The 112742-nt window shown below is 64.1% G+C and carries 110 protein-coding genes, 1 tRNA gene and 1 other RNA gene (2 of these 112 only partly in view); 62 read left to right on the forward strand and 50 right to left on the reverse strand.

What is annotated here, in order from left to right; translation table 11 throughout:
- From phnE (L867_RS0113595) to phnN, 5 genes are all read left to right on the forward strand, one after another.
- Positions 1-447, forward strand: partial view of a phosphonate ABC transporter, permease protein PhnE gene (gene phnE, locus L867_RS0113595; protein WP_028737401.1) — the 3' portion only. 513 nt of this gene lie to the left of the window's left edge; only the last 447 of its 960 coding nucleotides appear in the window; its start codon lies off the left edge, out of view; the stop codon is at positions 445-447.
- 11 nt (positions 448-458) lie between these two features.
- Complete coding sequence (gene phnE / locus L867_RS0113600; protein ID WP_028737402.1) at positions 459-1973, forward strand: phosphonate ABC transporter, permease protein PhnE; 1515 nt, start codon at positions 459-461, stop codon at positions 1971-1973.
- Between the two features lie 122 nt (positions 1974-2095).
- A complete protein-coding gene (locus L867_RS0113605) occupies positions 2096-2785 on the forward strand; it encodes a DUF1045 domain-containing protein (protein WP_028737403.1) in 690 nt (229 codons plus the stop codon).
- Positions 2786-2804: 19 nt separating this feature from the next.
- The gene (locus L867_RS0113610) at positions 2805-3944 is read left to right on the forward strand and encodes an alpha-D-ribose 1-methylphosphonate 5-triphosphate diphosphatase (RefSeq protein WP_028737404.1); all 1140 of its coding nucleotides are present in this window, start codon (positions 2805-2807) and stop codon (positions 3942-3944) included.
- A complete protein-coding gene (gene phnN, locus L867_RS0113615; RefSeq protein WP_051438978.1) occupies positions 3944-4546 on the forward strand; it encodes a phosphonate metabolism protein/1,5-bisphosphokinase (PRPP-forming) PhnN in 603 nt (200 codons plus the stop codon). The genes L867_RS0113610 and phnN overlap by 1 nt, the downstream gene beginning before the upstream one ends.
- Before the next feature lie 9 nt (positions 4547-4555).
- Here phnN and L867_RS0113620 read toward each other — a convergent pair whose 3' ends face one another.
- The 4 genes from L867_RS0113620 to L867_RS0113635 are packed head-to-tail and all read right to left on the reverse strand — an operon-like array spanning position 4556 to position 8227.
- On the reverse strand, positions 4556-5614 hold the full coding sequence (locus L867_RS0113620; RefSeq protein WP_028737406.1) for a 3-carboxy-cis,cis-muconate cycloisomerase: 1059 nt from the start codon (positions 5612-5614) through the stop codon (positions 4556-4558).
- 3 nt (positions 5615-5617) lie between these two features.
- Positions 5618-6823: a 3-oxoadipyl-CoA thiolase gene (gene pcaF, locus L867_RS0113625; protein ID WP_028737407.1), complete on the reverse strand. Its 1206-nt coding sequence runs from the start codon at positions 6821-6823 to the stop codon at positions 5618-5620.
- Positions 6824-6827: 4 nt separating this feature from the next.
- Positions 6828-7523, reverse strand: a complete 696-nt coding sequence (locus L867_RS0113630; protein ID WP_028737408.1) for a CoA transferase subunit B — start codon at positions 7521-7523, stop codon at positions 6828-6830.
- Positions 7520-8227, reverse strand: a complete 708-nt coding sequence (locus tag L867_RS0113635) for a 3-oxoacid CoA-transferase subunit A (protein WP_028737409.1) — start codon at positions 8225-8227, stop codon at positions 7520-7522. Before L867_RS0113635 ends, L867_RS0113630 begins: the two co-directional genes overlap by 4 nt.
- 148 nt (positions 8228-8375) lie before the next feature.
- On the opposite strand from L867_RS0113635, the gene L867_RS0113640 reads away from it, so the two are divergent.
- Positions 8376-9134, forward strand: coding sequence for an IclR family transcriptional regulator domain-containing protein (locus L867_RS0113640; RefSeq protein WP_028737410.1), 759 nt, complete (start codon positions 8376-8378; stop codon positions 9132-9134).
- Between the two features lie 127 nt (positions 9135-9261).
- On the opposite strand, the gene pcaG is transcribed toward L867_RS0113640, so the two are convergent.
- Genes pcaG through pcaD form a run of 4 tightly spaced genes read right to left on the reverse strand, consistent with a single transcriptional unit; the run spans position 9262 to position 11824 of the window.
- Entirely contained in the window at positions 9262-9879 is a 618-nt protein-coding gene (gene pcaG, locus L867_RS0113645; RefSeq protein WP_028737411.1) for a protocatechuate 3,4-dioxygenase subunit alpha, read from the reverse strand.
- A gap of 1 nt (position 9880) precedes the next feature.
- A complete protein-coding gene (pcaH, locus tag L867_RS0113650) occupies positions 9881-10621 on the reverse strand; it encodes a protocatechuate 3,4-dioxygenase subunit beta (protein WP_028737412.1) in 741 nt (246 codons plus the stop codon).
- Positions 10618-11034 carry a 4-carboxymuconolactone decarboxylase gene (gene pcaC / locus L867_RS0113655; protein WP_028737413.1) on the reverse strand — a complete coding sequence of 139 codons (417 nt, stop codon included), beginning with the start codon at positions 11032-11034 and terminating at the stop codon, positions 10618-10620. The genes pcaH and pcaC overlap by 4 nt, the downstream gene beginning before the upstream one ends.
- A 1-nt stretch (position 11035) precedes the next feature.
- Complete coding sequence (gene pcaD / locus L867_RS0113660) at positions 11036-11824, reverse strand: 3-oxoadipate enol-lactonase (protein WP_028737414.1); 789 nt, start codon at positions 11822-11824, stop codon at positions 11036-11038.
- 89 nt (positions 11825-11913) lie between these two features.
- Between pcaD and pcaQ the strand changes: the two genes are divergently transcribed.
- The gene (pcaQ, locus tag L867_RS0113665; protein ID WP_028737415.1) at positions 11914-12840 is read left to right on the forward strand and encodes a pca operon transcription factor PcaQ; all 927 of its coding nucleotides are present in this window, start codon (positions 11914-11916) and stop codon (positions 12838-12840) included.
- An 8-nt stretch (positions 12841-12848) separates the two neighbouring features.
- On the opposite strand, the gene polA is transcribed toward pcaQ, so the two are convergent.
- Complete coding sequence (polA, locus tag L867_RS0113670) at positions 12849-15848, reverse strand: DNA polymerase I (protein ID WP_028737416.1); 3000 nt, start codon at positions 15846-15848, stop codon at positions 12849-12851.
- Between the two features lie 394 nt (positions 15849-16242).
- On the opposite strand from polA, the gene L867_RS0113675 reads away from it, so the two are divergent.
- The 7 genes from L867_RS0113675 to dnaJ all read left to right on the forward strand — a co-directional run bounded on the left by L867_RS0113675 (position 16243) and on the right by dnaJ (position 25394).
- Positions 16243-16674, forward strand: coding sequence for a MarR family winged helix-turn-helix transcriptional regulator (locus tag L867_RS0113675; RefSeq protein ID WP_028737417.1), 432 nt, complete (start codon positions 16243-16245; stop codon positions 16672-16674).
- A 119-nt stretch (positions 16675-16793) separates the two neighbouring features.
- Positions 16794-18185, forward strand: a complete 1392-nt coding sequence (locus L867_RS0113680) for a M20/M25/M40 family metallo-hydrolase (RefSeq protein ID WP_028737418.1) — start codon at positions 16794-16796, stop codon at positions 18183-18185.
- A gap of 388 nt (positions 18186-18573) precedes the next feature.
- On the forward strand, positions 18574-19032 hold the full coding sequence (locus L867_RS0113685) for a YbaK/EbsC family protein (RefSeq protein ID WP_028737419.1): 459 nt from the start codon (positions 18574-18576) through the stop codon (positions 19030-19032).
- 230 nt (positions 19033-19262) lie between these two features.
- Complete coding sequence (locus L867_RS0113690; RefSeq protein WP_028737420.1) at positions 19263-21542, forward strand: transglycosylase domain-containing protein; 2280 nt, start codon at positions 19263-19265, stop codon at positions 21540-21542.
- 312 nt (positions 21543-21854) lie between these two features.
- Positions 21855-23768 carry a molecular chaperone DnaK gene (gene dnaK, locus L867_RS0113695; protein WP_028737421.1) on the forward strand — a complete coding sequence of 638 codons (1914 nt, stop codon included), beginning with the start codon at positions 21855-21857 and terminating at the stop codon, positions 23766-23768.
- Positions 23768-24241, forward strand: a complete 474-nt coding sequence (locus tag L867_RS0113700) for a hypothetical protein (RefSeq protein WP_028737422.1) — start codon at positions 23768-23770, stop codon at positions 24239-24241. Before dnaK ends, L867_RS0113700 begins: the two co-directional genes overlap by 1 nt.
- A gap of 4 nt (positions 24242-24245) precedes the next feature.
- Positions 24246-25394 (forward strand): molecular chaperone DnaJ, encoded by a 1149-nt coding sequence (gene dnaJ, locus L867_RS0113705; protein ID WP_028737423.1) that lies wholly within the window; start codon positions 24246-24248, stop codon positions 25392-25394.
- A gap of 76 nt (positions 25395-25470) precedes the next feature.
- Here the strand turns inward: dnaJ and L867_RS25265 are convergent, their stop codons facing one another.
- Positions 25471-25725, reverse strand: coding sequence for a hypothetical protein (locus tag L867_RS25265; RefSeq protein ID WP_037173468.1), 255 nt, complete (start codon positions 25723-25725; stop codon positions 25471-25473).
- Between the two features lie 100 nt (positions 25726-25825).
- Between L867_RS25265 and L867_RS0113715 the strand changes: the two genes are divergently transcribed.
- The gene (locus L867_RS0113715; protein ID WP_232363929.1) at positions 25826-26428 is read left to right on the forward strand and encodes a TetR/AcrR family transcriptional regulator; all 603 of its coding nucleotides are present in this window, start codon (positions 25826-25828) and stop codon (positions 26426-26428) included.
- 4 nt (positions 26429-26432) lie between these two features.
- On the opposite strand, the gene L867_RS0113720 is transcribed toward L867_RS0113715, so the two are convergent.
- On the reverse strand, positions 26433-26642 hold the full coding sequence (locus L867_RS0113720; protein ID WP_028737425.1) for a SlyX family protein: 210 nt from the start codon (positions 26640-26642) through the stop codon (positions 26433-26435).
- An 84-nt stretch (positions 26643-26726) separates the two neighbouring features.
- The gene (locus L867_RS0113725) at positions 26727-27014 is read right to left on the reverse strand and encodes a hypothetical protein (protein WP_028737426.1); all 288 of its coding nucleotides are present in this window, start codon (positions 27012-27014) and stop codon (positions 26727-26729) included.
- A gap of 180 nt (positions 27015-27194) precedes the next feature.
- On the opposite strand from L867_RS0113725, the gene recF reads away from it, so the two are divergent.
- Genes recF through L867_RS0113740 form a run of 3 tightly spaced genes read left to right on the forward strand, consistent with a single transcriptional unit; the run spans position 27195 to position 29598 of the window.
- Positions 27195-28316: a DNA replication/repair protein RecF gene (gene recF, locus L867_RS0113730; protein ID WP_028737427.1), complete on the forward strand. Its 1122-nt coding sequence runs from the start codon at positions 27195-27197 to the stop codon at positions 28314-28316.
- A gap of 41 nt (positions 28317-28357) precedes the next feature.
- The gene (locus tag L867_RS0113735; protein WP_028737428.1) at positions 28358-29125 is read left to right on the forward strand and encodes a molybdopterin-synthase adenylyltransferase MoeB; all 768 of its coding nucleotides are present in this window, start codon (positions 28358-28360) and stop codon (positions 29123-29125) included.
- A 2-nt stretch (positions 29126-29127) separates the two neighbouring features.
- On the forward strand, positions 29128-29598 hold the full coding sequence (locus L867_RS0113740) for a GNAT family N-acetyltransferase (protein ID WP_028737429.1): 471 nt from the start codon (positions 29128-29130) through the stop codon (positions 29596-29598).
- A gap of 10 nt (positions 29599-29608) precedes the next feature.
- Here the strand turns inward: L867_RS0113740 and L867_RS0113745 are convergent, their stop codons facing one another.
- Positions 29609-30613 carry a 2-hydroxyacid dehydrogenase gene (locus L867_RS0113745; RefSeq protein WP_028737430.1) on the reverse strand — a complete coding sequence of 335 codons (1005 nt, stop codon included), beginning with the start codon at positions 30611-30613 and terminating at the stop codon, positions 29609-29611.
- A 197-nt stretch (positions 30614-30810) separates the two neighbouring features.
- Between L867_RS0113745 and L867_RS0113750 the strand changes: the two genes are divergently transcribed.
- Positions 30811-31347: an SH3 domain-containing protein gene (locus L867_RS0113750; protein WP_028737431.1), complete on the forward strand. Its 537-nt coding sequence runs from the start codon at positions 30811-30813 to the stop codon at positions 31345-31347.
- Here L867_RS0113750 and L867_RS0113755 read toward each other — a convergent pair.
- Positions 31340-32332: an adenosine kinase gene (locus L867_RS0113755; RefSeq protein ID WP_028737432.1), complete on the reverse strand. Its 993-nt coding sequence runs from the start codon at positions 32330-32332 to the stop codon at positions 31340-31342. The genes L867_RS0113750 and L867_RS0113755 overlap by 8 nt on opposite strands.
- A 409-nt stretch (positions 32333-32741) precedes the next feature.
- Between L867_RS0113755 and L867_RS0113760 the strand changes: the two genes are divergently transcribed.
- Positions 32742-33686: an AEC family transporter gene (locus tag L867_RS0113760; protein WP_028737433.1), complete on the forward strand. Its 945-nt coding sequence runs from the start codon at positions 32742-32744 to the stop codon at positions 33684-33686.
- 78 nt (positions 33687-33764) lie between these two features.
- On the opposite strand, the gene L867_RS25270 is transcribed toward L867_RS0113760, so the two are convergent.
- Entirely contained in the window at positions 33765-34463 is a 699-nt protein-coding gene (locus tag L867_RS25270; RefSeq protein ID WP_037173401.1) for a c-type cytochrome, read from the reverse strand.
- Between the two features lie 153 nt (positions 34464-34616).
- Between L867_RS25270 and L867_RS0113770 the strand changes: the two genes are divergently transcribed.
- The gene (locus L867_RS0113770; protein ID WP_028737434.1) at positions 34617-35372 is read left to right on the forward strand and encodes a 3-deoxy-manno-octulosonate cytidylyltransferase; all 756 of its coding nucleotides are present in this window, start codon (positions 34617-34619) and stop codon (positions 35370-35372) included.
- A 14-nt stretch (positions 35373-35386) separates the two neighbouring features.
- Entirely contained in the window at positions 35387-36247 is an 861-nt protein-coding gene (locus L867_RS0113775; protein ID WP_028737435.1) for a prephenate dehydratase, read from the forward strand.
- Between the two features lie 113 nt (positions 36248-36360).
- Here L867_RS0113775 and nudC read toward each other — a convergent pair whose 3' ends face one another.
- Both nudC and L867_RS0113785 read right to left on the reverse strand, forming a co-directional pair.
- Positions 36361-37320: an NAD(+) diphosphatase gene (gene nudC / locus L867_RS0113780; protein ID WP_028737436.1), complete on the reverse strand. Its 960-nt coding sequence runs from the start codon at positions 37318-37320 to the stop codon at positions 36361-36363.
- Complete coding sequence (locus L867_RS0113785; RefSeq protein ID WP_028737437.1) at positions 37317-37757, reverse strand: HIT family protein; 441 nt, start codon at positions 37755-37757, stop codon at positions 37317-37319. The genes nudC and L867_RS0113785 overlap by 4 nt, the downstream gene beginning before the upstream one ends.
- A 58-nt stretch (positions 37758-37815) precedes the next feature.
- On the opposite strand from L867_RS0113785, the gene ffs reads away from it, so the two are divergent.
- The 3 genes from ffs to L867_RS0113795 all read left to right on the forward strand — a co-directional run bounded on the left by ffs (position 37816) and on the right by L867_RS0113795 (position 40231).
- An RNA gene (ffs, locus tag L867_RS26905) (signal recognition particle sRNA small type) lies at positions 37816-37912 on the forward strand.
- Positions 37913-37991: 79 nt separating this feature from the next.
- Positions 37992-39866 (forward strand): DNA polymerase III subunit gamma/tau, encoded by a 1875-nt coding sequence (locus tag L867_RS0113790; RefSeq protein ID WP_028737438.1) that lies wholly within the window; start codon positions 37992-37994, stop codon positions 39864-39866.
- A gap of 41 nt (positions 39867-39907) precedes the next feature.
- Positions 39908-40231 (forward strand): YbaB/EbfC family nucleoid-associated protein, encoded by a 324-nt coding sequence (locus tag L867_RS0113795; RefSeq protein WP_028737439.1) that lies wholly within the window; start codon positions 39908-39910, stop codon positions 40229-40231.
- 55 nt (positions 40232-40286) lie between these two features.
- On the opposite strand, the gene L867_RS0113800 is transcribed toward L867_RS0113795, so the two are convergent.
- A complete protein-coding gene (locus tag L867_RS0113800) occupies positions 40287-40898 on the reverse strand; it encodes an MOSC domain-containing protein (RefSeq protein WP_028737440.1) in 612 nt (203 codons plus the stop codon).
- Positions 40899-40955: 57 nt separating this feature from the next.
- Here L867_RS0113800 and recR point away from each other — a divergent pair, with 57 nt between their 5' ends.
- The gene (recR, locus tag L867_RS0113805) at positions 40956-41561 is read left to right on the forward strand and encodes a recombination mediator RecR (RefSeq protein WP_028737441.1); all 606 of its coding nucleotides are present in this window, start codon (positions 40956-40958) and stop codon (positions 41559-41561) included.
- Positions 41562-41589: 28 nt separating this feature from the next.
- Positions 41590-42888 (forward strand): lytic murein transglycosylase, encoded by a 1299-nt coding sequence (locus tag L867_RS0113810; RefSeq protein WP_104368076.1) that lies wholly within the window; start codon positions 41590-41592, stop codon positions 42886-42888.
- Positions 42889-42921: 33 nt separating this feature from the next.
- Here the strand turns inward: L867_RS0113810 and L867_RS0113815 are convergent, their stop codons facing one another.
- Positions 42922-44550: an MFS transporter gene (locus tag L867_RS0113815; RefSeq protein WP_028737443.1), complete on the reverse strand. Its 1629-nt coding sequence runs from the start codon at positions 44548-44550 to the stop codon at positions 42922-42924.
- 258 nt (positions 44551-44808) lie between these two features.
- On the opposite strand from L867_RS0113815, the gene rimP reads away from it, so the two are divergent.
- The 11 genes from rimP (at position 44809) to L867_RS25275 (ending at position 57673) form a co-directional block, all read left to right on the forward strand.
- Complete coding sequence (rimP, locus tag L867_RS0113820; protein WP_037173403.1) at positions 44809-45405, forward strand: ribosome maturation factor RimP; 597 nt, start codon at positions 44809-44811, stop codon at positions 45403-45405.
- 58 nt (positions 45406-45463) lie between these two features.
- Positions 45464-47068, forward strand: a complete 1605-nt coding sequence (nusA, locus tag L867_RS0113825; protein WP_028737445.1) for a transcription termination factor NusA — start codon at positions 45464-45466, stop codon at positions 47066-47068.
- Positions 47065-47754 carry an RNA-binding protein gene (locus L867_RS0113830; RefSeq protein ID WP_408605981.1) on the forward strand — a complete coding sequence of 230 codons (690 nt, stop codon included), beginning with the start codon at positions 47065-47067 and terminating at the stop codon, positions 47752-47754. The genes nusA and L867_RS0113830 overlap by 4 nt, the downstream gene beginning before the upstream one ends.
- 99 nt (positions 47755-47853) lie before the next feature.
- The gene (gene infB / locus L867_RS0113835) at positions 47854-50523 is read left to right on the forward strand and encodes a translation initiation factor IF-2 (RefSeq protein ID WP_028737447.1); all 2670 of its coding nucleotides are present in this window, start codon (positions 47854-47856) and stop codon (positions 50521-50523) included.
- A 72-nt stretch (positions 50524-50595) separates the two neighbouring features.
- Positions 50596-51009 carry a 30S ribosome-binding factor RbfA gene (rbfA, locus tag L867_RS0113840; protein ID WP_028737448.1) on the forward strand — a complete coding sequence of 138 codons (414 nt, stop codon included), beginning with the start codon at positions 50596-50598 and terminating at the stop codon, positions 51007-51009.
- A gap of 6 nt (positions 51010-51015) precedes the next feature.
- Entirely contained in the window at positions 51016-51948 is a 933-nt protein-coding gene (gene truB, locus L867_RS0113845; RefSeq protein WP_028737449.1) for a tRNA pseudouridine(55) synthase TruB, read from the forward strand.
- Positions 51949-52100: 152 nt separating this feature from the next.
- Positions 52101-52370, forward strand: a complete 270-nt coding sequence (gene rpsO / locus L867_RS0113850) for a 30S ribosomal protein S15 (protein WP_028737450.1) — start codon at positions 52101-52103, stop codon at positions 52368-52370.
- A gap of 382 nt (positions 52371-52752) precedes the next feature.
- A complete protein-coding gene (gene pnp / locus L867_RS0113855; protein WP_028737451.1) occupies positions 52753-54897 on the forward strand; it encodes a polyribonucleotide nucleotidyltransferase in 2145 nt (714 codons plus the stop codon).
- 73 nt (positions 54898-54970) lie between these two features.
- Positions 54971-55987, forward strand: coding sequence for a class I SAM-dependent methyltransferase (locus tag L867_RS0113860; RefSeq protein WP_028737452.1), 1017 nt, complete (start codon positions 54971-54973; stop codon positions 55985-55987).
- A gap of 138 nt (positions 55988-56125) precedes the next feature.
- A complete protein-coding gene (locus L867_RS0113865) occupies positions 56126-57154 on the forward strand; it encodes an AraC family transcriptional regulator (protein ID WP_028737453.1) in 1029 nt (342 codons plus the stop codon).
- A gap of 207 nt (positions 57155-57361) precedes the next feature.
- Positions 57362-57673, forward strand: a complete 312-nt coding sequence (locus L867_RS25275) for a helix-turn-helix transcriptional regulator (RefSeq protein WP_232363930.1) — start codon at positions 57362-57364, stop codon at positions 57671-57673.
- Positions 57674-57771: 98 nt separating this feature from the next.
- Here L867_RS25275 and fabI read toward each other — a convergent pair whose 3' ends face one another.
- The 3 genes from fabI to fabA are packed head-to-tail and all read right to left on the reverse strand — an operon-like array spanning position 57772 to position 60363.
- A complete protein-coding gene (gene fabI, locus L867_RS0113875; RefSeq protein WP_028737454.1) occupies positions 57772-58578 on the reverse strand; it encodes an enoyl-ACP reductase FabI in 807 nt (268 codons plus the stop codon).
- A 4-nt stretch (positions 58579-58582) separates the two neighbouring features.
- Positions 58583-59806: a beta-ketoacyl-ACP synthase I gene (fabB, locus tag L867_RS0113880; protein ID WP_028737455.1), complete on the reverse strand. Its 1224-nt coding sequence runs from the start codon at positions 59804-59806 to the stop codon at positions 58583-58585.
- 41 nt (positions 59807-59847) lie between these two features.
- Complete coding sequence (gene fabA, locus L867_RS0113885; RefSeq protein ID WP_028737456.1) at positions 59848-60363, reverse strand: 3-hydroxyacyl-[acyl-carrier-protein] dehydratase FabA; 516 nt, start codon at positions 60361-60363, stop codon at positions 59848-59850.
- Positions 60364-60670: 307 nt separating this feature from the next.
- Here fabA and irrA point away from each other — a divergent pair, with 307 nt between their 5' ends.
- A complete protein-coding gene (irrA, locus tag L867_RS0113890) occupies positions 60671-61096 on the forward strand; it encodes an iron response transcriptional regulator IrrA (RefSeq protein WP_028737457.1) in 426 nt (141 codons plus the stop codon).
- Positions 61097-61112: 16 nt separating this feature from the next.
- Here irrA and L867_RS0113895 read toward each other — a convergent pair whose 3' ends face one another.
- The gene (locus L867_RS0113895; protein ID WP_028737458.1) at positions 61113-61748 is read right to left on the reverse strand and encodes a trimeric intracellular cation channel family protein; all 636 of its coding nucleotides are present in this window, start codon (positions 61746-61748) and stop codon (positions 61113-61115) included.
- Positions 61749-61857: 109 nt separating this feature from the next.
- Between L867_RS0113895 and L867_RS0113900 the strand changes: the two genes are divergently transcribed.
- The gene (locus L867_RS0113900; protein ID WP_028737459.1) at positions 61858-62331 is read left to right on the forward strand and encodes a hypothetical protein; all 474 of its coding nucleotides are present in this window, start codon (positions 61858-61860) and stop codon (positions 62329-62331) included.
- Between the two features lie 19 nt (positions 62332-62350).
- Here L867_RS0113900 and L867_RS0113905 read toward each other — a convergent pair whose 3' ends face one another.
- Positions 62351-63142 carry a YdcF family protein gene (locus tag L867_RS0113905; RefSeq protein ID WP_028737460.1) on the reverse strand — a complete coding sequence of 264 codons (792 nt, stop codon included), beginning with the start codon at positions 63140-63142 and terminating at the stop codon, positions 62351-62353.
- 164 nt (positions 63143-63306) lie between these two features.
- Between L867_RS0113905 and L867_RS0113910 the strand changes: the two genes are divergently transcribed.
- Entirely contained in the window at positions 63307-63501 is a 195-nt protein-coding gene (locus L867_RS0113910; protein WP_028737461.1) for a hypothetical protein, read from the forward strand.
- On the opposite strand, the gene L867_RS0113915 is transcribed toward L867_RS0113910, so the two are convergent.
- From L867_RS0113915 to L867_RS0113925, 3 genes are all read right to left on the reverse strand, one after another.
- Entirely contained in the window at positions 63495-64673 is a 1179-nt protein-coding gene (locus L867_RS0113915) for a TMEM43 family protein (protein ID WP_028737462.1), read from the reverse strand. The genes L867_RS0113910 and L867_RS0113915 overlap by 7 nt on opposite strands.
- A gap of 205 nt (positions 64674-64878) precedes the next feature.
- Positions 64879-64954, reverse strand: a tRNA-Ala gene (locus L867_RS0113920).
- 152 nt (positions 64955-65106) lie between these two features.
- Positions 65107-65493 (reverse strand): TIGR02300 family protein, encoded by a 387-nt coding sequence (locus L867_RS0113925; protein WP_028737463.1) that lies wholly within the window; start codon positions 65491-65493, stop codon positions 65107-65109.
- A gap of 273 nt (positions 65494-65766) precedes the next feature.
- On the opposite strand from L867_RS0113925, the gene L867_RS27975 reads away from it, so the two are divergent.
- From L867_RS27975 to rpsA, 3 genes are all read left to right on the forward strand, one after another.
- On the forward strand, positions 65767-66021 hold the full coding sequence (locus L867_RS27975; RefSeq protein WP_028737464.1) for a hypothetical protein: 255 nt from the start codon (positions 65767-65769) through the stop codon (positions 66019-66021).
- Positions 66018-66659 (forward strand): (d)CMP kinase, encoded by a 642-nt coding sequence (gene cmk / locus L867_RS0113935; protein WP_028737465.1) that lies wholly within the window; start codon positions 66018-66020, stop codon positions 66657-66659. The genes L867_RS27975 and cmk overlap by 4 nt, the downstream gene beginning before the upstream one ends.
- A gap of 158 nt (positions 66660-66817) precedes the next feature.
- The gene (gene rpsA, locus L867_RS0113940) at positions 66818-68521 is read left to right on the forward strand and encodes a 30S ribosomal protein S1 (protein ID WP_028737466.1); all 1704 of its coding nucleotides are present in this window, start codon (positions 66818-66820) and stop codon (positions 68519-68521) included.
- Between the two features lie 102 nt (positions 68522-68623).
- Here the strand turns inward: rpsA and L867_RS26470 are convergent, their stop codons facing one another.
- Positions 68624-70393 carry a hypothetical protein gene (locus tag L867_RS26470; RefSeq protein WP_028737467.1) on the reverse strand — a complete coding sequence of 590 codons (1770 nt, stop codon included), beginning with the start codon at positions 70391-70393 and terminating at the stop codon, positions 68624-68626.
- 277 nt (positions 70394-70670) lie between these two features.
- Here L867_RS26470 and L867_RS0113950 point away from each other — a divergent pair, with 277 nt between their 5' ends.
- The gene (locus L867_RS0113950) at positions 70671-72068 is read left to right on the forward strand and encodes a nicotinate phosphoribosyltransferase (RefSeq protein ID WP_028737468.1); all 1398 of its coding nucleotides are present in this window, start codon (positions 70671-70673) and stop codon (positions 72066-72068) included.
- A gap of 25 nt (positions 72069-72093) precedes the next feature.
- Here L867_RS0113950 and L867_RS25285 read toward each other — a convergent pair whose 3' ends face one another.
- Positions 72094-72474, reverse strand: a complete 381-nt coding sequence (locus tag L867_RS25285) for a hypothetical protein (protein ID WP_037173411.1) — start codon at positions 72472-72474, stop codon at positions 72094-72096.
- A 107-nt stretch (positions 72475-72581) separates the two neighbouring features.
- On the opposite strand from L867_RS25285, the gene L867_RS0113960 reads away from it, so the two are divergent.
- Positions 72582-72917, forward strand: coding sequence for a DUF6665 family protein (locus L867_RS0113960; RefSeq protein ID WP_028737469.1), 336 nt, complete (start codon positions 72582-72584; stop codon positions 72915-72917).
- A 7-nt stretch (positions 72918-72924) separates the two neighbouring features.
- Here L867_RS0113960 and L867_RS0113965 read toward each other — a convergent pair whose 3' ends face one another.
- From L867_RS0113965 to L867_RS0113975, 3 genes are all read right to left on the reverse strand, one after another.
- Entirely contained in the window at positions 72925-73977 is a 1053-nt protein-coding gene (locus tag L867_RS0113965) for a hypothetical protein (protein ID WP_146086620.1), read from the reverse strand.
- 93 nt (positions 73978-74070) lie between these two features.
- Positions 74071-74697 carry a ribonuclease D gene (locus L867_RS0113970; protein ID WP_028737471.1) on the reverse strand — a complete coding sequence of 209 codons (627 nt, stop codon included), beginning with the start codon at positions 74695-74697 and terminating at the stop codon, positions 74071-74073.
- Between the two features lie 111 nt (positions 74698-74808).
- On the reverse strand, positions 74809-76311 hold the full coding sequence (locus tag L867_RS0113975; protein WP_028737472.1) for an alkaline phosphatase family protein: 1503 nt from the start codon (positions 76309-76311) through the stop codon (positions 74809-74811).
- A gap of 102 nt (positions 76312-76413) precedes the next feature.
- On the opposite strand from L867_RS0113975, the gene L867_RS27405 reads away from it, so the two are divergent.
- A complete protein-coding gene (locus L867_RS27405; protein ID WP_156951567.1) occupies positions 76414-76554 on the forward strand; it encodes a hypothetical protein in 141 nt (46 codons plus the stop codon).
- On the opposite strand, the gene L867_RS27410 is transcribed toward L867_RS27405, so the two are convergent.
- The gene (locus L867_RS27410) at positions 76555-76791 is read right to left on the reverse strand and encodes a hypothetical protein (RefSeq protein WP_104368077.1); all 237 of its coding nucleotides are present in this window, start codon (positions 76789-76791) and stop codon (positions 76555-76557) included.
- Between the two features lie 197 nt (positions 76792-76988).
- On the opposite strand from L867_RS27410, the gene L867_RS0113980 reads away from it, so the two are divergent.
- Together L867_RS0113980 and L867_RS0113985 are read left to right on the forward strand one after the other, a co-directional pair.
- Entirely contained in the window at positions 76989-77495 is a 507-nt protein-coding gene (locus tag L867_RS0113980; RefSeq protein ID WP_028737473.1) for a GNAT family N-acetyltransferase, read from the forward strand.
- Positions 77496-77637: 142 nt separating this feature from the next.
- The gene (locus tag L867_RS0113985; RefSeq protein WP_028737474.1) at positions 77638-79068 is read left to right on the forward strand and encodes a phosphomannomutase; all 1431 of its coding nucleotides are present in this window, start codon (positions 77638-77640) and stop codon (positions 79066-79068) included.
- Here L867_RS0113985 and L867_RS0113990 read toward each other — a convergent pair.
- From L867_RS0113990 to L867_RS25290, 14 genes are all read right to left on the reverse strand, one after another.
- Positions 79065-80342 carry a glycerate kinase type-2 family protein gene (locus tag L867_RS0113990; RefSeq protein WP_028737475.1) on the reverse strand — a complete coding sequence of 426 codons (1278 nt, stop codon included), beginning with the start codon at positions 80340-80342 and terminating at the stop codon, positions 79065-79067. The two genes, L867_RS0113985 and L867_RS0113990, sit on opposite strands and share 4 nt — an antisense overlap.
- A complete protein-coding gene (locus L867_RS0113995; RefSeq protein ID WP_028737476.1) occupies positions 80339-80665 on the reverse strand; it encodes a Dabb family protein in 327 nt (108 codons plus the stop codon). Before L867_RS0113995 ends, L867_RS0113990 begins: the two co-directional genes overlap by 4 nt.
- A gap of 8 nt (positions 80666-80673) precedes the next feature.
- Entirely contained in the window at positions 80674-82329 is a 1656-nt protein-coding gene (locus L867_RS0114000; RefSeq protein ID WP_028737477.1) for a GMC family oxidoreductase, read from the reverse strand.
- Positions 82330-82476: 147 nt separating this feature from the next.
- Positions 82477-83250 (reverse strand): 3-ketoacyl-ACP reductase, encoded by a 774-nt coding sequence (locus L867_RS0114005; protein ID WP_028737478.1) that lies wholly within the window; start codon positions 83248-83250, stop codon positions 82477-82479.
- Complete coding sequence (locus L867_RS0114010; RefSeq protein ID WP_028737479.1) at positions 83247-84755, reverse strand: FAD-dependent oxidoreductase; 1509 nt, start codon at positions 84753-84755, stop codon at positions 83247-83249. Before L867_RS0114010 ends, L867_RS0114005 begins: the two co-directional genes overlap by 4 nt.
- 8 nt (positions 84756-84763) lie before the next feature.
- Positions 84764-85879 (reverse strand): ABC transporter ATP-binding protein, encoded by a 1116-nt coding sequence (locus L867_RS0114015; protein WP_028737480.1) that lies wholly within the window; start codon positions 85877-85879, stop codon positions 84764-84766.
- Between the two features lie 5 nt (positions 85880-85884).
- Positions 85885-86766, reverse strand: coding sequence for a carbohydrate ABC transporter permease (locus L867_RS0114020; protein WP_028737481.1), 882 nt, complete (start codon positions 86764-86766; stop codon positions 85885-85887).
- Positions 86766-87644: a carbohydrate ABC transporter permease gene (locus tag L867_RS0114025; RefSeq protein WP_028737482.1), complete on the reverse strand. Its 879-nt coding sequence runs from the start codon at positions 87642-87644 to the stop codon at positions 86766-86768. The genes L867_RS0114020 and L867_RS0114025 overlap by 1 nt, the downstream gene beginning before the upstream one ends.
- A gap of 186 nt (positions 87645-87830) precedes the next feature.
- On the reverse strand, positions 87831-89081 hold the full coding sequence (locus L867_RS0114030; protein ID WP_028737483.1) for an ABC transporter substrate-binding protein: 1251 nt from the start codon (positions 89079-89081) through the stop codon (positions 87831-87833).
- A 197-nt stretch (positions 89082-89278) separates the two neighbouring features.
- Positions 89279-90787, reverse strand: coding sequence for an aldehyde dehydrogenase family protein (locus tag L867_RS0114035; RefSeq protein WP_028737484.1), 1509 nt, complete (start codon positions 90785-90787; stop codon positions 89279-89281).
- Positions 90787-91566, reverse strand: a complete 780-nt coding sequence (locus tag L867_RS0114040) for an enoyl-CoA hydratase/isomerase family protein (protein WP_028737485.1) — start codon at positions 91564-91566, stop codon at positions 90787-90789. The genes L867_RS0114035 and L867_RS0114040 overlap by 1 nt, the downstream gene beginning before the upstream one ends.
- Positions 91559-93169: an acyl CoA:acetate/3-ketoacid CoA transferase gene (locus tag L867_RS0114045; protein ID WP_028737486.1), complete on the reverse strand. Its 1611-nt coding sequence runs from the start codon at positions 93167-93169 to the stop codon at positions 91559-91561. Before L867_RS0114045 ends, L867_RS0114040 begins: the two co-directional genes overlap by 8 nt.
- 8 nt (positions 93170-93177) lie before the next feature.
- Entirely contained in the window at positions 93178-94179 is a 1002-nt protein-coding gene (locus L867_RS0114050; protein ID WP_028737487.1) for a Gfo/Idh/MocA family protein, read from the reverse strand.
- Positions 94180-94230: 51 nt separating this feature from the next.
- A complete protein-coding gene (locus tag L867_RS25290; RefSeq protein ID WP_051438980.1) occupies positions 94231-95310 on the reverse strand; it encodes a LacI family DNA-binding transcriptional regulator in 1080 nt (359 codons plus the stop codon).
- A gap of 290 nt (positions 95311-95600) precedes the next feature.
- On the opposite strand from L867_RS25290, the gene L867_RS0114060 reads away from it, so the two are divergent.
- Both L867_RS0114060 and L867_RS0114065 read left to right on the forward strand, forming a co-directional pair.
- On the forward strand, positions 95601-96767 hold the full coding sequence (locus L867_RS0114060; RefSeq protein ID WP_028737488.1) for a dihydrodipicolinate synthase family protein: 1167 nt from the start codon (positions 95601-95603) through the stop codon (positions 96765-96767).
- A gap of 78 nt (positions 96768-96845) precedes the next feature.
- Positions 96846-97646, forward strand: a complete 801-nt coding sequence (locus L867_RS0114065; protein WP_051438981.1) for an SDR family NAD(P)-dependent oxidoreductase — start codon at positions 96846-96848, stop codon at positions 97644-97646.
- Positions 97647-97650: 4 nt separating this feature from the next.
- Here the strand turns inward: L867_RS0114065 and L867_RS0114070 are convergent, their stop codons facing one another.
- Genes L867_RS0114070 through L867_RS0114080 form a run of 3 tightly spaced genes read right to left on the reverse strand, consistent with a single transcriptional unit; the run spans position 97651 to position 101011 of the window.
- Complete coding sequence (locus L867_RS0114070) at positions 97651-98868, reverse strand: SAM-dependent methyltransferase (RefSeq protein ID WP_028737490.1); 1218 nt, start codon at positions 98866-98868, stop codon at positions 97651-97653.
- Entirely contained in the window at positions 98865-99656 is a 792-nt protein-coding gene (locus L867_RS0114075; protein ID WP_028737491.1) for a DUF1365 domain-containing protein, read from the reverse strand. Before L867_RS0114075 ends, L867_RS0114070 begins: the two co-directional genes overlap by 4 nt.
- On the reverse strand, positions 99653-101011 hold the full coding sequence (locus tag L867_RS0114080; protein WP_051438982.1) for an NAD(P)/FAD-dependent oxidoreductase: 1359 nt from the start codon (positions 101009-101011) through the stop codon (positions 99653-99655). Before L867_RS0114080 ends, L867_RS0114075 begins: the two co-directional genes overlap by 4 nt.
- Positions 101012-101238: 227 nt before the next feature.
- On the opposite strand from L867_RS0114080, the gene L867_RS0114085 reads away from it, so the two are divergent.
- From L867_RS0114085 to L867_RS0114135, 11 genes are all read left to right on the forward strand, one after another.
- Positions 101239-101811 carry a sigma-70 family RNA polymerase sigma factor gene (locus L867_RS0114085; protein ID WP_232363931.1) on the forward strand — a complete coding sequence of 191 codons (573 nt, stop codon included), beginning with the start codon at positions 101239-101241 and terminating at the stop codon, positions 101809-101811.
- Entirely contained in the window at positions 101808-102470 is a 663-nt protein-coding gene (locus L867_RS0114090) for a ChrR family anti-sigma-E factor (RefSeq protein WP_028737494.1), read from the forward strand. Before L867_RS0114085 ends, L867_RS0114090 begins: the two co-directional genes overlap by 4 nt.
- A 47-nt stretch (positions 102471-102517) precedes the next feature.
- The gene (locus tag L867_RS0114095) at positions 102518-102919 is read left to right on the forward strand and encodes a DUF2177 family protein (RefSeq protein WP_037173418.1); all 402 of its coding nucleotides are present in this window, start codon (positions 102518-102520) and stop codon (positions 102917-102919) included.
- Positions 102920-102964: 45 nt separating this feature from the next.
- Positions 102965-103975, forward strand: a complete 1011-nt coding sequence (locus L867_RS0114100) for a ligase-associated DNA damage response exonuclease (RefSeq protein WP_028737495.1) — start codon at positions 102965-102967, stop codon at positions 103973-103975.
- A 6-nt stretch (positions 103976-103981) separates the two neighbouring features.
- Positions 103982-105595 carry a cisplatin damage response ATP-dependent DNA ligase gene (locus tag L867_RS0114105; protein WP_028737496.1) on the forward strand — a complete coding sequence of 538 codons (1614 nt, stop codon included), beginning with the start codon at positions 103982-103984 and terminating at the stop codon, positions 105593-105595.
- Between the two features lie 150 nt (positions 105596-105745).
- Positions 105746-106960, forward strand: coding sequence for an MHYT domain-containing protein (locus tag L867_RS0114110; protein WP_028737497.1), 1215 nt, complete (start codon positions 105746-105748; stop codon positions 106958-106960).
- Between the two features lie 161 nt (positions 106961-107121).
- Entirely contained in the window at positions 107122-107988 is an 867-nt protein-coding gene (locus tag L867_RS0114115) for an FAD binding domain-containing protein (RefSeq protein ID WP_028737498.1), read from the forward strand.
- 14 nt (positions 107989-108002) lie between these two features.
- The gene (locus L867_RS0114120) at positions 108003-108503 is read left to right on the forward strand and encodes a (2Fe-2S)-binding protein (RefSeq protein WP_028737499.1); all 501 of its coding nucleotides are present in this window, start codon (positions 108003-108005) and stop codon (positions 108501-108503) included.
- Entirely contained in the window at positions 108500-110920 is a 2421-nt protein-coding gene (locus tag L867_RS0114125; RefSeq protein WP_028737500.1) for an aerobic carbon-monoxide dehydrogenase large subunit, read from the forward strand. Before L867_RS0114120 ends, L867_RS0114125 begins: the two co-directional genes overlap by 4 nt.
- Positions 110921-111142: 222 nt before the next feature.
- Positions 111143-112021, forward strand: a complete 879-nt coding sequence (locus L867_RS0114130; protein WP_037173421.1) for an AAA family ATPase — start codon at positions 111143-111145, stop codon at positions 112019-112021.
- A protein-coding gene (locus L867_RS0114135; protein WP_028737502.1) for a vWA domain-containing protein crosses the window boundary here: on the forward strand, positions 112018-112742 show its 5' portion. It continues 481 nt past the right edge of the window; 725 of the gene's 1206 nt are visible here — the first part of the coding sequence; its start codon is at positions 112018-112020; the stop codon falls past the right edge of the window. The genes L867_RS0114130 and L867_RS0114135 overlap by 4 nt, the downstream gene beginning before the upstream one ends.

Raw genomic sequence — 112742 nt, forward strand, 5'->3', positions numbered from 1 at the left:
GTCATCGCCGGCTTCTTCCTGGCCGTCTTCTCGCTCGGGCCTATTCCGGCGATCATCGCCGTGTCGATCCACACGATCGGCGCGCTCGGCAAGATGTTCTTCGAGGTCATCGAGAATGCCGACATGAAACCGGATGAAGGGTTGAAGGCGGTTGGCGCCAACTGGTTCGAGCGCGTCTGGTTCGGCATGGTGCCGCAGGTCATGCCGAACTTCATGAGCTATTTCCTGCTGCGGCTCGAGATCAACGTGCGCGCCTCGACCATCATCGGTGCTGTCGGCGGCGGCGGCATCGGCGAGCTGCTTCGGCTTTCGATCGGCCAGGGCCATGAAGCCAAGACGCTCGCGATCGTGCTGCTGCTTCTGTGCACCATCATCGTCGTCGACCAGTTTTCCGCCTGGCTGCGCCGCAAGCTTGTCGGCGAGCAGGCCTTCCAGACCATCCAGTGAGGACCACGTCCATGCAAACCATGAACATGAACGAACTGGAGGCGATCGCCGCCCGCCATCCCGGCATCCTGCAGCGGTCCGTCTGGCAGCGTTTCAAGGTCGGCTTCATCGCCGGCGGCGTCATTCTCTATTTCGTCTTCGCCTGGTGGTTCTTTTCGATCGGCAAGGTCGTTTCCAACGCCAACTGGTCGATCGCCGGCTCCTACCTCGCCGACTGGGTTTCCTATGAGGTGCGTCCGGACATTTCGATCGCCGCAGACGGGGCGATGAAGATCACCTATCCCCGCTTCGACCCGCTCGGCCCCAATGCCAATCCGGACTGGCTGAAGGCCACGCGGGAAACAGTGAGCCGCACTGCGTCGGCACTTGCGACTCCCAACGCCGCAGCCGCTGCGCCGGCAAAGTCCTCGAGCTTCAGCTTCATGGCGCCTGCGGCGACCACAGCCAAGGCCGACGCGAACGCACAGGAAGCGATCGCTCCGCAAGTCCGGCAGGAAGAGATCGTCACCCAGGCCCTGGTGGAGATGGGCACCGCCCGCACGGTCGAGATCATGCCCGACCGGGTCGTGCTGGTGCGGGACGGCGAGACGCTCATGCTGGATCTCAATGGAGCCCGCGATACCGTCGATGCCACGACGGCGCTTCCCGACTGGGCCGAACAGCGCCAGCCCGGGGCAAAGGTGGTGGCAAGCTTCGGCCTGTCAGGCTGGGTCGAGGTCCAGGCGGACAAGGTCAAGATCCGCAAGCGCTTCTTCGGCTGGGAGAATTTCTTCTTCGACACCAATTCCGCCTATTTCGACAGGAGCCTCGGGGAAGTCGCCGGACTGGTCTTCTCCGGCGAACGCCTTGATCCGGGCCAAAGCAATCTCTCGCTCGCCTGGAACGACATTCTCTACAATCCGTCATGGCAGCATCTCGACGTCTGGACAAAGATGCTTCAGACCATCGTGATGGCATTCATCGGCACGCTGTTCGCCTCGATCGTCGCATTTCCGCTGTCCTTCATCGCCGCCCGCAATATCCTGCGCAACGGCTTCGTGAACCAGCTGACCAAGCGGTTCTTCGACTTTCAGCGCTCCGTGGACATGCTGATCTGGGCGCTGTTCTTCACCCGCGCCTTCGGTCCCGGACCACTCGCGGGCATGTCGGCGATCTTTTTCACCGACACCGGAACGCTTGGAAAGCTCTACTCCGAGGCGCTGGAGAACATCGACGACAAGCAGCGCGAAGGGGTCAAGTCCGTCGGCGCCACACCGCTCGCGGTCCAGCGTTTCGGCGTGCTGCCGCAGGTCCTGCCGCTCTTTGCATCGCAGGCGCTGTATTTCTGGGAATCCAACACCCGCTCGGCCACCATCATCGGCGCCGTCGGCGCCGGCGGTATCGGCCTGAAGCTGTGGGAAGCGATGCGAACGAACTCCGACTGGGAGAATGTCGCCTATATGGTCGTGCTGATCCTGATCGTCGTCTTCATCTTCGACGGCATCTCGAATGCGCTGCGCTCGCGCCTGATGGGAACGAAGCACTGATTTCGAAGGCCACACCCTTGCCGTATCATCAATCTGTCATGCTGTTCGGCTAGCGAGACCGACTTGCACCCCGCCCCGGAAACGTCATTGTGGCGGCGACCAATCATACGAGGACATCTCCCTTGCGCTATGCGCTCTATTTCACGCCTCCCGCCGACGATCCCCTGACCCGGAGCGCGGCTGCCTGGCTCGGCCGCGACGCTTTTTCCGGGAAGACCGTCGCGATCGAGGCGGCGGATGCGTTTCCGGCCGAGACCATGGCGAGCCTCACCGAGGATCCCCGGCGCTACGGATTCCATGCGACGATCAAGGCACCCTTCGAACTGGCCGAAGGCCAGAGCGAAGACATGCTGGCCGAGCGCTTCAGGGCATTTTGCGCCTCCCGCGCAGCCTTCGACATACCATCCATCGTGGTCGGCCAGCTCGGGCCGTTCTTAGCACTGATCCCGGCGGAGACGCACCCGCCGCTGCAGGACTTCGCGGCGGCCGTGGTCGAGGCCTTCGAACCGTTTCGCGCACCGCTCAGCGACGCCGACATCGCTCGGCGCAAGCCCGAGCGTCTGGGCGAGGCCCAGCGCGCGCATTTGCTGCGCTGGGGCTATCCTTACGTCATGGAGGAATTTCGCTTCCATATGACACTGACCGGCCCGGTCGAGCCCACGCAGGCGGATGCGATGCGCCAGCATGCCTCCACCCGCTTTGCCGCCTTCACCGACAAACCGCTCCGCATCTCCGGCCTCGCGCTCTTCGTCGAGCGGCAAAGAGGTACGCCCTTCACCGTCCACGCCTGGCAGCCGCTCACCGGCGCCTGAACCATCGAAAGTCGATCGCATGTCCGCCGAGACCATTCTTTCAAATGCCCGCATCGTTCTTGAAGACCAAGTCGTCGAAGGCTCCATCCAGATCCGCGACGGCCGCATCGCCGACATTTCGGAAGGCCCGATGCGCACCGGCGAGGATTTCGGCGGCGACTACCTGATCGCCGGCCTCGTCGAGTTGCACACCGACCACCTCGAATCGCACTACTCGCCGCGCCCGGGCGTGCGGTGGAACAAGACTTCGGCGATCCAGGCCCATGACGCCCAGGTGGCGACCGCCGGCATTACCACCGTGTTCGACTGCCTGCGCATGGGCTCGGACGAGGATGGCGGCTTCAGCCAGGGCGAGATGCGCGAGATGGCTGACGCCATCCAGGCGGCCGAGCGAGAGGACCGGCTGCGGGCGGAGCACCTGATCCATCTGCGCTGCGAGGTTTCCGCTGCCGACGTGCTCGACCATTTCTCCGATTTCGAGACCGACCCTTACGTGCGGCTGGTGTCGCTGATGGACCATGCGCCGGGGCAGCGACAGTTCCAGACGATGGAACAGTACACGCTCTACTACAAGACGAAGCGCGGGCTGTCGGAAGAGGCCTTCGCCCATTTCGTCGCCCGCCGGCAGGAATCCTCGGCGAAATATGCAGCCCCCCACCGCGACGCGCTGGCACGCGTCTGCGCCGCGCGCGGCATCACGGTGGCCAGCCATGACGACGCGACCCTCGACCATGTCGAGGAGGCCAAGGGCTACGGCGTGCGGCTCGCCGAGTTCCCGACCAGCCTCGAGGCGGCGGATGCATCGCATCAGGCCGGCATGAGCGTGTTGATGGGCGCCCCGAACGTGGTGCGCGGCAAGTCGCATTCCGGCAATATTGCTGCGCGCGATCTCGCGAGCCTTGGCGTGCTGGACGTGCTTTCCTCCGATTACGTGCCCCTCAGTCTCCTGCATGCTCCCTTCGTCCTCGCGGACGATTTCGACGGCATCAGCCTGCCGCAGGCGCTCGCCATGGTCACCTCGACCCCGGCACGGACCGTCGGCCTGGAGGATCGCGGCCGGGTCGCTCCGGGCCTGCGCGCCGACCTGGTTCGCGTGCGGCGCGACGACGGCGTTCCGGTGGTGCGTTCGGTCTGGCGCGAGGGGCGCAGGGTCGCCTGATGGACAGCGGTTCCTCCCGACTGCGAATGAACAACCCGGCGGGCACGATGGTCGCCGTCGTCGGTCCGAGCGGCGCCGGAAAGGACAGCCTGATCCACATCGCCATGGCGCACTTTGCCAGGCAAGCCTGCGTCCACTTCGTCCAGCGGGTTATCACCCGTCCGGCCGATGCGGGCGGAGAACAGCACCTCGGCGTCTCGCCTGTCGAATTCGAGGCGATGCGGGAGCAAGGCGCTTTTGCGGTGGACTGGGACGCCCATGGCCTGAGCTACGGTATTCCGGCCTCGGTGCATGAAAAGCTGGCGCTCGGCCATCTGGTGATCGCCAACGGTTCGCGCTCAGCGCTCCCGAACTGGGCCAAGGCGTTTCCGTCGCTCCTGGTCATCAACGTCACCGCTTCGCCGGAGGTTCTCGCCGAGCGGCTGGTCGCCCGCGGCCGCGAAAGCCGCGAGGAGATCCTTGAGCGGCTGAAGCGTGGCTCGCTAAAGGTCGAGGGCGGCTATGACGTGGTCGACGTCGACAATAGCGGTGCGCTGGCAGACGCAGGCGCGAAGCTGATCGCGACCCTCGAGGCGGTCCTGGCCCGCCGCGCCGGGACCTGAGCCCGACGGTCAGCCGGGCTCGCCGATGCGTTCGACCGATGCGAGCAGCGATGCGGCATGGGAAAGCGCCGTCGCCGCTGCCTCGATCATCTGCGGCAGGATCAGCCATTCGAGCGTCCAGGCGCTGCCGGAGCGCTCCTGCTCGTGCACCAGCGCCTGATGCAGGCCGGCAACCTGGGTGGCATTGTAACGCGCCAGCGTCACCAGAACCTCGGCCAGAACCGGATTGCGCTTGTGCGGCATGGCCGACGATCCGCCGCCGCCGGACAGCTCGATCTGATCGATGCCATTCTGCGCCATCAGGGTGACATCGACGCCCACCTTGCCGAGCGCGCCGGTAATCCGCGACAGGAAGGATGCGAAATCGGCGATCCGGTCGCGATCGGTGTGGGGCACGTAGCTTGGCACCGCAAGACCGAGTTCCGCTGCCAGGGCCGTGCAAACCGGGTCGATCCTGTCACCGAATTTCTCAGCCGTGCCGGCAGCGCCAGCCAAAGACAGGATGAGCAGCCGATCGGCCATGGCAGGAAGGGTGGCAGCCAGCTGGGCCAGCGCCTTGCGCCAGACCAGGAGCCGGTCGCCGACCTCGATCACGATCGCCGCCTGCATGCGGGACCGCGCCATCAGGGGCCGGTCTCCGAAGCGCTCGATGAGATCGGCGAGAAGGTTGTCGACCAGCTCGAACCGGCGTTGCAGCAGGGCGAAGACCGGCTTCAGTTTCAGCGCCAGCGCGGTGTCGATGACATCCTGCGTCGTCGCGCCGAAGTGCAGTGCAGATGCCGCCTCTCCGCCGGCCGCTTCGCGCATCTGCGCGACCAGATCGGGGACCGGGACGCCGTCCCTGAGCGTCGCCTGGGCCAGGCGCCCCATATCGGGCTCGAAGCGCATGAGCGAAGCGTCGATCGACGCGGCATCCTTCGCATCGATCAGTCCGTGAGCGGCCCCCGCATGTGCGAGCGCCACCTCGAAGGCGAGCATTGCAGCGAGATCCGCCCTTTCCCCGAGCATGTCGGCGATCTCGGTATCGGCGAGAAGACGGGCAAAATAGGGCAGAAACGTCAGCGCCATGGCTCAGACCCGCTCCAGCGCCACGGCAATGCCCTGGCCGACGCCGATGCACATGGTCGACAGCGAATAGCGGCCGCCGGTAAGCGCCAGTTCGAGCGCCGCCGTGCCGGCGATGCGGGCGCCAGACATACCGAGCGGGTGGCCAAGGGCAATCGCCCCACCATTCCTGTTGACGCGCGGGTCGTCGTCGTCAATGCGCAGCAGGCGCAGCGTCGCCAGCCCCTGGGAGGCGAAGGCCTCGTTGAGTTCGATGACGTCGAACTGTTCCTGGCGCAGGCCGAGCCGGGCCATCAGCTTCTGCGAGGCCGGCGCCGGGCCGATGCCCATGATCCGCGGCGGAACACCGGCGGCAGCGCCGCCCAGAACGCGGGCGATCGGGGTCAGGCCATGCTTGCGGGCTGCGGCTTCCGAGGCAATGATCAGCGCGGCCGCGCCGTCATTGACGCCGGAGGCATTGCCGGCCGTCACTGTGCCGCCTTCGCGCTTGAACGGGGTGCCGAGCTTGGCGAGCGTTTCGATCGTCGTTGCGCGCGGATGCTCGTCGCGATCGACGACCACCGCATCGCCCTTGCGTTGGGGAATGGTCACCGGGGTGATCTCCTTTGCCAGCCGCCCGTTCTGCTGGGCGGCCGAGGCCTTGGCCTGCGAGCGGACGGCGAAGGCGTCCTGGTCCTCGCGGCTGACATGATAGTCTTCCGCAACGTTCTCGCCGGTCTCGGGCATCGAGTCGACGCCGTACTGCTTCTTCATCAGCGGATTGACGAAGCGCCAGCCGATGGTCGTGTCGTGGATCTCGGCATGGCGCGAAAAGGCGGTCTCGGCCTTGGGCATGACGAAGGGCGCGCGCGACATGCTTTCGACGCCGCCGGCGATCATCAGGTCCGCTTCGCCCGCCTTGATGGCGCGGGCGGCGGCGATCACCGCGTCCATGCCTGAGCCGCACAGGCGGTTGATCGTGGTTCCGCCGAGACTGACCGGCAGCCCGGCGAGCAGCAGCGACATACGGGCGACGTTGCGATTGTCCTCGCCTGCCTGGTTGGCGCAACCGAAGATGACGTCATCCACCGCTTCGAAATCGAGGCCGCCATGCCGGGCCATCAAGGCTTTCAGCGGCACGGCGCCGAGGTCGTCTGCTCGCACCGACGAGAGCGAACCGCCGAACCGGCCGATCGGGGTGCGGACATAGTCGCAGATGAAGGCTTCGGTCATCAGATCATCCTTGCAGTTCGGGTACGACGAGGTCGGCTACGGGACCATCGACATGCAGGCCCGCGCCCGTCATGGCCTGAAGTTCCTCCATCGACATGCCGGCGAGCTTCTCGCGCACCACGAAGCGGCTCTTCACGATATCGATGACCGCGTGGCTCGTATAGACACGCGTGATACAGCCGACACCGGTCAGCGGGAAGGCACATTTCTCCACGAGCTTGGGCTCGCCCTTCTTCGTGACATGCTCGGTGATGACGAAGACCTGCTTTGCGCCATGCACGAGGTCCATCGCTCCGCCGACGGCGGGCACTCCCTTGGAGCCCACCCGCCAATTGGCCAGGTCGCCATTCTGGGCGACCTGGTACGCGCCGAGGATGGCGACATCCAGATGGCCGCCGCGCACCATGGCAAAGCTGTCGGCATGGTGAAAAAAGGAGGCGCCGGGCTTCAACGTCACGGCCTTCTTGCCGGCATTGATGAGGTCCCAGTCCTCTTCGCCGGGCGGTGGCGGCTCGCCGAAATTGAGGATGCCGTTCTCCGTGTGGAAGATCGCCTCGCGGCCGGACGGCTGGTAGCGGGCGACCATTTCCGGGAATCCGATGCCGAGATTGACATAGGCGCCGTCGGCAATGTCCTGGGCGGCGCGCCAGGCGATCTGGGCGTTGGAAAGCTTGATGTCTTCGCGTGTGTCGATGGTCATACGTAGGCCACTCCGGCTCGAATGAGTTCTTCTTCCTGCTGCGGATGAGGGATCTCCACGACGGAATTCACGAAGATCCCCGGCGTGATGACATGTTCCGGATCGATGCCTCCGGCGGGCAGCAGCCGCGACACCTGGGCGATCGTCCTGGCGGCGGCCATGCACATCAGCGGATTGAAATTGCGACCGGCCTTGTTGTAGGTGAGGTTGCCGTGGGTATCGCCGATCTGGCCCTTGACGATGGCAAAGTCGGCTTTCAGCCAGCGCTCCTGCACATAGGGACGGCCATCGAACTCGGTGATCGGCTTGCCCTCGGCGAGCTCCGTGCCGTAGGCGGTCGGCGTGTAGAAGGCCGGAATGCCGGCGCCACCGGCGCGGATCCGCTCGGCGAGCGTTCCCTGGGGGATAAGTTCGAGCTCGATCTCGCCGGCGAGATAGCGGTCGGTGAATGCGCGCGGATCGGACGAGCGCGGAAACGAGCAGATCATTTTCCGGACCATGCCCGCATCGATCATCGCGGCGATGCCGATGCGTCCGTTGCCGGCATTGTTGTTGATGACAGTCAGATCCTTCGGCCCCTTGTCGATCAGGGCATGGATCAGCTCGATCGGCGCGCCGGACCCGCCGAAGCCGCCGATCATCACGGTTGCTCCATCGCCGATATCGGCCACGGCCGCGGCCGCGTCTGAAACTGTCTTGTCCATGTGCACCCCCGTAGCGGCTCCGCGAGCCATGCCCGCCGACTTCGGCCGAAAGAAGTAAGCGGACCAAGGCTCGACGGCAACCAGTTTGTGCGTTATATGATATTTGTTCGAATATCGCACACAGCAGAGAAACAAACAGGGAAGCGGAATGATCAAGGAACGCGACATCATGGGAGGGCTGATGAAAGGCCTCAAGGTGATCGAGGCCTTCAGCGCCGAGCGACCACGGCTGTCGATCACCGAAGCCGCCGAGGCCGCGGGCCTCGATCGCGCCACCACCCGGCGCTGCCTGCTGACGCTCTCGGAAATGGGCTATGCGGCCTATGACGGGAAGTTCTTCACGCTGACGCCCCGCGTGCTCAGACTCGGAACAGGTTGCCTTGCGGCCATGCCCTTGCCGCGCATCGTGCAGCCGGTTCTCGACCGCCTGTCCCAGGAGATCGGCGAGAGCACGTCCGTTTCGATCCTCGACGAGAGCGAAATCGTCTATGTCGCGCGTGCCGCTCAGCGCCGGGTGATGTCGATCGCGCTGATGCCGGGTTCACGCCTGCCCGCCTACTGCACGTCGATGGGCCGCGTTCTGCTGGCGGCGCTGGATCCCGCAGAGGCAAGGCAGGTGCTGCAGGCATCCGCCCGGACAGCACGGACGGAGCGGACCGTGACAGATCTCGACGAACTGATGGCGATCCTCAAAGAGACACGCGAACAGGGTTACGCGCTGATCGACCAGGAGGTCGAACTGGGCCTGCGCTCCATAGCCGTGCCGCTGACGACGGCCCGCGGCCAGACCGTTGCCGCGCTCAATGTCGGGCTTGCCGCCGGCGCCGAACCCATGTCTGCGCTTGCAGCGCGTTATCTGCCGGCCTTGCGCAAGGTCCAGGCGGAACTTTCCCAGGTGCTCGCCTGACCTGAAGAACAGGCGGCGTTCGCGACCGTAATGACCGGCAGACAAACCCTGCCGGGCGACGCTAACATGTCGAAAAGGGTCCGGCAGTGCACCGGCGAAGGCGCACCGCGGTTCTGAAAGACTATCGTCAGATGTCGAAGAACACCGTCTCGTTCTCTCCTTGCAGATGGATGTCGAACCTGTAGGCATCGCCATCCCGCACGGCGATCAGGGTCGGCACGCGCACCTTGTGCTCGACGCGGGCCAGCACCGGATCGTCCGCATTGGCCTCCGCCTCGTCGGCAAAGTACATCCGTGTGTGCAGGCCGAGATTGATGCCGCGCGCCACGATCCAGATGGTGATGTGCGGCGCCATCAGCCTGCCGTCGGTGAACGGCACGCGACCCGGCTTGATCGTCTCGAAGACGTATTCGCCGGTATCCATGTCGGCCGGACAGCGGCCCCAGCCGAGGAAATTCGGATCGGCCCTTCCCCTGGTTTCCGACGGGCTGCTGTAAAGGCCGTTGGCATCGGCCTGCCAGATCTCGACCATGGCGTCCTTGAGCGGCGTGCCCGAACCGTCGATGACGCGGCCCTTGATCGTGATCCGCTCGCCGCGGGTCTTGTCATTCACAAGCGGACCGGAGCCGAGGTCCTTCTCATAGATTCCGGAGATGCCGGTGAAGTTCGGCATGCAGCCGATATGGACATAGGGACCGGCCGTCTGCGACGGGGATTCCTTCAGGTAGTTAAGCGGCTGTACCATGTCAGTTTCCCTCCATCCGGTTCTCGAACAGCGTCGAGCGGCGGCCGCGTAGTACGATGTCGAACTTGTAGGCCCGCATGTCGTGCGGCATGGTCGCATTCATGTCGAGCGGCGCGATCAGGCGCTCGATCGCCTCCTTGTCGGGGATCGTCTTGACGATCGGGCAGATCCAGATCAGCGGATCGCCCTCGAAATACATCTGGGTGATCAGCCGCTGGGCAAAGCCGTGGCCGAAGACCGAGAAGTGGATATGCGCCGGGCGCCAGTCGTTGACGCCGTTCGGCCAAGGGTAAGGGCCGGGCTTGATGGTCTTGAACCAGTAATAACCATCCTCGTCGGCGATGGTGCGGCCGACGCCGCCGAAATTCGGGTCGAGCGGCGCGAGGTAAGTGTCCTTCTTGTGGCGGTAGCGGCCACCGGCATTGGCCTGCCAGAACTCGACCAGCGCGCCGGCGACGCCCCTGCCGCGCTCGTCCAAAACGCGACCATGGACCAGAATGCGCTGGCCGATCGGGCTCTCGCCGGGCTTGGCGTAGTTGACGATCAGGTCGTTGTCGAACTCGTTCAGCATATTGTGGCCGAAGACCGGGCCGGTGACCTCGCTCCTGGTGCCCTCAAGCGAGATCAGCGCGCGCTGCGGCGAGCGCAGCACGGTGGTCTTGTACCACGGAGTGTAAGCAGGCGGATGCATGTCACGGTCGCGGGGGAAGAATATCCCCGTCTCGGACTTCGCGTTGCTCATCGTCCTTCCTCCCTCTCGCTGTCGCCTTCCATCTGCTGGAGCGCGTTTTTGGCAATCTTGATCGCGTGATTGGCCGCCGGCACGCCGGCATAGATCGCCACGTGCAGCAGCGCCTCCACGATGTCCTCGGGCGTCGCTCCCGTGTTCCTCGTCGCCCGCACGTGCATGGCCACCTCCTCGTCATGGCCGAGCGCGGCGAGCAGCGCGATGGTGACCATCGAGCGCTCGCGCTTGGTCCAGGTCGGCCGCGACCAGACATGGCCCCAGGCAGCCTCCGTGATCAGGTCCTGGAACGGCTCGTCGAAGGCGGTCTTCGACTTCTGTGCCTCATCCACATAGCTGTCGCCCAGCACGCTGCGGCGGGTCGCCATGCCCTGATCGTAACGAGGAGACTTTTCCGGGGCTTCGCTCATGTCATGCCTTCTTGAGAAACGCCTGCAGCAGTTCGGCCAGCGCTTCCGGCTGCTCGACGCAGGGGATATGGCCACAACCCTCGATGACCTCGAAGCGAGCGCCAGGGATCGCGCGGGCCGCCGTCTCGACCAGTTCGGGCGGGGTGGAGCCGTCCTGGTCGCCGACCAAGCAGAGAACGGGCACCGAGATCGTCGCCAGTCCATCGGTGAAATCCGTGTCGCGGATCGCTTCGCAGGTCGAGACATAGCCGGCGGCGGACTGGCGGCACAGCATCGTCCGGTAGCCGCCAAGATCGTCGGCGCGCTCCTCGTGGAAGTCCGGCGTGAACCAGCGCTGCATCACATTGTCGGCGATGCTTTCCAGACCGCCCTTGGCGATGGCGTCGATCCGCGCGTTCCAGACGTCCGCAGTGCCGATCCTGGCTGCCGTGTCGCACAGTACCAGTTTCTTCACCAGCTCCGGCCGCTTCTGCCAAACGCCCTGGCAGATCAAGCCGCCGACCGAGAGGCCGCAGAACACCGCCCGCTTGATGCCGACATGCTCGACCAGCGCGATCAGGTCGTCGACAAGCTCAGCCATGCCGAAGGGTTTGTCGGCGCCGCCGGTCAGGCCATGACCGCGGCTGTCGTAGAGCAGGACGGAAATGTCATCGCTGATCTCGTCGAACAGCGGCAGCCAGATGCGGAAATCGGTGCCGAGCGAGTTGGAGAAGACGACGAGATTCTTCGCGTCCGGCTCGCCCAGCATTTCATAGTGGACCGTAATTCCGTTGATGGTGGCGAAAGCCATGGGGTTCTCCTCACGAGGTGAAAGTTATTCGATGCATTTTGGCGGGTAAAATGATATTTCCTCTCAAATTCATAACCAAATTGGCATAAATCATGGATCAGAGGATCAAGTTTCGACACCTGCAGACCTTTCTTGAGGTCGCACGCCAGCGCAGCGTCGGCAAGGCCGCCGACGCATTGGCGATCACCCAGCCGGCAGTCACGCGGACAATGCGCGAGCTTGAGGAGATCCTCGGCGTGGCGCTTCTCGAAAAGGAAGGCCGCGGCATCCGGATCTCGCATTTCGGCGAGGTGTTCGTGAAGCACGCGGCCGAGAGTCTGGCGGCGGTGCAGCGGGGCATGGACTCGCTTGCCCAGGCGATGAAGTCCGAGGGGCCGCCGATCCGCATAGGCACATTGCCAACGGCGTCGGCTACATTCATGCCCGATGCAGTCGCTGAATTCCTGGCGAGCGGCACCGGCAGCCAGGTGACGATCGAAAGCGGCGAGAACCGCGCGCTGCTGAATTCGCTGCGCCTCGGCGAACTGGACCTGGTGGTGGGGCGCCTGGCGGCACCGGAGCGCATGACCGGCCTGTACTTCGAGCCGCTCTATAGCGAGGAAGTGGCAATCATCGTGGCGCCTGACCATCCGCTTCTGGCCCGGCGCAATTTCACGCTCGGCTCGCTTGCCAACTACACTGTGCTGATGCCCAACAGGGGCTCGGTCATCCGCCCCTATGTCGATCGGCTGTTGTTGACCAACGGTATTCCGGACCTGCCGAACACTGTAGAGACGGTTTCGGACTCGTTCGGCCGCGCCTTCGTCACCCGGCATCAGGCCGTGTGGTTCATCTCGCGCGGGGTCGTCGCCGACGAGTTGCAGAGCGGCCGGCTGGCCGAACTCGCAATCGACATGAGCGAGACACGCGGCGCGGTCGGGTTGACGACCCGGGCCGGTGTCGAACCGAGTGCCGCACTCGCGCTGCTCAAACAGACGATCCGCAATCATGTGGCGGCGCGGACCGCGCTGATCTGACCGCCTGCTCAGTGCGCCTCGTCCCAGTTGTGGGCGGCGCGGGCATCGACCTTGAGCGGCACGCGCATGGAAACGGCCGGCATGGCCGCATGCTCCATCGTCTGGACGATGATCGGCATGGCCGCGTCGATCGCCTCGTCCTCGACTTCGAAGATCAGTTCGTCATGCACCTGCAGGAGCATGCGCGCCCTCTCGCGAAGACCCGCCGCTTCGAGCGCCGGCTCGACCTTGATCATGGCGCGGCGGATGACGTCGGCGGCCGAGCCCTGGATCGGCGCATTGATGGCGGCGCGTTCGTTGAAGGCGCGCATGGAAGGGTTGGACGACTTGATTTCCGGATAGTGGGCGCGACGGCCGAAGATAGTTTCGACATAGCCGTTTTCGCGGGCGAAGGCCTTGGTGCTCTCCATGTAGTCCTTGATGCCCGGAAAGCGCTCGAAATACTTCTTGATATAGTCACCGGCCTCCGACCGCTCGATGCCGAGCTGGTTGGCGAGACCGAAGGCGGAAATGCCGTAGATGATGCCGAAGTTAATCGCCTTGGCGCGGCGGCGGACTTCCGACGGCATGCCCTCGACCGGAACGCCGAACATTTCCGAGGCGGTCATCGCATGAATGTCGATACCGTCGGCGAAGGCCTGGCGCAGCTGCGGGATCTCGGCCACATGGGCCAGCACGCGCAGTTCGATCTGACTGTAGTCGGCCGACAGCAGCTTGTGCCCGGGCGTGGAGACGAAGGCGGTGCGGATCTTGCGGCCCTCGGCGGTGCGCACCGGAATGTTCTGCAGGTTCGGCTCGGAGGACGACAGGCGGCCGGTCGTGGTCGAGGCGAGCGAATAGCTGGTGTGGACCCGCTTCGTCTCCGGGTGGACGAAGCTGGGCAGCGCGTCCGTATAGGTGGATTTCAGCTTGGTCAGCTGGCGCCAGTCGACGATCTTGCGCGGTAGCGGCGCACCTTCGGCCGCAAGGTCCTCCAGCACCTGGGCCGAGGTCGACCACTGGCCGGTCTTGGTCTTCGAGCCGCCCGGAAGGCCCATGCGGCCGAACAGGATGTCGCCGAGCTGTTTGGGCGAACCGATGTTGAAGCGCTCGCCGGCGAGTTCATAGATCTCGTCCTCGAAGGCAGCGGCCTTCTGGCCGAGTTCGCCGGAGAGGCGCGACAGGATCTGGCGGTCGATCGAGATGCCGCGCTCTTCCATGTCGGCCAGTACCGGGACAAGCGGACGCTCCAGCCGCTCGTAGATGCGTGTCAGCTTTTCCGCCGCAAGGCGGGGCTTGAGCACCATCCACAGGCGCAGGGTCACATCGGCGTCTTCCGCCGCATAGGCGGTCGCCTTGTCGATATCGACATGGTCGAAGGTGACCGACGACTTGCCGGTGCCCGCGACATCCTTGTAGGCGATCGGCGTGTGTCCCAGCCAGCGCTCCGACAGGCCGTCCATGCCGTGATTGCCCTTCCCGGCGTCCAGAACGTAGGACATCAGCATGGTGTCGTCGAAGCCCTGGATGACGACGCCGTAGCGCTTCATCAGCAGGTAGTCATACTTGAGGTTCTGGGCGACCTTGAGGATCGACGGATCTTCCAGCAGGCCCTTGAGCGCCGCAAGCGCCGCGTCCATGGGGATCTGCCCTTCGGCCAGCTTCAGACCGTCGCTGAACAGGTCGTCGCGGCCGGTCTTGTGGCCAAGCGGCACATAGGCGGCGCGAATATCGGTCGAGCCGGACTGCTGGCCGTTCTCGGCAATGGCGAGCGAGAAACCGACCAGTTCGGCCAGCATCGGATCGATGGAAGTCGTCTCGGTATCGAAGGCGACGAGACCCGTCTCGCGCGCCGCGTCGATCCAGACGTTCAGCGTGCCGAGATCGCGGATCGTCTGGTAGGCGGTCGTGTCGATCTTGCTGCCATGGAATGCGGCGGCGCGCGCAGCCGCGAGATCCGCAGGGGCCGGATCACCGGTCGTAGCAGCGGAAGCCGGGGCTGTTTTGCCGGCCTCGGCCGGTGCGGCGGACGAAACCAGGGCCTCACCATTTGCCTGTGCGGCCGCATCAAGGTCCGGGCCGTGGGCGGCAGAACCCCACTCGACGATCACCGGAGCCGGGTCGATGGCGGAGGCGTCGCAACCGCAGGCATCGGCGACGCGGCGCGTCAGCGTGGTGAATTCCATCGTCTTGAGGAAGCCGACCAGCTTCGGCCCGTCCTGCGGCTCCAGAACCAGAGCATCGAGCGGCATGTCGACCGGCACGTCGGTCTTCAGCGTCACCAGTTGGCGTGACAAGCGGACGAGATCCACATTGGCCACGATGTTTTCACGACGCTTGACCTGTTTGATCTCGCCGGCGCGGGCCAGCAGCGTGTCGAGATCGCCGAACTCTTCCAGCAGCTGCGCCGCCGTTTTCGGGCCGATACCCGGGACGCCGGGAACATTGTCGGTGGAATCGCCTGTGAGCGACTGCAGGTCGATCATCTTTTCCGGCGGGACGCCCCATTTCTCGATGACGTCGGGAATGCCGATCTGCTTGTCCTTCATGCTGTCATACATGTGGACCATGGGGGTGACGAGCTGCATCAGGTCCTTGTCGGAGGAGATGATGGTGACGTCGGCGCCGACCGCCTCGGCCTGCCGCGCATAGGTCGCGATCAGGTCGTCGGCCTCGAAGCCTTCTGTCTCGATGCAGGGAAGATTGAAGGCACGCGTCGCCTGGCGGATCAGGCCGAATTGCGGGACCAGCTCTTCCGGCGGCGCCGAACGGTTGGCCTTGTAAAGCGGATAGAGTTCCTTGCGGAAGGTCTTCGACGAATAGTCGAAGATGACGGCGAAATGGGTGGGGGTCACCCCGACACTCGTGTCGCGCGCTTCCGTCAGCAGCTTCCACAGCATGTTGCAGAAACCCGAGACGGCGCCGACCGGCAGCCCGTCGGACTTTCGGGTCAGCGGGGGAAGAGCGTGGAAGGCACGAAAGATGAAGCCCGAGCCGTCGACGAGGAAGAGATGATCGCCTTTTTTCATGTCGGCATGGATAGCGCGGGGCGTTCGAGGCGTCCATACAAACTTGCCGCAGGAGCCGTGCCGCAAACACGAAAACGTTACGAATTTGTAATCCGGCCTTCCCTTGAAAAAACATATTTCACCGCACATTTGATAGTCACCGGCGCCTGATCACGCCGCAGTCTGAAAGAGGCTCGTCCCCCGCCGCTTCAGACTGGACAAAGGCCTTATCCCCCTCTCCGGGCCTTTGTCCCCCATTTCGAAGCCGCCATGGCGTCCGCCTCCAAGCCATGGCGGCTTCTTGATGTCCGGGCCATGGTTCGCCCGCCGCCACAGCCTCAAAAAGACCGGATCCCGAAGTAGATCGCCTGCGATTTATTCTTGAGGGAAGCCTTAAACAGGCTTATCCATGGGCATGGCTCAAAATCGCTGCGATTCCGCCACCTATCTCGCCGGCCAATTGGCCAAGGGATTTGCCCGCGCCCTGCAGGTGCGTGCGGCGAAGCTGGGGTTTTCGGCCGGCCAGCTGCCCATTCTCATCGAGCTCTGGAACGAAGAGGGCCTGACCCAGAAGCAGCTTCTCGACCGCGTCGACATCGAACAGGCGACGATGGCCAACACGCTGTCGCGCATGGAACGCGACGGACTGATCGAGCGCCGGCCGCATCCCTCCGACCGCCGCGCCCAGCTCGTCTTCCTCACCGACAAGGCCCGCGGCCTCAAGGACGAGGCGCTTGCGGCGGCCGATGCCGCGGACCAGGCGCTTTTCTCCGGGTTTCGCCGCTTCGAGAAGGAGCTGATGCTCGAATATATCCGCTGGGCGATCGACAACGCCCGCAAGGTCTAGCCGCGCATACCCGTTCCTGCGGCGGCCCGCACTTGACGAAATTAAATTTCGGCCGGCCTCGAAACCTTGAGGCCTTTGGTCTATCGTCCCGGCGATTTGCAATGTCCAGGATGGATGCCATGACCGATATTTCCGCCGTACTCGACAGCGCCGACAAGGCCCTGCCGCAGAGCCTCGATCGCCTGTTCGACCTCGTCCGGATCCGCTCGATCTCGACCGATCCCGCCTACAAGGCCGAGTGCCGCAAGGCCGCCGAATGGCTGGTCCAGGAACTGACCGCGCTCGGCTTCACGGCTTCGGTGCGCGACACGCCCGGCCATCCGATGGTCGTCGCCCACCACGCCGGCGCGACCGCAAACGCGCCGCACGCGCTGTTCTACGGCCATTACGACGTCCAGCCGGTCGATCCGCTGAACCTCTGGGAAAACGATCCTTTCGCCCCGGCGATCAAGGAGCTCGACGGCGGCCGCAAGGTCATCACCGGTCGCGGCACGTCGGACGACAAGGGTCAGCTGCTGACCTTCGTCGAAGCCTGCCGCGCCTACAAGGCGGTGCATGGCAGCCTGCCGATCGAGATCACCATCCTGTTCGAGGGCGAGGAGGAATCCGGTTCGCCGTCGCTGAAGCCCTTCCTTTTGGCCAATACCGAAGAGCTGAAGGCCGACTATGCGCTGGTCTGCGACACCAGCATGTGGAACACGGAGACGCCGGCGATCGCGGCTGCGCTGCGCGGCCTGGTCGGCGAGGAAATCACCATCACCGCCGCCGACCGTGACCTGCATTCGGGCCTGTTCGGCGGTGCCGCCGCCAACCCGATCCACATTCTGGTCGACATCCTGGCCGGCCTGCATGACGAGACCGGGCGCATCACCCTGCCGGGCTTCTACGACGGGGTCGAAGAGACGCCCGCCAACATCAAGGCATCCTGGGAAACGCTCGGCCGCACGGCGGAAAGCTTCCTTGGCGAAGTGGGACTGTCGATCCCGTCGGGTGAAAAGGGCCGCTCTGTGCTCGAGCTCACCTGGGCGCGGCCGACGGCGGAGGTCAACGGCATCACCGGCGGCTATACCGGCGAAGGTTTCAAGACGGTGATCGCCGCCAAGGCGTCCGCCAAGGTGTCGTTCCGCCTGGTCGGCGACCAGAACCCGGCCCAGATCCGCGAGAGCTTCCGCGCTTACGTGCGCTCGAAGATCCCGGCCGACTGCACGGTCGATTTCCATGAACATGGCGGCTCGCCAGCAATCCAGCTGTCCTATGACTCACCGGTGCTGACCAAGGCGAAGAACGCCCTGTCGGACGAATGGCCGAAGCCGGCCGTCGTCATCGGCATGGGCGGATCGATCCCGATCGTCGGCGATTTCCAGAAGATGCTCGGCATGGATTCGCTGCTGGTCGGCTTCGGCCTGACCGATGACCGCATCCATTCGCCGAACGAGAAATACGACCTGAACTCGTTCCACAAGGGCATCCGGTCGTGGATCCGCATTCTCGATGCGCTGGCTTCCTCCTGAGGGAGCCAGGACTTTCGCGCATGCCGCCTTGCGGTCGGCATGCGCCAAAAACGCAAAAAGGCCGGGGGTTACCCGACCTTTCCTCTGCCGTTTCGACGCCCGTGCCAGTACATCCGTGGTCAGGGGCGGAAACATGCAATGCGCATTCCGGATTTGAGCCCTCGTCTTTCGACGGCGACCCAAGTCCCATGAAGATCAGGATGGCGCAAAGTGATTAACCGGTGGTTAACGGCCTCGAACGTCCTGACCTGAAATGCTGCAGGTCCTTTTTTCTTTGAAGGCTGCGGCACTGGTTGACCTTCAGATGGGGAGCCCGAAACCGGTTATCAAGGGGCGACTGGCAGAAAGAGACTTGCCCGACCTGCGGTGCTTTGAATAAAACACCTGCATGAGCCTCCAATCCGTCCAGATCTTCTTTGCAGAACATGCCCCCGACATCGCCGTCATCGTCACCGATGCGAGTTCGGCGACGGTGGCGCTGGCGGCCGAAGCGCATGGGGTCGAGCCGGACCAGATCGCCAAGACGATCTGCCTGAGGATCGGCGACGAAGTCGTGCTGGTGGTGACCGCCGGCACCAAGCGGCTCGACAATCGCAAGTTCAAGGATCGCTTCGGCGTGAAGCCGCGCATGCTGGGGCCGGAGGACGTAGTCGAGGTCACCAGCCATCCGGTCGGCGGCGTCTGCCCGTTTGGCCTGCCCTCGCCCCTCAAGGTCTATTGCGACGTGTCGCTGAAGGCGTTCGACCAGGTCGTGCCGGCCGCCGGCGCCACCAATTCGGCGGTCCATATCGCACCGGGGCGCATGGCGGAACTGACCGATGCCGAGTGGGCCGATCTCTGCCAGTAGGACGGTAGGCATCGAGGTGCCGGAGCATTCAGCGCCATGGCCGCGCTGCCCGGACAGCGCGACAGGGGAATGTTTACCGCGTGTTAACCCCCCCTTAAATCGCCGCATTTAGACTCCAATCCTCCGGCCGCGCCTTCCTGCTTGTCATGCGGCTGCAACATACAGCGCGAAGCGCGTCCCGGCGACGGCCGGATGCAGGCGCACAGGTTTCTGGAGCAAGATCGCCGGCCATGGCAAGCAGAGGCAAATCCCGTGAACGCGTCGAGCCGACCTTCGAGGAGGAGGACGAGCGCGATGACGAGTTTCGCGTCGATGCCGGCGACCGCATCGGCGGGAAGCGCGCGGGCCGGGGCACCAAGGGCAAGACCGGCAAGACGGCAAAGGCCGCGTCCAAGCCGCGCTCGTCGGGCCGCGGCAAGGGCAAGGCCAAGCGCAGTTCCGGCGGCCTGTCGGGCCTGCTCGGCCGCCTGATCTACTGGTGCATCGTGCTCGGCATCTGGGGCGCCATCGGCGTCGGCGGCATCGTCATGTACTATGGCGCGCGCATGCCGAGCGCCAGCGCGTGGTCGATCCCCGAACGACCGCCCAATCTCAAGGTCGTTTCGGTCGAGGGAACCGTCATCGCCAATCGCGGGGCGACGGGCGGCGAGGCACTGGCGCTCGAAGACATGTCGCCGTTCATCCCGCAGGCCGTCATCGCCATCGAGGATCGGCGCTTCTACTCGCATTTCGGCGTGGATCCGTTCGGCCTGGCCCGCGCGGTGGTGACCAATATCGTCAGCGGCCGCACGGTGCAGGGCGGCTCGACGCTGACGCAGCAGCTGGCGAAGAACCTCTTCCTCTCGCCCGAGCGTACGGTCGAACGCAAGATCCAGGAAGTGCTCCTGTCCTTCTGGCTCGAACACAAGTTCACCAAGGACCAGATCCTGGCCATGTATCTCAACCGCGTCTATTTCGGCTCGAACGCCTATGGCGTGGAGGCGGCATCGCGGCGCTATTTCTCCAAGTCGGCCCGCGACGTCAATCTCGGCGAGGCCGCACTTCTGGCCGGCCTGCTGAAAGCCCCGTCGCGCCTTTCCCCGGCGCGCGACCCGCAGGCGGCGGAAGCCCGCGCGCAGGTCGTTCTCGGCGCGATGCGCGAGGAAGGCTTCATCTCCGAAGACGAGATCAAGACGGCGATGTCGCAGCCCCCGACGACGGCCAAGCGCTACTGGACAGGTGCGGGCCAATACGTGGCCGACATGGTGCTCGACGAGACCAAGCGCCTCATCGGCACGATCAGCGAGGACCTGCTCGTCGAGACGACGATCGACATGACCCTGGAGAAGAAGGCCGAGGCGGTGATCGTCGATAGCCTCGAGGCCGAGGGCGACAAGCTCAAGGCTTCGCAGGCCGCTCTGGTGTCGATCGACGGCACGGGCGCGATCCGCGCGCTGGTCGGCGGCAAGGACTATGCCGAGAGCCAGTTCAACCGCGCGGTCAAGGCCAAGCGCCAGCCGGGCTCGGCCTTCAAACCGTTCGTCTATGCCGCGGCGCTGGAAACGGGCGTGCGCCCTGAGTCGACCCGCAACGATGCGCCGGTCAGAATCGGCAACTGGACGCCGGAGAATTACGACGAGAAATATCGCGGACCGGTGACCATTTCCCATGCGCTGGCCAATTCGCTGAACACGATTGCCGCGCAGCTGGTGATGGAGGTCGGACCGGACCATGTCATCAAGCTTGCCCATCGGCTCGGCATCGAATCGGAGCTGCAATCCAACGCCTCGATCGCGCTCGGCACGTCGGAAGTCTCGCTTCTCGAGCTGACGGCCGCCTATGCTCCGTTCATGAACGGCGGCTACAAGGCGACGCCGCATATCATCCGGCGCATCTCGACCGCCGAGGGCAAGGTGCTCTACGAAAACGACTATGCGGAACCGCCGCGCGTTCTCGGCGAACCGGTGGTCGCCGCCATGAACCGCATGCTGAAGGGCGTCATCACCGACGGCACCGGCAAGAAGGCCCGCCTCGACGGCTGGGAAGCGGCGGGCAAGTCCGGGACGACCCAGTCCTTCCGCGACGCGCTGTTCGTCGGCTACACCAGCAACCTGACGACCGGCGTGTGGTTCGGCAATGACGATGGCCAGTCGATGAAGAAGGTGACGGGTGGCGGCCTTCCCGCCAAGGCCTGGCACGACTTCATGACGGCTGCCCATGCGGGCCTGACGCCCGTGCCGCTCGCCGGCGAAGGTTATGTGGAGCCGCAAGCACAGCCGATGACGATCGGCACCATCCTCTCCGACGTCTTCTCCGGCGGCGAAAAGCGCTATCCGACCGCGCCGAATGCGCCTGTCGCAAGGTCGGGGAACGCACCGCAGGCCGTTACGCCGCAGGCGGAAATACCGCAGGCCGATCCCTACCAGCAGGGCGCGGGCGGCCCCATTCCGCCGGCCGATGTCGGCGCTCCATCGCCGGTCCAGCCGGCGAGCCGGCGCACGACACTCCTGGACATCATCATGGGCCAATGACCGCGCACGTCTTGTATCGGCCCATGGCAGAAACCATCTTTTCGAATGCAGCCCGGCGCAAGGCTTGACCGCTATCGGTCTTGCCGAGTCCGGCAGCAGATTTCGGGCCGCAAAAAGGCCGGGCAATCGGCGCCAATCTGTTCTTTTTACAGGGTTACGCCCCGTTTCCAGCCTTGCAGTCAGAAAAACCGCTTCTTATATACGCGACATAACCGCAGCGAAGGCTGCGAGATCCCAGACCATCCACGTCGAGGGGCCGTCAGGGGAATGCCTTTCGGGGGTTCCGACGGCCTGCTTCAAGGAGAGAATGACATGGCTAAAGTAATCGGTATCGACCTTGGAACAACCAACTCCTGCGTTTCCGTCATGGACGGCAAGGACGCGAAGGTCATCGAAAATTCCGAAGGCGCACGCACCACGCCTTCCATGGTCGCCTTCAGCGACGACGGCGAGCGCCTCGTCGGCCAGCCGGCCAAGCGCCAGGCGGTCACCAACCCGACCAATACGCTCTTCGCAGTCAAGCGCCTGATCGGCCGCCGCTACGAAGATCCGACCGTCGAGAAGGACAAGGGCCTCGTTCCGTTCCATATCGTCAAGGGCGATAACGGCGACGCTTGGGTCGAAGCCCAGGGCAAGGGTTATTCTCCGGCACAGATCTCCGCCATGATCCTTCAGAAGATGAAGGAAACGGCTGAAGCCTATCTCGGCGAAAAGGTCGAAAAGGCCGTCATCACCGTTCCGGCCTACTTCAACGACGCCCAGCGTCAGGCCACCAAGGACGCAGGCCGGATCGCCGGCCTCGAAGTCCTGCGCATCATCAACGAGCCGACCGCAGCGGCCCTTGCCTATGGCATGGACAAGCGCGAAGGCAAGACGATTGCCGTTTACGACCTTGGCGGCGGTACCTTCGATATCTCGATCCTGGAAATCGGCGATGGCGTCTTCGAAGTGAAGTCGACCAACGGCGACACCTTCCTTGGCGGTGAAGACTTCGACATGCGTCTCGTCGAGTACCTCGCAGCCGAGTTCAAGAAGGACAACGGCATCGACCTGAAGAACGACAAGCTTGCCCTGCAGCGCCTCAAGGAAGCTGCGGAAAAGGCGAAGATCGAGCTTTCGTCCTCGCAGCAGACCGAAATCAACCTGCCGTTCATCACGGCAGACGCTTCCGGTCCGAAGCACCTGACCCTGAAGCTGACCCGCGCGAAGTTCGAAAGCCTGGTCGACGACCTGATCCAGCGTACGGTTGCACCGTGCAAGGCAGCGCTCAAGGATGCCGGTCTGACCGCTTCCGAGATCGAGGAAGTCGTTCTGGTCGGCGGCATGAGCCGCATGCCGAAGGTGCAGGAAATCGTCAAGCAGCTGTTCGGCAAGGAACCGCACAAGGGTGTGAACCCGGATGAAGTGGTTGCCATGGGCGCCGCCATTCAGGCCGGCGTTCTGCAGGGCGACGTCAAGGACGTGCTGCTGCTCGACGTGACCCCGCTGTCGCTCGGCATTGAAACGCTGGGTGGCGTCTTCACGCGCCTGATCGATCGCAACACGACGATCCCGACCAAGAAGAGCCAGACCTTCTCGACCGCCGAGGACAGCCAGTCGGCCGTGACCATCCGCGTTTCCCAGGGCGAGCGCGAAATGGCGCAGGACAACAAGCTGCTCGGCCAGTTCGACCTCGTCGGCCTGCCGCCTGCTCCGCGCGGCGTCCCGCAGATCGAAGTGACCTTCGACATCGACGCCAACGGCATTGTTCAGGTTTCGGCCAAGGACAAGGGCACCGGCAAGGAGCAGCAGATCCGCATCCAGGCGTCGGGTGGTCTGTCTGACGCCGACATCGAGAAGATGGTCAAGGATGCCGAGGCTCATGCCGAGGACGACAAGAAGCGTCGTGCCGCAGTTGAAGCCAAGAACCATGCCGAGAGCCTCGTCCATTCGACGGAGAAGTCGCTCAAGGAATATGGCGACAAGGTTTCGGAAACCGACCGCAAGGCCATCGAGGACGCCATCGCCACCCTGAAGACGGCGATGGAAGCCTCCGAACCGAACGCCGAGGACATCCAGGCCAAGACCCAGACCCTCATGGAGGTTTCCATGAAGCTCGGCCAGGCGATCTATGAAGCACAGCAGGCCGAAGAAGGCGCTGGCGCCTCGGAAGGCGGCAAGGATGACGATGTCGTCGATGCCGACTACGAGGAAGTCAAGGACGACGACGCGAAGAAGTCGGCCTGATGCAACGGTCGCAGCGACGTATCACCTTAAAGGGGCTGGCCTTCGGGCCAGCCGCATTTTCATTGGCCCTTGGCGCGAGCGCCGTTTCGGCGCAGGACAGTGGTCAACTGGAAGCGGTCTTTCGCAAGGTGAACGCCGCCGAGGCCACCATCGTCAAGGCGATCGGTGCGGGCAACAGCCGCCAGCTATCCAAGACAGGCACTGAACTCGGCCGGATCATCGAAGCAGCGCTCAAGCGCCGCGAGGAAGGTGGCACCGTGACGTCCTGCGACATGGCGGCCCATTCGCTGGCCTACCTTGCCGTATCAGTGGCAGACGGACTGGCCAACAAGGGCGAGCCCCGCCGTATGCTGATCGAAGATGCACGCGCCGCGGCGTCTGACTTCCAGAAGGACATGGCCGCCTGCGAGAAGCAGGCGGGCCAGAAAACTGGCAGCCACACGAGCGTGGAGAAAGCTTTGAGAGCTTTGTAAGACCATGGCAAAAGCAGATTTCTACGAGACCCTCGGGGTCGCCAAGACCGCCGACGAGAAGGAGCTGAAGAGCGCCTTTCGCAAGCTGGCGATGAAGCTTCACCCGGACAAGAACCCGGGCGACGACGAAGCCGAAAAGAAGTTCAAGGAAATCAACGAGGCCTATGAGACGCTCAAGGACCCGCAGAAGCGCGCGGCCTATGATCGTTTTGGCCATGCAGCCTTCGAACAGGGCGGTGGCGGCGGCTTCCATCCGGGCGGCGGCGGTTTTGCCGGCGGCGGGTTCTCCGACATCTTCGAGGACATATTCGGCGAGATGATGGGCGGCGGCCGCGGCGGTCGTGCCCGCTCGACCGGCGGACGCGAACGCGGCGCCGACCTGCGCTACAATATGGAAATCTCGCTCGAGGAAGCCTTCACCGGCAAGACCGCGCAGATCAGGGTTCCAACCTCGATCACCTGCGAAGTCTGCACCGGTACCGGCGCCAAGCCGGGCACGAAGCCGACCACCTGCGCCACCTGCCAGGGAACCGGACGCATCCGCGCCGCCCAGGGTTTCTTCTCGATCGAACGGACCTGTCCGACCTGCCACGGTCGCGGCCAGACGATCTCGGATCCCTGTGGCAAATGTCACGGCCAGGGACGGGTTACGGAAGAGCGCTCGCTTTCCGTCAACATTCCGGCCGGCATCGAGGACGGCACCCGCATCCGCCTGCAGGGCGAGGGCGAGGCCGGGCTGCGCGGCGGCCCTTCGGGCGATCTCTACATCTTCCTGTCGGTCAAGCCGCACGAGTTCTTCCAGCGTGACGGGGCGGATCTCTATTGCACCGTGCCGATCTCCATGACGACGGCGGTTCTTGGCGGGACCTTCGACGTGGTAACGCTGGACGGCGCCAAGTCGCGCGTAACGGTTCCGGAAGGCACCCAGCCCGGGAAGCAGTTTCGCCTGAAGGGTAAGGGCATGCCGGTCCTGCGTTCGACGCAGACGGGCGACCTCTATATCCAGATCCAGATCGAGACGCCGCAGAAGCTGACAAAGCGCCAGCGTGAGCTGCTGCAGGAGTTCGAACAGCTTTCGTCGAAGGAGAACAATCCGGAATCGACAGGCTTCTTCGCCCGGATGAAGGACTTTTTCGACACGCTGAGCGACTGAGCGTATCCGTCACTCTTCACGATACATCAAGCGAGCCGGAGACCTCTTCGGCTCGCTTCTTTTTTGCGTTCCCCGCTCAGGCGGCGACAGGGCGCGGCTGGCGAAGGATGAACCAGGCGAAGCGGCGCTGGATGGTGGGCGCGATGCCATAGACGATGCTGAACACCATGACGGGCGCCAGGATGGCGGTGCGCTCCCAGAGCGGCCAGCCGTCGGTCAGCGGCATCAGCACATAGAGGATTGCCGTGACGAAGGGATAGACGGCGGCCAGCATCAAGATGGACAGCCGGAACTTTGAGAGGACTGGACGGGGGGCTGAAATATCGGGCATGAATTTCTCCATAAGAACGGTACGTTTCGTTCTATATAGGAACGGATCGTTTCGTTCAATAGGAAACCGTGCTATGGCGATGAGAAAATCGGAGGGCAGCGTGACAGCAGAGAAACAGGTAGAGAACCGGCGCACCTCGATCGGCTCCCAGCGCAACCCGGCAAGCGAGGAGGCCATTCTCAAGGCCGCGCAGGACATTCTGCTCGAAGGCGGCCTGCCCGCTTTTTCGATCGAGGCGGTCGCCCGGCGCGCCAAGGCCGGAAAGCCGACCATCTATCGATGGTGGCCGTCAAAGGCCGCGCTTCTGCTCGACGTCTATCATCGCCAGAAGGACGGAGTGCCCCATCCCGACACCGGGGATATCCGCAAGGATCTCTCGCTGTTCCTCGCAGGCCTTCTCGACTTCTGGCGCGATGGCGGAGGGGCGATCTTCCGCTCGATCATCGCCGAAGCGCAGAGCGATCCGGCCGCGCTGCAGGCGCTGCAGGCCTATGCCCTGTCCCGATGCCGGCAGAGCGGGGTCATCCTCGAGCGCGGACAGGCGCGTGGAGAGGTTCGGGCGGATATCGATCCGGCGCTGCTGATCGAGCTGTTTTCGAGCTTTGCCTGGAACCGGCTGCTGACCAGCCGGCTGGACGTGAGCCGAGAGGAGATCGAACAGATCGTCTCGGCAGTCGTGGACGGGGTAGCCGTTCGAAAATAGGCGTTCAGTAGTGCGGCGGCCGGGTAATGGCGGGCGCTTCCAGTGACTGTTCTTCGAGCGACAGGAAACGCTCGGTCAGCCGATCAAGCTTGGCGCGCGCCTGCTCGACCACCTTCCACTGCTCGGTGAGCTGGTCGGAGAGTTCCTCGATGATCCGGGCCTGATGGGCCACCGTCTCTTCGAGCCGCAGAATGCGGTCTTCCTGGTCGGTCATGATCTGCTCCCCGTTGTTTGATTGACGCGGTTCTGGCGGATGTCCGCCGCCCGGTCAATGGCGGCGCAACGGCTGCGTCACTTGCTAGCGCTGCTTCTTTTTCTTGTAGGGCATCAGCATGATGGCCGACGCCGTCACCGCCGCGCCAAAGGTGAGCGCCAGCGGGATCGCGATCATCGCCGCGGGCAGATAGGGATTGCGGCTGCGCGCGAGATGGCTGCCGAGCCCGCCGATGTCGAGCCAGATCAGCATGGCGGCGACGCCAAGGCCAAGGCAGACGCCGAACAAGACGTTGCCCCCGAGGAAGCGCAGCATTTCCCAATGATCGCGGCGGGCTTCTTCCGGCGTCAGTTCGTCTCGATCGGAATTCATGCGCTCGCCCTTACGTTCGCGTACTGAACGACCAGATACACCCGCGCCAAGCGCCGGTCCATGCGTCGCAACGTCCGGGTCCCGCCCGCAGTTCCGGACCCACGCCGGGAAAACCGCCCGCGCGCCTTGCCATCAGCGGCCTTTCGGCCTAGCTCAGGAAGGCACCGAACCTGGACCACCATGACGCACAAGACCTCGATCCACCGGCTGAAGCTCACGGATTTCCGCAACTACGCGACCGCAACATTGACGCTTGACGGGCGGCACGTCGTGCTGACGGGGGAGAACGGCGCGGGCAAGACCAATCTCATGGAGGCGGTTTCCTTCCTGTCTCCGGGCCGGGGCCTGCGCCGGGCGGTGCTGGCCGATGTGGCACGCGTCGGCGCGCCGGGCGGCTTTTCGGTCTTCGCCGAAATCGACGGCATGGAAGGCGAGGTCGAGATCGGCACGGGCTCCGAAGGCGAAGGCGAGGCCGTGGTCCGCCGCCTGCGGATCAACGGCACGCCCGCCAAGTCGGTCGACGAACTCACCGACCACCTGCGCATTCTCTGGCTGACACCGGCCATGGACGGGCTCTTCACCGGCTCCGCCTCCGATCGCCGCCGCTTCCTCGACCGGCTGGTGCTGTCGCTCGATCCGGCGCATGGACGCCGCGCCAGCGACTTCGAACGCGCCATGCGCAGCCGCAACAAGCTGCTGTCGGAAGGCCGGTTCGATCCGGCCTGGCTGACCGGCATCGAGCAGCAGATGGCCGGGCTCGGCGTGGCGATGATGCTGGCGCGCCGCGAGATGCTCGGCCTGCTTGCGGGCCTGACCGCCCGGCAGGATGATTCGAGCTTCCCTTCGGCGCACCTCGCCCTCAGCGGCTTTCTCGACGAGGAAGGCGACGCTCCGGCCATCGAGATCGAGGATCGCTACCTCGCGGCGCTTGCCAATGGCCGCTACCGCGACGCGGCCGCCGGCCGGACGCTCGAAGGGCCGCACCGCGCCGATCTCCTGGTCCGCCATGCCGACAAGGACATCGAGGCCGAGCGTTGCTCGACGGGGGAACAGAAAGCCCTGCTCGTCGGCCTTGTGCTTGCCCATGCAAGTCTCGTCGCGACCATGACCGGGCATGCGCCCATACTCCTGCTCGACGAGATCGCCGCGCATTTCGACGAAGGCCGACGCGCAGCACTTTTCAACCGGATCGATGCGCTTGGCGGCCAGGCCTTCATGACCGGTACGGACCGGGCGATGTTCTCGGCGCTCGGCGAGCGTGCCCAGTTCGTCACCGTTCGCGACAGCGTGCTCGCGGGCTGACGGGCTTTCCCGGCCGCGCCAACCGTGCGAATATCGCGTCCATGGATCCGCTCAGCCCCGACGAAATATCCCGCTATCACCGGCATATCCTGCTCCCCGAGATCGGCGGGCAGGGCCAGCAGAAGCTGAAGGCCGCCCGCGTCATGGTGATCGGTGCCGGGGGGCTGGGGGCTCCCACCCTGATGTATCTCGCCGCCGCCGGCGTCGGCACGCTCGGCATTGCCGACGACGATCGCGTGTCGCTATCCAACCTGCAGCGCCAGGTGATCCACGACAGCGGCACGATCGGTGAGGAGAAGACCGAAAGTGCTGCCCGCGCGATCGCCCGCCTCAACCCGCATGTCCGAGTGAAGCGGTTCGAGCAGCGTTTCGACGACGTGTTTGCCGCCTCCCATCTGGCCGGATTCGACCTGCTGATCGACGGTTCCGACAATTTCGATACGCGCTATGCCGCAGCCGACGCGGCCGAAGCGCGGCAGGTCCCGCTGGTGACGGGCGCCGTCGGCCGGTTCGACGGTTCGCTCACCGTGTTGAAGCCCTATGAGGACAATGCGCAGGGAGAGCCCAATCCGCGCTACCGCGACCTCTTTCCGGAGCCGCCGCCCGCCGGGCTGGTGCCTGCCTGCGCCGAAGCCGGTATCGTCGGGGCGCTTACCGGCGTGATCGGCACGCTGATGGCGATGGAAGCGATCAAGCTGATCACCGGTATCGGCGAACCTCTGGTCGGCCGCCTTCTGCTCTACGACGCGCTGGCGACGCGGTTCGACACGATCCGCTATCGCCGGCGCAAGGCTTCGCCTTCGTCATGACGATCGAGATCCTGCGCATCGATGCGGGTTTCGACCGCTACAAGGAGCTACTGGATGTTGTCCTGGCCGCCTTCGCGTTCATGGACGGGCGGATCGACCCGCCCTCCTCCGCCCATCGGCTGACGCCGGCCTCGCTCGGGGAAAAGGCGGCGCAGGAGATCGCGTTTGCCGCGCTGGACGATCGGCGAGTGGTCGGCTGTATTTTCCTGAAACCGGAGGAACCCGCTCTCTATATCGGCAAGCTCGCCGTTCACCCCTCGGCGCAAGGCAAGGGCATAGGCCGCTTGCTGCTGGCGCGCGCCGAAGCAACGGCCCGCGAACTCGGGCTTTCCAGTCTTCGGCTCGAGACGCGCGTCGAACTTGCCGAAAACCACCGGCTCTTTGCCGCCTGGGGTTTTCGCAAGACGGCGGAAAACCGCCATGCCGGCTACGACCGGACCACCTCGATCGAGATGCGCAAGCCGCTCGCCTGACGGACCTTGCTCAGGTCCGGCTGGGAAGAACGCGGTTCGGCGGACGATGGCCGTCGAAATAGGTGCGGATGTTGATGATCACCTTGTCGCCCATGTCGATACGGCCCTCGATCGTGGCCGAACCGGTATGCGGCAAGAGCACGACCTTGCCCTCGTTGGCGAGCTTGATCAGCTTTGGATTGACCGCAGGCTCCTTCTCGAACACATCGAGCCCGGCACCGGCGATCCGGCCTTCGCGCAGGCACTGGATCAGGGCGTCCTCGTCGATGATGTCACCGCGCGCCGTGTTGACGATGTAGCTGTTGGGTTGCATCAGCGCCAGACGCCGCGCCGACAGGAGATGGAAGGTGGCCGGCGTCGACGGGCAGTTGACCGAGACGATATCGACGCGGGCGAGCATCTGGTCGAGGCTGTCCCAGTAGGTCGCCTCCAGCTCGTCCTCGGTCGCCGGATTGACGCGCTTGCGGTTGTGATAGTGGATCGACAGGCCGAAGGCCTTGGCGCGGCGGGCGACGGCCGTGCCAATGCGGCCCATGCCGATGATGCCGATCCGCTTTCCCCAGATACGCCGACCGAGCATCCAGGTCGGCGACCAGCCGGTCCATTCGCCGGGCTTGTCCATCAGGATGCGCGCCCCTTCGACAAGACGGCGCGGCACGGCGAGAATGAGCGCCATGGTCATATCGGCGGTGTCTTCGGTCAGCACGTTCGGCGTATTGGTGACCGTTATGCCCTTTTTCGCCGCTGCGTCGACATCGATGTGGTCGATGCCGTTGGAGAAGCTGGCGATCAGCTTCAGCTGGGGACCCGCCTGCTCGATCAGCGCCGCGTCGATGCGGTCCGTCACCGTCGGCACCAGAACGTCGGCCGTTTTCATCGCTGCGACGAGTTCGGGCTGGGTGCGCGGCTTGTCATCGATATTGAGCTCCGCCTCGAACAGTTCACGCATGCGGGTCTCCACCGCATCCGGCAATTTCCGGGTGATATAGACCTTGGGTCTTTTCCTGTTCGTCATGGGAAGAATCGATGCCTTGTTCAGAGGTCGTTAACCAAGACGGGGGATAATTTCCCCGTTCAGGGCATTTTCTACCAAACCCGTCAGCGAAGACAAACAAAACCTCGCAGGTCGGCGCCCGTTTTCTGGCGAGACCGGCGGACCGATTGGCGGAATCGCGCAGAAACCCTTGAAATCTTTGAGCGATCGGAACCGCCATGCGTCACATCGTGCTTCGTGCCTCTCTCGTTTCGTGGATCGCCCTCGGGCTTTGCGCAATGGGCGGGCCGGTAGCCGAGGCTCAGGGCGTATCCAAGGGCTCGAGCGGTCTGCCGCTGCCGCGCTTCGTCAGCCTGAAGGCCAAGCGAGTCAATCTCAGGATCGGACCGAGCACCGACTATGCCGTGTCCTGGCTCTACCTGAAATCCGGGCTGCCCGTCGAGATCATCCAGGAATACGAGAACTGGCGGCGCATCCGTGACGCTGACGGCACGGAGGGGTGGGTGAGCCAGACCCTGTTGTCCGGCGAGCGCACCGCGGTCGCCGCACCATGGATGCGCGGCAACGATGTCTACGTGAACCTCAGGGCCGATTCGCAGTCGACGGCGAGCGTCGTCGCCAAGCTCGAGCCCGGCGTGGTGATGCGCCTCGAGGAATGCACCGGCAACTGGTGCCTGGCGGAAGCGGGCGGCGTCAACGGATGGGTGGCGCAGAGCGAGATCTGGGGTGCCTATCCGGGCGAGGCCTTCAAATAAGCCCGGCCTCGCTTGCCGCCTTGGACAGCGAGCCAAGCGGCCGCGGGCCGATCTGCTGAATGACGATGCCGGCTGCCAGACAGCCGATGCGGCCGCAGTCGTAGAGCGAGCGACCCTGAGTATAGCCGTAGAGGAAGCCCGCAGCGAACAGGTCGCCGGCGCCCGTCGTGTCGACCAGTTGGTCGATCACGGTCGCTTCGACGCGGATGCGTTCGCCGCCCTTGAGGATCACGGCCCCCTCCTCGCTCATGGTCACGGCGGCGAGCTTGCAGTCGTTCGCCATCTTCGTGAGCGCGAGATCGAAATCCTCGGTCTCGTAGAGCGAGAGCGCTTCCTGCTTGTTGGAGAAGACGATGTCGACGGTGCCCGAGCGCATCAGATCGAGGAATTCGTCGCGGTAGCGGCCGACACAGAAGCTGTCGGACAGGGTCATCGACATTTCCCGGCCGTTCTCGTGGGCGATGCGGGCGCAGTCGAGGATCGCCTGCTTGGCCCGCGGCGGATCCCAGAGGTAGCCTTCGAAATACGTGACCTTCGACTGGGCGACGACCTCCGGCTCGACGTCCTCCGGGCCGAACTCGACGCAGGCGCCGAGATAGGTGTTCATCGAGCGCTCACCGTCCTCGGTGACGAAGATCATGCTGCGGGCGGTCGGCGGAAACGTGCCCTCCGGCCTGGTCTCGTAGTGCACGCCCTGGGCGCGGATGTCGTGGGCGAAGATCTTGCCGAGCTGGTCCTCGGCCACCTTGCCGAAATAGGCGGCCTTGCCGCCGAGGCTGGCGATGCCGGCGGCCGTATTGCCGGCGCTGCCGCCGGAGGCTTCGACAGCCGGGCCCATCAGGGCGTAAAGCGTCTCGGCGCGTTCGGCATCGATCAGGTTCATCGCGCCCTTGGTAATGCCGTTGTCGACGAGGAAGGCATCCTCGCAACGCGAGATGATGTCGACGATGGCGTTACCGACGGTGAGAACATCGAACCTGCTCATAAATCCCGGATCTCCGATAGTTTGGGGTTTTCCGGTCATAGCCGTTTTTCTCCGGCAGAAAAGGAAAAAGCGCGCGCCTAGGCGGAATTGCGTAGACGTCATTCGTTTGTCACGCAGGCCGATTAGACAGTCCTCAAGTGACGATGGCATGGAGCGCTTCAGGCGCCTCGCCATCCGCGCGGAGGACATGATTGGTCCTCGATCAGAACTCGCATCGACCACGGATGTACTGGCGATGCGGCTTCGGCCCCGACCCTCGGTCGGGCAGCGAAAGCGGGGGCAACCCCGCTTTTTTCGTTTTCGGCGCGCGTACTGACAAAGGTCAATCCGCTCTGGCCGATTGAGACGCATCGCGATAAGCCTTGGGACCTGACCTCGCCTTCTCCTCCCCCCGAGAGCTATTCCGCCGATGTATGCCATTGCCCAGGACGTCTTTCCGATCTTCATCCTCATCCTGTTCGGCTGGGGACTGGTCAAAACCCGGATCCTGAACGCCGATATCGGCGACGGGCTGGGCGAATTCGTCTTCAAGGTGGCGGTGCCGGTCTTGCTCTTCCGCACCATTTCGCAGGCTGACTTCCACGGCGCTTCGCCGTTTCGGCTGTGGATCGCCTATTTCTCCGGCGTCGCCATCACCTGGGCCGTCGGGCATCTTCTGGCGACGCGTCTCTTCGGACGGGATGCCCGTGTCGGTGTGCTGGCGGGGGTGTCCTCGGCCTTTGCCAACAACATCTTCATCGGCCTGCCGCTGGTCGAGCGGACCGTCGGCAGCGACGGCATCGTCGCCGTGTCGATCCTACTCGCGGTACACCTGCCGCTGATGATGGTCATCGGAACTGTGCTGATGGAGCGTGCCGAGCACAAGGTCAACGGCGGCGAGTCACGGGGGCTGGTGAACGTGCTACGACAGGTGGGCACCAATCTGATGCGCAATCCGCTGGTCATCGGCCTTGCCGCGGGGCTTGTCCTGCATGTGAGCGGGCTTGCGCTTCCCCGTGTGCTGGCAAGCGTGGTGGATCAGATCACCGCCATGGCCGCGCCGGCGGCGCTGATTTCGCTCGGCATGGCGCTCAACAAATACGGCATCCACGGGAATGTCGGCATAGCGACCGTCATCTCGGCCCTCAAGCTGCTGCTGATGCCGGCCTGCGTCTGGCTCGCCTGCCGTGTTCTGGGATTGAGCGCCGACTGGACGGCGGCCCTGGTGCTCACCTCGTCCGTACCCACCGGCATCAATGCCTGGCTGATCGCCAATCGCTTCGGCGTCGGCCACGGGCTCGCCGCCTCGGCGATCTCGCTCAGCACCGCCGTCGGCGTGCTCAGCGTCACGCTCTGGGCGTGGATGTTGCAGTAACGGACAAGCATAGTCCCAAACGAGAAATGCCCGGCGGAGCCGGGCATTTCAATCGGACTAAACGTATCAGCTGCCGGATCAGTTGTTGGCGGCGGGAGCAGGCGCTGCATCGGTTGCCGGAGCCGGAGCGGCCTCGGTCGCAGGGGCGGCTTCAGCCGGAGCTGCTTCGGCGGCAGGAGCCGCTTCGGCTGCGGGGGCTGCCTCGGCAGGCGAAGCGGCGGCGTCAGCAGCCGGAAGCGCAACCGGCGTATCGGCCAGCGAACGCAGATAGGCGATCAGGTTGGCGCGTTCCTCTTCCTTCTTCAGACCGGCGAAGCCCATGGCGGTACCGGCGATGAACTTCTTCGGAGCGGTGAGGAAGTGGTTGAGGTTGTCGAAGGTCCAGGTAACGGAACCGCCCTGCGAGAAGTCCTTCATCGGAGCCGAATAGCCGAAGCCTTCATGCGATGCGATCGGACGTTCCACGACACCGAACAAGTTCGGGCCAACCTTGTTGGCGCCGCCCTTGTCGCCGGTGTGACAGCTCGTGCACTTCTTGAAGACGGCTTCGCCGGCAGCAGCGTCGGCGCTTGCCAGGAGCGTGGCAATCGGCGTTTCCGTTGCGGCAGCAGCGTCCGCGCCGGCTTCACCCTCGGAAGAGGCTTCGGCGACGATGGCGTAACCTTCCTTCTCCGGAACCGGCGCGTGGAAAATGCCTTCCGACGTGATGGATACCGTCATCAGGACGAAAACGGTGCCAAGTAGAGCACCAACGCCCATGTTCACATATGAGTTCATCTGCAAACGCTCCCATGCAGCCGGCGGATCAGTAACCGGACGATCTTGAAATCGCGCGGAACCTATGTCTTTTGCTTGACAGTTGCAACACGATTGTGATCCCCAAATTGGGACTTTTTGACACTTTTCCGGCGTGATTTGAAGGGGCTAATGATGAACGATGAGGAATTGGGCAAGACCCTCGTGCTGATCCCGGCGCGAATGGCATCGACCCGCCTGCCCGGAAAGCCGCTCGCCGACATCTGCGGCCTGCCGATGATCGTGCAGGTCGCCCTGCGGGCGCGCGAAGCGAATGTCGGACGAATCATTGTCGCCGTCGACGATCAACGGGTCTTCGACGCGGTGGCTGCCGCCGGTTTCGAAGTGGTGATGACGCGCGTCGATCACCAGTCCGGTTCGGACCGCATTCACGAGGCCTTGGTCAAGGCCGACCCGAACGGCGTTGTCGAAACCGTGATCAATGTCCAGGGCGACCTGCCGACGATCGAGCCGGAAACCATTCGCGCCGCGCTGAGACCTCTCGAAAATCCCGCGGTCGATATCGCGACGCTGACCGTCGAGATCACCGACGAGGAAGAAAAGACCAATCCGAACGTCGTCAAGGTCGTCGGATCGCCGCTGTCCGACACACGACTGAGCGCGCTTTATTTCACCCGCGCGACCGCCCCCCACGGCAAGGGGCCGCTCTACCACCACATCGGCCTCTACGCCTATCGCCGTTCGGCGCTTGATCGCTTCGTCGCCCTTCAGCCATCGCCGCTGGAAAAGCGCGAATCGCTGGAGCAGCTTCGTGCTCTCGAGGCCGGAATGCGCATCGACGTCGAGATCGTCAATTCCATCCCGCTCGGGGTCGACACGCCCGCCGATCTCGAAAAGGCACGACAGATCCTCAGCCTCAAGGCCCAGTGAAGAACGGATACCCGATGACGACCAGAACCAACAGGATCGCCTTTCAGGGCGAGTTCGGCGCGAATTCCGACATGGCCTGCCGCGACATGTTCCCGCAGATGGAGCCACTCCCCTGCCCGACCTTCGAGGATGCCTTCGTCGCGGTCGAGAATGGTGAGGCGGACCTCGCCATGATCCCGATCGAGAACACCATCGCCGGACGCGTCGCCGACATTCACTACCTGCTTCCGGAATCGCGGCTGCACATCATCGGCGAATATTTCATGCCGATCCGCTTCCAGCTCATGGTCCTGCCGGGTGTGTCGATCGACGAGATCCGCACGGTTCACAGCCACATCCATGCGCTCGGCCAGTGCCGCAAGATCATGCGGGCCAACGGCTGGAAGCCGGTGGTGGCCGGCGACACGGCGGGTGCTGCCAAGCTGGTCGCCGAGCGCGGCGACCGGACGATGGCAGCGCTTGCACCACGCCTCGCAGCGGATCTCTACGGCCTCGACATCGTCGCCGAAAACGTCGAGGACACGGAGAACAACGTGACCCGTTTCGTCGTGCTGTCACGGGAAGAGTCGATCGCCCAGCGCGCGAGCCCCGACGAACTGATCGTCACCACCTTCGTCTTCAATGTGCGCAACATCCCCGCCGCCCTCTACAAGGCGATGGGCGGCTTTGCCACCAACGGCATCAACATGACGAAGCTCGAGAGCTACCAGATCGGCGGCAAGTTCGTGGCAACCCAGTTCTACGCCGACATCGAGGGTCATCCGGAGGATGCGCCGGTGCGGCGTGCGCTGGAGGAACTGCGGTTCTTCTCGGAAAAGGTCCGCATTCTCGGCGTCTACAAGGGACATCCGATGCGCGGCAAGCTCGGCGGCTGAGGCCTACAGCAGGTCGCGTTGGTTCGGATTCGCGCGACCTGCTGTAGTCTTTTGTTTGCGCATGTCTTTTTCGCGAAACCGCTGCACACTTTCGCGAGACATGCTCTAACGCCTCAGCGGTTCCATTCGAGCCAATCGACGATCAGCCGTCGGGCGATCGTTCCTTCGATCGGCAGGCTGAGGCCATTGACCGGCCCCCGTTCGATCAGCTCCGCCGTTTCGGCGCGGCTGAACCAGCGGCAATCGGCAAGCTCGGCCTCGTCCGCCTGAATGTCGAAGGAGATCGCCTCGGCAAAGCAGCCGATCATCAGTTGGTGCGGCATCGGCCAGGGTTGCGAGGCGTGATAGCGCACGCGGCCGATCTCGATGCCGGATTCCTCGCGCGTCTCGCGGCGCACGGCATTCTCGATGGTCTCGCCCGGTTCGACGAAGCCGGCGAGGCTGGAATACATGCCGTCGGGGAAACGGTGGTTGCGACCGAGCAGGCAGCGGTCGCGCTTCTCGTCGATCGCCAGCATGATCGCCACCGGATCGGTGCGCGGAAAGATCTCGTTAGCACAGCCGGAACAGATGCGCTTGTAGCCACCGATGCGGGTCTCCATCGCCGATCCGCAGCGACCGCAGAAGCGGTTGTCGGCGTTCCAGCGGAGAAGGCTCAGCGCCTGGGCGGCCTCGCCCAGCAGGTCCTCGCCGACCAGCCGGTCGCGGAACAGCGCGCGGGCATCGGCCGGCTTGTACTGGCCGGCAAGATCGTCGGCCGGGCATTGGATCGGGACCGCGATACGCGGCTCGCCGCTCGGCTGGAAACCCAGAAGCACCGCATTGTCGAAGTCGGGCTCGAGTTCCGCCAGCTCATAGGGCGCAAAGAGTGGATCGAGCACCGCGCCGTCGTGTTTCAGGACCAGCCTGGCATCGCAGAAGGCCAGGATGTGGGTCCCCTCCACCGCGAGCGCCTTTTCGAGCGAAGTCTCGTCGCGGTGCTCGCTGTCGCGGGCCAGGGCATTGCGGGAAAAAGCGGTCAGGTCGCTGGGCTCGGGATGCGGGCCGTTGAAGTCGAAAATCGATTTTTTCATGAGTGAATGGCTTCGAGTATCTTCTGCTGGAAGGTTCGGCGTTCATCCTCGCCGTGGGGTACGGCTGTTCCATGGCCCCAGACGGGGCCGGGCCAGTTGGCATCGCCTTCGGTCCGGGCGATGACATGCACGTGCAGCTGGCGGACGATGTTGCCGATGGCGGCGATGTTGATCTTGGTGGCGCCCGTCACCGTTTTCAGGGCTGAGGCGACGGTGTTCTGCTCGAAGGTCAGCACAGCCTGGTCGAGCGGCGTCAGGTCGAACACTTCGGATATGTCCGGACGCTTCGGCACCAGGATCAGCCAGGGCCACCGGCTGTCGTTCATCATGCGCAGTTCGCACAGGCCCAGATGGACCAGGAGGCCACTGTCGCGCGCCAAGCGTTCGTCCAGCACGAATTTGCTCAAGGTGTTCCTCCTGACGTTTTTTCCCTTCATAGCAGTTTTTTGCGGGCTTGGCTTGCATTTGATCTCGTTATTGCCGATATGTGGCTCGGGAGGTTGGTGGTGGACGAGCCACTCGCCAACCGGGTCAGGTCCGGAAGGAAGCAGCCCTAACGAGCGCGGCACGGGTCATCGTGCCAGCCTCCCACCTTCCGTTTTATTTGGCCGGCCACGACGCTGGCCAGTGCGTGCCCGGGCATCGGGTCTTCGAGAGACGCTGGCAGGGCGATGAGCGATTTCGAGCCGAAAGCATCGAACTCCGAGGGTAGCGTCACCGGCTACCGGGTTCTCGCCCGCAAATATCGTCCCAAGGATTTCACCGACCTGATGGTCGGCCAGGAGCCGATGGTGAGAACCCTCACCAACGCCTTCGAGACCGGCCGCATCGCGCAGGCTTACATGCTGACCGGGGTCCGCGGCGTGGGCAAGACCACGACCGCCCGCATTCTGGCGCGCGCGCTCAACTACAAGACCGCCGAGATCGACAAGCCGACGATCGACCTGAAGATCCCCGGCGAGCACTGCCAGGCGATCATGGAAGGCCGCCATGTCGACGTGATCGAGATGGACGCCGCCTCGCATACCGGCATCGACGACATCCGCGAGATCATCGAGCAGGTGCGCTACCGTCCGGTTTCGGCGCGCTACAAGGTCTATATCATCGACGAAGTGCACATGCTGTCGACCCAGGCCTTCAACGGCCTGCTGAAGACGCTCGAGGAACCGCCCGAGCATGTGAAGTTCATCTTCGCCACGACCGAAATCCGCAAGGTTCCGATTACCGTTCTGTCGCGTTGCCAGCGCTTCGACCTGCGCCGCATCAGCGCCGGCGATCTGGTCGGGCTGTTCTCGACGATTTCGTCCAAGGAAGGCATCGAGGCCGAGGAAGAGGCGCTCGCCATGATTGCGAGAGCCGCCGAAGGCTCTGCCCGTGACGGCCTGTCGCTGCTCGACCAGGCGATCGCCCATGGCGGCGGCGTGGTGCGGGCAGAAGCCGTGCGCGGCATGCTAGGCCTTGCCGACCGGGCCCGCATCGTCGATCTGTTCGGTCATATCGTGCGCGGGGATGTTGCCGCAGCCCTTGCCGAATTTGGCAGCCAATATGAGGCAGGTGCCAATCCGACCGTGGTCTTGACCGACCTCGCCGACTTTACCCACCTTGTCACGCGCCTCAAATATATCCCCTCCGCCTCCCAGGACCCTTCGCTCAGCGAAGTGGAGCGGGTGCGCGGTGCGGAATTGGCCGATAGCGTCTCGGTTTCCACCCTCTCGCGCATGTGGCAGATGCTGTTGAAGGGCATTCCCGAGGCGGAGAATTCGTCGCGACCGGCCGGCGCGGCCGAAATGGTGATCATCCGCCTCTCGCATGCCGCGAACCTGCCCTCGCCCGAGGATGCCGCGCGCCGGCTGCTTGAGCTTGGAGACGGCGGCGAAGGCACGCAAGCCGGCAGCGCTCCGCGCGGCGGCAATGGCGGTGGCGCGTCCGCTGCCTATCGCACCGCGGTCGTCTCGCAACAGGCCGTTCAGGTTTCAGCCCAGCCCTCCGCCGCCCAGCCGGTCGCGCGGCTGCACAGCGTTCCCCAACCGGAGAATGCACCGGTCGCCTTGGGCCGCACCGAGGCAAAGCCCGCCGAAGCGCAGCCGCAGCCGAAAGTGCGCGTCAACTCGCTCGAAGAGCTTGCGGAACTCTGTACCAAGAACCGCGACCCCAAGCTGCGGGCCCTGTTGCGCAATTTCGTTCACCTCGTGCGCATCGAGCCCGGCCGGCTGGAAATCAACCTGCCGCCGGAAGCACCGAAGTCGCTGGTCAGCGACCTGCAGAAGCGCCTGGAGGAATGGACCGAGATCCGCTGGATGGTCATCCTCAGCCGCGAGGCCGGACAGCCGACCCTCGTCGAGGCAGATGCCTCGACCCGCGAAGCGCGTTTCGTCGATGCGAGGCAGGACCCGGATGTGGCCGCGATCCTCTCGCGCTTCCCCGGCGCCAAGATCACCGACGTTCGCATTCGCACGGCCGTCGTCGAGGACGATACGCCGAGCCTGCCGGCGGCGGCGGAATCGTCCGAGGGCGACATTCTGCCGGGCGACGACATCGAATTCTGACGCAACCGAATTCAGCACAGAGATCCAAGGAGACAGCGACGATGCGCGACATCATGGGCATGATGGGCAAGGTCAAGGAAATGCAGGCCAAGATGGAGAAGATGCAGGCGGAAATCGCCTCGCTCGAAGTCGAAGGCAAGTCCGGCGGCGGGCTGGTGACCGTGACCATGACCGGCAAGGGCGATCTCAAGGGCCTGAAGATCGATCCGTCGCTCTTCAAGGAAGACGATGTGGAAATCCTCGAAGACCTGATCGTCGCCGCCCACAAGGACGCCAAGGACAAGGCCGAGGCCGTGATGGCTGAGAAGACCAAGGAAATGACCGCCGGCCTGCCGATTCCGCCCGGCATGAAGCTGCCGTTCTGAGATTTCGGTTTTATCCGACAGTGACGACGACGGCCGCTTTTGGCGGCCGTTTTCGCTAGTCGCTCAGGAACGCCCTGAGCTTGGCATGGAGAGGAGCGGCGAGATAGCGATCCCGCTCTGCGCCGTGGAGCTTCTTGCCGTAGGTCGCCATGAGGTCGGGCATGGTAATGCGGTCTCCGGCGAAGGGCCGGTATTCGACCGCCTGTCCGGCCTCCAGCATGCCGCCGGCGAGGACCCGCGCATAGGCGCCGGCGCGGCCGGCCTTCATGAAGCGCTTGGGAAATTTCGGATCTCCCATCTTCGCGGCGAAGGTGGCACAGGGGATCCGTGTCGAGGTTACCTCCAGAACCACGTCACCGGCAATGAAGCGGTCGCCGACGGCGATCCGGCGATTGTCGATGCCGGAGATCACCAGGTTTTCCCCGAAGGTTCCGGGCTCCAGGGGATGGCCGAGCTCATCCGCCCACCAGTCGAGCGTCTCCGAACCTTCGATATAGATCGCCTGTTCCTCGCCGCCATGATGGTCACCGTTGCAGATCGCATCGCCGACAATGCCGTGAGCGTCGACCATGACCGGGCCGTTCACCGGGACCTTGTTGATGCCGGTCTTGTATTTCTTGCCGGGCAGGGTTTCGGCACTGCCGCGGCAGACGGCGAGGATTTTCATGCAGCAGCGCTCCTTTGGACGATTCCGTTCAGCGAGGATATGGGGTAGAAGCGGCCAATGGCAAAGCGAGTCACCGGCCCCGAAATCGAAAAACTGATCCAGCTTCTGGCAAAGGTCCCGGGGCTCGGGCCCCGCTCGGCGCGCCGCGCGGCACTGCACCTGATCAAGAAGAAGGACCAGTTGATGGGCCCCCTGGCGCACGCCATGGGTGACGCCTTCGACAAGGTGAAGATCTGCTCGCATTGCGGCAATGTCGACACCGTCGATCCCTGTACCGTGTGCACCGACGAGCGGCGCGATCACACTGTGATCATCGTCGTCGAGGATGTTTCCGACCTCTGGGCGCTGGAGCGGGCGGGCGCGATGAACGCCGCCTATCACGTGCTCGGCGGCACGCTCTCGCCGCTCGACGGCGTCGGGCCCGACGACCTCAACATCAAGGGCCTGATCGAACGCGTCGCCAAAGGCGGGATCCGCGAGATCATCATCGCCGTCAACGCCACCGTCGAGGGGCAGACGACAGCACACTATATCACTGACCACCTGGCCGGGCTGGACGTGAAGATCACGCGGCTGGCGCATGGCGTGCCGGTGGGCGGAGAGCTGGATTATCTCGACGAAGGCACACTTTCGGCCGCTTTGCGCGCCAGGACAGTCATCTGATTCTCTGTACGACGACGGGAGACCTGTCATGACCGGCCTTAGCCCCCTCCGCCCTGTCGGGCAGTCCACCCCCAAGAAGGGTATTCGCCGCAGCCTGGCGCTGGCGCTGTCGACCTGCTTGCTGTGGAGCGCCCCCGCCGCCTCCGCCGCTCCGTCGAAGGCGGCCGTCGAGCAGCAGTTCCAGGCATGGCTCGCCAACGACCTGTGGCCGGAGGCAAAGGGCGCCGGCATCTCGCGCGCCGCCTTCGACAAGGCGGTCGCCGGCCTGACGCTCAACTGGGACCTGCCGGACCTCGTGCCGCCCGGGACCACCCCGCCGAAGGACCAGAAGCAGAGCCAGGCGGAGTTTTCCTCGCCGGGCGCCTATTTCTCGGAAAAGCGGCTGCAGGGACTGGCCGGCACCGGCCGCAGCCTTGCCGACCGCCATGCATCGACGCTGCGCAAGGTCGAGGCGGCCTATGGCGTTCCGGGCTCGATCATTGTCGCCATCTGGGGCCGGGAATCCGGTTTCGGCGGCGCCAAGCTGCCGTACCCTGCCGTCGAGGTGCTGGCCACCAAGGCCTTCATGTCGACCCGCAAGGATCTTTTCCGCCGCGAGCTGATCTCGGCGCTGCATATCATCGAGGGCGGCGACATTGCTGCGGGCCAGATGAAGGGCTCCTGGGCCGGCGCGCTCGGCCAGCCGCAATTCATGCCGACCAGCTATCTGAAATATGCCGTCGACTTCGACGGCGACGGCCACCGCGACATCTGGAACTCGGTGCCCGACAGCCTGGCATCGATCGCCAACTATCTGAAGAAGAGCGGCTGGCAGGCAGGCCGCGGCTGGGGCTTCGAGGTTGCCATTCCCTCCGGCGTCTCCTGTGCACAGGAAGGCCCGGACAGGGCCAGACCGCTGTCGGACTGGTCCGGACAGGGCATAGAGCGCATCTCAGGCAAGGCATTCCCGGGAAGTGAGCTCTCCGCGTCCACGATGATGCTGGTTCCGGCCGGCACGCATGGCCCGGAATTCCTCGTCAGCCCGAATTTCTATGTGCTGAAGGAATACAACAACTCCGACCTCTACGCGCTTTTCATTGGCAATCTCGCCGACCGCATCGCCTACGGCGGCGGCGCGTTCAAGGCGCCGTTCGGCGAGGTCGGCAAGATGCTGCGCTCGGATGTGCTCGCCATGCAGAAGGCGCTGGTCGCCAAGGGCTACGACGTCGGCAATGTCGACGGCCTGCCGGGTTACAAGACCCGCCGGGCGCTCGGCGACTGGCAGCAGAAGAACGGACTGGCCCCGACCTGCTATCCGGACGCCTCGCTGAAGGGCAAGCTGCGCTAGAGCGTCTGCTGGCTAGAACGAAGCCCCTCACGCTCAGTGCGGATCGACATGGGTCTTGTGGAAGATGTCGCCTGCCGGCGGGATCGCCTGCCGCTCGATCATCCGGTGCACCCTCGGCTTCGTTTCGCCGCGATGCAGGGCGAGCAGCCGGTCGGTCGTCTCGGCATCCGCCTTGGTGCGGCGCTGGTTGTGGCGGACATATTCGACCCAGGTCGGCGTGTGATAGGTCTCCGTCCAGATGTCCGGGTTCTCCAGGTCGCGCATCAGCGCCCAGTTTCGTGCGCCGTCGCGGATGCGGATGCGGCGGCGCTCGACCATGACCGCGAGGAATTCCGGCAGGTCCTCGTCGGCGATCTCATAGTCGATATTGACGACGATCGGACCGCTGCGCGGCCTGATGTCGAGCTTCAGCGGGGGCTCGTTGAAGCGGTTCAGGGGATCGAGATCGAGCGAGGCGAAGGCCGGCATGGGCAGCCAAAGCCCGATCGCCACGCCGACGATCATCAGCAGGCTGGAGGCGAAGAACGCGTTGGTGACACCCTGGCTTTCGGCCATCAGCCCCCAGAGCCAGCTGCCGCCCGCCATGCCGCCGAAGGTGGCCGTCTGGTAAAGGGACAGTGCGCGGCCCACCACCCAGCGCGGCGTCGACAATTGCACGACCGTATTGAAAAGCGACAGCGCCAGCACCCAGCAGGCCCCGGCCACCAGAAGGGCAAGGCTCGTCACCGCCGCATAGGGGCTGATGCCGATGACCGTCGCGCTCAAGGCAAAGCCGGCAAAGGCGCAGCGCACGATGTCCTCGCTCGACAGCGCTTCGCGCAGCCTGGAATTCGCCAGCGCCCCGGCGATCGCGCCCGTGCCGAAGGCACCGAGCATCACGCCGTAAGTCAGAGCTCCCCCGCCGACCAGATCGCGCGCGACGACCGGCAGCAGCGCAAGCACCGCGCTCGCCGTCAGGCCGAACACGAAGCCGCGGAACAGCACCTTGCCGATGTTCGGCGACATGGCGACATAGCGCAGCCCGGCGCCGATCGCCTGGCCAAGCGCCTCGCGGGGAAGCGTCTGCTGCGGCAGGTCCGGCTGCCAGCGGGACAGCGCGAAGATCAGAGTGAAATAGCTCACCGTATTGGCGGCGAAGGCGGCGGCCGCACCGGCGGCAGCGACGATCATGCCGCCGATCGCCGGACCGACGCTGCGGGTGATGTTGAAGCCGACGCTGTTCAGCGAGACCGCGCCGGCAAGATCCTCGCGCGGCACGAGATCGCCGACCGAAGCCTGCCAGGAAGGATTGTTGAGCGCCGTGCCGCTGCCGAGCAGGAAGGTGAAGAGCAGCAGCAGCCACGGCGTGATGAGACCGAAATAGGCGAAGAGCGCCAGCATTGCGGATACGCAGAACATGAAGACCTGGGCCGTCAGCATGACGCGCCGGCGGTCGTAGTTGTCGGCGATGGCGCCCGAGAGCAGCGAGAACAGCATCAGCGGCAGGGTGGTGGAGGCCTGAACAAGCGCGACCATGTTCTCCGACTGCGAGATCGAGGCCATCATCCACGCCGCGCCGACGCCCTGGATCAGCCCACCGAGATTGGAGGCGATACTGGCGCTCCATATGCTGCGATAGACCGGATGCTTCAATGGGGACAGGAAGGATCTGCGCTCGGGCATTCAGGCATACCTTTTTCTGCGGTCACGTCTCTGGTACTCTGCGCGATACACTGGCAGCAATGAGCTTGCGCGTGAACTAACATCGGATGGCCAGAAGGCATAAGCAGGCCGAGAAGCGTGAAAAGCTTGCAATCGCGCCCGACCGGGCGTATACAGCGCCCATATTCTTGATCGACAGATGAAGGGTGGGGCCGCAAGGACCCGCTCTTTTTTGTTGGCGATCGGGTCCATCCGGGAGTATTACGATTGTCTGACAGCATGCCCACGCCGCAGGACGGCGAAGCGCGTATCATCATCGAGACGGGTCTCGACCGGCGCATCGCCGAGATTATCGAGCCGGTTCTGGTTGCGTTGGGATTCAAGCTGGTTCGGGCGCGGTTGATGAACCAGAACGGCCTGACGCTGCAGGTGATGGCGGAGCGCAACGACGGAACGATGACCGTGACGGATTGCGAGGAGGTCTCCATGGCGATCTCTCCGGTGCTCGACGTCGAAGACCCGGTCGACAAGGCCTATCACCTCGAAGTTTCGTCGCCGGGCATCGATCGCCCGATGGTGCGCAAGTCGGATTTCGAGCGCTGGAACGGTCATATCGTCAAGTGCGAGACCTCCATCCTGATCGACAACCGCAAGCGGTTTCGCGGCAAGATCACCGAGGTCGACGGCGAAGGCTTCACGCTCGAGCGCGATCAGGTCGCCTATGGCGAGGAGCCACGGGTCAAGATCCCGTTCAACGCGCTCAGCGAAGCGAAGCTGATCCTGACCGACGATCTCATTCGCGACGCCCTGCGCGCCGACAAGCTGGCCAAGGCGCAAGCCGCCAACCAGAATGACGAAGACAGCGACGAAGCATAATGTTTGACTAACCGCCTCGTGGGCCGCGGCCCCGGCAGGAAGACGGAGACTTAAGACAATGGCAGTCAGTGCTAACCGGCTCGAGCTCTTGCAGATCGCGGACGCGGTCGCCCGTGAGAAAGTCATCGACCGCGAAATCGTCCTTGCCGCGATGGCCGATGCCATCCAGAAGGCCGCCCGCTCGCGCTACGGCTCCGAAACGAACATCCGCGCCGACATCAACTCCAAGACCGGCGAAATCCGCCTGCAGCGTCTTCTGGAAGTCGTCGAGAAGGTCGAGGACTATTCGACCCAGATCGCGCTCGAGCTCGCTCGCGACCGCAACATCGAAGCCAAGATCGGTGACTTCATCGCCGATCCGTTGCCGCCGATGGATTTTGGCCGCATCGCCGCGCAGTCGGCCAAGCAGGTCATCGTGCAGAAGGTGCGTGAAGCCGAGCGTGACCGTCAGTATGACGAGTTCAAGGATCGCGTCGGCGAAATCGTCAACGGCACGGTCAAGCGCGTCGAGTACGGCAACGTCATCGTCGATCTGGGCCGCGGCGAAGGCATCATCCGTCGCGACGAGATGATCCCGCGCGAAGCCTTCCGTTACGGCGACCGCGTTCGCGCCTATGTCTACGACGTGCGCCGCGAACAACGCGGCCCGCAGATCTTCCTGTCGCGCACCCATCCGCAGTTCATGGTGAAGCTGTTCACCATGGAAGTGCCGGAAATCTACGACGGCATCATCCAGATCAAGTCGGTTGCCCGCGACCCGGGTTCGCGCGCCAAGATCGCCGTCATCTCGAACGATAGTTCGATCGATCCAGTTGGCGCCTGCGTCGGTATGCGCGGTTCGCGCGTTCAGGCCGTCGTCGGCGAATTGCAGGGCGAAAAGATCGACATCATTCCGTGGTCGAGCGATCCGGCCGCCTTCATCGTCAACGCCCTGCAGCCGGCTGAAGTCGCCAAGGTGGTTCTCGACGAAGATGCGGAACGCATCGAAGTGGTCGTTCCGGACGAGCAGCTGTCGCTCGCCATCGGTCGTCGCGGCCAGAACGTCCGTCTCGCCTCGCAGCTGACGGGCTGGGACATCGACATCATGACGGAAGCCGAGGAATCGGAGCGCCGCCAGAAGGAATTCAACGAGCGCACCAACCTGTTCATGGATGCGCTGGACGTGGACGAGATGGTCGGCCAGGTGCTCGCCTCCGAAGGTTTCGCCCAGGTCGAGGAAGTCGCCTATGTCGATCTCGAGGAAATTTCCTCGATCGACGGCTTCGACGAGGACACCGCCCAGGAAATCCAGACCCGCGCCCGCGAGTACCTGGAAAAGATCGAGGCGGAAATGGATGCCAAGCGCAAGGCGCTCGGCGTGGCCGACGAACTGCGCCAGATCGACGGCATGACCTCGCAGATGATGGTCGCGCTCGGCGAGGACGGCATCAAGACGATCGAGGACTTTGCCGGCTGCGCCGCCGACGACCTGGTCGGATGGAGCGAACGCAAGGACGGCGAGACCAAGAAGTTCGAAGGTCTTTTCGGCAAGTTCGACGTTTCGCGCGCCGAAGCCGAAAACATGATCGTCCAGGCCCGTATCGCGGCCGGTTGGATCACCGAAGAAGACCTCGCGGCTCCTGCGGAAGAAGAAGTGGCGGAAGAAGCCGAGCAGGCTGAATGAGCATGACCGGTGCGGCCGAAGATGAGCCCCAGGACGATGGTCCGGAGGGCGAAGTGAACGGTCGCATGTGCATCGTGACGCGGGACAGCGGCTCACCCGAGACGCTGATCCGCTTCGTCGCCGCCCCGGATGGCACCATCGTGCCGGACCTGAAGCGCCAGCTTCCCGGCCGGGGCTGCTGGGTGACGGCGCGTCGCGAGCTGGTGGACAAGGCCGTGGCGAAGAAGCTCTTCGCCCGAGCCCTGAAAAGGGATGTGAAGGCGGATGCCGAGCTCGGCCAGACAGTCGACCGGCTGCTTGCCCAGCAACTGGCCGGGATGATCAACCTGGCCCGCAAGGCCGGGCAGTTCGTGTCGGGATCGGCCAAGGTCGAAGCGGCGGTCCGCAGTGGCGAGGCGCTGGCCGTCTTCCATTCGACGGACGCGGCAGCCGACGGCGTCAGAAAGATCGACCAGGCCCGCAAGGCCTGGCACCTCGGAATGGAGACGGACGCGGCGATTCCGGCGTTCCACCTGCTTTCCGGAGCAGAAATGGACGAACTGATGGGCCAGAACGCGTTTATCCATGCAGCGGTGCTTGCAGGGCAGGCGGGTGAAGGTGTAGTGAAGCGCGCAAACCTGCTTGAACAGTACCGCACAGGCGGACTGTCTCAGATAAAGGATGTCGCAGACATGCCGAAGCAATGACGCGGTCAACGGCTTCAGCCGGACGCATTATCGGAATACACGAATTGAACGACGAGGTCTGATGTTCCGCATCCGGCCTTGTCCAAGGAACGGAACGGAATGACCGACAACAAAGACGACAACACACTCAGCGCGCCGGGCAAGAAGACCCTCACCCTGAAACCGTCAGGTGTGACCCAGGGTACCGTGCGCCAGGACATGGGTCGCGGTCGGACCAAGGCCGTGGTGGTCGAGACGCGCAAGCGGCGCCCGACCCGTCCCGAAGACGAAAAGATCGTGACGCCGGTAGCGCCGGTGGTGCGCGCGCCCGAACCTGCGGCAGCTCCGGTTGTCCAGGCTCGTCCTGCAGCGCCTGCCCCGCAGACCCGCACGCACCAGCCTACTCCCCAGCCGCAGCGCCCGGCGCCGCAGCAACCCGCTCGCCAGGAACGCCCGCGTGGCGCCGTCCTTCACGACCTGTCGGCCGGCGAAATGGAAGCGCGCCGCCGCGCCCTGATCGAAGCCCAGGCTCGCGAAGTCGAGGAAGCCAAGCAGCGCGTCATCGACGAAGCCCGTCGTGTGGCTGAGGCCGAGGAACGCGCCCGTCTGGCAGCCGAAGAGGCTGAACGCCGCGCCGCCGAGCCGCAGCCGGAAGAACCGGCGCCGGCTCCAGTGGCCGAAGCTGCGCCCGCCGCAACCGCCGGGGAAGCCCGTCCGGTGGCGAAGCCGGCTGCCGCTCCGTCCGCTCCCGTGCCGCCGGGCTTCGTTCGTGGCCGCAAGGCCGGCGACGAGGAAGAGGAAGAACGCACCGTCAATCGTGGTGCTCCGGCTCGCGGCAAGGTCGCCGTTGCGGCGCCCGCCAAGGTTCCGCCGCGCCCCAAGGCCGAAGAAGACCGTCGCCGCGGCAAGCTCACCGTGACCACGGCCAATGTCGACGACGACGGCAACGCCCGCGGTCGGTCGATGGCAGCCCAGCGCCGCCGCCAGGAGAAGTTCCGCCGCTCGCAGATGCAGGAAACGCGTGAAAAGGTCATGCGCGAAGTCATCCTGCCGGAGACCATCACCATTCAGGAACTGTCGCAGCGCATGTCCGAGCGCGCCGTCGACGTGATCAAGTACCTGATGAAGGAAGGCCAGATGATGAAGCCGGGCGACGTCATCGACGCCGACCTCGCCGAACTGATCGCCACCGAATTCGGCCACACCGTCAAGCGCGTCTCCGAGTCGGATGTTGAAGAAGGCATTTTCAACGTCGCCGACGACGAAGGCGAACTGGTGTCCCGCCCGCCGGTCGTGACCATCATGGGTCACGTCGACCACGGCAAGACCTCGCTTCTCGACGCGATCCGCAAGACCAGCGTCGTCTCCGGCGAAGCCGGCGGCATCACCCAGCATATCGGTGCCTATCAGGTCGAACACAACGGCCAGAAGATCACCTTCATCGACACGCCCGGGCACGCCGCGTTTACGGCAATGCGTGCCCGCGGTGCACAGGCAACCGACATCGCGATCCTGGTGGTCGCCGCTGACGACAGCGTGATGCCGCAGACGATCGAATCGATCAACCACGCCAAGGCCGCCAACGTGCCGATCATCGTGGCGATCAACAAGATCGACAAGCACGAGGCCGACCCGCAGAAGGTGCGCAACCAGCTGCTGCAGCACGAGGTCTTCGTCGAATCGATGGGCGGCGAAGTGCTCGACGTCGAAGTCTCGGCCAAGAACAAGCTGAACCTCGACAAGCTGCTTGAAGCCGTTCTGCTTCAGGCGGAAATTCTCGATCTCAAGGCCGATCCGAGCCGTACGGCCGAAGGCACCGTCATCGAAGCCCAGCTCGACCGCGGTCGCGGCGCCGTTGCCACCGTTCTGATCCAGAAGGGTACGCTTCGTCCGGGCCAGATCATCGTTGCCGGCGACCAGTGGGGCCGCGTTCGCGCCCTGGTCAACGACAAGGGTGACCACGTCAAGGAAGCGGGTCCTGCCACGCCGGTCGAAGTGCTCGGCCTGTCGGGCACGCCGGCGGCCGGTGACCGGTTCGCCGTTGTCGAGAACGAAGCCCGCGCGCGCGAGATCTCGGAATATCGCCAGCGTCTGGCCCGCGACAAGGCCGCTGCCCGTCAGTCCGGCCAGCGCGGTTCGCTGGAACAGATGATGACCCAGCTGCAGAATACCGGCTTCAAGGAATTCCCGCTGGTGATCAAGGGCGACGTGCAGGGCTCGATCGAAGCCATCATCGGCGCGCTCGACAAGCTGGGAACGGACGAAGTTCGCGCCCGCATCGTGCATTCGGGTGCCGGTGGCATCACCGAGTCCGACATCTCGCTCGCCGAAGCGTCGAACGCCGCCATCATCGGCTTCAACGTTCGCGCCAATGCCCAGGCTCGCACCGCAGCCGAACGGGCCGGCACCGAAATCCGCTACTACAACATCATCTACGATCTGGTGGATGACGTGAAGGCGGCGATGTCGGGCCTGCTCTCTCCGGAGCGCCGCGAAACCTTCCTCGGCAATGCCGAAATCCTGGAAGTGTTCAACATCACCAAGACCGGCAAGGTCGCGGGTTGCCGCGTCATCGAAGGCAAGGTCGAACGTGGTGCCGGCGTGCGCCTGGTGCGCGACAACGTCGTCATCCACGAAGGCAAGCTCAAGACACTCAAGCGCTTCAAGGACGAAGTGGCCGAAGTGCCGATGGGCCAGGAATGTGGCATGGCCTTCGAGAACTACGAAGACATCCGCGCCGGCGACACGATCGAGTGCTTCCGCGTGGAACATATCACGCGCACGCTCTAAGGCGACGACAGCACGGGATTTGAGGACGGGCGCCGGACGATCCGGCGCTCGCTTCGTTTGAGGCGAAAAGATATGACCAAACCAACGACTTCCGCGCCCAACCAGCGCATGCTGCGTGTCGGCGAACAGGTGCGCGCTGCGATTTCGCAGGTGTTGCAGCGTGGCGAAGTGCGCGATCCGCTGATCGAAAAGACAGTGATCTCGATCTCCGAAGTCCGCATGTCGCCAGACCTCAGGGTCGCCAACGCCTATGTGACGCCCCTCGGCGTTGCCGACCATCAGGCGGTGATCGACGCGTTGAACCACCACGCCAAATATATCCGCGGCCGGCTCGGCCCCCAGCTCCGGCAGCTGAAATACATGCCCGAGGTGCGGTTCCGCGACGATACCAGCTTCGACAATTACCAGAAGATCGACGCGCTCTTGCGCTCGCCCGAGGTCCAACGCGATCTGGGGCACACCGACAGCGACGACGAACAAGAATAGAGGCGCATGTCCAAACCCCGCAAACCCAAGGGCCGGCCGGTTTCCGGCTGGCTGATCCTCGACAAGCCGGTCGATTTCGGCTCGACCGAGGCCGTCTCCAAGATCAAATGGTTGTTCGACGCGCAGAAGGCCGGCCATGCCGGCACGCTCGATCCGCTTGCGTCGGGCATGCTGCCGATCGCGCTCGGCGACGCAACCAAGACCGTTCCCTATGTCATGGATGGCCGCAAGATCTATGAATTCACCGTGACCTGGGGAGAAGAGCGGGCGACCGACGACCTCGAGGGCGAGGCGACCCAGACGTCGCAGAAGCGCCCGAGCGAGGAACAGATCCGCGCCCTGCTGCCGGCCTATACCGGCGTCATCTCGCAGATCCCGCCGCAGTTCTCGGCGATCAAGATCGCCGGCGAGCGGGCCTACGACCTGGCGCGCGAAGGGGAGACCGTCGACATTCCGTCGCGCGAGGTCGAGATTTTCCGCCTGACGCTGGTCGGCTGCCCGGATGAGAACAGCGCCCGCTTCGAAGTCGAATGCGGCAAGGGCACTTATGTGCGCTCGCTCGCTCGCGATTTCGGACGCGATCTCGGCTGCTACGGCCATATCTCCTCGCTCAGGCGCTCCTTCGTTGCGCCTTTCGCCGAGGAGACGATGGTGTCGCTCGCCGAGCTGACCGCACTGGAGGCGATCGAGGACAAGCAGGAGCGGCTTGCCGCGCTCGACGCGTTCCTGATCGACACCGGAGAGGCGCTTTCCGGCCTGCCGCATATCGCGATTACCGAGGACCAGGCGCATCGCCTGCGGATGGGCAATCCGATCCTGCTCAGGGGCCGCAACGCGCCGGTGGCAGAGGCGGACGCCTTTGCCACCTGCTTCGGCAAGTTGGTCGCGATCGGCGAGATCGGCGAGGGCGAATTCCGTCCGAGACGGGTGTTCGGCTGAGCAGGCGCCTTCCAAACAAAGCTTCCATTTCGCCACGGGATGAGCTATAGGCACGCCAGCATGGCGGCTTGCCGTCTGCTTTCACGGCCTTTGCTGGACGACATCCCGGCATATGGCGTCTTATTTCTCCTGATATTCAGAAAGGATTCCCGATGTCGATCACTGCAGAGCGCAAGGCTGCCCTCATCAAGGAATACGCAACCGTCGAAGGCGACACCGGTTCTCCGGAAGTCCAGGTTGCGATCCTGACCGAGCGGATCAACAACCTCACCGGACACTTCAAGGACCACAAGAAGGATAACCATTCCCGCCGTGGCCTGCTGACGATGGTGTCGAGCCGTCGCTCGCTTCTTGACTACCTCAAGAAGAAGGACGAAGCCCGTTACACGAAGCTCATCACGAGCCTGGGCATTCGCCGCTAAAAATCTTCCGGCGGACCATCCTCGCGAGGTCCGCCGGCTCTCTTTCGGGACCCAGGTCCCGGCTGGCCACTTCGGACGATCAAGTCCGTTGGCCGCGAATGAAGGGCAGACCGGATGGGCCGGCGCTGCCAAAACCAACCGATGACCTGTCATGGGGCAGGATTGCAGGATGCTTTCGCCGAAGGGATTCGGCCATGCAGGGAAGAGATTTCACCTCCCCTTGCGCGAGAAGCCCTAAGCCTCCGAAACCGGAGGATATCTCTCGAAACGAAAAGCCTCCCGCTGTCTTGCCCGTGATGCGTCAGCATAGCCGCGGCCGCCACCGGATCCCTTGCGGGGTCTCGCCATCAAGGCCGGCAGTCGTGGAAGAAGGACAAGATATATGTTTGATATCCATAGCGTGGAAATCGAGTGGGCAGGCCGCCCGCTCAAGCTCGAAACCGGCAAGGTCGCCCGTCAGGCCGACGGCGCCGTCATGGCCACCTACGGCGAGACCGTCGTTCTCGCCACCGTCGTATCGGCCAAGTCGCCGAAGCCGGGCCAGGACTTCTTCCCGCTGACCGTGAACTACCAGGAAAAGACCTATGCCGCCGGCAAGATCCCGGGTGGCTACTTCAAGCGCGAAGGTCGCCCGTCGGAGAAGGAAACGCTGGTTTCCCGCCTGATCGACCGCCCGATCCGCCCACTCTTCCCGGACGGCTACAAGAACGACACCCAGGTCGTCGTCACCGTCATCCAGCATGACCTTGAAAACGATCCGGACGTCCTGTCCATGGTTGCCGCTTCGGCTGCCCTGACCCTCTCGGGCGTACCCTTCATGGGCCCGGTCGGCGGCGCACGCGTCGGCTTCATCAACGGTGAATATGTCCTGAACCCGCATCTCGACGAGATGGACGAGTCGGTTCTCGATCTGGTCGTCGCCGGCACTCAGGACGCCGTCCTGATGGTCGAGTCGGAAGCCAAGGAACTCAACGAAGAGATCATGCTCGGCGCCGTCATGTTCGGCCACAAGGGCTTCCAGCCGGTTATCGACGCGATCATCAAGCTCGCCGAGGTTGCCGCCAAGGAACCGCGCGATTTCGATCCGGAAGACTATTCCGCGCTCGAAGCCGAAATGCTGGCAATGGCCGAAACCGAACTGCGCAACGCCTACAAGATCACCGAGAAGGCCGCACGTTACGCCGCCGTCGACGCCGTGAAGGCGAAGGTCAAGGCGCACTTCCTGCCCGAGGGCGGCGAAGCCAAGTACACGGCTGAAGTTATCGGCTCGGTCTTCAAGACCCTGCAGGCGAAGATCGTTCGCTGGAACATCCTCGACACCAAGAGCCGCATCGACGGCCGCGACCTGGAAACCGTTCGTCCGATCGTATCGGAAGTCGGCATCCTGCCGCGTACCCATGGCTCCGCTCTGTTCACCCGCGGCGAGACCCAGGCGATCGTGGTTGCGACCCTCGGCACCGGCGAAGACGAACAGTATGTCGACTCGCTGACCGGCATGTACAAGGAACGCTTCCTGCTGCACTACAACTTCCCGCCCTACTCGGTCGGTGAAACGGGCCGCATGGGCTCCCCGGGCCGCCGCGAAATCGGCCATGGCAAGCTCGCCTGGCGCGCTATCCGTCCGATGCTGCCGACCCCGGAACAGTTCCCCTACACGCTGCGCGTCGTATCGGAAATCACCGAGTCGAACGGCTCTTCCTCGATGGCAACCGTCTGCGGCACCTCGCTGGCGCTGATGGATGCCGGCGTTCCGCTCGCCAAGCCGGTCGCTGGTATCGCCATGGGCCTGATCCTCGAAGGCGACCGTTTTGCCGTTCTCTCCGACATTCTCGGCGATGAAGACCACCTCGGCGACATGGACTTCAAGGTCGCCGGCACCAACGAGGGCATCACCTCGCTGCAGATGGACATCAAGATCGCCGGTATCACCGAAGAGATCATGAAGGTCGCGCTCAGCCAGGCACAGGGTGGCCGCAAGCACATCCTCACCGAGATGGCCAAGGCCATCACCGAAGGTCGCTCGCAGCTCGGCGAATTCGCTCCGCGCATCGAAGTCATGAACATCCCGGTCGACAAGATCCGTGAAGTCATCGGCTCCGGCGGCAAGGTCATTCGCGAAATCGTCGAAAAGACCGGCGCGAAGATCAACATCGAAGACGATGGCACCGTGAAGATCGCCTCTTCCTCGGGCAAGGAAATCGAAGCGGCCCGCAAGTGGATCCACTCGATCGTTGCCGAGCCGGAAGTCGGCGTCGTCTACGAAGGCACCGTGGTGAAGACCGCCGATTTCGGCGCCTTCGTCAACTTCTTCGGTTCGCGTGACGGTCTCGTGCACATCTCGCAGCTCGCTTCCGACCGTGTTGCCAAGACCTCGGACGTCGTCAAGGAAGGCGACAAGGTCTGGGTCAAGCTGATGGGCTTTGACGAGCGTGGCAAGGTTCGCCTCTCCATGAAGGCCGTCGACCAGACGACCGGCAAGGAAGTCGTCGCCGAGAAGAAGAAGGACGAGGGCGAAGCCGCCGAATAAGCGGCCCCTTCCCTTTGACAGTGAGGCGCGGAAACCCTTCCGCGCCTTTTTTATTCGCCCGGAGAGCCCTGCCATGAGCCGCGAAACGCTGAAGACCCTGTTCCATCCCTTTGCCAGCGGCACGGTTGCCGCTCCCCGCTCCGACGAGCGCTTCCTGTTTATCGGCGCCGAGGCGGGCTTTGCCACGCCTGACGAGTTCGCCGCGCAGCTGGTGCCCGTGCAGGGTCATCGCGGCGAGTTCCTGAAGCTGCAGGCAGCCCGTCTCGATCCGATCCCTCATATCGACGGCGAGGGCTTTGACGGCGCGCTGATCCTGCTCGGCAAGCACCGGGGCGAGAACGACAATCGCGTTGCCGAGGCCTTGAGCCGGGTCAAGGCAGGCGGTCTGATCGTAGTTGCCGGCGGCAAGGAAGACGGCGTGCAGCCAATGCGCAAGCGTCTGGCCGGGCTCGGGATCGAGGCAGAGCATATGCCGAAATATCACGGGGTCGCCCTGTGGTTCTCGGTGCCGGAAGATACCGGAGCGGCCGTCGCCAAACTTGCCGCGCGCGAGACGCTCGTGGACGGGCGCTTCCACACCCGCGCCGGCATGTTTTCGCATGATCGTATCGACGATGGCTCCGAGCTGCTGGCGAGCCGCCTGCCTGAGAACTTCGACGGCAATGCCGCCGATTTCGGCGCCGGCTGGGGCTATCTCTCGACCATGCTGGCCACGCGCTCGCCGCGGACCGCCCGCATCGACCTGTTCGAGGCCGATTTCGACGCGCTGGAATATGCCAAGCTCAACCTGGCTGAAAACTGCCCCAACCTCACGACACGTTTCTTCTGGCAGGACCTGACGCGCGAGCCGGCCAAGGAGAAATACGACCTCGTCATCATGAACCCGCCCTTCCACCAGGGTCATGCCGCCGAGCCGGGCCTCGGCCAGACGATGATCAAGGCGGCAGCCCAAGCGCTGCGCGGCGGCGGCCAGTTGCTGCTGGTGGCCAATCGTGGCCTGCCCTATGAGGCTATCCTGGGCGAGGACTTCCGTGAGCACGGAGAGACCTGCCGCAACGCCCGTTTCAAGGTTCTCTGGGCCAAGAAATAGGCCCGGCTGACCGGTCACCCAACAATACTGGCTTCGTGAACGGCATCCGGGCTTTCCGGATGCCGTATCTCTGGACAAATCGCGCAATTCGACTTAACCTGCGACGACATTGGCTTATCATTGGACGCCATATATTCGATGTCTAATAAATCGATTGCCGACGAACTGACCGCCGTTGCGGGCGTCGCGTCCGCAGTCGCTACGCATGCAAAGTCGTATGGCATAGACATCGCCCCCATTTGCAGCGCGCTCAAGATCGATCCGGAAATCTTCCAGAGCCTGACCGCCCGCATCAGCCTCGACCGGCTCTGCCGGCTGCTGGAGGCCTGCGCATTGCTGGCAGACGACGAGGCATTCGGACTGAAATGCGTCGACCGCTTTGTCGCAGGCTCGACCGGACCGTTCGGATACGGCCTGATGACTGCGCCGACCGTGGGGGACTTCGTGCGCTTCCTCGCCGCACATATGCAATATGCCACCTACGCCAGCAATCTGCGCTTCACTACGGACGAAGGCGGCGCTTCTCTTTCCTGGTCGTTTGCTCCGGCGATCGTCAAACGCGACCAGTATGTCGACATGGGGATTGCCCTGACGATGGGGCGCTTGCGCGACATCGTCGGGATACATGCGGACCTTGTCGAGATCGATCTGGAACGGCCGCGCCCGAGGTCGCCGCAGGTGTTTCGCGACTATCTGACGAAGAAGCTGCGCTTCGGCTGCCGTGAGAATACGCTGCATATCCCCGCCAGCATCCTCGACATGAAAAATCCCAAGGCGGACGCAAGACTGTTCTCGCTCATGGATATCCAGTGCCGGACCATGCGGCCGGATGCAGATTACCAGGAGGGGAATTTCATCGACCAGGTGCGAAAGTTCCTGATCTTGCGTATGGCGGAGCCCAATTCGTCGCTGAGCGACATCTCTCCGCATTTCGGCATATCGGAGCGGACCTTCCAGCGCAGGCTCGCCGAGGAACATACGAGCCTGGCGGAGATCCGGGACAACCTCAGGCGCGAATTGAGCCTCAATCTGCTGACCGAGAGCGAACTGGCTATCTCCGAGATCTGCTATCGGCTCGGCTATTCCGCGCCGAGCGCCTTTACCCGATCCGTCACGCGCTGGTTCGGCCAGACCCCGACCGAACTGCGCGGACGCAAGTCCGCCTGACTCCGGATCAGGCAGGCGAAGTCCCCGTAATGCTTTGCCTATTGACAATTCCCTCACGACAGGCAGAAATGCAGAGATACAGCTGACGCCTCGACGCAAACGGAATTTAACCTTTCGTATGCGATGTTAAGATTTTGGCGCCTGACGCGAATTACAATCGCTTCACTCATCCTTATATATCTGAGACGACGGACGTTGCAGTCAAAGATGACCGGCAACGAAGCACAGATTCAATCTTGGCGATCTCAGAACATCATGGCGAATAAAGATCAGTCTGCCGGACAGCCGTCCGGCCCAGAAACCGCATTGACCGATGCGGAAGTAAAGTGCCTGACAATGGTCGCCGAAGGCAAGCGACCGCTCGATATCTGCAATCTGCTGCTGCTGTCCGAGATCGAGGTCGAGGGATTGTTGTCCTCGGCCGAGAGCAAGCTCGGCGCGCGCAATCGGCTGCATGCGGTCAGCATGGCCATGCTGATGGGATCGATCGAGGTCGAGCACATCCAAAAACCGGAGTAAGCTTGAGACATCGAGCTTGCGGACCACTCCGTGTTCATGCCTGGCGCGATATGAGGTCGCGCCAGGCATTTCTCGTTCAGGAAATCGGAAAAGCGGTCTTACTCGGCGTCGGAGCTGCGCAGCATGTCGAGCGCCGGCATGGACGTGATGTTGTAGCCGGAATCGACATAGTGAATCTCGCCGGTCACGCCGCGCGAAAGATCCGAGAGCAGATAGAGCGCCGAATTTCCGACATCCTCGATCGTCACGGTGCGACGCAACGGCGCATTCTTCTGCTGCCAGGAGAGCATGGCGCGCGCATCGGAGATGCCGGCGCCTGCCAGCGTGCGAATCGGGCCGGCGGAGATGGCATTGACGCGAATGCCCCGCGGACCGTAGTCGCCCGCCAGATACCTTACCGAAGCCTCCAGAGCCGCCTTGGCGACGCCCATGACGTTGTAGTTCGGCATGATGCGCACCGAACCGCCATAAGTCAGCGTCAGCATGGAACCGCCTTCGACCATCAGTTCGGCCGCGCGCTTGGCGATCTCCGTGAAGGAGAAGCACGAGATCACCATGGTGCGGGTGAAGTTGTCGCGCGTCGTATCGGCGTAGAGCCCCTTGAGCTCGTTCTTGTCGGAAAAGCCGATCGCATGCACGATGAAATCGAGCTTGCCCCAGCGTTCCTTCAGCGCCTCGATGACCGTATCGACGGAGGCGATATCCTCAACGTCGCAGGGGAGGAGAAAGTCCGAGCCGAGTTCGGCCGCCAGCGGCTTCACCCGCTTGCCCAGCGCCTCGCCCTGGTAGGTGAAGGCAAGCTCGGCACCGGCGCCGGCCAAGGCCTGCGCGATGCCCCAGGCAATCGAGTGACTGTTCGCGACGCCCATGATGAGGCCGCGCTTTCCCTGCATAGAGGCGATCATGCGGTTATCCATTGTGGCGTTGGAAGACGAGGGTTGCGTTGGTGCCACCGAAGCCGAAGGAATTGGACAGAACGGTGTCCATCTTCGCATTGTCGATCCGCTTGCGGACGATCGGTACGCCGTCGAATTCCGGGTCGAGTTCGGTAATGTGGGCGCTTTCGCCGATGAAGCGTTCCTGCATCATCAACAGGGCGTAGATCGATTCCTGTACGCCTGCGGCGCCGAGCGAATGGCCCGTCAAGGACTTGGTCGACTGGATGTGCGGGATCTTGTCGCCGAAGACTTCGCGAATCGCACCGATCTCCTTCGAATCGCCGACCGGGGTCGAGGTACCGTGGGTGTTGATGTAATCCACCTCACCCTTCACGGTCGACAGCGCCTGGCGCATGCAGCGCTTAGCACCTTCGCCGGACGGAGCGACCATGTCGTAGCCGTCCGAGGTTGCGCCATAGCCGACGAGTTCGGCATAGATCTTGGCACCGCGGGCCTTGGCGTGTTCCAGTTCCTCGAGCACCAGCACGCCCGCGCCGCCGGCGATGACGAAGCCGTCGCGCGACACGTCATAGGCGCGCGAGGCGGTCGAGGGCGTATCGTTGAACTTGGAGGACATGGCGCCCATGGCGTCGAACAGGTTCGACATCGACCAGTCGAGATCTTCGTGGCCGCCGGCGAACATCACGTCCTGCTTGCCCCACTGGATCATCTCCGCCGCATTGCCGATGCAGTGCGCCGAGGTCGAGCAGGCCGAGGAAATGGAGTAGTTGACGCCATGGATCTGGAACCATGTGGCGAGCGTTGCCGAGGCCGTCGACGACATCGCCTTCGGCACGGCAAACGGACCGATGCGCTTCGGGCTCATGTTCTTGCGGGTGATGTCGGCCGCTTCCACGATGGTGCGGGTGGAAGGACCGCCCGAGCCCATGATGATGCCGGTCCGCTCGTTCTGGGCGTAGTCCTTTTCCTCGAGACCGGAATCGGCGAGCGCCTGCTTCATGGCGACGTGGTTCCAGGCACCGCCCTGCGACAGGAAGCGCATGGCGCGACGGTCGACGAGATCGGTCGGATCAAGCGCCGGCTTGCCCCAGACCTGGCAGCGGAATCCGTATTCGGCAAAATCCGGCGAGAACTGGATGCCCGACTTCGCTTCGCGCAGTGATGCCGTCACCTCTGCCGCGTCGCTCCCGATGGAGGACACGATTCCAAGTCCCGTAACAACTACCCGTCTCATCTCTCAGACCTTCTTATTATAGTGGTTTGGACGGCGCCTGTTCAGGCCGTCTTTTCCTTGGACAGACCGACGCGAAGGTCGGTTGCCTGATAAATGGTTTCGCCGTCGGCCTTCAGCCAGCCATCGGCGGTACCCAGCACCAGGCGCCCGCGCATGACTCGCTTGAAGTCGATGCCGTACTCGAGCAGCTTGGTGGCCGGGCGAACCATGCCCTTGAACTTCACTTCGCCGGTGGACAGAGCCATGCCGCGGCCGGGCTCGCCCAGCCAGCCGAGGAAGAAGCCGGTCAGCTGCCACATGCCGTCGAGGCCGAGGCATCCCGGCATGATCGGGTTGCCCTGGAAATGGCAGGGGAAATACCAGTCATCCGGACGGACGTCATATTCAGCGCGAATATAGCCCTTGTCGAAGGCGCCGCCCGTTTCGGAAATATCCGTGATCCGGTGGACCATCAGCATCGGCGGCAGGGGAAGCTGCGCATTGCCGGGACCGAACAGCTCGCCGCGACCGCAGGCGAGTATCTCTTCATAGTTATAACTGGATTGTCTTGGTGCCATCTTCTTCTTCTTCCCCCCTCAGGCTTCGCGTTCACGGACCCTTAGAGCAAGATAGGGACAAATTGAAGTCCCACAATAGGCGACATCAGATCGCAGGAGACTTCCCGATCCGCCGCCACCTGGTGACTTTAGCCGTCGCATACAGGAAGCCCCCCGTCAGGACCAGACCCAAAACCGCCAAATCGCGGCTTTTTAGGCACTTTGTCGGGCCGCTGGCCGGTGGAAACTATTGAAAGGGGGGCGCGTAAAAGTTATATCGTCGGATGAAGTCTGCGAACGACCAACAGGCAATGCGGAGATCGTCTTGATGACGACTGAAGACCGTTCACGTACGGAACTGAAATTGCGCCAGTCGGGCCTTCGCCCGACGCGTCAGCGCATTGCGCTCGCAAGCCTGCTTTTCGCCAAGGGTGACCGTCACCTGACGGTCGAGGAACTGCACGAGGAAGCCACCGCCGCCAAGGTGCCGGTGTCTCTCGCAACAGTGTACAACACGCTGCACCAGTTCACCGAGGCCGGCCTGATCCGCGTCCTGGCGGTCGAAAGCGCGAAGACCTATTTCGATACCAACACGTCGGATCATCACCATTTCTTCGTCGAGGGCGAGAACGAGGTTCTCGACATCCCCTTGAACAATATCGTGATCGACAACCTTCCCACACCGCCCGAGGGAATGGAAATCTCCCATGTCGACGTGGTGATTCGCCTGCGGGCAAAGAAGCGCCAGGGCTGACGCAGCCTCCACCCCATCATAGAACGTCATCGGGCGCCCTGCCCGGACGCGAATTGTAGCGCGGAAAACTCCAGCCGAAACGCAGCGCCCCGCCCCGGATGGCAAAGGCCGTGGCCGCTCCGAGCGTGGACGCGGCATAGAGCGGCAGGCCGAACACGGTCGCCGCCGTGAAGACGCAGGCCCCGACCAGCGCCGCCGTGACGTAGATCTCGGGGCGAAGGAGAACCGAGGGCTCGCCGGCGATGATATCGCGCAAGATACCGCCGCAGGCCGCCGTCAGCGTGCCGGTGACGATCGCCACGGTCGGCGAGCCGGTCGCGGCATAGCCCTTGGCCGCGCCCATGACGCAATAGGCCGCAAGCCCGACGGCATCGAGCCAGATCAACAGCCGATAGCGCGACTCGACCAGATGGGCGGTGAAGAAGACCAGCACTCCGACCGAGGCGCAGACCAGGATATAGCCGGGATCGAGCACCCAGAAGACCGGCAGGCTGCCGAGAACGACGTCCCTCAGGGTTCCTCCGCCGATGCCGGTGACCGCGGCGAGAAACAGGAAGCCGATCACGTCGAGGTCCTTGCGCGAGGCGGAGAGCGCGCCTGTGGCGGCGAAGACGGCAACGCCCGCATAGTCAAGAAATCCGAGCAGTGTCATTTCAACCTCATCCGACGAAAGCCTTTGGAAACCGTGACGGCGTCAGGGCCGCGCAAGCAGTGGAACCTATGATAGAAGGGAGAGACTTCATTTTCCTGGGAAGATCGCCGTGAAATACCTGCTCCTTGCCCTTCTGCAAATCGCGTTTCTGCTCACTCCTGCCTCCGCATCCTTCGGCCAGCAGCAGCTTATCAGCGATCCGGAGATATACGAAAAGGAACATTTCCAGAAGCGCTGCAAGATCGTGCAGTTCGGCGCAAACTTCATCACACGCCTCGACATCAACAATGACGGCATCACCGATGCCGTGGTCAACGAAGGCGAAATCCTCTGCGACGGCATGCGCGGCCCCGACTGCACCGATGACGGCTGCCCCTATAATTTCTACCTGCAGGTCAAGGAAGGCGGTTACTTCATGATCGCCTCGGCCAAGATGTACGGCTATGATTTCGTCAAGCGCTTCGGCAACATGGTCTTCGTGATGAAGATGAACCCGCGCTTTTGCGAACGCACCGACGAGGCGGCCTGCGAAATCACGGTGCGCGTGCGCGGCACCAAGTTTCTGACGATCTCGAAGAAGTAGTTGCCCCGCCCAGGCGCGGTTATGGCGCCGGATAGAAGGCTCCTATGCGGCCCGTCAGAAAATAGGCGGCGAGCCCGATCCACTCGCGCACGGCCGTCGCCGTCTGCTGGGCGTTCAGCGTCGGCTGGGTAAAATCCAGGCCGAGCCCCACCTTTCCGCTGGTGCGGTAGTCCGTCGGCCAGGGCGTCACCGTCGTCCCGGCCGCCCGGAACAGGCCAACGGCGCGCGGCATGTGGAAGGCCGAGGTGATCAGCAGGCAATTCTCCAATCCTCTCTCAGCCAGGATGGTTCGGCTGTTGGCGACGTTCTCGGAGGTGGTGCGCGATTGCGTTTCGCGCACCAGGCGGTCGGCCGAAATGCCGAAGGTCTCGAAGAACCGCTCGGAGGCGACTGCATCGCCCTCATAGACGCCGCTCAGCGATCCATCCCCGCCGGACACGAGGATGGCCGATTGCGGGAAGCGCCGGGCAAGCCGTAACGCCTCGATGAACCGATCGGCGGCCTGGTTCATCTCGATGCCGCCGCGCGTCGTCGTGACCTCGGTCTCGAACGAGCCGCCCAGCACGATCATGCAAGACACGGTCTGCGGATCCGCCGCCGGCCGGGGGAAGCGCGCCTCGAGCTCCTGCAGCACGAACGAGCCCGTCGTCGTGTAGAGCGTCACGAACAGGATGGCACCGCCAAGAGCGCTCAGCGCCAGGCCCGTACGGCGCAGGCCGGCGAGCAGGGCAAGAACGGCGAACAGGATGGCCAGGAAGGACAGCGACAACGGCTGGGCAAACATCCAGAACAGCTTGGAGACCAGGAACATGCTTCTTCACCCTCTTCACGCGGCTCCGGAGAAGCGGGAACGCGCGGTGACCGTGCCTTGCGAAAATGAGGCATGCTCACCTCGCAACAGTTTCGCTCAAGGCAGGTCCCTTAAGCCTCCAGCACTCGAAAACAAAGATTTTACGCGCTTATACTGGGGGCCTGATGCGCTTCGCAATCGATACTCTGGACGACGCTGGCAACAGCCGGATCTATATCGGCGTGCCTCTCGGTCGATCGGGCGACAAACTGCGTGTCCAGCTCCGCAATGGCGAAGCCGAACTCGACATCGACCGTATCACGGACTGGTTCCAGATCGACCAGACTTCACGCCAGGACCGCGGCGAGCTGTTCTACTGAGCCGCGGACGGAGCGGCGGGGCTTGCCCCACCGACCGAACGTCGGCGGAGCCAGACGACGCCAAAGGCGACGAGCCCGCCCACCACAAGCAGGCCGAGCGACAAGAACGGCCGATAGGCAAACCAGCCGATGGCGATGACCAGCGGTCCGACCAGCACGGTCAGCACGAAGGCAATCATCCCGGTGCCGAAGCGCACCAATGAGCCGGCGATCGGAACGACATCGGCGATGACGCCGAGGATCGAGAAGAACAGGCTGAATCCGACCATGAGGCCGATCATGCCACCGGCACGGATCAGCCACATGATCATGGTGTTCTCCGCCTGGGCGGCATCGAACATTTCCGCAGCACTCGCCGTTCCGGACGCACTGAGGAAGATTTCCCGACCGTTCGAGGCGGTATAGGGCTTCAGCCAACCGCCGCTCTGCGCCGCCACGAAGCTCGCTTCTGACAGGTCCGCCCGGCTGTATCGGATGCGGAGATCGCCGACCCGCGGCTGGGAGGGGTTCAAGCCGACATAGTAGCCCCCACGATCGAGCTGCACGGTTCCGGACAGAACCTGTTCGGCGTGGCCGGCGTCCTCTTCCGTCAGCTTTAGATCGGTCTGCTTGCCAAGACCGGCGACATTCTCACCGGAGACCGCAAAGGCGCCGACCTTCGCGCTGTCGACGGCAAACGACTGGTTGTCGACCGGCATCTCCGGGTTCTCGTGCCCCTCGGGCTGGCGGAAGTCGCTGGAATTTTCGCGCCCGGACTTCCATTCCTTTGTGTAGGTATAGGTGGTGACGGTTTCCTCGCTGCCACCCAACTTGGTTTCAGAGCGCGATTCGCTCTTCTCCACCCACTGGTACATTTCCACCTCGCGCCGGATGGCCACGGCGCCTTCGGCGGAAATGCCGAATTCGGGATCGGCCGGGACGCCGTCCGGCGTCACTTTGCCGGAAATGTGGATGAGCTTCCCCTCGTTCGGCGGCGCAATTTCGTCGGCGCTCACCGTGACCACCACGCCGGCGCCTTCGGTCAGCGCACGATAGGCCTTGATCGACCGGCCCTCGTTCCACACGAGAGCCCAGATCGCGGCCACCACTAGGACGATGCCGATGACGGCGCCGATCAATGCGTTCTTCAACCGCGCAAGCCACGATGTCCGTGTCGTTTCCGTGAAGCTCATGTCACCCTCGCCCTTCAGCAATCCGTTTTGGCGTGCCCAACGCCTATCCTCGATTCCCTATGGGAATCCCAGGATCGCATCAAGCGGTCGCACGGGCCTGCGGCCTGACTTGTTTTGGCAAAGAGAGGGATTGGACGAACAAACGGCCGCGGTCAGACGACAGGTAAAGAGCGTCAACGGGGCTGAACGGGATAGCGGAGGAGGTTGGTGGAGCTAAGCGGGATCGAACCGCTGACCTCTTGCATGCCATGCAAGCGCTCTCCCAGCTGAGCTATAGCCCCAAACCATGGGTCCGGCAGCGCCGGTTCCGGGAACCTGCCGAACAAGCTGTCCGGCGGGGTGGCGGCTTATTACTTCCGGTGGTCGGAGATGGCAAGCCGAAAATTGCAGGCTCGGAAATTTTTTCGTTTTTTCCGAGCCTGATAGCGTTCGATCAGACTTCGTCGTCGTCGCCGGTGACGCCGATGATGCCGGTCATGTCGTCGTCGTCGTCGTCCTCATCGGCTTCGAGGAAGGTGTCGTCATCATCGTCATCGAGTTCGACATCGTCGTCGCCGATATCGGGGATATCGTCGTTGCCGTCATTGTCGTCCGCATCCTCGAGCGAGACAAGCTCGACCTCGGTGTTCTCGGTGTCGACTTCGGCGACCTCCTCCTCTTCGGCCTTCTCCATGATCGTGGCGACGGAGGTCTCCTCGAAATAGGAAAGCGGCCAGGATTTGCCGGTGTAAGGCGATACGACCGGATCCTTGTTCAGATCATAGAATTTCTTCCCCGTGTCCGGGCAGGTGCGTTTGGTGCCAAGTTCTGCTTTCGCCACTGTCAAAGCCTCTTGAAGTCCTGAAGAATATACCGGCGCGTGCGGTCAATCCGGTCTTTACCCGGTCAAACTGTTAGCGGGTCCCCATAGTCGTTGCAATCTCTTCTGTCAAAGGCAAACTTCGCACCCACCCGCCGGGCTTTTTGACAGCAAAGGGATGACCCTATAATCGCTTTGTGCTAACGAGCGCGAAAATGGCGCCGACGACAAGGGGATGGAGCTCCCGAGAGGCATCTCAGCGCTTCTAAAGACGCCCATCAGAGGATATCTTGCATGTCGCATGGAGCCCTGCGGAAACCGGCCGTCGCGCGAAAAGCGCCCGCCCTTTCCGGCACGATCCGTGTCCCTGGCGACAAGTCGATCTCGCACCGTTCCTTCTTGTTGGCGAACATCCCCGTTGCGGAAGATCGCGCGCCGTCGATCGGGAATGCGGCGTGCGAAGCCCTCGCCACAAGCTTCCCGGAATCCATGGACCTGGTGGCGGGGCTCGGTGCCAAAATCGAAATGCAGGAAAGCAAAGCCGCATGACCACTTCGTTCATCATCGCCATCGACGGTCCGGCCGCTGCCGGCAAGGGAACGCTGTCCAGGCTCATCGCCGCGCATTATGGCTTTCATCATCTCGATACGGGCCTGACCTACCGCGCCGTGGCCAAGGCACTGCTCGATGCCGGCCTGCCGCTCGACGACGAGACCGTTGCCGAACGGACGTCGCTCGATATCGAGCTTGCGGGCCTCGACCGCTCGGTCCTCGCGCAGCATCAGATCGGCGAAGCCGCCTCGAAGATCGCCGTGATGCCCGCGGTGCGCCGCGCGCTTGTCGCAGCCCAGCGCAAGTTCGCCGCCAGGGCGCCCGGCACGGTGCTCGACGGCCGCGACATCGGCACGGTCGTCTGCCCTGACGCGCCGGTGAAGCTTTACGTCACGGCATCGCCCGATGTGCGCGCCAGGCGACGCTACGACGAGATCATCGGAGGTGGAGCTGCAGCGGATTTCGACGCGGTTTTCGCCGACGTGAAGAAGCGCGACGAACGCGACATGGGGCGCGCCGACAGCCCGCTGAAACCTGCAGACGATGCGCACTTGCTAGACACCTCGGAAATGAGTATAGACGCGGCATTCCAGGCGGCCTGCGAACTCATCGATGCTGCCTTGAAGAAAGATTGAACTGCGGAACCCGGCTCGCCGGGGACCTCGATCAAGCCAGCCGATACGATCGTCCCCGCGCCGGACAGCCCTTTGAAGGGCGGACGATCTGTCAGGCTTCGTACAACTCGAACCCCCGGCGCATACCGCGTCCTTCTTGGATGCGTTTAGGAGATTTCATGTCTGTTTCTACTCCCTCGCGCGACGATTTCGCAGCAATGCTCGAAGAGTCGTTTGCCAAGACCGATCTGGCAGAAGGCTATGTAACCAAGGGCATCATTACGGCCATCGAGAAGGACGTCGCTATCGTTGACGTTGGCCTCAAGGTCGAAGGCCGCATCGCGCTGAAGGAATTCGGCGCCCGTGCCAAGGACGGTTCGCTGAAGGTCGGCGACGAAGTCGAAGTTTACGTTGAGCGCATCGAAAATGCTCTCGGCGAAGCCGTTCTGTCGCGCGAAAAGGCTCGCCGCGAAGAAAGCTGGATCAAGCTCGAAGCCAAGTTCGAAGCTGGCGAACGCGTCGAAGGCGTCATCTTCAACCAGGTCAAGGGTGGCTTCACCGTCGACCTCGACGGCGCCGTAGCCTTCCTGCCGCGTTCGCAGGTCGACATCCGTCCGATCCGCGACGTAACCCCGCTGATGCACAACCCGCAGCCCTTCGAAATCCTCAAGATGGACAAGCGCCGCGGCAACATCGTCGTTTCGCGCCGTACGGTCCTCGAAGAGTCCCGCGCCGAGCAGCGTTCTGAAATCGTTCAGAACCTCGAAGAAGGCCAGGTCGTCGACGGCGTCGTCAAGAACATCACCGATTACGGTGCGTTCGTCGACCTCGGCGGCATCGACGGTCTGCTCCATGTCACCGACATGGCATGGCGTCGCGTCAACCATCCGTCGGAAATCCTGTCCATCGGCCAGCAGGTCAAGGTTCAGATCATCCGCATCAACCAGGAAACCCACCGCATCTCGCTCGGCATGAAGCAGCTCGAGTCGGATCCGTGGGATGGCATTGCCGCCAAGTACCCGGTCGGCAAGAAGATCTCCGGTACCGTCACGAACATCACCGACTACGGTGCATTCGTCGAACTGGAACCGGGCATCGAAGGCCTGATCCACATCTCGGAAATGTCCTGGACCAAGAAGAACGTTCACCCCGGCAAGATCCTGTCCACCACGCAGGACGTTGACGTGGTCGTTCTCGAAGTCGATCCGTCCAAGCGTCGTATCTCGCTCGGCCTCAAGCAGACCCTCGAGAACCCGTGGCAGGCATTTGCCTACAGCCACCCGGCCGGCACCGAAGTCGAAGGCGAAGTCAAGAACAAGACCGAATTCGGCCTGTTCATCGGCCTCGAAGGCGACGTCGACGGCATGGTTCACCTCTCCGACCTCGACTGGAACCGTCCGGGCGAACAGGTCATCGAGGAGTTCAACAAGGGTGACGTGGTCAAGGCCGTCGTTCTCGACGTCGACGTCGAGAAGGAACGCATCTCGCTCGGCATCAAGCAGCTCGGCAAGGATGCCGTCGGCGATGCAGCCGCTTCGGGCGACCTGCGCAAGAACGCTGTCGTCTCGTGCGAAGTCATCGGCATCAACGATGGCGGTATCGAAGTGAAGCTCGTGAACCACGAAGACATCACCTCGTTCATCCGTCGCGCCGATCTCTCCCGCGACCGCGACGAGCAGCGTCCGGAACGCTTCTCGGTCGGCCAGACCGTCGATGCCCGCGTGACCAACTTCTCCAAGAAGGATCGCAAGGTCATGCTGTCGATCAAGGCCCTGGAAATCGCCGAAGAGAAGGAAGCCGTCGCACAGTTCGGTTCGTCCGACTCGGGCGCTTCGCTCGGCGACATTCTCGGCGCGGCTCTGAAGAACCGCGGCGGCGAATAAGCCTCGACACTGCTGAAATGAAAGAGCCCGCCGGTCATCGACCGGCGGGCTTTTCTTTGGGATGAACGATGCGCGGCAAGCGTGCCGAGACTGCCGGCGACCTCAGGACCAGCCGGCCATCCGCCAATAGAGATCGTTCGGCGTTTCGCCCTCGACAAGCGCCTCGACCTGCTCTTGCCCGTCGTCCTCGGCCGGGGTCTGCTGCCCGGCGGTCTCGTCCTGCATCTCGCCTTCGCTCCCGCCTGCATCCTCGCCGCCAGAGCCGTCGGCGTCTTCACCAGAGGTCTCGCCTTCCTGGCTGAAGCGATGCTTCAGTCCCGTCTGCTCGGCGATGTCGTCGTCGGCGAACAGATAGTTGACCAGCGGCAGCGGAATGCCTTCCCGGCCGGCGACCGACTGGCGCAGGAGCGCAGTCTCGGCATCCGGCAGATCGTGGGGCAACTCCGCCAGTTCGGCCGGTGACGGATCCGCGCCGGCTGCATTGGCGGCCGGTTCTTCCAACTCTTCCAGCGCCTCGCCATCGTGGTCCGCCACAGACTGCGCCTCCTCGGCGACGGTTTCGCGCCCGCCGGCTTCGAAAGGGTGCGCGCCCGGCTCGTTGTCGGTCGCGGCATCTTCAATGCCGGGGAAACCAAGCAGCCGCGCAGGATCGGGGAAGATTTCTTCCGGCGCAGGCAAGGGCGCCGGAACCGCCACATCCGCGTCGCGGGCTGCGTCTTCCTGCCAGCCCTTCAGGACGAAAAGCGTCTGCGTCTTGCCGCCAGGCCCCTCGTCGCCGGTTTCCACCGACTGCGGAGTTGCAGAACCGGACCTGTCGGCGCGTGATCCGGCTTCGGCATGCATGACCTCGCCCGCAGTATCTTGCCCGACCTTGGGCATGGCGTCAGGCATGGCGCGGACACCGGTCGCGGATGCGTCGACCGCCCGCGCCAACGATGCCTTGGCGGATGCCGGCTCTCCGGCACTGCTGACGTCCCGTTGAGCCGGCCGATCGTCAGCGGTTTCGGCATTCCCTCTCGCCTCAAGCGCCCCGGCTGCCGCAGGCTCGGTCCCGGCATTGCGGGCCGCCGGCTCGGCGCCATAGGACATCGTGGCCTGGAGGGCCCGTGCAGCGGCGAGCTTGAGCATCTTGCGCGACTGCTCGTCCTGCATGCCGAAAAGCCGGCCCTTGGCGACGGGCGCCATCGGATCGTCGACCGCATCGCCATCGGCCAGTTGGGAATCGGCTGCGATGTCCGCGAGCAGCGCGGTCTCTTGCTCGGTGCGAATGGGCAAGGCGGTCGCCTGAGCCGGCGAGGCGCCAAGGCCGATCCGTCCGGCCACCGTCGGTGCGGGCGTCGTCAGGCCGTTCGCGCGTGTCTCGCCGGCATTCTGGCGATAGGAGGTCACCACGGTCCGGGCAGCGAGATCCTTGTCCTTGACGCGATAGAGTTCGAGATAGATCGAGAGGGTCGCGGCTTCCGGTCCGACCGGATTGCGGAAGGCTTCCATCAGCGTGCGCAATTGCAGCCCGCTGAACATCTGCGCCAACTGCCGCTGCACCGATTGACGCATCTGCGGCGTCAGGTCTCCAAGCGCCTGGACGAGGCGCCCGGCATAGGCACTGATACTCTCCCCATCGGCCCGCTCCATGCCAAGGCGGCTGCCCAACAGGTTGACCAGGATGGCGAGATTGTCCGACATCCGCTCCTGACCGGACAGCAGCAGAAGGTTGAGGCGGCCGGCGATTGCGGCATTCTGTTCCAGCCCGTTTGCGGCCTGCGGTGGCGTGCCCTGCGGCCTGACAGGGGTCTCGGCTGCGCCATCCTGGGCGGCGCGCGGATCCTGGAAGGCGATGGACGAATTGGCAACGGCGTTGACCGGAGGCAGCATGGCAGCTCCCCATCCTGAAAATGGCTGAAGAATCACTGGCTATAACGAGCCGCTCATGCGGCCGGATTTTCCCGTCGAAACCGACGGAGCCCTCATGAAGGCGTTTGCCTATCAATGATCCCGTACCCTGCAACAGATATGTTAATTAAGTGTTAACCATATTTGCGATTAGGCGCCTTGCCGCTCCCCAGGGGCTCACGTACAGCTTTTGACCAAAGCGATTCCCGCCTCCGTGCGGGTCTTGACGCCCCGACAACTGATCGCCGGATGCTGCACGATGAACAACCAGAATCTCATTCTGAACACCGACAGCTACAAGCTCGGGCACTATCTGCAATACCCGGAGGGCGCCCGGGCGATCTCCAGCTACATCACGACGCGCGGCCATTCCTCCAGGCCCGAGGTGATGTTCTTCGGCCTCCAGATGTTCCTCAAGGAATATCTCGCCAAGCCAATCACCCTGGCCGACATCGACGAAGCTGAAGAAATCGCCGCGTTGCATGGCCAGCCCTTCGACCGCGCCGGCTGGACCCGCGTCCTGAACGTCCACGGGGGGTACCTGCCGCTGAGGATCGAAGCCCTGCCGGAGGGGATCGCCATTCGTCGCGGCGTTCCGGTGCTGCAACTGGTGAATACCGATCCGCAGCTGCCCTGGCTCACCTCCTACATGGAAACGGCACTGCTGCGCGCGGTCTGGTATCCCTCGACCGTGGCGACGCTGTCCTGGCGGCTGCGCCAGACGATTCAGCCCTTCCTCGAGCGAACGTCCGATCAACCCGATGAACGCATGCCGACCATGGTCAGCGATTTCGGTGCCCGCAGCACGACGAGCCACGAGCAGGCCGCCATCGGAGGGGTCGCCCATCTCGTGCATTTCCACCTCTCGGATTCGCTGCCGGCCATCCGCCATGCCCGCCGCCACTACGGTGCGCTGATGGCGGGCCGCTCCGTGCCCGCCTCGGAGCACACGACGATGACTGCCTGGGGGCAGAGCCGCGAACCGGAGGCCTATGCCAACATGATCGACCGCTTCGGGCGTTTCGGCGCCTATTCTGTGGTCTCCGACAGCTACGACCTGCACAATGCGGTTTCCGAGATCTGGGGCAAGAAGCTGCAAACCAGGGTGCGGGCCGCCGGGGCCACCCTGATCGTGCGTCCCGACAGCGGCGATCCGATCGACACGCCGGTTCAGGTCGTCGCCCAGCTCGCCTATGCCTATGGCACCCGCCTGAACGGCAAGGGTTTCAAGGTGCTCGACGACCATGTGCGGGTCATCCAGTCGGACGGCGTGACGCTTCAGGACATCCAGATGATCCTCGGGCGGCTGGAAGGCATGGGCTTTGCCAGCGAAAATGTCTCGTTCGGCGTCGGTTCGACGCTGCTGCAGAAGCTCAGCCGCGACACGCTGTCCTTCACCATGCTGGCAAGCGCCATGCAGGACGACAGTGGTTCCTGGCACGATATCGGCCGGCGGGCGGCCAATCCAAGGGAACGCCCGCTCGCCAGCGGCAGGCGGGCGGTCATTCGGGAAGGGACCGATATCCTCGCTTTGCCCTTTGCCGAACTCGGGCGGCGGGAAAACGTGCTGCAACCTGTCTGGCAGGACGGGCGGCTGCTGAAGGATTGGGGTTTTGCCGAAATCCGCGCCCACGCCGATGCGGCGATGCAGCACTAGGGCGTTTTCTGGCTCGATTGAAACCTCAGGGCGAAACGTTCCTGAACATGCGGTAGAGGCCGTTGTCGTCGGAATTGACCGCGGAAATCTCGTCGGACCGGTCGGTGCGCGGCTCGGAGCGGTCCTTACCCAGGGCGTCGAGCCAGTTGGCCGGAACGTGCGCTTCCGGCACTTGTTCCGGCGCGCCAAGGTCATCATCATCCCACTGGATGCCGACCGCTGCGGAAGGTGTCGGATTGCCTGCCTGCTCAAGCCATTGGCTGAAGATCTCGCCGACAGCGGCGTCCTCCGCAACGGCGCGGGCTTCGCTCTGCGCAGGAGCAGCGCGGGTTGCCGTGTCTACAGGTTTTGTCGATGCTTCCATCATGGCCGCATTCATGTCTTCGGTCGTCAGTTCCGTGGACAAGCAGGATGCGCCGGATTCGTTAACAAAACCTGCGCAGGCCGCCCGTCATTGCGAGCGACGACGGGAAGCCCCATGTTTTCGCCGGAACACCATCGCGACCGGATGACATGAGCTTTCGCCCACCCGCCGCCTTCACCCCATCCGACGGCACGACGCTGCTGGCGCTCGACTACGAACTGGCCGCGGAGAAGGCGGATGCGCTCGGGCGTGCCGGCAGGAAGGTGGAAGCGGCCCTCGCCGCGCTGGAAAGGGCGAAGACCGAGGGCGCGGCCGCGACCCTTTGCGCGGAGCTGACCGACGGCGCCGCGGACCTGGTCTGGGCGCTTTTCTTACAGCGGGAGATCTGCGGCTTCCGCAGCCAGGCTGACGCCGTGGAGCGCTACCAGATCCCGCGCGACGTGCTGGCCAGGGTGGGCATCGGGCGGCGAAGGGCCGAGCCGTAATCCCACATCAGGCGGCGCGCTTTTCCTTCAGGAAGGAATAGATCCCGGATTCATCGACATAGACCGAGACAATGCCGGGGGCCTCGTTATCGTTCGCCACATCGGCGACGTCGGCCTCCAGTTCCGCCTCGCCGACGGCCTCGGCCTTGGCGGCTTCCTGGACCTCGCGCAAGGTCGGGCCGGTCTCCAGCGGCACATTGGTCTCAACATTCTCGGACCCCGGCGCCGTCGTCTCCGGATCGGTCGCTGTCGGCTCCTGGGCTTCAACGCTGGCTGCAAGCGCCTGCAGCAGCAACGCATCGGCGTTTGGCGCCTGACCGTCTGGAGCATCCCCGGAAAAACCCTTGTCCCTCGTTTCCGAAAGGGCCTCGTGCATCTCCTGGACATCCTCCAGCTTCTCGGAGGCCTCGGCCGCGAGGATGTCTGCGTCGCGCTCCGCGCGCGTTTCCGAATCCTCGACCCTGGTCGGGTCCCATCCTTGCGGACCGGCTTTCAGTTCTTCCAGCGATTTCGGATCGGCGGTGTCTTCGAGACGCTGCACGATCTTGGCAATCTCGACATTGCTGTGCTTGCCGTCACCGGAACGTTTCTCCAGGGCGGTTTCGAGCTTCGTGTCCTCGTCGCCGTAAGGGTTCTTGATCGCCGCGACCAGTTCTGTGAGGGAAATCCCGAGGTCGTCGAGGGCAAGCTTGTCCTTGAGATCGATGGCGGAGGCCGGATCGAGCGCTGCAACCGCATCCTCAATCGCCTTGCCATAGCCGTAGGACGAGCGGAAGTCGTCGCGGCTAATTCCCAGTTCCTTGCCGAGCTGGTCCATCAGCTCGACCTTCTGCTCGGTGATGCTTTTCGCGCCGCCGTTGAAGAAGGCTTCGGCGATGTTTTCACGCGCGCGCCGAGCTTCTTCGCTGGCCGAGATCCGTGCCTCGACCATCGGATCGTTGGTGGTCTTTCCGGCGCGCTTCTCTTCCTGCTGCTTGCGCCGCTCCTCGATGTCGTCGAGCATCGACTGCATGAGACCCGTGGCGGCCTGGCCGAAAGCCTGTTGTGTCGGAAGCAACATCGCCTTGTCCTTCGATCGGCGCACGGAAAACAACCGGAAGTCTGCCTCCGGATGTTTAACGGCGCGTAAAGGACGAATGGCCAGTAAAAGGGATCAGGCGTGGGCGAAGATGTCGGTTTCTTCCCAGCCGAGCAGATCGAGCTTGGCGCGCGTCGGCAGGAATTCGAAGCAGGCCCTGGCATGCTCCATGCGTCCGTCGCGCACAAGGCGCGCGGTCTGCTTGTCGCGCAGGGCATGCAGGTAGAGCACGTCGGAGGCTGCATATTCAAGCTGCGCCGGAGACAGGATCTCGGCCGCCCAGTCGGAAGACTGCTGCGCCTTGGAGATATCGACCTCCAGCATCTCCTTCAGATTGTCCTTCAGGCCATGGCGGTCCGTATAGGTGCGGCTCAGGCGCGAGGCGATCTTGGTGCAGAAGACCGGCGTGGTGGTCACGCCGAAGGTGTGGAAGAGCACCGCAATGTCGAAGCGGCCGAAATGGAAGATCTTCTCGCGGCTCTGGTCGGCCAGCATGGCGACCAGGTTCGGCGCTTCCTTCTGGCCGGCCGCGATGCGGATCACATCGGCCGTGCCGTCGCCCGACGACAGCTGCACTACGCACAGACGGTCGCGGCGCGGCACGAGGCCCAGCGTTTCGGTGTCGATGGCGATCGCCCCGGTATAGCGGGCCGCGTCGGCTGCGGAAATGTCACCTTCGTGATAGCGGATCGTCGCTGCCATCATTGTCTCCAGATCGCGATGAATGTCGTTGCCGCCGGCTATAACCGAAAGCAGGGCAAAGCACTACCGCTTTCGCCCGAGCCCGGACGATCGCCCCCGGCGCTGCGCAGACTACCGCGTCGGCCGGCTGACTGGACCCTCGCCCGTCAGTTCGGTGAAGGCAAGCGTCTGGTCGAGATGGGTCGCCCGAAGTGCCAGCAGCTTTTCCGCGTAGCGCAGGCGAATCGCGAGGAAGGCCGGATCTTCCGCGACATTGCGCAGTTCCATCGGATCCGCCTTCAGGTCGAACAACAGCGGCGGCATCCCGGAAAAATTCACGTACTTGAACGCCTCGTCGCGCAGCACCGACAGGTTGCACTGGTCGGAGCGCAGACCGAACTGCGCCTCGCGCGCGCCGTTCACCACATCGCGGAAATCGAATTCGAAGAAGGCCGCGTCCCGCCAGTGCTCCGGTTTTCGGCCGGCGACGAACGGCAACAGGGAATGGCCGTCCTGGTGATTGCGCGGGACAAGACCAAGCCGTTCGCAGAGCGTCGGCATGATATCGGCGGCGCTGGTGAAGGCATCGACCTGCCGGCCGGCGGCCGCGATCGCCGCAGGATCCCGGATGACGAGCGGAATGTGATAGCTGCCCTCGTGATAGCCGCCCTTGCCGAGGCTCCAATGGTCGCCCATCATCTCGGCATGATCGGAGGTGAAGACGATGATTGTGTTATCCCACTGACCGCTGTCGTGAAGCGCGGCGACGATCCGGCCGAATTGCGCATCGACCTCGGCGATCATGCCGAAATAGGTGGCGCGGATACGATCGAGATCCGCCGCGTCCCAGTCGCTGACCGGCCCCTCCGCCCCCTGGACGAAGCTTGATTTCTGCTGGGTGGCCATGGCGAATCGCAGGAACGGATGCAGGTCTGCCTCATCCTGCCGGTCGGCGGCGCGGGCATAGGCCGGTCCGTCGCCCGGCATGAACATGCTGGCATAGGGCTCCGGCACGCAGAAGGGCGGGTGCGGTCTCAGAAAGGAGATGTGGGCAAACCAGGGGCGATCCTGGATCTCCCGCCAGTTGAGGAAGGCATCGGTCAGGAAGGCGGTCTGCGTCTCGTCGCTCGAATAGGCGGGCGGTGCGCCGAGGTGTTCCGTCCTGTGGACGTCGCGGGTCAAGGCCTCGGTCCGACCCTTCGAGCGCAGCCAGGAAAGCCATTGCTTCTCGTGCTCAAGCAGGATCTGGCCGACGGTGAAGCCGGGCAGCACGCCTTCATAGCTGGTGAGCACCGGGTCCTGGGGATCGACCGCGCGCGGATCGGGCGAGACGTCGGTATAGCCGAACAGCGTCGGTTCATAGCCGGCGCGTCGCGCAGCCAGCGCCACATTGTCGAAGCGGGCATCAAGCGGCGAACCGTTCTGGCAGACGCGGTGATTCGCCTGGTAGAGGCCGGTGTAAAGCGTTGCACGGGCCGGCGAACAGGGCGCGGCTCCGGCATAGTGACGGCGGAACAGAACGCCCTCCCTGGCCAGTGCATCGACATTCGGCGTCCTGACCGTCGGATGGCCGATGGCGGACAGACAGTCACCGCGCCACTGGTCGGCGGTGACAAGCAGGATGTTCGGCTTCATGCGATGCGGCTCCGGCGGGAAATCGTCTGGTGTTTCAGTCGAGGCTTCGACCGTTCGGCGCGCAGTTTCTCCGCTCCGCAGCAGGAAGCAAATGAAAAAAGCATGACGACCGACAAGCCGGACTACGTCGCCAACCTGGAGCCAAACCGCCGAATGCCCTGCCCCCGTCGAAGCGTGAACACGCTGACGAACCCATCCTTGCGTCCCGACGGGCAACCTTGGGAGAATTCGCCCAAGGAATGATCAGTTTTTTGGCGAGCGCGCCGTTTTCACCCTGAGTTTTGCGGGATCTTGCCTCATCGTTCCTGCGAAGTCGTAACGAGTTATGCGAAAAACGCACTGCTGCATTGCAGCAATAGAACTGGCAATCAGCGCCAATTGGAATAAATTAAAACCATCGAAGCGGCGCACTCCTCCTCCCAGTGCCGCGAGATAGGATCGGCAATACTCCTCCTCCTCCCAATTGCCGATCAAGTTCAAGAGCCTGGCGCACCTCCTCCCGCGCCAGGCTCTTTTCGTTTTGGCCCTTGGCTCGCACTCCGGTCATTCCCGAGATTTATGGCTGACATTGTTCGGCGCTATTTGGAAATTCTCCCGACTTGGAGGATGTTCCGGTCGGTGACATCGAAAGCCTGAGTGCAAGTTCGGTCTCCAGGTCGCCGTCTGAGGGAGTTTCAATGTCCGAATCAGCAAATGTCACGATCCGCGAAGCCCGCGCCGACGATGTGGGCACGCTGCACGAAGCGCTTCTGGCGCTCGCGCGCCATACCGGCGACGAGCACAAGATCGAAAGCACGCCGGCGGATCTGCTTGCCCACGGCTTCGGCGAACGGCCGGCCTTCGAAGCGCTGATTGCCGAGGTAGACGGGCAGTTCGCCGGCATGTGCCTGAGCTTTTCGAGTTTTTCCACCTGGCGCGGCCAGCCGGGGATCTATGTCCAGGACCTCTATGTCGACGCCAGGTTCCGGGGAAACCGAATCGGTGAACGCCTGCTTCAGGTCGCCGCCGCCCGCGGATATGCCCGCGGCGCCCGCCATCTCAGGCTCTCGGTCGATCAGGCCAATCTGTCCGCCCAGGCCTTCTACGAACGCGTCGGCATCACGCATTCACGCGACGAGCAGATCCACATGATGCGCGGCGAACGGTTCGAAGCCTTCGCCCGCCAGGGCATGCCGGCGGAGTAACGGCCCTGCGGGCTGCAATCCTGCGTTCTGCGCTGCCGCCCCGCAGATACCTTGGCGAAGCTCCGCCATTGCCTGAACTCTATTGTCACTCTACCTATGCCACCGACAGCATTTCTTGCGGCAGGAACAGGAGCTTGACGACATGGCAGTGAAATTCGGCACGAGCGGCCTGCGCGGGCTTTCCACGGAACTGGTCGGCAGCGTGTCTGCGCTCTACGCCACGGCCTTTGCCCGGTTCCTGCTCGACCACAAGCTGGCCATCCCCGGCAGCCCGGTCGTCGTCGCCCAGGATTTCCGCCCATCGAGCCCGGAAATCGTCGCGACCGTCATGGCGGCGCTCAGACGCGCCGGCCTGAAGCCCATCGATTGCGGCCCGATCCCCACACCGGCACTGGCGCTTTATGGCGGCAAGATCGGCGCGGCGGGCATCATGGTGACCGGCTCGCACATCCCGGCCGACCGCAACGGCATCAAGTTCTACCGCCCGGGCGAAGAGATCACCAAGGCCGACGAAACGGCGATCACCGCCCTTGCCGACGCGCTTTCCGACGATGCCGTCGCCAATCTGGTCGAAGCGGGGTCGGGCGAGAACCATGAACAGGCCGCGACCGGCCTCTTTCTCGCGCGCAACACGGCAGTGCTGCCGGCGGAGGCTCTCAAGGGCCTGCGTATCGGTATCTACCAGCACAGCACGGTTGCCCGCGACATGATGGTCAAGGTGTTCGAGTACTATGGCGCGACCGTCTTTCCGCTCGGCCGTTCCGAGCAGTTCATTCCCGTCGACACGGAGGCCGTCTCGGACGAGACGGTCCGGTTGATGGCCCACTGGACGGATGAGCTGTCGCTCGATGCGATCGTTTCGACGGACGGCGACGGCGATCGGCCGCTGGTGGCCGACGAACACGGCCAGCCGCTGCGCGGCGACTTTCTCGGCCTCATCGCCACCCGTTTCCTCGGGGCAAAGCTGGTGGCGACGCCGGTGACCTCCAATTCCGGCCTGGAGGCCGCCGGCGGCTTCGACGTGGTGCGCACGCGGGTGGGGTCGCCCTTCGTGATTGCGGCGATGGAGGAAGCGCTCGCCGCCGGCAAGGAGGGGGTCATCGGCTTCGAGGCCAATGGCGGCCTGATGCTCGGCTCGGATTTTTCCGTGGGCACCGGCGTGCTCAAGGCGCTTCCGACGCGCGACAGTTTTCTGCCGGCCCTCGCCGTGCTCGGTACGGCGGCCAAGGCCGGCCAGTCGCTCTCGGCGCTGGCAACAGCCTACAGCCTGCCGATCGCGCTCAGCGACCGGCTGGAGAATTTTGCCGTCGAACGCAGCGCGGCGCTGATGGCGCACCTCAGAGCCTCGGCGGACAATCTTAAGGGATTCGTCGCGCCGCTCGGCCAGGTCAAGTCGGTGAGCGACATCGACGGGCTGCGGATCACCCTTGCCGACGACAGCGTCGTTCACTTCCGCCCCTCGGGCAATGCGCCGGAAATGCGCTGTTATGTCGAGGCCACGGATCAGGCGGCGGCCGAAGCGCTGCTCGCCAAGGGGCTTGCGACGCTCGCCGCGTGGACGCCGACTGCCTAGTCGTCCGTCACCAGCATTGCGCGGAAATCATTGACATTGGTGCCAGTCGGGCCCGGAACGAACAGGCTGTCGGCAAGCGAGAAGGCCGACCAGGCATCATGACCGCCAAGCAACGCCCGCGGATCGCCGCCGGCCGCGCGGATCCGTGCCGCCGTCATGCCGTCGGCGAAGGCGCCGGCATTGTTCTCCGAACCGTCAATGCCATCGGTATCGGCCGCGAGCGCATGAATGCCGGCGCTTCCGTCGATATCGAGGGCCAGCGACAGCAGGAGTTCGCTGTTTCTCCCGCCCTTGCCGTAGCGGTCGTTGGAGATCGTCACCGTCGTCTCGCCGCCGGAGAGGATCACCACCGGCCGGGTGAAGGGCCGGTTCCGCTCCCTCACCTCCCGTGCGATCGCTGCATGCATGCGGCCAATGTCTCGGGCCTCGCCCTCGATGGCGTCGGAGAGGATCACGGCCGGGATGCCGAGTTCTTCCGCCTTGTGCGCGGCCGCCTCCAGCGAGACGCGGGCGGAGGCGATCACGTGGACCTCGTTACGGGCAAAGACCGGGTCTGTCGGATCCGGCGCGTCGGCGGCTTCGGTTTTCAGGTGGGCCATGACGGCGGAGGGGAGTTGCATTCCATATTCGGCGATGATCGCCAGCGCCTCCGCGGGGGAGGATTTCGACGGCACGGTCGGCCCCGAGGCGACGAAGGCTGGGTTGTCGCCCGGCACGTCGGAAACGATCAGGCTGACGACGCGGGCGGGCGCACAGGCTGCGGCCAGGCGCCCGCCCTTGATGCGCGAGACATGTTTTCTCACCACGTTCATCGCCGAGATCGGCGCGCCGGAGGCGAGCAGCGCCTTGTTGACGGCAATCTCGTCGGCAAGCGTCAGCCCGTTCGGCGGGGCAGGCAGCAGCGCCGAGCCACCGCCGGAGATCAGCGCCACGACGAGGTCGTCTTCGCTCAGGCCCTCGACCCTCTTCAACAGGGCATCCGACGCCCGCAATCCCGCCTCGTCCGGAACCGGATGCGCCGATTGCAGGACCGTGATGCGTTCGCATCGTTCGACCGGGCCGTGGCGCGCGACCACCAGTCCTTCGAGCGGACCGTCCCACAGCCGCTCGAAGGCGGCCGCCATCTGGCTTGCCGCCTTGCCGGCGCCGATGACGATGGTGCGGCCCTTGGGTTTTTCCGGAAGATGCGCCTTGATCGCCGCATAGGGATCGGCAGCAAGGACTGCCGCCTCGAAAAGCGATGTCAGGAAGGCGCGTGGGTCGGTCAGGGTCACGAATTCTGGTCCGCTATCTCGATGTCATAGACCAGAATGCCGTCGAGGCCGCCGACGGCGTTGTCGACGATCCTGGCGCCGGTCTTCTGGTGTTCCGGATCGGCAAGATAGGCGTCCCGCGCCGCCGGTCCATCGAAATCGACGACGAAGCCCTCACCATAGCCCTTGTCCATGCCGACCTCCGGGCTGACATTGTCGCCGATATGGGCAGCCAGAAAGCCGGGCAACCGCGATTTCAGCGCGGCGATCTCGGCGTAAATTTCTGCCTTGGCTTCCTTCGGCGTTTCGGGCTTGAAGCGGATGAAGACGCAGTGACGGATCATGAAAGGCCCTATCGGATGTTCGCCCGCGCCCGGGGGCGCTGGTCGTTACGTTCATGGGTGAAGACCGTCGGCGGCAGGGGGACGCGATCGCGGATGATGTCGGCGCCCTTTTCGCCCACCATGATGGTCGGGGCATTGGTATTGCAGGAGGGAACCCGCGGCATGACCGAACTGTCGCAGACACGAAGGCCCTCAAGGCCGCGCACCTTGAGGTCCAGTCCGACCACCGCCATGGCGTCGCTGCCCATCTTGCAGGTGCCCACGGGGTGGTGGTCGGTCTTGGCGTTGGCGCAGCCGTAGTCGAACAGTTCTTCGTCGGTCATGACCTTCGGACCGGGCAGCCGCTCGGCCATGATGTAAGGCTTCAGCGCCGCTTGCTGGAAGATCTCGCGGGCGATCTTCAGCCCCTCGATCGACATCTTGCGATCGTGCGGATCCTCCCAGTAGTTCGGGTCGATCAACGGCGCGGCCGCGGGATCGGACGAGGAGAGACGCACCGTGCCGCGCGAGCGCGGATGGAGATAGGCGGAATTGAGCGTCACGCCGGCATTCTTCAGCTTCTCGACGCCTGCTTCGATGCCAGAGCCGAGACCGAGATGGAACTGGATGTCCGGCGAGCGCGCCTGCGGATCGGCATACCAGAAGCCACCCGTCTCGAAGAGCGAAGAGGCGACCGGCCCGGTGCGGAAGAGCACATATTCGATGCCGGCCCATAGCGTACGATGCAGTTTCGCCACCCCGTCATAGGTATGATCGCCGGTGCATTCGGAAATGACGAAGAGGTCGAGGTGGTCCTGCATGTTGGAGCCGACGCCCGGCAGGTCGTGCCGGACTTCGACGCCCACCGACTTCAGGTGATCGGCCGGGCCGATGCCCGATTGCAGCAGCAGTTTCGGCGAGCCGATCGCGCCGGAGGAAACCAGCACCTCCCGCTCGGCGCGGATCGTCTCGACACCCCGGCCGGTGACCACTTCCACGCCGACGGCGCGCGTGCCTTCGAGCATGATACGGGCGACGCGGGCGCCGGTGCGGATCGTCAGGTTCTCGCGATCCTTGATCGGCGACAGATAGGCGAGCGAGGCGGAAGAGCGGCGGCGGTTGCGCTGGGTGAGCTGGTAGAAGCCGACGCCGGCCTGCTGCTTTCCATTGAAGTCATGATTGTATGGGATGCCGAGTTCCTGGCCGGCGCGGATATAGGCGTCGCAGATCGGCAGCGCCGAGACCGGCATGGAGACGCCGAGCGGGCCACCATAGGAATGGTAGTCGTCGGCAAAACGCTGGTTGTCCTCGGCCCGCTTGAAATAGGGCAGGACCGAGCGATAGTCCCAGCCCTCGCAACCGTCCTCGGAGGCCCAGAGATCGTAGTCGGCGGCATTGCCGCGGGTATAGAGCTGGGCGTTGATCGAGGAGCCGCCGCCGATCACCTTGGCCTGGGTATAGCGCAGTACGCGGCCCTTCATATGCTTCTGCGGCACGGTTTCCCAACCCCAGCTGGCGACGCCCTTGGTCATCTTGGCAAAGCCCGCCGGCATGTGGAACAGCGGATTCCAGTCCCCGCCGCCCGCCTCCAGCAGCAGAACCTTGACGTCCGGGTCCTCGGACAGCCGGTTGGCGAGCACGCAGCCGGCCGGACCGGCGCCGGTGATGATGTAGTCGTAGGTCATCGCATCTTCCTCAAGTCATTCGTCCACCCTCCCCTTGAGGGGGAGGGTCGGCACGCAGTGCCGGGGTGGGGTGAACGCACACGCAATCGGCCGGTCACCCCCACCCGCGGCGACGCCGCGACCTCCCCCCTCAAGGGGGAGGTAAAATCACAGCCTTCCGATCGACAGCCCGCCATCGAGATCGATCACCGAGCCGGTGGCGAAGGCAAAACGGCCGGAGGCAAGCGCCGAGACCACGCCGCCGATGTCGTCCGGTTCGCCCCAGCGCTTCATCGGCACCAGGCCGTCCGCGATCAGCGCGTCATACTTGCCGGCAACGCCCGCGGTCATGTCGGTGCGGATGATGCCGGGGCGGATCTCGAAAACGCCGATGCCCTTTTCCGCAAGATAGAGGGCGAGCCCCTTGCTGAAGGCCGAAAGCCCGGCCTTGCTCATGCAGTAGTCGAGGCGCTCCGGTGAACTGAGCTCCGCCGAGACGGAGGTGATGTTGACGATCGCGCGCGCCGCGGCAGGTGCCGCCTGCGCCAGCATGGCCTTCAGCACCGCCTGGGTGAAGAACACGGTTCCGCGCAGGTTGGTGGCGATGATGCGGTCGAAATTCTCCGGCGTCAGCCCGAGGAAATCGCCGCGTACGACCGAGCCCATGCCGGCATTGTTGACGAGGCAGTCGATCCGGCCGAAACGCGCCATGATCTTCTCCACCGTCGTCGCATGGCCAGCGACCTCGGCGAGGTCGGCCTCGAAATAGGCGGCCTCGACGCCCCGCGTTTCGAGATCGGCCAGCACGCCGTCTTCGGCGGCAAGTGGCCCGAGGCCGGTGACGGCAAGGTCGAAGCCATCGGCGGCCAGCGCCCGGGCAATGCCGAGGCCGATGCCGCGCCGGCCGCCGGTGACGATCGCAAGAGGACGGGAACGGGTCATGCGGCAAGGTCCTCCCTGCGGATATGCGCCGCGACGCGCAGCGCCTGGGCGGCAACCGTCAATGCCGGATTGACGGCGGCGGACGTCGGCAGGCAGGCTGCATCGACGACGAAGAGGTTGGGATGATCGTAAGCCCGGCACCAGACGTCGAGCGGTGCGGTCGCCGGATCATCGCCGATGCGCACCGTGCCGCACTGATGCGAGGGCGTGCGCTTGTCGAAGGGGCGCGACAGCACGATCGGGAAGCCGGCAGCCTTCAGGGCGCGTTTCAGATGGGCGACGAGATCAAGATGGGCGTCCCAGTTGGTGCGGTGCCATTTGAGGATGATCCGGTCACCATCGACCATGACGCGGCTCTCCGGATGGGGAATGTCCTCGCTCATGGCGTAGAAGTCGATCGCGTGGCGCGACACGCGGTCCAGCAGCCATTCCGGCACTTTGGGCATGTTGGCCTTGAGGATCTGGCCGGAGACGCGGCCGAGCAGCTGGACATTGCCGAGCGGCGCCCCGCCCTTGCCATCCGAGAGATAGAAATCGTTAAAGCCGAAGGTCTTCTGGTAGATCGATGTGTTGCGGTAGAAGGGCGAGAGCGCCAGCACGGCGCTCGAATTGTGGTTCATGAAGTTGCGGCCGACCTGGTCGGAAGAGTTCGCCAGACCACGCGGATGGCGATCATTCGCCGAACGCAGCAGAAGGGCCGCCGACTGCACGGCGCCGGCCGAAAGAATGACGAGGCGGGGCGCGATCCGTTCCGCGACGCCGTCGCGCAGCACATGCACGGCGACGATGCGGCGGCCATCCTCGGAGGTTTCGAGCCGCGTGACGCGCGAGCGGACCTGCAACGTGACATTGGCATGCTGGAGCGCCGTGGCCAGCGCCGTCGTCTCGGCGTCCATCTTGCCGTCCTGGGCGTTCGGATGCGCGTCCCAGGGGGTCTTCGCCTTGGCGAGCCAGCGGTCGAGATCGAGGCCGAGCGGTAGGGAATAAGGATGCAGGCCGTTCTCTTTCAGCTTCCGGCGTATCGCGGCGATGGCCGGTTCGTCCGGCACGGGTGGAAAGGCATAAGGCGCCGAATGTGCGGGCTCGGTCGGATCCTCGCCGAGCGCACCATGCACCTGGTAGAGCCGCTCCGCCTCGGTGTACCAGGGCTCCAGCTCCTCGTAGGGGAAGGGCCAGGCCGGCGAGACGCCTTCGCGATGCTTCATCTCGGCAAAATCCTCGGCGCGGTAGCGCACCAGGACCGCACCGTAGAATTTCGAATTGCCGCCGACATTGTAGTAGTTGCCGGGATTGAAGGCCGTGCCGTCGGCCTCGTACCACATCTCCTTCGGGCGGAAATGCCCGCGCTGGAAGATCGCCCGCTGGTCGCGGTTTTCCGGCCGGTCGGCGATATGATCGCCGGCCTCGAGGATCAGGATCCTGGCGCCGGACGGCGCGAGCCCCGCGGCAACCGTCGAGCCGCCGATCCCCGAGCCGATGATGACGATGTCGGGCGTCGTTGTCATGGCTGTACTCAGGCGATCCGGCTTTGCGTCTTCGGATCGAAGAAGACCGCCTTGTCGAGATTGAAGGCGAGCTTGGCCGTCTGGCCGGCGACGATGCGGGCATCGGCCCGAAGGCGCGCGACGACTTCCTTGCCGCCGAGCTTGGTGACGGCGAAAGTATCCGAGCCGGCGGGTTCGACCACCTCGATCAGGCACTCGCCTTCGACCAGCGTCCGGGCATTGCGGTCGGAACCGTCCGGGTCCGTCAGCGCCTCGGGACGGATGCCGAACACGACGTCGCGGCCGGCATGGGCGGCGAGCGCCGCCTTGTCGACGGCAAGCGGCAGGGACAGCGGCGTGCTGCCCGGGCGGTCGAGCGTGATCGCCAGACCGCCTGCCCCGTTCTCGACCCTGGCGGTCAAGAGATTCATCGCCGGAGATCCCATGAAATCGGCGACGAACATGTTGGCGGGGTTGTTGTAGATTTCCGCCGGGGAGCCGAACTGCTGCAGCACGCCATCCTTCAGCACGGCGATCTTGGTCGCCAGCGTCATCGCCTCGATCTGGTCATGCGTGACGTAGACGATGGTGGTCTTCATGCGGGCGTGCAGGCGCTTGATCTCGGTGCGCATATCGACGCGCAGCTTGGCATCGAGGTTGGATAGCGGCTCGTCGAACAGGAAGACCTGCGGATTGCGCACCAGGGCGCGGCCCATCGCGACGCGCTGGCGCTGGCCGCCCGACAGCTGGCTCGGCTTGCGGTCGAGCAGATGGCCGATCTGCAGCATCTCGGCCACGCCGGCGATCGCCTTTTCGCGCTCTTCCTTCGGAACCTTGCGGATCTCCATGCCGAAGGCGATGTTTCCGGCCACCGTCATGTTCGGGTAGAGCGCGTAGGACTGGAACACCATGGCGATGTCGCGTTTCGACGGCGGCAGGCCGGCGACGTTGCGGCCATTGATCGAGATTTCGCCCGACGTGATCGGCTCCAGCCCGGCAATCGTATTGAGCAGGGTCGACTTGCCGCAACCGGACGGGCCGACCAGTACGAGGAAGCCGCCCTCCTCGATCTCGAGATTGATGTCCTTCAGGATTTCGAGCGCGCCGTAGGACTTGCGGAGGTGAGAAATCTGCAGAAACGACATGATGGTTATCCTTTCACGGCGCCGGACATCAGGCCGCGCACGAAATATCGCCCGGAAACGATATAGACGATGAGGGTGGGCAGGGCGGCGAGGATCGCGCCCGCGAAGTGGACATTGTATTCCTTGACCCCGGTCGAGGACGAAACGAGGTTGTTGAGCGCAACCGTCATCGGCGTCGAGGAGGCGCCGGAGAACGAGGCGCCGAACAGGAAGTCGTTCCAGATATTGGTGAACTGCCAGATGACCGAGACGACGATGATCGGACCGGAGGACGGCAGGAGAATGCGGCGGAAGATCTGGAAGAAGCTCGCGCCGTCGATCTGCGCCGCCCGCACCAGTTCGGTCGGGAAGGCCTCGTAATAGTTGCGGAAATAGAGCGTGGTGAAGCCGAGGCCGTAGATCACATGCACCATGATCAGGCCCCAGATCGAACCGGCGAGGCCCAGGATGCCGAGGATGCGGGCCATCGGGATCAGCACGATCTGGAACGGGATGAAGCAGGACAAGAGCAGCAGCCCGAAGAAGACGTTGGAGCCCGGGAAGCGCCACTTGGTCAGCACATAACCGTTGAGCGCGCCGATGATGGTCGAGATCGCCACGGCCGGCACGACCATCAGGATCGAGTTGATAAAGAAGGGCTTGAGGCCCGTCGGCTGGACGCCGATCTGCGCGGTCGACCAGGCCGATAGCCAGGGCTCGATCGTCCAGACCTTCGGCAGGTTGAGCATGCCGCCCTGGCGGATCTCCTCCAGGGGCTTCAGCGAATTCACCACCATCACGTAGAGCGGCAGCATGTAGTAGACGGCGAACAGGATCAGCGCCGTGTAGATCAGCGCCCGCGTCAGGCGGCCGTGCGAGATGACATTGTCGGGGCTCGACGCGCTCATCAGCGTTTTCCTCCGCGGATTTCGGAATAGAGGTAAGGCACGATGATCGAGAAGATCATGATCAGCATGATGATCGCCGAGGACGCGCCGATGCCCATCTGGTTGCGGGTGAAGGTGTAGGAATACATGAAGGTGGCCGGCACTTCGGTCGCCTGCCCCGGCCCGCCGCCGGTCAGCGCCACGACGAGGTCGTAGGCCTTGATGGCGAGATGGGCGAGCACGACAAAGGCCGAAAGGAAGACCGGGCGCATCAGCGGGATGATGATGCGGCGATAGACGGTGGCGGTGGAGGCGCCGTCGATCTGGGCGGCCTTGATGATCTCGTTGTCGACGCCGCGCAGGCCGGCCAGGAACATGGCCATGACGAAGCCGGAGGACTGCCAGACGGCAGCGATTACCACGCAGTAGATGGCGTAGTTGCGATCCTTGATCCAGTCGAAGGCGAAGCTTTCCCAGCCCCAGAGATGCATGGTGTTCTCAAGACCGATGCCGGGATCGAGGAACCACTTCCACGCGGTGCCGGTGACGATGAAGGAAAGCGCCATCGGATAGAGATAGATCGGCCGCAGAAGCCCCTCGGCGCGGATCTTCTGGTCGAGCAGGATGGCAAGCCCAAGGCCGAGCACCGAGCAGATGACGATGTAGAGCGAGGCGAAGATACCGAGATTGCCGAGGGCTCGCCACCAGTGCGGCAGCGCCCAGAGCTTGGTGTAGTTGGCGAGGCCGACGAAATTGTAGGACGGCAGCATCTTGCTGTCCGTCATCGACAGAAAGCCCGTATAGGCGATGAAGCCGTAGACGAAGACGAGCACGATAAGGAAACTGGGTGCCAGCACGAGCTTTGGCAAAAGCTCCTGCAGCCGGCTGCGGCTGTCCATGGTCGTTACCACCGTTTTCTTGTGTATTTTCAAAAGTCTGGTGAGGGGTGATGCCCCTCATCCGCCTGCCGGCACCTTCTCCCCGCGAGCGGGGAGAAGGTATATGCGGCACCGCGTTGGCCGTCCCCTCTCCCCGCCTGCGGGGAGAGGGTCAGGGTGAGGGGCAGATAGCCCCGTCCCCTGGCTTTACTTTGCACCCTCGACGGCAGCCGCCAGTTCCTTGACGGCTTCGTCGGAGTTGAGTTCGCCGTTGAAGGCGCGGGTGACGACGTCGTAGATGGCGTTCTTCACCGAGGCCGGGTTGGCGTGGCCATGGGCCATGGAGCCGAACAGCGAACCATTGGTGTTGGCTTCCGCCAGGTCCTTGATCGCCTTCTTGCCGCAATCGTCGAAGGCTTCGTCCGACACGTCGGTGCGGGCCGGGGCTGAACCCTTGACCACGTTGAAGGCCGACTGGAAGGTCGGGCTCTCGATGGCCGATGCCATGGCCAGCTGTGCCGGGACCTTGTCGTCGGCAACCTTGAACATGGCAAACTGGTCGGAGTTGAAGGTGACGGAGCCCTGCGTTCCGGGGAAGCGCATGCAGACGAAGTCGGAGCCCGGCTTCTTGCCGGCCTTGATGAATTCGCCCTTGGCCCAGTCGCCCATGAACTGAACGCCGGCCTTGCCTTCGATGACCATGGCGGAAGCGAGGTTCCAGTCACGGCCGGAGAAGTTGTCGTCGACGTAGGAGCGGAGCTTCGCCAGGCGGTCGAAGGCTTCCTTCATCTTGTCGCCGGAGAGTGCCGCCGGATCGAGGTCGATGAAGGCCTGCTTGTAGAAATCATTGCCAAGCGAAAGCACGACGGCGTCGAAGATCGTCGCGTCCTGCCAGGGCTGGCCGCCATGGGCGACCGGGGTGATGCCCTGTGCCTTGAAGTTGTCAAGCAGGGCGACCAGTTCTTCCCAGCTCGTCGGCTCCTTGCCGCCGGCCTTGTCGAGCGCTGCCTTGTTGATCCACAACCAGTTGGTGGAGTGGACGTTGACCGGAGCGGCGATCCAGTGGCCGTCATACTTGGAGAACTGCTGCAGGGCGGTCGGGATGACCTTGTCCCAGCCTTCCTTGGCAGCGACTTCGTCGAGATTGCCGAGCGCGCCTTCCTTGGCCCAGTCGAGAATGTCGAAGCCGAGCATCTGCACGGCGGTCGGCGCATTGCCGGCCGTGACGCGGGCACGAAGCACCGTCATCGCTTCCGTACCGCCACCACCGGCGACCGGCATGTCGGTCCAGGAAATGCCCTTGCCTTCTAGGTCCTTCTTCAGGACGTCGAGGGCTGCGGCTTCGCCGCCCGAAGTCCACCAATGCAGGACTTCGACATTGTCGGCGGCGCGGGCGATGCCGCCTGCCATCGTGGCGATCAGGGCTGCTGCAGTCGTGGTAGTCAAGAACTTGCGCATCGTATTCCTCCCGGTTGCAAGTCAAGGCGGCGGAACTCCTCCCCGCCGTTTGGATGGACCAGGCACATTCGCGCCAGGTCCGGTATCTCATGCGGTCTCCCACCGCAGGGGTATTTAAGAAGTCATAACTTGACCAACGTCAAGAACACCGAAACACATTTTTAAATCGATTGAACACTATGTATTCCGGGCCTTATTCAGCGCGGCATCCACCAGCCGGTGCGCGCGCCGATATGCATGTTGAGGGTCTTGGTCTCGGTGTAGTCCTCGACCGCGTGGCGGCCGAGTTCACGCCCGAGGCCCGACTGGCGATAGCCGCCGAAGGGCAGTTCCGACGCGCCATCCATGAAGGTGTTCATCCAGACCGTACCGGCACGAACCTTGCGGCCGACCGTCAGGCAAGTGTCGAAATCGCGGCTCCAGACGCCGGCCGACAGGCCATAGTCGATGGCATTGGCGATACGGATCGCCTCGTCCGTCGTCTCGAAGGTCAGGACCGAAAGGACGGGACCGAAGACTTCCTCGCGGGCGACCGCCATCTCCGGGGTCACCTTGTCGAGGATGGTCGGGGTCATGAATTGGCCCATGCCGAAATCGATGGTCGATCCGCCATAGGCGACGTTGGCGCCGCCGGCCGCCGCACCCGATACATAGCCGGAGATCTTTTCCAGATGCTGCGGGGTGATGATCGCGCCGACCTGGGTCGTCGGGTCGAGCGGATCGCCGACCTTGACGGCATTGGAAAGCTCGGCAATCCGGGCGACCACGTCGTCGGCGATGCTCTTGTGCAGGATCAGGCGCGAGCCGGCATTGCAGCATTCGCCGGCGTTGAACCAGGCGCCGAACACGGCGGCATCGATGAAGGCCTCCAGATCGGCGTCGGGAAAGACGATCTGCGGGTTCTTGCCGCCGAGTTCGAGCGAGACCTTCTTCAGCGTCTGCGCGGCGTTCGCCATCGTCAGCTTGCCAACGCCAGTGGAGCCGGTGAACGAAATCATGTCGACCGCCGGATGGGTGGTCATCGGCGCGCCGACTTCCGGACCGGTGCCGACCAGGATGTTGACGACGCCGGCGGGCACGCCGGCCTCGATCAGGATTTCGCCGAGCACCAGGGTCGAGCCGGAGGTGAGTTCGGACGGCTTGACGACGCAAGTGCAGCCGGCGGCAAGCGCGAAGGGCAGCTTCTGGCCGACGATCAGGAAGGGGAAGTTCCACGGCGTGATGATCGACACGACGCCGATCGCCTCGCGCAGCACCACACCCAGCGTGCCGTCGCCGAGCGTGTTGTAGCTTTCGCCGTGCAGGTCGCGGGCAAGGGCCGCGGCATAGCGCCAGATGTCGACGGCGCCGGCGATCTCGCCCTTCACCTGGGTGATCGGCTTGCCGGCCTCGACGGCATCGAGATAGGCGATCTCGTCCAGCCGTTCCTCGATCAGGGAGGCAGCCTTCAGCAGGATGCCGGAGCGTTCCGCGGCCGTCATGCGCGGCCAGGGGCCATCGTCGAAGGCCTTGCGGGCGGCGAGAATGGCGCGCTCCGCGTCTGCGGCGCCTGCCTGCTGGTAGCGGCTGACGACCACGCCGTGGCCGGGGGCCACGCGCTCCAGCGTGCGGCCGTCGGCGCCGCCACCCCATTTGCCGTCGATCAGCATGGAGAATTCGCGAACCGTCGCGTCTTCGATCTTCCTGGGCGTGACCAGTACCGGCATTACCATTCTCCCTTGAATTCGGCGGCGCGTTTTTCCCTGAAGGCGGACACGCCTTCCTTCAGGTCGCCGGTCTTGGCCACCAGGATCGATCCCAGCGCCTCGACGGCCGCGCCATTGTCCTCGCCGCCGGCGATGGACAGCATAAGTTTCGAGATTTCGACCGCCGCGGGCCCCCGTGTTGCTATCCGCGCGGCATAGTCTTTGGCCGCGTTCAGCGCTTCGCCGGTGTCGACCACGAGATCGACCAGGCCGTTGACGCACGCTTCCTCTGCCACGAACATCTCTCCGCCCAGCACCATGCGCCGCACAATCTGCGCCCCGAAGCGGCGCACCAGCCGCTGCGTGCCCGACCAGCCGGGCACCATGCCGAGAGACGTTTCCGGCAGGCCGATCTTTGCTTGGCGCTCGGCGATGCGGATGTCGGCGGCGCCGGCCAGTTCCAGCCCGCCGCCCAGCGCATGGCCGTTCATCGCAGCGATCACCGGCATGCGCAGCGTCGCCAGCCGATCGAAGATACGGTGGCCATGGCGCACCCAATGGTGGCCAAATTCCTGCGCCTGCATGCCGCCCCAGGCGGCGATGTCGCCACCGGCGGAGAAGGCCTTGCCCTCGCCCGTCAGGATGACAACGCGAACGGCACTGTCGGCCTCGACGCGATCAAGGATTTCCGAAAGCTCGGCGAGCATGTCGAGATCGAGCGCGTTGAGCTTGTCGGCGCGCGCCAATGTGATGGTGGCGACTGAAGCTTCGACAGCAAGCCGGATGCGGGGTTCAGTCATGGGACACCTCCAGCACCCGCCTCGGCTTCTGCGGAAGCGTCAGGCCGATCGGCGCATCGCGGAACAGCTCGTGATCCATGCCCTTGAGATCCGGCGAGATGATCAGCGGGAATTCCGACTGGGCGAGAATCTGGCTTTCGAGATCGATGCCCGGCGCGATTTCGGTGAGCATGATGCCGTCCGGCGTCAGCTTCATTACGCAGCGCTCGGTCACATAGGTGATGTCCTGGCCCTGGCTGATGGCGCGATGGCCGGAGAAGGTCACGTGTTCGACCTCGTTGACCAGCTTCTTCAACTTGCCTTCCTTTTCGATGACCAGTCGACCGTCCTCGATGGAGAGCTTGGCGCCGGCATTGAACATGCCCGAGAAGACGATCTTTTTGGCCCGCGCCGTGATGTCGACGAAGCCGCCGGCGCCGGCCGTCACATGCGGACGGAAGGCGAGCTTGGAGACGTTGACCGAGCCGTCGCGGCCGATCTCGAGGAAGGAGAGTAGCGAGGCGTCGAAGCCGCCACCCTGAAAGTAGGTGAACTGGTAGGGCGACGGCATGTAACCGTCAGCGTTCGAGGCGCAGCCGAAGGCGAAATCCAAAAGCGGCACGCCGCCGACGGCGCCCTGCTCGATCACCCAGGTGACGGCGCCGTGCAGGCCCTCTTCGAGCAGGATGCGCGGCACATTGGCGGAAATGCCGAAGCCGAGGTTGACGCAGCTTCCGGCTTCCAGCTCCTGCGCCACGCGGCGGGCGATGACCTTCTGGATGCCGAATTCCGGCAGATGGAAGCTGCCGAGCGGACGGAAGATCTCCCCCGAGATCGCCGGATCGTAGAGCGTCTGGGTCGTCTGTTTCTGGTCGGGATCGACGATGACATAATCGACCAGCATGCCGGGCACGCGCACGTCATGCGGCTTCAGCGAGCCGTCCTTGGTCAAACGCTTGACCTGGGCAATCACGATGCCGCCATTGTTGCGGGCGGCGAGCGCCTGGTCGAGGCCGCCGAGATAGGCGCCCTCGTGTTCATAAGTGAGATTGCCGCGCTCGTCGGCCGTGGTGGCGCGGATGATGGCGACCTGCGGAAGGATGGCCGGGAAATAGAGCCATTCTTCGCCTTCGAACTCGATCTTCCTGACGACCGGCTCTTCGGCCGCGGCCGCATTCATGGCGCAGCCTTGGCGATCCGGATCGACGAAGGTTTCGAGACCGATCTTGGTGATCACGCCCGGACGCTTGGCGGCCGCCTCGCGGTGCATGTCGAACAGGATGCCTGAGGGGATGTTGTAGGCGGGGATCTCGTTTCCGGTGACCATCTGCCAGATGAGCGGCGGCTCGGAGGTCGAGGGTCCCGACGGATAGGAGCCGCCGATGATGCGCGCCAGAAGCCCCTTGCGGGCGATATGATCGATGCCCTTGATGCCGCTCATGTCGCCGGCAGCGATCGGATGCAGGGTCGTCAGGTTCCGCGGATGGCCGGTTGTCTCGAAGCGTTCGCCGATCGCCTTCAGCATCAAGTCCGGGCAGCCGAGGCCGCTCGACGACGAGACGGAGACGATGGCGCCATCGGGGATCAGGGCGGCGGCTTCGGCCGGGGTGATCTGCTTGCTCATGGTCCTGCTCAAAGTCCGGTTTCAATCTTGACGGCCGCGCCGCTCGCCGCCGACTTGACCACTGCGAGACCGGTCGCCAGCGACCAGAGGCCATCTTCGCCCGTGGCCGATGGTTTGCCCTTGCCGGCGATCGCGGCATGGAAATTGGCAATCGCCCGGCTGTACAGATCCTGCTGGTCGAGCGGCAGTTCGCGTTCGCCCTCGGCATTGCGCAGCACGACGCTGCCGACGGGGCGCTGGGTCATGACATTGCGGGCGATCAGCGATCCTTCCGTGCCATGCACCTCGAAGCCGGTTTCGGCGAATTTCGCCGTGAAGGCATCGTGAAACTGGGCAATGACGCCCGACTTGAAGCGCATGACACCCATGACGCCGTCTTCGAGGCCGGACTGGCCCATGCCGGCCGACTGGCTGAAGGCGGTCACCTCGACCGGATCGTCGTTCAGCACGAAGCGCAGGGTGTCGGCATCATGCACGGTGATGTCGAGGATCACGCCGCCGCCGGCATCGGGCCGTTCGAGGCGCCAGCCCTGCAGGTGGGGCGGCAGATAGACCGCATGGAAGACGCGGGCGGCCAGCGGTCTGCCGATCCGGCCTTCGGCGATCGCAGCGCGCATGGCGCGGTGGCTCGCGGCATTGCGCAGATGGTGGTTGGTGGCGAGAACGACACCGGCCTTGCGCGCCTCGGCAATCATCGACCGCGCATCGTCGAGGGAGAGCGCCAACGGCTTTTCGCACAGCACATGTTTGCCGGCACGGGCGGCCGCAATGGCCTGGTCGCGATGCAGTTCGTTGGTGGTCGAAATGTAGACGGCGTCGATCGCCGGATCGTTGACGATCTCGCCGAGTGTCGCGGCGACACGGGCGATGCCGTTTTCGGCGGCGTAGGCGCTGCCGCGTTCGGCATTGCTGCTCAGAACGGATGACAATTCGCCGCCATTGGCGCGGATTGCTCCGATGACCCATTCGCGTGCGATCGTGCTTGCGCCGATCAGGCCCCAGCGAACCATGCTTCCCCCTCCCGCGCGGACCGACCCGGCCGCGCCGACTTGTCAATTTCCTCAAAGCGCGACGGTCGCCGCGCCCTCCATCGTCAAACCGCCGATATGCCCCTCCCCCAGGGCACCGGTTGCACCGCAGCTGCGGCGAACCACCAGGTGCGCCGGGCTGACGACAGCCTCGGGCTCCACCTTTCCGGCATTGATCTGTTTCAGCAGCAACTGCGCGGCTCGGCGCCCCATGCCCTGCGGGTCGATCGACACCGTCGTCAGCGCCGGCACTGCCGTCTTTGCCTCGATGACGTCGTCGAAGCCGACGACGGCGAAATCCGCTCCCGGATCGAGCCTGACCTTGCGCAGGCCGTCGCAGACACCGAAGGCGACCGCATCGTTGAAACACAGCGCCGCGGTCGGGCGATTGGCCAGAGCCAGACAGCGCTCGATCGCCGCCATGCCGCCGACGCGCGAAGGCGCGGACGCCATGACCAGATCGTCGCCGCAATCGAGACCGGCCGCACGCAGCGCCTCGCGATAGCCGCCAAGGCGCTCGGCGAAGACGGTCGTGTCCGGGAAACCACCCAGGAAAGCGATGCGCCGATGGCCAAGCGAAACCAGATGTTCGACCGCAGCCCTGGCGCCGGCGGCATTGTCCGACAGCAGCGAGGAGACCCGCGCGCCCGGCACGTTGCGCACCACGGCGACCACCGGAATGCCGGCCGCAGCCAGGGGTTTGAGGTCGGCGGCGGCCGTGCCGCGCGCCGGAGAGATGATCAGGCCGGAAATGCCATGCTCGCGCATCGAGTTGACGACCTCGCGCTGGCGATCGGGATTTTCCGCCGAATTGGCGAGAAACTGGACAAAGCCGGCGGACTGGACCGTCATGTCGATGCCGACTGCAAGCTCGGCGAAGAAGCTGTTGGTGAGATCGTTGACGACCACGCCGATGATCTTCGACTTGGCGTTCGACTGGCGCAGATTGGCCGCGCCGCGATTATAGACGTAACCGAGTTCGCGGATCGCCGCATTGACCCTGGCGCGCGTTCCCTCGTTGACCAGCGGGCTGCCCTGCAGGACGAGAGACACGGTCGACTTCGACACGCCGGCGGCGCGTGCGATGTCGATGACCGTCACCCTTTCTCCCATCTGCGGATCCTCCCGAATTTCAATCTGGATTGGACTCATAATTGGAACGATCCAAATCTGTCAAGCAGGAATCGCGATTTTCATGCAATCGTGATCGGGGACCGTCTGTCGAAGACGCGATCCCTCCACTATCTGATTGTTTTCGTGCTGTTAATGGCTAATTTCCGCCTTCGACTTGCCTACAATACAAACTGAAATAGTTCTTGATCTGGCAAAACTAGCCCGCTCTCATGACTTGTCATTTGGAACGATCTAAATTATTGAGCGATCGAACCATGGAGGAGGAAGCCATGACCCAGACCATTACCCTGCCGAAGATGGACGGCACGATCGAGGACTATCGCCTGGTCGGCACGCCCACGGCACGGCCCGCAGCGCCGCCGCGCTTCAACCGCATTGCCTATGCCGCCGCGCACGTCGTCTCGGACCCGTTTCGCGATCGCGATCCCTGGGGCGCACCGGCGATCGACTGGGACCGGACCATGGCTTTTCGCCATCATCTCTGGAGCCTCGGCTTCAAGATCGCCGAGGCCATGGATACGGCGCAGCGCGGCCTGGGGCTCGACTGGGCGGGCGCGCAGGAACTCATCCGCCGCTCTCTAGCCGAGGCGCGCCATGTGCCGGGCGCCGACCTGGCCTGCGGCGCGGGCACGGATCATCTCGCTCCATCCGATGCCCGTTCGCTCGACGACGTGATCCGCGCCTACGAGACCCAGATGGGTTTCGTCGAGGCGAATGGCGGCCGAACGATCATGATGGCGAGCCGGGCTTTGGCGCGCGTGGCGAGATCCGCGGACGACTACCGCGCCGTCTATCGCCGCATCCTGCGCCAAGCGAAGGACAAGGTCATCCTGCACTGGCTGGGCAGCATGTTCGACCCGCAGCTCGCCGGCTACTGGGGCAGTGACAGCTTCGACGAGGCCCTTGATACCGTGATCTCGATCATCGACGAGAACCGCGACAAGGTCGAAGGCATCAAGATCTCGCTGCTCGACAATACCAAGGAGATCGCGCTGCGCAAGCGGCTGCCCGAAGGGGTGCTGTGCTACACCGGCGACGATTTCAACTATGCCGACCTGATCGAGGACGGGCCGGACGGCTACAGCCACGCCCTGCTCGGCATCTTCGATGCGGTGGCGCCGCAGGCCTCCCATGCGCTCGCGGCGCTGGCTGTGGGCGACCGCGACGAATTCCGCAAGGTTCTGGCGCCGACAGTTCCGCTGTCGCGCAAGATCTTCGAGGCGCCGACACAATATTACAAGGCGGGCGTCGTCTTCCTTGCCTGGTTGAACGGCCACCAGGATCACTTCACCATGCCGGCCGGCATGCAATCGGCCCGTGGCATCCTGCACTATTGCGACGTCTTCCGCCTCGCCGACCAGGCCAATGTGCTCGACCAGCCGGAATTGGCGCTGCTGCGCATGGAGAACTTCGTCGCCGTCAATGGCGGGCGCTGAACGTTCACCCTCGGATCTGAACCGATCGAAGCCGTTTGCCGTATCCGGAGGATAGGGCAAACGGTTCGAGAGGTTTTCATGGAGACGATCAGCACCACACAGCGGGCGAGCACGAGCCAAGCAGCACCGCGCCGCATTGCCTGGATCACCGGCGCCAGCTCGGGCATCGGCCGCGCTCTCGCCTTGCGTCTCGCGCGTGACGGCTGGACCGTCGCTGCCAGCGCCCGCGGCCTGGACGAACTCGCTTCGCTGGCCGCGGAGGGCAATGGTCGGATCGTCGCCTTCCCGCTCGACGTGACGGACAGGCAGGCGGTGCATGCCACCTTCGCCGCGATCGGGTCAGACCTCGGCCCCGTGGATCTCGCGGTGTTCGCGGCCGGCACTTACTTCCGCGACTATGCGGCGGATTTCGACAGTGGACGCTTCGGCAAGATGGTCGGCCTCAATCTGGTCGGTACGGCGCACTGCCTGGAGGCTGTGATGCCCGCGATGATTGCGCGCAAGAGCGGACAGATCGCCGTCGTGGCCTCGGTGTCCGGTTATGTCGGCCTGCCGGGTGCTGCAAGCTACGGGGCGACGAAGGCGGCGCTCAATGTCATGTGCGAAGCCTTCCAGCCGGAACTCGCTGCCCATGGCGTGCGGATCTCGATCGTCAATCCGGGCTTCGTCGACACGCCGCTCACCCGCAAGAACGATTTTCCCATGCCATTCCTCGTCTCGGCCGAGTCGGCGGCCGACTCGATCGCCGACGGCCTGACGGCCGGCCATTACGAGATCGTCTTCCCGTGGAAGATGGCGTTCGCGATGAAGCTTCTGCACGCGCTCCCGGCGCGCCTGCGGTTCAGGCTAACGCGCCGGATGCTTCGATCGCCGGACTGAGGCGCTATCTGGTCTTGTCCAGACGGAACTGGACGACGTCGATCCGTCCCGTGCGAAAGCCCACGGCGCAGTAGTGAAGGTAGAAGCGCCACAGCTTGTAGAACTTGCGGTCGAAACCGAGCGTCTCGATGGACGGCCAATTGGCGACGAAGGCATGGTCCCAGGCAATCAGCGTACGATCATAGTCCCGACCGAAGGCCAGCATGTGCCCGACGGTGAGGCCAGCCTGCCGGGCACCTTCGTTGAAGGCCTCGACCGAGGGCAGCATGCCGCCCGGGAAGATGTAGGTCTGGATGAAGTCGGCATTGCGTCGGTAGCTGTGGAAGCGGTCCTCGTGGATGGTGATGGACTGCACCATGGCACTGCCGCCCGGCTTCAGCCGGTCGCGTACCGCTTCGAAATAGACCGGCCAGTTCTCCTCGCCCACCGCCTCGAACATCTCGATCGAGACGATCTTGTCAAAACGGCCCTGGCAGTGGCGATAGTCTTCGAGGCGAACATCGGCGCGATCGGAAAGGCCGGCGCGTTCCAGCCGATCCTCGGCGAACCTGGCCTGCTCGACCGAAAGCGTCAGCCCCGTGACGCGGCAGCCGGTGGCACGGATCGCATATTCGGCAAAGCCGCCCCAGCCGCAGCCGATTTCCAGCACGTGGTCCTCCGGGCCGATCTCCAGCTCCTCGACGATGCGCGCGTACTTTGCCTCCTGCGCCTCGGCGAGGTTCTGCGTGTGGGCATCGAACAAGGCCGACGAATAGGTCATCGTCCGGTCGAGCCACAGTTTGTAGAAGTCGTTGCCGAGATCGTAGTGGAAGGAGATGTTTCTCCGGCTACCCTTCGGCGAATTGCGGCGCAGCCGGTGGCGCAGGCGGGCAATCCCGCCGATCAGGGCCGATGGCGCCATCAATCCGGAAAAGGCCTTCTCATTGGCGACCGCCAGCTCAAGCACGACGCCAATGTCGGGGCTGTCGACGTCGCCGTCCATATAGGCGCGGGCAAAGCCCAGCGTACCTCCGGCCATCAGCCGCAGCAGCACGCGCGGCCGCCGCACCATCAGCGCCGCGGACGGACCCGGCGCAGCGCCCTTTGCGACATGCTCCCCGCCGCCGTCGAACTGCAGGACGAGGCGCCCGACGACGATCCTGTCGACCCAGTGGCACAACATCCGCTGCCAGACCGGGCGCGCCGCGGCGACCGTCGATGTTCCCTGTTCGGCATGACTCATGGTTTTTCCATTCCATTCTTGAAAACGACCGTGCTGGCTATCCGCGCATTTGCGGGCGTGTGCCGATGGATCGGCACACGCTTCAGCCAGAGACGCAGAGCCTCCCAGTGAATCCCGGCCAGCACCTTCAGCGTCATCAGCGGATAGGCGACCAGCATGGCAGCGAGGGAGCGTGTCGAAAGCTCGCGTCTTTTTCCCGCGAAGGAGGCAAAGAGCAGGAGACCCTCGCCGTCGCTCTCGCTGATATTGACCGTGACGGCAGGGCCGGGCGGCAGGATGCGAAACTGGTAGGTGCATTCCATCGGAATGAACGGCGAGACATACATTTCCTTGGCGCAGGCGTGGGTGACCGTCTGTCCGCCGCCGACCACCGGAATGACGTAGGTGTGCCGCTCCTTGAAGGTGTTGCAGACCTCGTAGAGGATGGCGGCCAGTGAACCGTCGGCCCTGTGGCAGAAATAGACCGTCAGCGGATTGAAGACGAAGCCGAGGATGCGCGGATAACACAGCATGCGGATCGCCATGCCGGGTTCGAGAACGCCCGCACTCTCGATGTGTGCCTCGACCCAGGTCCTGAGCCCGCCGGTGGTTCCGTCGCCATGATCGGCATCCCGCAGCGAGAAGACGGCGCGCCGGTTGTGGCCGAACAGACCGAGGCTGCGATCCAGTAGCGGCAGTTCATCGAGGTCGATCAGCAGCGAGAACACGCTGTAGCGCAGCTTGTGCCGCCGCGGCCTGTGCCGGACATGCGATACGTGACCGGTATAGATGGCCGATGCCAGGGTCATTCCGCTGCCTCGAGTTGACGGACATGGTCGATGCGTCCGGATTCGTTCTCGACCAACCACGGCCGGCGCACACCGCCAAGCGCTTCCGCCACGGCAAGGCCCGCCTGAAGACCGTCCTCGTGGAAACCGCTGCCGAAATAGGCGCCGCAGAACCAGGTATTGCGGCGACCCTGCAGCTGCCAGAGGCGCCGCTGGGCGGCATTGGCCTTGAGATCGAACAGCGGATGCTCGTAGTCGAATGTCTGGATGACGTGTTCCGGATCGATGGCACGGCACGGATTGAGCGTGACGAACAGGGGCCGGGCCGGGTCCAGCGACTGCAGAAGGTTCATCCAGTAGGTGACGCACAGGGCCTTGTTACCCGCGTCGTCGCCTTCGGCGATGTAGTTCCAGCTCGACCAGACCTGTCGGCGTTTTGGCATCAGCCGCGGATCCGAATGCAGGACGGCGACGTTGCGGGTGTACTCGAATGCGCCGAGCGTTTCCCGTTCGGCCGCATCCGCATCGCTGAGCAGTTTCAGCGACTGCTCGGCATGGGTGGCCAGCACGATGTGATCGAACCGGTCGGCATGGCCGGACGCATCGGTCAGTTCGACGCCGAACTTGTCGCGGCGGATCCTTTGCACCGGCTGTCCAAGGCGCAGCTCGCCGGAGAAATCGGCGAGGATGCGCTTCACATATTCGCGACTGCCGCCGGCCACGGTCCGCCACTTAGGCCTGTCGTCGAGTGACAGAAGGCCGTGATTGGAAAAAAAGCGGATGAAGGCGTGCAGCGGATAGAGCCGCATTTCGCCGGCCGTCGTCGACCAGATCGCCGCGCCCATGGGCAGGAGGTGGTCGTCGATGAAGGACGCACCATAGCCGCTCGAGGCGAGGTAGTCGCCGAGGCTGACTGATGCGAGTTCGGCGCGCGAAAGCAGGGCCGGCGCCTCCTTGTAGAAGCGCAGGACATCCTTGAGCATCGACCAGAAGCGGGGCCGCAGCAGGTTGGATTTCTGGCCCAGCAATCCTTTCAGGCCGGAGCCGGAATATTCGAACGCGCCGCCATCTATCGATGCGGCAAACGACATGCTGGAGGGTAGGGTCGGCACCGACAGATGGTCGAACAGCGCAACGAGATTCGGATAGTTTCGGTCATTGTAGACGATGAAGCCGGTATCGACGGGAATGTCGCGATCGCCCGAGCGCGCCAGCACGGTATTGGAATGGCCGCCCGGCCGGTCTTCCGCCTCATAGAGCACGACTTCGGCGCTGCGGCTGAGCAGCCAGGCCGCGGACAGGCCCGAAATGCCGGACCCGACCACTGCGATCCTGCGCCTGCCCGATGCCGTCGCCTTGCCCAAGCCGGTATCCATGGAATGACCCTCGTTTTTCGTTCACTGCGCCACAGTACGGACCGCGGCGGGGACCGGATCGATCCGCGGCGAAAAATTCGCCGCCGGTGATCCGGCCCGCGGCGAGGCCCGTAACGGCGATCATGACAAGAGCAGTTTTCATCTCGGCGGATCCTCGCCACAATGCTATGAGGCGTTATGCGCGGCAGACGACAGCCGCGACGCTCAATCACGGGAAGAAATCGGCTTTGGCGCGCGATACCAACGACGAGATTTCACAACGAAGCCTTTCACAGATGCTGGCGGCCGTCGGGCAGAACAAGGATGTCGAAGCCTTCGAGGCATTGTTCCGTCATTACGGCCCACGGGTTCGCGCCTACATGGCCAAGCTCGCTCGCGACGGCCAGGGGACGGAAGAGTTGATGCAGGAAACCATGCTGGCAGTGTGGAACAAGGCGCACCAGTTCGATCCGGCCAGGGGCAATGTATCGAGCTGGATCTTCACGATTGCCAGAAACCTGCGCATCGATGCCTATCGCAAGGAGAAGCGGCCGGTCTTCGACCCGACCGATCCGGCCTTCGTGCCCGACGACGTGCCTCCGGCCGACCTGGAATTCGAAGGGCGCCAGGAGGCCGACCGGCTTCGTCGCGCCATGGAGACACTGCCGGCAGAGCAGTTGGAATTGCTGAAGCTGTCCTTCTACAACGAGGCGTCGCACAGCGCGATCGCCACGAAACTCGGACTGCCGATGGGCACGGTGAAATCGCGTATCCGTCTCGCCTTCGCCAAACTGCGCGCCGCGCTGGAGGAACGCGCATGAGCATTCAGCACCATATCAGCGACGAACTCCTGCTCTCCTATGCCGCCGGCAACCTCGCCGAGGGCTGGAGCATTGCCATTGCCACCCATCTGGCGCTGTGCCCCTCCTGTCGGCGCCGGCTCGACTTCATGGAGCATGCCGGCGGCGAAATGCTGGAAGTGGCGTGCAGCGAGGAAGTAGACGACTTGAGCTGGGACGCGATGAAGGCGCGCCTTTCCGGCGGCACGCCATCGGCCAAGCGCGAGGCGGCCAAGCCAGCCGCCGCGTCCGGCGATATCATCATTCCCGAACCTCTGCGTTCCTATCTCGGCGGCGACCTCGCCGAGCTGAAATGGAAGGCACTCGGCCGCGGCGCCTATCACATCCGCATCCCCACGAGCGATCGCGAAACGAGCGTTCGGCTTCTGAAGATCCCGGCCGGCAAGCCGGTTCCCGAGCATTCGCACGGTGGACGGGAGCTGACGCTGGTGCTGAAGGGCAGCTTCCAGGATGGCCAGTCGCTGTTCAAGCGCGGCGATCTGGAAGAAGCCGACGAAACCCTGCAGCACCAGCCGGTGGCGACGCCGGACGAGGACTGCATTTGTCTCGCTGTGACCGACGCGCCGCTGAAATTCCGCAGCCTGCTGGTCCGGCTGGTCCAGCCGCTGCTCGGCATCTGAATACCGAAACGGCGCCACCCCACGCACCGACCCTGGAGCAGACCCTGATGACCTATGCCATTGCCTATGTCGCTACCGCCGTCGTGTTCTTCGGGCTGGACTATCTGTGGCTGTCGCGGATTGCCATCGGCTTCTACCGGCGCCACATCGGCGAGCTGCTTCTGGCGACGCCCAACTTCGCCGCGGCCGGCCTCTTCTATCTCGTCTATGTCGCCGGCATCGTCTATTTCGCCGTGATACCGGCGGTGTCCGGCGGGGGGTGGCTGGCGGCGCTCGCGGGTGGCGCATTTCTGGGTCTGATCGCCTATGGCACCTATGACATGACCAATCTCGCGACGCTGAAGGACTGGTCTCTTCCGGTCAGCATCGTCGACATGGCCTGGGGCAGCTTCCTGACCGCCGCCGCCGCGACCGCCGGTTACTTCGCCGTGACGCGCCTCTCGGCATGAGACCTCTGGTAGGGCGTGTGTGATCGCCCTATCTGAAGCCTGATGATGAAGCCCGAAACCTTGCTCTATCCGACCCCGGCGGGTCTCTATTGCCCCGCGGGCGATTTTTACGTCGATCCGGTGCGGCCGGTCGAGCGGGCGCTGATCACCCATGGACATTCCGACCATGCCCGGCCGGGACACGGCAAGGTCCTGGCGACACGCCAGACGCTCGACATCATGCGCATCCGCTGCGGTGCGGATTTCTGCGGCAGCGAGCAGGCGGTTGCGTTCGGCGAGACCTTCAGCCTCAATGGCGTCGGCGTGAGCTTCCATCCGGCCGGTCATGTGCTCGGATCGGCCCAGATCGCCGTCGAGAAGGAGGGGACCCGGATCGTCGTTTCCGGCGACTACAAGCGCAGCCCCGATCCAACCTGTACGCCATTCGAACCGGTGGCCTGCGATGTGTTCATCACGGAGGCGACCTTCGGGCTGCCGGTGTTTCACCATCCCGACCCGACCGACGAGATCGCCAGGCTGCTCACCTCGCTTCGCCAGTTTCCGCAACGCAGCCATCTGGTCGGCGCCTATGCGCTCGGCAAGGCGCAACGGGTCATCTCGCTGTTGCGCCGCTCCGGTTACGACCGTCCGATCTATATCCATGGCGCGCTGTCGAAGCTCTGCACCTATTATGAAAGCCAGGGCATCGGTCTCGGCGATCTCAGGCCCGCGACCGACGACGACCAGGATGCGCAGGACTTCCGCGGCGCCGTGATCGTCGGGCCGCCGTCGGCCTTCAACGACCGCTGGGCACGGCGTTTTGCCGATCCGCTTTCGGTATACGCCTCGGGCTGGATGATGGTGCGCCAGCGCGCCAAGCAGCGCGGCGTGGAACTGCCGCTGGTCATCTCCGACCATTGCGACTGGCCGGAACTGACGGCGACGATCACCGAGCTCAAACCGGGAGAAGTCTGGGTGACCCATGGCCGCGAGGAGGCGCTGGTCAGATGGTGCGAGCTCCAGGGCATAGCGGCGCGGCCGCTGCATCTGGTCGGCTATGAAGACGAGGGGGATTGACGCCGGATGAAGGCCTTTGCCGATCTCCTCGACCGCCTGGTGCTGACGCCGAGCCGCAACGGCAAGCTTACCCTGCTCGTCGACTACTTCCGCGCGACGCCGGATCCCGATCGCGGCTACGCGCTTGCGGCGCTCGCCGGCACGCTCGATATCGGCACGGTCAAGCCGGCCATGCTGCGCGAACTGGTGCTGGAACGCCTGGACGAGGTTCTCTTCCGATACTCCTACGACTATGTCGGCGACCTGGCGGAAACCATCGCGCTTGTCTGGGGCGGAGAGAAGGACACGCCGCAGACAGACGCCGACCAGCCGAGGCTTTCGGCCGTGGTCGAAAAGATGCGGTCGCTCGGGCGCACGGAAGTCCGCGGCGCGGTGCGCGACCTGCTCGACCGGCTCGACAGTTCGGGCCGCTTTGCGTTCCTCAAGCTCGTCACCGGCGGGTTGCGGATCGGAGTGTCCGCCCGTATTGCCAAGCAGGCTCTGGCGACCTTGGGGAACAAGGACATCACCGAAATCGAGACCCTGTGGCACGGTCTGGCACCTCCCTATGAGACCCTGTTTGCCTGGCTCGAAGGCGCGGAAGAAAAGCCGGCGCTCGCCAGCCCGGCGATCTTTCATTCGGTGATGCTGTCGACCCCGGTGAGCGAGAGCGATCTCGACGCGCTCGACCCGCGTGATTTCGCCGCCGAATGGAAGTGGGACGGCATCCGGGTTCAGCTTTCGCGCTCCGGCAGTCGCACTCGGCTCTATTCGCGATCGGGCGACGACATTTCCCACGCCTTCCCGGATGTCGTCGAGGCGGCGGATTTCGAAGCCGTGATCGACGGGGAGCTGCTGATCGGCGGCACGCTGCGTTCGAACGAGCCCACCCGCACCTTTTCCGATCTGCAGCAGCGGCTGAACCGCAAGGCGGTGTCGTCGAAGATGCTGGGGGAATATCCGGCCTTCCTGCGTGCCTACGACATCCTCTTCCAGGGCGAAGAAGACGTGCGCGGGGAAACCTTCGTGCAGCGCCGCGAGCGCCTGACGGAACTGATCGGCGCCAGCCAGCCGACCCGCTTCGACCTTTCGCCGCTCGTGCCCTTTTCCAGTTGGGACGAACTCGAACGCCTGCGTACCGACCCGCCCGATCCGGTGATCGAGGGCGTGATGATCAAGCGGCTGGACAGCGTCTACCAGGCGGGACGCGCCAAGGGGCCGTGGTTCAAATGGAAGCGCGAGCCGTTCAATGCCGATGCGGTGTTGATGTATGCGCAGCGCGGGCATGGCAAACGGTCCAGCTACTATTCCGACTTCACTTTCGGGGTCTGGACGAAAGGAGAGGCCGGCGACGTGCTGGTGCCGGTCGGCAAGGCCTATTTCGGCTTCACCGATGCCGAGCTTGAAATCCTCGATCGCTACGTGCGGAACAACACCATCGACCGCTTCGGCCCGGTCCGGGCGCTGAGGGCCGAGCCCGAGCATGGTTTCGTCGTCGAGGTCGCCTTCGAAGGCATTGCCCGCTCGACGCGGCACAAGTCCGGCGTCGCCATGCGCTTTCCGCGCATCGCCAGGCTAAGGCAGGACAAGCTGCCGCGCGACGCCGACCGCCTCGATACGCTTCTCGCCATGATCGACTGAGCGCATGGCGGGCTCTGCACCGGCCGATGCGCCCCGTGCCTGTATGAAGACCGCGGAGCGCACGCTTGGCTTGCCAATCTCGCCACCGCAGTTGTACCCTTCCCGGCAGGAGGCGGTTGTCGACGGAGGAACGCGGCAGCCAAAGAGTTGATGTTCGCAGGACACGATCCATTTCTCGTGGCGCTTTCGGTCGCCGTCGCGATTCTGGGCGGCTATACGGGCTTCGGCATTGCGGCCCGCATCCGCACTGCACCGCGCGCCAATCCACGCCTGCTTCTGACCGGCGCGGCCGCCTTTCTGGCAATCGGCATCTGGACCATGCATTTCGTCGGCATGCTGGCAGCGCCGATCCCGGCGGACGCGAGCTATCTCGTCCTGCCGACCGTCATCTCCTTCCTGCTGTGTGCCCTGGTGGTCGGCATCTCGCTGTTCTTCGTCAGCATCGGCAGCCCATCCGAGGGGCGGGTCAGTGCTTCGGCCCTGCTGCTTGGGCTCGGCATCGCCTCGATGCACTATGTCGGCATCCACGGACTGGCCGGAGACTTCTCCATCCAGCATGACTACGGCATGCTCGTCCTGTCGGTCGTCATTGCCGTTGCCGCCGCCTATGGAGGCTTGAAGATCTACCTCGCCCGCCAGGGCGGATTGCGGCTGGCGCTGAGCGCCATCGCCTTCGGCATCGCGGTTTCCGGGATGCACTACACCGCCATGTACGGCATGCATTTCGTCCCCGCTGCCGCCGGCCATCACCATGAGTTCGGCGGGCTGGTCGCGTCGCCACAACTGCTCTCGCTCGCGGTCGCGCTTCTCTGTTTCGTCATCGCCGCCGGCTTCCTGCTGTTCCTCGTCCCGGAGCAGCGGCAGAGACTGGCAACGCTCGGACCTGAAGAAACCGACAGCGACACCATCGATCTACCGGCCGACCCGGACTACCACCCGCCCCGCTTCGTCGATCAGCCCGCGTCGCGCGGCCTGCCGCTGGGCGGGATCGGCCAGCCGAAGCAGATGCCGGTGAGCCGTGTTCCCGTGGTCAGCACCGAGGGAACCCTGCTGATCGACGTTTCCGACATCCGCAGCATCCGGGCCGATGCCCACTACACGCTGATTCATGACGGGCAGCGGGAACGCATGTGCCCCTGGTCGATTTCCGAGGCCGAGGCGCGTCTCGATCCCGCCCTCTTCACCCGCGTCCACCGGAGCCACATCGTCGCGCTGCCGCATGTCAGCTTCCTGCGCAAGGAAGGCGACGGCGCCATCATCGAGCTTGATGGACCTGTTCCGCACGTGGTTCCGGTCAGCCGGGCGAAGATCGCCGAGGTCAAGGCACGGCTCGGTCTGGTCCGCGGCGCAGCGATGCGCCAGTAAGTCAGAACGGCTGACGCAGTTCGTGCGGCGATCGCCGCAATTCGTGCGAAACAGCGAGATTCGTGACGGGATCAGCGCCCGCTGCTTGCGCATCATCAGAAGCGCGAACACCCTTCCTCCATCGTTCGTGTCGACGCCCGACCGGCGAATGGGAGGAAACCATGATACCAGGCGAATTCGAATACCATCGGCCAGCAACGCTCGCCGATGCGGTGAAACTATTGTCCGAGCTCGGCGAGGAAGCCAGGCCGCTCGCCGGTGGCCACAGCCTGATCCCGATGATGAAGCTGCGCTTCGCGACGCCCGAGCACCTGATCGATCTTGGTGCCATCGGCCAGCTCAAGGGCATCTGTCGCGACGCCAATGCGCTGGTGATCGGGGCGATGACCACGCAGCACGACATCATCGCTTCCGCGGACATCGCCTCCTATCTGCCGCTCCTTAAAGAGACCGCGCTGATGATTGCCGATCCGCAGGTTCGCTATGTCGGCACGCTGGGCGGCAATGTCGCCAATGGCGATCCGGGCAACGACATGCCGGCGGTGATGATGGCGCTTGGCGCCAGCTATCGTCTGGAAGGACCGGACGGCACCCGCGATGTACCCGCCACCGATTTCTACCAGGGCGCCTATTTCACCGCGCTCGAACCCGGAGAGATCCTGACCGCCATCTCCATCCCGGTTCCGCCGTCTGGCCATGGCTATGCCTACGAGAAGCTGAAGCGCAAGGTCGGCGACTATGCCACTGCGGCAGCGGCCGTGACCCTCACCATGGCGGGCGGCAAGGTCGCTGCCTGTTCGATCGCGCTCACCAACCTGTCCGAGACGCCTTTGCTGGCGCAGGCGGCGGCGCAAGCCGTGATCGGAACGAGCCTGGATGACGCCGCACTGAAGGCCGCGGCAACAGCGGCACGCGCGGTGATGAACCCGGCGGCCGATGCGCGCGGCACGAGCGAATATCGCATCCATGTCGGCGGCATCATGGTCATGCGGGCGCTGCAGCGCGCTGCAAGCCGTGCAGCGGCCTGAGGAGGAAGAAGACTATGGCAAAGACCCATGTGAAGATGGTGGTGAACGGAGCTGAGGTCGAAGGCCTCGTCGAACCCCGCACCCTGCTCATCCATTTCATCCGCGAACAGCTACTGTTGACCGGCGCGCATATCGGCTGCGAGACGACCCATTGCGGCGCCTGCACCGTCGACATCGACGGGCGTTCGGTGAAGAGCTGCACCATGTTCGCCGTGCAGGCGAACGGCACCGACATCACGACGATCGAAGGCATTGCCAATGCCGACGGTACGCTTTCGGCGCTGCAGGAAGGCTTCCGGCAGATGCACGGGCTGCAATGCGGCTTCTGCACCCCCGGCATGATCGTGCGGGCGCACCGCCTGCTGCAGGAAAACCCCAACCCGACCGAAGAAGAGATCCGCTTCGGCATCGCCGGCAATCTCTGTCGCTGCACCGGCTACCAGAACATCGTCAAGGCGATCCAGTACGCCGCCGCCAAGATCAACGGGACCGATTTCCAGGAGGCAGCAGAATGAACGACATGACTCCCACGCGGGAAGAGAGAGAAGCCCGCCTCGAAGGTATGGGCTGCAAGCGCAAGCGCGTCGAGGATATCAGGTTCACCCAGGGCAAGGGCAACTACGTCGACGACGTGAAGCTGCCCGGCATGCTGCACGGTGACTTCGTCCGCTCGCCGCACGCCCATGCGCGCATCAAGTCGATCAATGTGGAAAAGGCGCTCAAGGTGCCCGGTGTGCTTGCGGTCCTGACCGCGGAAACGCTGAAGACCGTCAACCTCGCCTGGATGCCGACTCTCGCCGGCGACGTGCAGATGGTGCTGGCCGACGGCAAGGTGCTGTTCCAGAACCAGGAAGTGGCCTTCGTCGTCGCCACCGACCGCTATGCCGCCGACGACGGTATCGGAGCGGTGGAGGTCGAGTACGAGGCTCTGCCTCCCCTGATCGATCCCTTCACCGCAATGAATGCGGATGCGCCCGTGCTGCGCGAAGATCTCGCCGGCAAGACGGAAGGGGCGCACGGCCCCCGCAAGCACCACAACCACATCTTCGAATGGACGGTCGGCGACCGGGAACTGACGGATCTCGCCTTCGACAAGGCGGAGGTGACGATCAAGGAGATGATCTCCTATCACCGCACCCACCCTTCGCCGCTCGAAACCTGCCAGTGCGTCTGCTCCTTCGACAAGATCAAGGGCGAGCTGACCATCTGGGGCACGTTCCAGGCGCCGCATGTCATCCGCACGGTCGTGGCCCTGATCTCGAAGATCCCCGAGCACAAGATCCATGTCATCGCGCCGGATATCGGCGGTGGCTTCGGCAACAAGGTCGGCGCCTATCCGGGCTATATCTGTGCAGCAGTCGCCACGATCGTCACCGGCAAGCCGGTGAAATGGGTCGAGGACCGGATGGAGAACCTCACCACGACGTCCTTCGCCCGCGACTATCACATGACGACGGAGATCGCCGCCACGAAGGAAGGCAAGGTGACGGGGCTGCGCGTCCACGTGCTCGCCGACCACGGCGCCTTCGACGCCTGCGCCGACCCATCGAAATGGCCGGCCGGCTTCATGAACATCGTCACCGGCTCCTACGACTTCCCCGTCGCGCATCTGGCCGTCGACGGCGTCTATACCAACAAGGCGCCGGGCGGCGTCGCCTATCGCTGCTCCTTCCGGGTGACGGAGGCCGCCTATTGCATCGAGCGCGGCATGGACATCCTGGCGCAGAAGCTCGGCATGGATCCGGCCGAGCTAAGGCTGAAGAACTTCATCAAGGCGGAGCAGTTCCCCTATCACTCGGCGCTCGGCTGGGAATATGATTCGGGCGATTATCACACCGCCATGAAGAAGGGCATGGAGACCATCGACTACGCGGGTCTCCGGCGCGAGCAGGCGGAAAAGCGCGAAGCCTTCAAGCGCGGCGAAACCCGCGAGATCATGGGCGTCGGCGTCTCCTTCTTCACAGAAATCGTCGGTGCGGGCCCGTCTAAAAACTGCGACATCCTCGGCATCGCCATGTTCGACAGTTGCGAGATCCGCCTGCATCCGACCGGCTCGGGCATTGCCCGCGTCGGTACCAAGAGCCAGGGCCAGGGCCACGAGACGACCTGGGCACAGATCATCGCCACCGAGATCGGTATCCCCGCCGACGACATCATGGTCGAGGAAGGCAATACCGATACGGCGCCTTACGGCCTCGGCACCTACGGCTCGCGCTCGACGCCGGTCGCCGGCGCCGCGATCGCCCTTGCGGCCCGCAAGATCCGCGCCAAGGCGCAGATGATCGCGGCCTATATGCTGGAAGTGCACGAGGGCGACCTCGAATGGGATGTCGACGGCTTCCGGGTGAAGGGCCTTCCGGAGAAATACAAGTCGATGAAGGACATCTGCTGGGCGGCCTATCACAGCGTGCCGCCAGGCATGGAGCCGGGTCTCGAGGCGGTCAGCTACTATGATCCGCCGAACATGACCTATCCCTTCGGCGCCTATTTCTGCGTGATGAACATCGATGTCGATACCGGGGTCTACAAGATCCGCCGCTTCTACGCGCTGGACGATTGTGGCACCCGCATCAATCCGATGATCATCGAGGGGCAGGTGCATGGCGGGCTGACTGAAGCCTTCGCAATCGCGATGGGACAGGAGATCCGCTACGACGCCACCGGCAACGTGCTCGGCGGCTCGTTCATGGACTTCTTCATCCCGACCGCGGTCGAGACGCCGCATTGGGAAACCGACCATACCGTCACCCCCTCGCCGCATCATCCGATCGGCGCCAAGGGTGTCGGCGAAAGCCCCAATGTCGGCGGCGTGCCGGCTTTCTCCAACGCCGTCAACGACGCCTTCTCCTTCCTCGGGTCTACGCATATCCAGATGCCCCACGACTTCTGGCGCAACTGGGAAGCGGCGAAGTCGCTGGGGCTGACGGGCTGAGGGAGGCGACGAGAAAAGGCCCTCTCTGGCCTGCCGGCCATCTCCCCCACAAGGGGGGAGAAGACCGAGCCGAAAGCGCTCGCTTTTATCCGCCGAGGGTTCGGCTGGGTTAAGCCCTCCCCCTTGTGGGGAGGGTTGGGAGGGGAGTGTTTCCCCGCCCTGTGGGGCAAGCCGGCAGTCAGGCCGTGCGTTCTGTGACCATCGAAAGAAGCGATACGAACCATGAGCAAGCTCAACCGCGATGAAATCGCATCAGGACTTTCCAGGGTCGGCTACGTCGCAGACGGCGAGCTGGCGACGGCGATTTCGCTCATGGCCTTTCTCAGGCGGCCCCTGCTCCTCGAGGGCGAGGCCGGGGTCGGCAAGACGGCAGTGGCGGCTGCCCTTGCCGACCTCTACGACACCAGACTCATCCGGCTGCAATGCTATGAAGGGCTCGACCAGTCGGCGGCGCTCTACGAATGGAACTACCAGCGGCAATTGCTGGCGATCCAGGCGCATCAGGGTCGCGGCGCGGTCGAGATCGAGGACGAGATCTTTTCGGAAAAATACCTGCTGGAACGGCCGCTGCTGGCGGCGATCCGCCAGCCAAAGGCGCCGGTCCTGCTGATCGACGAGGTGGACCGGGCGGACGAGGAGTTCGAGGCCTTCCTGCTGGAGGTGCTCTCCGAATTCCAGGTCTCCATTCCCGAACTCGGCACGATCCGGGCGACGACCATCCCGCATGTGGTGCTGACCTCGAACGGGACGCGCGAGCTTTCCGATGCGCTGCGCCGCCGCTGTCTCTATCACTATGTCGACTATCCCGAGCCCGACCGCGAGGCGCGCATCATCATGGCGCATCTCGCCGGCATCGGCGCCTCGCTGGCGCTGCAGATCGCCCGCATGGTCGAGGCGATCCGCAAGGAGGATCTGCGCAAGGTTCCGGGCGTTGCCGAAACGCTCGACTGGGCGGCCGCACTGGTGGGCCTGAAGCTCCGCGACCTGCACGACGATCCGGAGGCTTTGCACGACACGCTGCTCTGCCTGCTGAAGACCCGCGAGGACAGGACGCGGATCAGCCGCGAGGTGACCGAACGCCTGCTCGGGAGGGTCGCATGAGCTGTTGCGGCCAGCCGATGAACCAGGACGAAATGGATGCCGTCTCCGGGCTGGTGTCGGAGAAGCTTGCAGCCTTTCTCAAGACGCTGCGGGACAATGCCTTTGCCGTGGGGCTCTCCGAGGGCAAGGATGCGGCCGCGCTGATGGCGGCCGGCTATGCGACCCGTCCATCGCTGTTGCGGCAGGCCTTCAAGCAGTTGTTCTGCGCCCGAAAGAGTGAATGGCAGCGGTTCGACGGGTTGTTCGACGCCTTCTGGCTGGCAAAACGGGTGCGCGGACGTTCCGCCGTTTCCGGCACGCCGTTGCCCTCTGCCAACCCCGCGCTCAAGGGCCTGCAGGACCCACAGGCATCGCATCAAGGCAACGAGGCAACCGACCAGGTTCCATCTTCGGGCGAAGACGGCGCGGACCAGTCCGGCGAAGGCCGGATGGAAGGCGCCTCCGTCATCGAGAACATTGCCAGGACCGATTTCCGCAAGCTTGCCAACCCGGAAGAAATCGAGCGCGCCCATGCCGTCGCCGCGCAACTGGCGCGCGCCATGCAGGCCCGCCTGACGCGGCGCGACCTGGCGCGCAGACACGGCTATCGCATCGACCTGCGCCGCACCATTCACAGCAATATCGCCCACGGCGGCGTGCCGGTGTCGCTGGTGATGCGCGAGCGGCGCGAAAAGCCGCTCAGGCTCGTGCTGCTGCTCGACGCATCCGGATCGATGAGCAT

Source organism: Paenirhizobium selenitireducens ATCC BAA-1503, from assembly GCF_000518785.1.
GTDB lineage: Bacteria > Pseudomonadota > Alphaproteobacteria > Rhizobiales > Rhizobiaceae > Allorhizobium > Allorhizobium selenitireducens.

Bases quoted from the DNA above. Each gene is read 5' to 3' on its own strand.
- phnE (WP_028737402.1), top strand. From the start codon at position 459: ATGCAAACCATGAACATGAACGAACTGGAGGCGATCGCCGCCCGCCAT.
- L867_RS0113610 (WP_028737404.1), top strand. From the start codon at position 2,805: ATGTCCGCCGAGACCATTCTTTCAAATGCCCGCATCGTTCTTGAAGAC.
- phnN (WP_051438978.1), top strand. From the start codon at position 3,944: ATGGACAGCGGTTCCTCCCGACTGCGAATGAACAACCCGGCGGGCACG.
- L867_RS0113620 (WP_028737406.1), bottom strand. From the start codon at position 5,614: ATGGCGCTGACGTTTCTGCCCTATTTTGCCCGTCTTCTCGCCGATACC.
- pcaF (WP_028737407.1), bottom strand. From the start codon at position 6,823: ATGACCGAAGCCTTCATCTGCGACTATGTCCGCACCCCGATCGGCCGG.
- L867_RS0113630 (WP_028737408.1), bottom strand. From the start codon at position 7,523: ATGACCATCGACACACGCGAAGACATCAAGCTTTCCAACGCCCAGATC.
- L867_RS0113635 (WP_028737409.1), bottom strand. From the start codon at position 8,227: ATGGACAAGACAGTTTCAGACGCGGCCGCGGCCGTGGCCGATATCGGC.
- L867_RS0113640 (WP_028737410.1), top strand. From the start codon at position 8,376: ATGATCAAGGAACGCGACATCATGGGAGGGCTGATGAAAGGCCTCAAG.
- pcaG (WP_028737411.1), bottom strand. From the start codon at position 9,879: ATGGTACAGCCGCTTAACTACCTGAAGGAATCCCCGTCGCAGACGGCC.
- pcaH (WP_028737412.1), bottom strand. From the start codon at position 10,621: ATGAGCAACGCGAAGTCCGAGACGGGGATATTCTTCCCCCGCGACCGT.
- pcaC (WP_028737413.1), bottom strand. From the start codon at position 11,034: ATGAGCGAAGCCCCGGAAAAGTCTCCTCGTTACGATCAGGGCATGGCG.
- pcaD (WP_028737414.1), bottom strand. From the start codon at position 11,824: ATGGCTTTCGCCACCATCAACGGAATTACGGTCCACTATGAAATGCTG.
- polA (WP_028737416.1), bottom strand. From the start codon at position 15,848: ATGAAAAAAGGCGATCATCTCTTCCTCGTCGACGGCTCGGGCTTCATC.
- L867_RS0113675 (WP_028737417.1), top strand. From the start codon at position 16,243: ATGGCTCAAAATCGCTGCGATTCCGCCACCTATCTCGCCGGCCAATTG.
- L867_RS0113680 (WP_028737418.1), top strand. From the start codon at position 16,794: ATGACCGATATTTCCGCCGTACTCGACAGCGCCGACAAGGCCCTGCCG.
- L867_RS0113685 (WP_028737419.1), top strand. From the start codon at position 18,574: ATGAGCCTCCAATCCGTCCAGATCTTCTTTGCAGAACATGCCCCCGAC.
- L867_RS0113690 (WP_028737420.1), top strand. From the start codon at position 19,263: ATGGCAAGCAGAGGCAAATCCCGTGAACGCGTCGAGCCGACCTTCGAG.
- dnaK (WP_028737421.1), top strand. From the start codon at position 21,855: ATGGCTAAAGTAATCGGTATCGACCTTGGAACAACCAACTCCTGCGTT.
- L867_RS0113700 (WP_028737422.1), top strand. From the start codon at position 23,768: ATGCAACGGTCGCAGCGACGTATCACCTTAAAGGGGCTGGCCTTCGGG.
- dnaJ (WP_028737423.1), top strand. From the start codon at position 24,246: ATGGCAAAAGCAGATTTCTACGAGACCCTCGGGGTCGCCAAGACCGCC.
- L867_RS25265 (WP_037173468.1), bottom strand. From the start codon at position 25,725: ATGCCCGATATTTCAGCCCCCCGTCCAGTCCTCTCAAAGTTCCGGCTG.
- L867_RS0113720 (WP_028737425.1), bottom strand. From the start codon at position 26,642: ATGACCGACCAGGAAGACCGCATTCTGCGGCTCGAAGAGACGGTGGCC.
- L867_RS0113725 (WP_028737426.1), bottom strand. From the start codon at position 27,014: ATGAATTCCGATCGAGACGAACTGACGCCGGAAGAAGCCCGCCGCGAT.
- recF (WP_028737427.1), top strand. From the start codon at position 27,195: ATGACGCACAAGACCTCGATCCACCGGCTGAAGCTCACGGATTTCCGC.
- L867_RS0113735 (WP_028737428.1), top strand. From the start codon at position 28,358: ATGGATCCGCTCAGCCCCGACGAAATATCCCGCTATCACCGGCATATC.
- L867_RS0113745 (WP_028737430.1), bottom strand. From the start codon at position 30,613: ATGACGAACAGGAAAAGACCCAAGGTCTATATCACCCGGAAATTGCCG.
- L867_RS0113750 (WP_028737431.1), top strand. From the start codon at position 30,811: ATGCGTCACATCGTGCTTCGTGCCTCTCTCGTTTCGTGGATCGCCCTC.
- L867_RS0113755 (WP_028737432.1), bottom strand. From the start codon at position 32,332: ATGAGCAGGTTCGATGTTCTCACCGTCGGTAACGCCATCGTCGACATC.
- L867_RS0113760 (WP_028737433.1), top strand. From the start codon at position 32,742: ATGTATGCCATTGCCCAGGACGTCTTTCCGATCTTCATCCTCATCCTG.
- L867_RS25270 (WP_037173401.1), bottom strand. From the start codon at position 34,463: ATGAACTCATATGTGAACATGGGCGTTGGTGCTCTACTTGGCACCGTT.
- L867_RS0113770 (WP_028737434.1), top strand. From the start codon at position 34,617: ATGAACGATGAGGAATTGGGCAAGACCCTCGTGCTGATCCCGGCGCGA.
- L867_RS0113775 (WP_028737435.1), top strand. From the start codon at position 35,387: ATGACGACCAGAACCAACAGGATCGCCTTTCAGGGCGAGTTCGGCGCG.
- nudC (WP_028737436.1), bottom strand. From the start codon at position 37,320: ATGAAAAAATCGATTTTCGACTTCAACGGCCCGCATCCCGAGCCCAGC.
- L867_RS0113785 (WP_028737437.1), bottom strand. From the start codon at position 37,757: ATGAAGGGAAAAAACGTCAGGAGGAACACCTTGAGCAAATTCGTGCTG.
- L867_RS0113790 (WP_028737438.1), top strand. From the start codon at position 37,992: ATGAGCGATTTCGAGCCGAAAGCATCGAACTCCGAGGGTAGCGTCACC.
- L867_RS0113795 (WP_028737439.1), top strand. From the start codon at position 39,908: ATGCGCGACATCATGGGCATGATGGGCAAGGTCAAGGAAATGCAGGCC.
- L867_RS0113800 (WP_028737440.1), bottom strand. From the start codon at position 40,898: ATGAAAATCCTCGCCGTCTGCCGCGGCAGTGCCGAAACCCTGCCCGGC.
- recR (WP_028737441.1), top strand. From the start codon at position 40,956: ATGGCAAAGCGAGTCACCGGCCCCGAAATCGAAAAACTGATCCAGCTT.
- L867_RS0113810 (WP_104368076.1), top strand. From the start codon at position 41,590: ATGACCGGCCTTAGCCCCCTCCGCCCTGTCGGGCAGTCCACCCCCAAG.
- L867_RS0113815 (WP_028737443.1), bottom strand. From the start codon at position 44,550: ATGCCCGAGCGCAGATCCTTCCTGTCCCCATTGAAGCATCCGGTCTAT.
- rimP (WP_037173403.1), top strand. From the start codon at position 44,809: ATGCCCACGCCGCAGGACGGCGAAGCGCGTATCATCATCGAGACGGGT.
- nusA (WP_028737445.1), top strand. From the start codon at position 45,464: ATGGCAGTCAGTGCTAACCGGCTCGAGCTCTTGCAGATCGCGGACGCG.
- L867_RS0113830 (WP_408605981.1), top strand. From the start codon at position 47,065: ATGAGCATGACCGGTGCGGCCGAAGATGAGCCCCAGGACGATGGTCCG.
- infB (WP_028737447.1), top strand. From the start codon at position 47,854: ATGACCGACAACAAAGACGACAACACACTCAGCGCGCCGGGCAAGAAG.
- rbfA (WP_028737448.1), top strand. From the start codon at position 50,596: ATGACCAAACCAACGACTTCCGCGCCCAACCAGCGCATGCTGCGTGTC.
- truB (WP_028737449.1), top strand. From the start codon at position 51,016: ATGTCCAAACCCCGCAAACCCAAGGGCCGGCCGGTTTCCGGCTGGCTG.
- rpsO (WP_028737450.1), top strand. From the start codon at position 52,101: ATGTCGATCACTGCAGAGCGCAAGGCTGCCCTCATCAAGGAATACGCA.
- pnp (WP_028737451.1), top strand. From the start codon at position 52,753: ATGTTTGATATCCATAGCGTGGAAATCGAGTGGGCAGGCCGCCCGCTC.
- L867_RS0113860 (WP_028737452.1), top strand. From the start codon at position 54,971: ATGAGCCGCGAAACGCTGAAGACCCTGTTCCATCCCTTTGCCAGCGGC.
- L867_RS0113865 (WP_028737453.1), top strand. From the start codon at position 56,126: ATGTCTAATAAATCGATTGCCGACGAACTGACCGCCGTTGCGGGCGTC.
- L867_RS25275 (WP_232363930.1), top strand. From the start codon at position 57,362: ATGACCGGCAACGAAGCACAGATTCAATCTTGGCGATCTCAGAACATC.
- fabI (WP_028737454.1), bottom strand. From the start codon at position 58,578: ATGATCGCCTCTATGCAGGGAAAGCGCGGCCTCATCATGGGCGTCGCG.
- fabB (WP_028737455.1), bottom strand. From the start codon at position 59,806: ATGAGACGGGTAGTTGTTACGGGACTTGGAATCGTGTCCTCCATCGGG.
- fabA (WP_028737456.1), bottom strand. From the start codon at position 60,363: ATGGCACCAAGACAATCCAGTTATAACTATGAAGAGATACTCGCCTGC.
- irrA (WP_028737457.1), top strand. From the start codon at position 60,671: ATGACGACTGAAGACCGTTCACGTACGGAACTGAAATTGCGCCAGTCG.
- L867_RS0113895 (WP_028737458.1), bottom strand. From the start codon at position 61,748: ATGACACTGCTCGGATTTCTTGACTATGCGGGCGTTGCCGTCTTCGCC.
- L867_RS0113905 (WP_028737460.1), bottom strand. From the start codon at position 63,142: ATGTTCCTGGTCTCCAAGCTGTTCTGGATGTTTGCCCAGCCGTTGTCG.
- L867_RS0113910 (WP_028737461.1), top strand. From the start codon at position 63,307: ATGCGCTTCGCAATCGATACTCTGGACGACGCTGGCAACAGCCGGATC.
- L867_RS0113915 (WP_028737462.1), bottom strand. From the start codon at position 64,673: ATGAGCTTCACGGAAACGACACGGACATCGTGGCTTGCGCGGTTGAAG.
- L867_RS27975 (WP_028737464.1), top strand. From the start codon at position 65,767: ATGTCGCATGGAGCCCTGCGGAAACCGGCCGTCGCGCGAAAAGCGCCC.
- cmk (WP_028737465.1), top strand. From the start codon at position 66,018: ATGACCACTTCGTTCATCATCGCCATCGACGGTCCGGCCGCTGCCGGC.
- rpsA (WP_028737466.1), top strand. From the start codon at position 66,818: ATGTCTGTTTCTACTCCCTCGCGCGACGATTTCGCAGCAATGCTCGAA.
- L867_RS26470 (WP_028737467.1), bottom strand. From the start codon at position 70,393: ATGCTGCCTCCGGTCAACGCCGTTGCCAATTCGTCCATCGCCTTCCAG.
- L867_RS0113950 (WP_028737468.1), top strand. From the start codon at position 70,671: ATGAACAACCAGAATCTCATTCTGAACACCGACAGCTACAAGCTCGGG.
- L867_RS0113960 (WP_028737469.1), top strand. From the start codon at position 72,582: ATGAGCTTTCGCCCACCCGCCGCCTTCACCCCATCCGACGGCACGACG.
- L867_RS0113965 (WP_146086620.1), bottom strand. From the start codon at position 73,977: ATGTTGCTTCCGACACAACAGGCTTTCGGCCAGGCCGCCACGGGTCTC.
- L867_RS0113970 (WP_028737471.1), bottom strand. From the start codon at position 74,697: ATGGCAGCGACGATCCGCTATCACGAAGGTGACATTTCCGCAGCCGAC.
- L867_RS0113975 (WP_028737472.1), bottom strand. From the start codon at position 76,311: ATGAAGCCGAACATCCTGCTTGTCACCGCCGACCAGTGGCGCGGTGAC.
- L867_RS27405 (WP_156951567.1), top strand. From the start codon at position 76,414: ATGACGACCGACAAGCCGGACTACGTCGCCAACCTGGAGCCAAACCGC.
- L867_RS0113980 (WP_028737473.1), top strand. From the start codon at position 76,989: ATGTCCGAATCAGCAAATGTCACGATCCGCGAAGCCCGCGCCGACGAT.
- L867_RS0113985 (WP_028737474.1), top strand. From the start codon at position 77,638: ATGGCAGTGAAATTCGGCACGAGCGGCCTGCGCGGGCTTTCCACGGAA.
- L867_RS0113995 (WP_028737476.1), bottom strand. From the start codon at position 80,665: ATGATCCGTCACTGCGTCTTCATCCGCTTCAAGCCCGAAACGCCGAAG.
- L867_RS0114000 (WP_028737477.1), bottom strand. From the start codon at position 82,329: ATGACCTACGACTACATCATCACCGGCGCCGGTCCGGCCGGCTGCGTG.
- L867_RS0114005 (WP_028737478.1), bottom strand. From the start codon at position 83,250: ATGACCCGTTCCCGTCCTCTTGCGATCGTCACCGGCGGCCGGCGCGGC.
- L867_RS0114010 (WP_028737479.1), bottom strand. From the start codon at position 84,755: ATGACAACGACGCCCGACATCGTCATCATCGGCTCGGGGATCGGCGGC.
- L867_RS0114015 (WP_028737480.1), bottom strand. From the start codon at position 85,879: ATGTCGTTTCTGCAGATTTCTCACCTCCGCAAGTCCTACGGCGCGCTC.
- L867_RS0114020 (WP_028737481.1), bottom strand. From the start codon at position 86,766: ATGAGCGCGTCGAGCCCCGACAATGTCATCTCGCACGGCCGCCTGACG.
- L867_RS0114025 (WP_028737482.1), bottom strand. From the start codon at position 87,644: ATGGACAGCCGCAGCCGGCTGCAGGAGCTTTTGCCAAAGCTCGTGCTG.
- L867_RS0114030 (WP_028737483.1), bottom strand. From the start codon at position 89,081: ATGCGCAAGTTCTTGACTACCACGACTGCAGCAGCCCTGATCGCCACG.
- L867_RS0114035 (WP_028737484.1), bottom strand. From the start codon at position 90,787: ATGCCGGTACTGGTCACGCCCAGGAAGATCGAAGACGCGACGGTTCGC.
- L867_RS0114040 (WP_028737485.1), bottom strand. From the start codon at position 91,566: ATGACTGAACCCCGCATCCGGCTTGCTGTCGAAGCTTCAGTCGCCACC.
- L867_RS0114045 (WP_028737486.1), bottom strand. From the start codon at position 93,169: ATGAGCAAGCAGATCACCCCGGCCGAAGCCGCCGCCCTGATCCCCGAT.
- L867_RS0114050 (WP_028737487.1), bottom strand. From the start codon at position 94,179: ATGGTTCGCTGGGGCCTGATCGGCGCAAGCACGATCGCACGCGAATGG.
- L867_RS25290 (WP_051438980.1), bottom strand. From the start codon at position 95,310: ATGGGAGAAAGGGTGACGGTCATCGACATCGCACGCGCCGCCGGCGTG.
- L867_RS0114060 (WP_028737488.1), top strand. From the start codon at position 95,601: ATGACCCAGACCATTACCCTGCCGAAGATGGACGGCACGATCGAGGAC.
- L867_RS0114065 (WP_051438981.1), top strand. From the start codon at position 96,846: ATGGAGACGATCAGCACCACACAGCGGGCGAGCACGAGCCAAGCAGCA.
- L867_RS0114070 (WP_028737490.1), bottom strand. From the start codon at position 98,868: ATGAGTCATGCCGAACAGGGAACATCGACGGTCGCCGCGGCGCGCCCG.
- L867_RS0114075 (WP_028737491.1), bottom strand. From the start codon at position 99,656: ATGACCCTGGCATCGGCCATCTATACCGGTCACGTATCGCATGTCCGG.
- L867_RS0114080 (WP_051438982.1), bottom strand. From the start codon at position 101,011: ATGGATACCGGCTTGGGCAAGGCGACGGCATCGGGCAGGCGCAGGATC.
- L867_RS0114090 (WP_028737494.1), top strand. From the start codon at position 101,808: ATGAGCATTCAGCACCATATCAGCGACGAACTCCTGCTCTCCTATGCC.
- L867_RS0114095 (WP_037173418.1), top strand. From the start codon at position 102,518: ATGACCTATGCCATTGCCTATGTCGCTACCGCCGTCGTGTTCTTCGGG.
- L867_RS0114100 (WP_028737495.1), top strand. From the start codon at position 102,965: ATGAAGCCCGAAACCTTGCTCTATCCGACCCCGGCGGGTCTCTATTGC.
- L867_RS0114105 (WP_028737496.1), top strand. From the start codon at position 103,982: ATGAAGGCCTTTGCCGATCTCCTCGACCGCCTGGTGCTGACGCCGAGC.
- L867_RS0114110 (WP_028737497.1), top strand. From the start codon at position 105,746: ATGTTCGCAGGACACGATCCATTTCTCGTGGCGCTTTCGGTCGCCGTC.
- L867_RS0114115 (WP_028737498.1), top strand. From the start codon at position 107,122: ATGATACCAGGCGAATTCGAATACCATCGGCCAGCAACGCTCGCCGAT.
- L867_RS0114120 (WP_028737499.1), top strand. From the start codon at position 108,003: ATGGCAAAGACCCATGTGAAGATGGTGGTGAACGGAGCTGAGGTCGAA.
- L867_RS0114125 (WP_028737500.1), top strand. From the start codon at position 108,500: ATGAACGACATGACTCCCACGCGGGAAGAGAGAGAAGCCCGCCTCGAA.
- L867_RS0114130 (WP_037173421.1), top strand. From the start codon at position 111,143: ATGAGCAAGCTCAACCGCGATGAAATCGCATCAGGACTTTCCAGGGTC.